Origin of the sequence: Asticcacaulis currens (assembly GCF_028550395.1) — a bacterium.
In the GTDB taxonomy this organism is placed as follows: Bacteria; Pseudomonadota; Alphaproteobacteria; order Caulobacterales; family Caulobacteraceae; genus Asticcacaulis; species Asticcacaulis currens.
On the sequence record NZ_JAQQKW010000003.1, the window covers coordinates 110949 to 225477 of the forward strand.

The following is a 114529-nucleotide window of genomic DNA, read 5'->3' on the forward strand; positions in this document are numbered from 1 at the left end:
GAAACCCAGGCCCAGAGCCACATCCTGCGTCAGGCCGGCTGCGCCATCATTCAGGGCTACCTCTTCTCCAAGCCCGTCGATCGCAACGAAATCGACGTGATGATGGAGGGGCAGGCCGCCAACCAGGTGACGCACATCACTAATGGCCGCTACATCGCCGGCGTGCGTTAAGCACTTACAGTACAACAAAAAAGCCCCGTCAGGCCAAACCTGACGGGGCTTTTGCATCATGATAAGCGCCGTCTCAGACCGCTTCCGGCGTCGTCTCAATCTCACTCTGCTTGGCGGCATGGGCTTCGACCAGACCGACAATGTGCTCGATCATGTCGTCATTGGAGACCTTATGGTCCGGCTTGCCCGCCATATAGACCATACCCGCCCCGGCCCCGCCGCCGGTGAAGCCAACATCCGTGTACAGCGCCTCGCCCGGCCCGTTGACGACGCAGCCGATGATCGACAGCGACATAGGCGTGGCGATATGGGCCAGACGTTCCTCGAGCTTCGCCACCGTCTCGATGACGTTGAAGCCCTGACGGGCGCAGGATGGGCAGGCGATGATGTTGACGCCGCGGTGACGCAGGCCCAGCGATTTGAGAATATCGAAGCCCACCTTGATCTCTTCGACCGGATCGGCTGCCAGCGACACGCGGATGGTGTCACCGATCCCGGCCCACAACAGATTGCCCAGCCCAATGGCCGACTTAATGGTGCCGGTGCGCAACGGTCCGGCCTCGGTCACACCGATATGCAGCGGGCAGTCAATGGCATCGGCCAAGGCCTGATAGGCGGCTACGGTCAGGAAGACGTCCGACGCCTTTACCGAAATCTTGAATTCGTGGAAGTCGTTATCGCGCAGGATATTGGCGTGGAACAAAGCGCTTTCGACCATGGCGTCCGGACACGGCTCGCCATATTTTTCCAGCAGTTCCTTCTCCAGCGACCCGGCATTGACGCCGATGCGCATCGAGCAGCCATAGTCCTTGGCCGCCTTGATCACCTCACGCACGCGCTCGGGTGAGCCGATATTGCCGGGATTGATGCGCAGGCACGCCGCGCCGGCCATGGCGGCTTCGATACCGCGCTTATAGTGGAAATGGATGTCGGCGACGATCGGCACATTGACCTGACGCACGATCTCTTTCAGCGCCACCGTCGAGTCCACGTCGGGACAGGAGACGCGCACAATATCGGCCCCCGCCTCTTCCAGCGCGTGAATCTGACGCACGGTGGCATCGACATCGTGGGTGCGCGTATTGGTCATGGACTGAACGCTGATCGGGGCGTCACCACCGACCTCGACCTTGCCGACACGGATCTTGCGGCTTTTGCGGCGCTCGATCATGCGCCATGGGCGGACATGCGTATGGTCAGTCATCATGCACTCTGGGATACGGGGCTTTACGCGCCCTATGTAAGCCTTCATCTCCGCCTTTACCAGCCGGAATAATACCAAGGGTCATTGAAAATGACTCTGGGCATGCCTTTCGAGAACTTTTCATGTCTTTAATACATATGAAAAATTCCCGATCATTCAATGGCCGGATGTGATCGGCTTTTTCGGCCGTTGGTATAATCAGGGCTGGGGCGGCGCAGGGTCAGTCGCCGGCTCGGCAGACGGGGAAGCGGGCGGCACGTAGGGGATGGGCCCCTCACGCACCGGCACCTCCGCCGGAACCACCCGCGCCGGAGCCGTGGCCGCCAATGTTTCGCCCGCCGCCGGGCCGCGGCCTGCCGGGCGCAGGGCTTCCATCTGGGCATCCATCAGCTTGGCCAGCGCCCCCGCGCGGGCATTGAGCTTGGACACCGAGGTCGAGCGCTCCTCCATCACCCCGGCAAATTCTCCGTTATAATAGATTTCGAAGGCCTTGGGGTCGCCCACGTCGATCAGCAGGCTGATCGGGCTCACCTGCGGCAGACGATAGGCTTCCCCCGGCCCCAGCTGCCGCGCAAAATAGACGCGTTTGTCCGTACCGCTGATGACCAGATTGACGCTTCGTTGCGCTTGAATCGTCACCATGGAGTCCGCGGGCGTCGCCCCGAAGACCGCGCCGCGCGGGTTGAAGGCCTTTCGCATCTGTAGCGGCACACCCACGGCTGCCGCGGGATTTTGCTCAGCGCGCTCGGCGTCAATGGCGGCAAATCCCTCCTCCAGCCCCGGCGTGTAATAGGGGACCGGCAGGTCCTGATCCTTTGGCGCGGGGGCCGACTGCGTCAACAGCAGCTTTTCACGCACCAGCGGCACGCCTGGCGACCATTTCTGCGGCATCAGGTCCGTCGATTGGGCGTGGTGACCGCCCCAGCCGGGTGTGCGCTGAAACAGGTTCCATGCCACCACCGACAGCACCAGCGCTGCCGCTATGCCGCCATAGAGACGATAGCTGGGGCGCAAATCCTCGAAGGCGGCCCCCACAGGGGCGCGCAGCTTGTCCGACTGTGCCGGGTCGGCAAAGGAGCGCTTGAAGAGGTCGGCCAGACTCTCTTCGTCCAGCCCCAGCGCCTTGGCATAGGCCTTGACGAAACCGATGGAAAAGGCCCGCGACGGCAGGCGATCATAGGCGGCATCTTCAAGCGCCTCCAGATAGCCGCGCTTCACGCGGGTCATATCGGCCATGTATTCGAGCGAAAAACCCTGCGCCTCGCGCGTGCTGCGCAGGATCGTGCCGAGGGTTTCGGGATCGCTGGCCAGGGGTTGTGCCTGATCCTGAACCCGCCCTCCGGCCAGCACCTGACCCTGCGCGCGCACCGCTGCGTCGCGCTCAGCCGTCAGGAACAGGCCGGTATAGGCCTCGTCCTCAAGAACCGTAATATTGTCCTGTGCACTCATGGTACTTTGGCAAACTCTGCACGCTGTCCCGGATGACGCCCGGCGGTCTCCGGTACGAAACCGGATCCCGCTGCGTCGAAACCGTCTTCAGGGCCCCCAGCGTTAGGAAAAACCAAACCACACCGCCCGTCCCAAATCAATACGTAAGGCTTTTGACCATAAGGCTTTCTGCCTTTTGTGACCGCCTGTGCAAAAGCGTTGCCGAACGGTCCGACACAGCTTAGAAGACGAGGCTTCCCTGTTCGAACGGAGTTCCTCATGCCTGCCGCCTTTGACGATTTGTGGATTGGTCAGGTCGCCTCGATCGGCGCGGGCGTCGTTTCCCAAAGCGATCTGGAGCAGTTTTGCGCCACCTACGCGCCCTCATGGAACACGCAGGACGGCCTGCCTGATGCGCTGATCTTCGCCCTGTGGTCGAAGCTGGAGCAGGAAGCCGCCGCTGGCTGGCCGCAGACCAAGCGGCTGGCGGTTGATGCCCTGCGCTGGTCGCGCAACCCGCCGCCGGGCGAACTGCTGCGCGGTCGCCTGACTATCATGGGTAAGGACGCGGTGGGTGACACCAAGGGCGTTGTCATCGCCCAGCACGATCTTCTGGATGAGGCGGGGCGTCTGGTCTTTTCGTGCCTGACGCGCTCGGTGTTTCAGCGCAATCCGCCGCCTGTCGGGTAAGGATTTAGCCACGAAAAACACAAAAAGCCGACTGAACCCATACGGCCCGAGGGGCCTTTTTCAGTGTTGCAGTTTGCCGTATGGTCTGGCGTTTCGTGCCTTTTCGTGTAAAATTAAGAAACCCCGGCAGCCAGAGCCCCCGGGGTTTTTCTATTGTAAAAGCGGCGAACGCTTAGTTGACCGCCGGAGCGCCCTGGTTACGCTCAATGGTCAGGGCAATCAGCTTGTCCCAGGCCAGCAGCGAGATCAGGTGCGCGTAGATGTGCATCAGGGCACCGTTGTCGCGCAGCTCAACCAGCTTGTCGGCCGGCAGCTTGGCCAGCTTTTCTTCATCGACCGCGAAATACTCGGCGATCTTTTGCGGCTCGCCCTGCGAACCGTCCGGATTAGCCGGGCGGTAGATGGTTTCGCGCGGCGCCAGAAGGTCCAGATCCTTCAGCAGGTTGACGAAGGATTCGGTGCGCAGGCGCTCGTTTTCGAAGTCCGAGCAGAACTGCATGGCGTTTTCAACGAAGGCCGACGGCTTGCCGCCTTCGAAGAAAGGCACGTCCGGATTGTTGGCGGTCACCACCGGCGAGGAGGTGTCCACGCAGAGAATCATGCGCTGTTCCTGCTCGTCATTGGCGAAGACGAACGGATAGCGGCGGGCAAAGGCCGGCAGGTAGGCGTCCGGGCGGAAGACGCCTTCGGGGGACACGAACATGTTCTGACCGGCGGCCAGACCCATGGCCGCGACCGGCATGCGGGCTTCGCCGATAAAGACGATGGGGTAGCTCAGCGAGGCCGCCGGGAATTCCGCCACGGTCAGCGGCACCACATTGGTTTCGGCGACAAAGGCGTGCGGCGTGGCCGAAGCGCTGATGCCAAGATTGCTGTGGGCTTCAACGCTCAGGGGTTCCGGGGTCTTGTAAAACAGCACGTTCCCTGTCAGCGCGCTTTGTTGGTCTTGAGCCTGTTCCATGATCGCTCTTTGTAGTGGTAAAAACTGAGGAGTTTCGCTTCTAGCCCATGCCAGCGGGAAAGCGCAAGCGGCACGTTCAGGCAGGCGAGTGCAAAGGCCGCAATTCGCGCAAAAAACACCCTATGCGCAGAGAAACCACAGATTTCACAGATTTGAGCCATGATGCGGCTGAGTGGAGCCGACGAATGTCCTCGATGCGTCTAACAGCTATCGGTCGCTTGTCCAATAGAGCGGCACGAACCGCCATCTGTGAAATCAGTGTAATCTGTGGTTTCAAAAAAGCCGGCCTGCGCTGACTTCGGCAATGCAGGAACCCCGGAAGTACGGGCTTCCGCCGTGTCTGAGGGTCCAGAGCGTGACGCAAAAGGGAGGAACCTGTTTTCGCGGCGCTCCGGCGATCACCGATCAGGCCGGCACCGAAACGGGGGGCGTTTCCGGCGCAGGCCCCGACCCGCGAAGGATCAGAAATTACTGACCACGCCCAGACGCAGGCTGCGACCGGCACCGACGACGGAGTCTTTGGTGCTGGAGGTCGCTTCGCGCATTTCGACATCGCCGACATTGCGCACCTCGGCGAACAGGCTGGTGCCCGGATGCTGGGGCAGCTTGTACGAGGTGAAGAGGTTGACCGTTACATAGCCGTCGGTCGGCGTCTCAAAGGCCGCCAGTCGGTCGTTGCGACTGTCGACGCCGCGTAGCTCAACATAGGAGTCCCAGCGCGGGCTGACGCTTTGCAGCTTAAGCGTTAGGGCCTGCGGCGGGATACGCACCACCGGGCCGATGGCGGTCTTGCCGTGCGTATAGTCATAGGCGGCGTGCAGACTGACGGCCTGGTCGGCATAGCTGAACAGGTGGGCACTGGCTTCGATTTCGAGGCCGTAAAGGTCGGCATCGGTCTGCACATACTGGAAGACCGGCAGGTCGTCCTGCACCTGACCGGTGGGGCGAAGGTCGATGAAGTTGTCGAAATGGCTGGTATAGACGTGCGCATCGAGCGACAGGGGGTTATGCCCGTCCACTATCATATGCCCGGTCAGCTCCAGCGAGGTCCCGACCTCGGTACGGAAACGGGGGTCGCCGATGATGTACTGGCCCGTACCGCCGTGCGGTCCGTCGGCCAGCAGTTCGACATCGGACGGCGCGCGTTCCGAGCGGGTGACGCTCAGGCCTACGAAATTATGATCGGTTGGGCGGTAGAAGCTGCCCAGCGAGGCAGACACGGTGTTAAAATCGTGCGCATAGGCCGCCGTCGCCGACTTCAGTTGCGTCTGATCGACGCGCGCGCCGCCTTCGAGACCCCAAGCGCCGTTATCGTAACGGTACTGAGTGAAGACACCGGCCTGTTTGGTGGTGGTCGAAGGCACAAAGGCCTCTTCGCCGATGGCCTCGAAGTCGCGCTTCGACAGGCTGACGCCCACCGTCCCACTGACCTTGCCGACCCCTTCGCGGACAAGGGCGCTGCGGAACTCGCTGCCCTTCGACAGGAATTGCGTACCCAACTCGCCGCCTTCGATTTCGGCGTGGTGATAGTCGGAATAGCCCGCCGAGCCGTCCAGACGTGTAAAGCCGGCCCAGTCGAGGTTCAGCGTACCGCGCAGATCCCAGTGCTTCTGGCTGAGGTCGATCTTCACGTCGGAATCGACCGCCGTGCCATAGAGATAATCCGTCTTCTTGTAGCTCAGGCCGATAAAGCCCTTATCGCCGACATAGGAGACGCCCGCGCCGATATTTTTCATATCCTGCGCCGAATTCTGCTGACGGGTCGAGGTGTCCGGGTCTTCCCCGGCAGCGGCGGTAACGAAGGGCAGCTTGGCCGGCACCGGGATCTTGTAATTGCTGGACTTCAGGCGGAAAGCATCCAGCGTGAAGACCCAGGGCCCCTGCCCGGTCTTGAGGTTGACGGCGCCCTGCACGCCCTTGTCGGCGGAAGAGGCCTGAAGTGTGGCCGTGCCTTCGTAACCTTTATCAGACGTGACGCCCTGTGACGGGATGCGGTCGTCGATCAGGTTGACGATACCGCCGATGGCGTTGCCGCCGTAGGCGAGCGCCGACGGACCGCGCAGGACTTCGATGCGGCGCGCCTCGGTCGGGCTGGTCGGGATGGCGTGATCGGGCGACAGGGCCGAGACATCGACCACGCCCATACCGTTATTCAGCACCAGCACACGGAAACCGTCGAGGCCGCGGATCATCGGGCGGCTGGCCCCCGGAGCGAAGCTGGAGGAGCGGATACCCGGCATATAGGCCAGAAGATCGCCCAGACCCGCCGCCGGTTTTTCGTCGATCTGCGTGCGCGTCAGAATATCGACGTGCGACATGAGCGCGTCCTTCGACACCTTATAGCCGGTGCCGGTGATGACGACTTCGGTGATGTCATCGGCCTTCGGCGGCGCGGCATCGGCCAGGGCGGGGGTGACGGCGACAAGCGCGCCAAGGCTCACGGTCAGGGTGAGAACCATACGGGTTTGCATGGGGAAGGCTCCCGGAAAAAGACGGATGGCACACACAAAGGCCATACCGGACGGCAATGTGTTATGTAATAACATAATTGCTGTCAAGCCGTCATTTTGCGCAGCAATTGCGAAACGCCGCGAGTCTGCCTAAGTTATGTCTATGTCACACGCCTGCGACCACGATCACGACCACGCCCATCACCTCGACAGCGGGCGCATCGCCGCGCGCCTCAGCGAGGCGCAGCGTCTGTGTGAGGCGCAGGGCGAACGCATGACGGCGCCCCGCCTGCGGACCCTAGAGCTAATATTGGGGGAAAACGCCCCAGTGAAGGCCTATGACGTCATCGACCGCTTCCATCCGGACGGGGCCGCCAAGCCGCCGACGGTCTATCGTGCCCTGGCTTTTCTGGAGCAGATGGGGCTGATCCACCGCATCGAAAGCCTGAACGCCTTTGTCGCCTGTCAGGGCCATGCGGACGGCCAGGTGGTGCAGCCGCACGCCGCCGCCTTCCTGCTCTGTGATTGCTGCGGCAGCAGCGAGGAAGTGGCCGTCAGCCTTCCCGAAATCGACCAACAGGCCGCCGCCAGTGGTTTTGAAACCCGCCGGGTGACGCTGGAAGCGCGCGGTCTGTGCAAGGCCTGTCGCTAATACCAAGGGTCATTGAAAATGACCCTTGGCATTCTATTCGAGACTGCCTCATGTCACTGACACAAATGAGACATTCTCGTTTCTTCAACGGCCGGATGCAGTCAGCATTCTTGGCCGTTGGTATAATATAACCCTATAACCACCCCTTGAGGCGGAACCATACCAGCGGTCCGACCGCTGAGGCGATCATGGCAAGTACCACGATCGGATAGGCCCACGGTACGTGCAGTTCGGGCATAAATTCGAAATTCATCCCATAGAGCGAGGCGATCAGGGTCGGCGGCAGAAAGGCGACCGAGGCCACCGAGACGATCTTGATGGTCGTATTCTGCTCCAGATTGATCACCCCCAGCGCCGCGTCGTGCAGATAAGCGATATTGCCCGAGACGAAGGCCGAATGGTCGTTCAGCGAAGCCACGTCCTTTTCCAGCGTGCGCAGCTTGTCATGGAAGGCGTTGAAGCCTGCCTCGTCCGTCCCGACCAGTTCACGGTCCAGCGCCCGCGCAAACAGCAGCAACCGGCCAAAGGAAACCAGACTGTCGCGGATGCGCGCCGTGTCCGACTGACAGCGGCCCAGCTCACGCAAAACCTTTTCCAGATTGCGCCCGCGTTTGGGTGCGAAGATACGTCCGGAAATCTCATCCACCGTCCCTGACGCCTTTTCCAGCAGGTCGGCCGTGCGGTCGATCAGCACCTCCAGCAGATTGGCCAGCGCCTCGTGCGCCTGCCCACAGGATTCCGGATGACGCACCGTGCGGTCGGCAAAAATGCTGAACGACTTGGGGTCGATATAGCGAATGGTGATCAGGTGCTGCCGGTGCAGGACGAAGGTCACCGGCCCCGATTGCAGGTGGTCGAAGCCGCCATAAAAGGCCACCTGCGCTGTCATGAAAGCCGCCCCGTCTTCGAGATAGAGGCGCGACGAAAACTCAATCTCCTGCATGTCTTCGCGCGTCGGCAGGTTCAACCCGACGACGCCTTCGACATAGCGTTCTTCCTCGCGGTCGGGATTGTAGAGGTCGATCCATACCCCGTCCGGTGTAATCTCGCACCAGCCGGCCTCGTCCCCGGCCCCTTCGGGCGGCACCACGGTAAAAGCCCCTTCCGGGGCCGCCTCTCGGCTATAGATGTTCAGCATGGGGGCTCTTTCACAGACTGCCCCTGCATAGGCCGCTTTGCGCCTCTCTGACAAGTCAAACGCCGCTGGCAGGCACCAGCGGCGTGAAAAAGCTACAGCAGACAGGCGCCATTCAGGCCTTGGTCTTTTCGCTCTTCTTTTCGGATTTTTTGACCTCAGCCTCGGCGACCTTTCTGGCCGGGGTCTTTTCACCCTTGACGGACCTGGTCGACTTTTCTGCCTTGGCGCCCGCCTTTGTGTCGGCCTTGTCTTCGGCTTCGGCCATAGCCGTCTTGCCGGACTTGCCCGTCGCCTTGGTGGTCTTTACCGGCTTTTCCGCCTTGCTATCTGACTTGTCGTCCGAGTCAGCGATCGCCGTCTTGCCGGATTTGCCGGTGATCTTGGCCGCCTTGGCCGTGCCCTTGGCGTTGTCCGAGTCCTTGTCGGCCAGCCGGGCGGATTTTTCGCCCTTGGTCGTCTTGGCCTTGGCCTTCGACGTCTCCTTGGCGTCGGAGTCCTTATCGGCCACAGCGGTCTTTGCCTTAACGGCCTTCTTATCTGCGCCCTTATCGGCGGTTTTGGCGTCAGCCTTAATATCGGTTGCCTTCGCATCGGCCTTCGCGGCAGAGGCATCGTCAGAGCTGGCCGAAGCGAGGGCCTGATTGCGCGGCGCTTCCGCATCGGTGGCCAGCGCATTGACCAGAGCCTTGCTGCTGGTCTTCGAAGAGGTCTTCTGGGCCACCTTGTCAAAAGCCGAAGGCTTTTTGACGGTCGGCTTGTCCAGAACCTGGGTGACGAGGCTTTCACCCATTTGCTGCCCCTTTTGGGCCGCCTGATAGATGAAGCCATAGGTCGGATAAACGGTGGTGCCGACATCGGCGATCGGGCCGTACCACACCTTGACCTTGGTCCAGTCGCCCTTGTCCGAGACATCGACGACGGTGACGTCTTTTTCGACCTGCCCGCGACGACCGCCGATCGGCGACCAGTTGGCGTGGGTGATCTGAATAACGCGGTCGGTAATCACCTGAGAAACAACGGCCACATGGCCCAGTCGCATCTTGCCCTGAGGACGGAAGACCAGAACCGCACCGGCCTTGGGAGCCTGACCTTTGTCGTACTTGCCGGTCGCACCCTCCCACCAGGTCCAGGCATCACCAAAAATGTTCATGCCCGTAATCGAGCGGGCGAAGGTGACGCATTGCCAGTACGGGGATTGTTTTTCGGCAGCCTGCGCGCCCACGGCACTAAAGGCCAGAGCCGCGGACAACGCCAATACGCTTAGTCTTTTCAGCACGCGAGCACTCCATTTGGGGCCTGATCGAGGGGCCTACCCGGCGGTCCTCTTAGGGGTCTTACAGGGGGTGGCTGCGGGTGAAAAAAGATCAGCTAAAACGCCCGCAACATTTACTGGTAGTGGTTTGATACATAACTCATAGGCATTTACAAAGCCTTTATTTTCCACAACGTGGTAAATTTCCCACATCAGGACGGGCTCGCCGGACAATTGTTGCAAAAAAGCCGTTAAACATCAGTTAACTATAAATTCAGGGTGTGCGCGAAAAAAATTGGCGTCTTTTCGCCGCACACGGGAAAAAACGCCCGATTTTTAAGTCCTTCGTCCGCTCACAGATCAGAGCGGAATGATGTCTCTTGGAATCATTCCGCTCAAGCCGCAATTAAGGCGGCGGCCCAGGTGGCGCAGCCTGTCCCTGGGGCAAACGGATCTAACGCGCCAGTTGATAGGCGAGTCGGTAACGAAGGCGGTCACCCAGATCGCGGACGACGCGGCGCAGGGGCAGTTCGATAATGTGGTGCGCGAGCATGGCTATGGGCACGATGGCGATCAGGCCGATGGCCCACCACAGCAGCGGCAGTGGCGCGTCGCCAGTGCCCAGCACCATCCCCATGGCATTGAGATAGACCCACTTCCAAGGCACATAGACCATATACATGGCAAAGGACACTTCGCCGAGATAGACCAGCACGCGGTTGCCCAACGGGCCGTCATTGGCAAACCGCGACACGCACAGCAGCATCAGCCCCAGCAGCGGCACAATCAGGGCGTCGATCCGCCCCCAGGAGGCCACCACGATGACCATCAGGCTGAAAATCGCTGCGCCGATAACCGCCAGGCGTGGCGCCAGCCGGTCGGCCCGCCAGACCAGATAGAGCGCACACCCCAGCATAAAGGTGGGTACGATCCGCAGCGCGCCCCAGAAGACGGTGGCCGAGGTCAGCGCAAAGCCCATAATGGTCTCAAAAATCATATAGAGGCTGATGAGGAAGGTCACCGACAGACCGACGGCCACCCACGGGCGCGCCCGCAGCGACCAGGCGACCGCACCAAAGACTGGGAACAGCAGATAGGCGAACCATTCCGCCGATATAGACCACGAGGGATGGTTGAAGGCCGCTTCCGGTGCCAGACCCCACGCCTGTACAAGGAAGAGATGGGCGGGCAAGGACGGCCAATTGACCAGATTGCGGTCCACAGTCATCCCCTTGAGCGTCGCTGCCCCCCACAACAGGATGGCAAAACACAGGGTGGCCAGATGCAGCGGATAGACGCGCGCCCATCGATTGACGAGGAAGGCATCGTACCGAAAACGCCCCTCAGCCAGAGACGCCATATAGACGTGGCTCAGGATAAAGCCGGACAGGATGAAGAAGAGATCGACCCCCAGATAGCCTTTTTCGATAAGGCCTATGGGGACGGCGCCGTCCAGCGCAGACCAGTAGCTATAAAGAATGACCCAGACCGCTGCGAAAAAGCGCAGCGAAGTCAAAGGCCGTATCGTGTCGGCGGGGGCGGCCGAAACGGCGGCGCGAAGGTCAGGCGTCATAGGCGGGTTCCTGTGCGGGGTGTCCTGAAATAAGCCAGTCAGGCGAATCCTGGCCATATTTTGAATCACTTTGCGCAAGCTCTGCACATTTTATACCAACGATCGAAGACGCTGACCGCATCCGACCGTTTAAAAAACTCGAGAATTTCTCATATGCGTCAAAGGCATCAGAAAGTCTCGAAAAGCATACCAAGGCTCATTTTTTATGAGTCCAGGCATCCTGCCGATCGGACGCAACGGCCTTTTCAGACACGAAAAAGCCCTGTGACCACCAGGGCCACAGGGCACACCGTACAGGCGCTAGGGGTGACGCTATTTGCGCTTCCAGCTACCCGAATCGTCCTTGTAATATTCGCCGGCCTTGACCTTGGGGAAGATCAGGTTGGTGTAGGCCGAGGCCCCGGCAGCGGCCGGCGACACGCCGTTTTTGGCAGCGGCTTCGGCATAGACGCGGGCGCGGCCGGTATTGATTTCTTCAACCGCGGCCTTGGTGGCGGCATCGGCCGAGCCCTTAACGAGGCCCAGATAGCCGTCGGATTGCTCGCCAACCGTACCGGCGGCCTTGGCGGCATCGACGGTGGCCTTGGCGGCCGACTGGGCGTAGGCCGGGGGGGTGAGGGCGACGCCGGCGCTCAGGACCGCCGAGGAGACGACGACGGCGCTGAGGATAGAAAACAGGGTCTTTTTCATAGCGGAATTCCTCAGAACAGGTCCGGATTTTGTTTGACGAGGGCCTTCACGTCCTCATCCAGCGACACCCGCACATTGGCGTCGAGTTTGGCATAGATGGTGATGGGATCGACCTTGAGGCGAACCGTTGGCGTGCAGGCCGCCGTCAGTGCCGCACCCGCCAGACACAGGACGGCTGTGCCCGCGCGGGCGACAGGGGATTTCAACATGAAGGGCTCCACAGCAAGAGATCATGACTTATGGGTAACAGCTATAAGCTGAACCGGGCCTGAATGACAGAGACATTCTACCCCTGGCTATTGAGCATAATTGTGTCAGCAAGAGCACCCTGCGTATCGGGCTTTATTTGATCTTGGACCAGTCGAAACCGCCGCGCTTCTGCACCTCTATATAGTCCTTCAGAAACTCATCGAGATTATAGCTGACGTCGAGGTTCAGATTGACCCTGGTATCAGAGGGCAGGTCAATGGGCTTTTGCGTCCAGGTGCCGCGCAGATAGTCGATCAGGCCGATCTTCGCCTCCTTACGCTCAGGCGGATCATAGCGCCCGACAATACGGAAGTTGAAGTTCAGCACGCCCTTATCGTCCGAATTGACCGCCGCCGACAGTTCGTCATAGGCCAGATGCTCCATCGCCTGATAGGCCAGCCCTTCGACGATGTTGGAAGGCGATGCCGCCGGTGCCGCTGCCGCGTCGGCATTGGCGACCGCGCCGCCCTGCGCCGCAACCGTGGTCACCGCGTTGCGGCGGATCGAGACGCGGCCCGGCCCCTCGCCCAGCAGATAGCCCTTGCGCACGCTGAGCTTGCCGCCGTTCAGTTCGAACGGCAGCTTGCCCGACACAAACCCGTTAAATTCGGCGTCCTTGGCGAACGGGCTTGAGGCCACCACCTTGCCGAAATCGACCTTGTCAAAGCTCAGTTCACCCCTGAGCGGTTTGGTCGTATCGAACGGCACGTCCATCGGGGCCAGCGCAAAGTCGCCACCTTCGCTGGTGACGCGCGCGCTTTCTAGCCTCAGATAATCCCCGGCGAACTGCATCACTGCGCGCACGTCCTTCACCGGCACCACGCTGGTGACGCGACGCGCCGTCAAGGTCTGACCCGGCGCCGATTGCAGCGGGGCCAGAGAGGTAAAGTCAATCCGCCCGTTCAGACCTTCGACCAAACCCGCCGGGCTGGTAAAGCCCATCTCATTCAGCGTCAGCGCGCCGCCTGAGGTCGAACCGTCCGGCGACCAGCCGAAATAGCCCTTGAAATCGACGCGACCGGTCGTGTCACGCTGAAGCACCCCCGCCACCATCGGCGTCAGGTCGAGCGGTTGCAGCTTTTGTGGCGCAAAGCTGAGATGGGTCGCGGTAAGATCGGCGCGGCCCTTGCCGCTGGCGAGGTCAGAACGCAGGACAATCTCCGCCAGAGGCCCATCGGCCCGCGCCTGCACCGCCGCATCGGCGGAGGTCACGGCCAGCTTGCCGTCCAGCGTCTTGCGGCCCTGCACCATGTCACCGGCGATCAGCACCGGATGGAAGCGCGGCGCGTCCATCGCGTCCGTGGCCTTCAGGGTTTTCAGCGCCACCGTGAAGCCCAGACCGTCCGCATCGGGGAAGCTGCTGGCGGTAAAGGCCCCCTCGCCGCCTGACAATGCCACCTGATAGTCGGGGGCGGCAGCGGCCATGCCGTCAAAGCGGCCTTCGCTGCGCCACTGACCGCTGTTCATCGTCAGGACCGGGGCGGCTGTCGGGCACAGACGGGTGGTAAAGGCGGTCAGACGACCGCCGATATCGGCGCGCTCGGCGGTAAACGGCAGGCAATCGTCAAGCCGCACCTGCAACAGGCCCGATGAACTGTAGACAAAGCGGGCATTGGCGGTGGCCTGCGCCCCATAGACGGGGGCCAGGTTGAAGCCGGCTTCAAGCGTCAGCCGGCCATCGAGCGCCCCCTGCGCCCCAAAGCCGAAATCCGACACTCTGGCCTTGAGCGCAGGCAGATTGTCGCCGCTTGTCACCACCGTGAACGCGGTGCGCGTATCGCTGGCGATCAGGGCCGAGCGCGCATCGGTCGTCAGGCGTATATCGCCACCATCGAACGGGCGGATCAGCACCGGCTTACCCGGACTGACGGCGAAGCGGTGGCGGTTGCCCTGACCGCTCAGCGAGACGCGCACCGCCTCGGCCTTCAGGCTGAAGCGGTCGGCGGCGCGCAGCAGAGACACCATCAGATCCGGTCCCGGCGGCGGCGCGGGCACGGGCGGCGTCCCGGCGGGCAAACGGGCATTGGCCGCGTCAAAGGCCACCCGGCTTTCGGCCAGAGCCCTGGCACGATCTGCGGCCAGCGCGCCCATGCCGCGATAGCGGCCCTGACGGCCGTTAACATCGGTGGTCAGGGCGATCTCATAGGCGTCCGGCCCTAAGCGCCCCGTGCCGTCGAGCCGGGCGGTCACACCGGAAAGACTCAGATCGCCCTGCGCGGCGCGGGCGGCCACGGCGCGGCCTTCGAAACTGAGATCGGTGCCTTCGGAGCCGTGCGCCAGCGAGAAACCGGAGAGGTCCAGCGCCGCCTCATTGAGCGACAAGGTGTCCTGCGTAAAAACCCCGGCCTTGAGGCTCAAGGGGCCATCGAGCGTCACGGCCGAAGCGGCATCCAGCGCCAGATCGCTGCGCAGCGTCAGGTCGTGCGCGGCCACCCGCACGGTGCGGCCCTGCATGGCACCGTTTCGGAAACTGTCCAGCGTCGCCATCACCTGCGAAGTCCCCGAAAAGGCCACCCGCGTGTTTTCAAAATCGGCCCGGCCATTGAGGCTCAGCGTGCTGTCCAGCCCCCGAACGGAGGACGCCCCGGCCCCGTCTGCGGCGTCGGCACGCAAGGCCAGCACGCCGCTCAGCATACCGTCAAAGGCCGACAGGGGCGATTTGCGCGAGGCTTCGTCCGACAGGCGACGATAGGGCAGTCGAAGATCAAGATCCGCATGGACCCCGCTCAGGCGCGGCAGCGGATCACCCAGTTCGGCCTCCGGGGCCTGAGCGGCCGGGAACAGCAGTTCGGACGCCGACAGGTTGGCGTCGATGCGCAGCGCCTCACCCGCATCGACATCGGGTTCGGCCTGAATACGGATATGGCCGTCGGACAGTTGCCCCTGCAATTGCGGCCCGTTCAGGGCTCCGGGGATCAGGGTGGCGTTCAGCGCCCGCAAGCGCCCCTGTTTCAGACTGAGCCCGCCGGTAGCCGCGACTGTGCCATAGTCGGTGCGCACCCTGATGCGCGCATCCTCGACCAGAATCTCGTCGGGCAGAGGCCCGCCGCCCCCGCTGCCGCCTTTCAGCAGGCGGTCCAGACGCCCGAAACCCAAGCCCATTTTATCATAGGAAAAGCTCAGTTCGGGTTTGACGAGGTGGATGCGCTTAAGGCGCGTCAGCGGCTGGCCCAGCCGGAACAGGTTGAGCTCATAATCAATGTCGAAGCGTTCGATCTTCAGGTCGGGCCGCCCGGCCTCACCCAGCACGATGCGGCCGGACACATGATTCAAACTCAGGGTGTCGATGCGCAGCTCAGACGGGATATCGTTCGAACGCAGCCAGCCCTGCGCCACTTCGCGCGCTATGTCCTTGCGCGCCGCATAGGCGATGACGCCTACCGCCGCCGCCCCCCACAGGGTCAGCAGCAGCCAGCCGCCCGCCTTCAGATAGCGTTTGCGTCGTCCGGGTCCACCCGGTCCGCCCTTACCGCTGGACGTCGGCCCCCCACCCTTACCACCGCCGCCCTTCGGACGTGACGGCGCAGCCTCTCCCCCGTTGCCGACTGCACGGGTAAAACTCGACTGGGGCGGCAGCCGCACAGGAAACAACAGCTCACCTCCATCCTCAGGCGCATCGGTCAGAATGTGGGTGCGCAACGGATCAATCTCTCACGGGATCAAAAGGTTGGACAAAGGTTCAGGGCAGCAATATGGCACACAACTCTTAAAAAAACGGCGCATAACCGATTCTTTTTCTTACCGTATCCGGACCATTACGGCTTCTTTATCCGCCGGCGCGTGCATTTTTTTGGGTCGTCGTTACGCAAAGTGATCCGCACCCAGACCAAGACCGTCCGCCCGCGCCCTCCGCCGTAAAAAACCCGTAAATGCACCGGCCTGCGGCCCGTCTAAGCCGGATATTAACCTTCTGCTTCTAATCGGGACAGACCGTTTCGTCGCCCAATCTCAGAAAAACGGCGATATAGATGGCGGAGCGCGCCTCATTTTGGCCTTATTCCGGCGTATGCAGGGGCGTTAACACTTTCAAATTCGCGTCTGCGGCAACTCGTCGGATCGCGCATTCCCTGAAACAGGGAAATACAGGCTAACTGGGCGGCGGAGAAAACGGCTCCGTTTTGAGTAGAGCCCGCGTTGTGTAAACCTCGTATACCGTTTTTGGATCGTAATGGCTCAACTCGACCCTCGCCGCCAACCTGTGCGCCTGACCCCGATGGTGCTGGTCTCCGCGACCGCCCTGACGGTGGCCACTCTGGTCTGGCGCGTTTATCAGCCGCTGCCGAGCGAACTGCCGACCCTCGACCCCAGTGCGACCCTGGCGCTGGAAACCCGTGCCTTGGCCGAAGCGGCAGCGCGTCCGGGCTTCACCCAACCCGTAAATGTTCAGATCATGGTGCGTGCGGGCGAAAGCCTGACCCAGGCCCTGACCCGTTCGGGCGTCTCTTCGACCGAGGCCAATGCCGCCGTCACCCTCCTGTCCCAGGCCTTTGACGTCGTCAATGTCGGCAAGGGGTTAAGCCTTCAGGCCGCCATCGCCCGCCCGGAAGCCGGCAACGCCCCGGCGCAGCTTCTGGGTCTGACCGTGCGTACCGGCCCGGCCAAGCAACTGACACTGACCACCAGCCATGACGGGTCGATGCGCCTGCGCGCGCTCGAAGAATCCGTGCGTGATGAGCGCCGCGTCGCCATCGGCACTATCGACGGCTCGCTGATCACCTCGGCCACGGCGCTGGGGGCCACGCCGAATGTTACCGGTCAGGTGCTCAAACTGTTCGCGCACAAGATCGACTTTGAACGCGATATCCAGCCGGGCGACACCTTCAAGCTGGTATTTGATCGCAAGGTGACCGAGAGCGGCCGCGTCGTGGAATCCGGCAATCTGCTCTATGCCGAAATCAGCGCCAAGGGCCACATTACGCGCTTCTACTCCTATAAGCGCAAGGGCGACAAGGACGCGCAGTTCTTCGACGATACGGGCAAGAATATCAAAGGCTTCCTGCTGGCGACGCCGGTCGCCGCAGCCCGCACCTCCTCCGGTTTCGGCATGCGTCGCCACCCCATTCAGGGCTTTATGAAGATGCATACCGGCATCGACTTTGCCGCCGGTACGGGCACCCCCATCTACGCCGCCGGTGACGGCGTCGTGGCCGATGCCAAATGGTGGGGCGGCTATGGCCGATGGGTGCGCGTGTCGCACAATAGCGACTGGGCGACCGGCTATGCCCACATGTCGCAGATCAAGGTTCGCCCCGGTCAGCGCGTCAAGCAGGGCGAACTGATCGGCTATGTCGGTTCGACCGGCAATTCGACCGGCCCGCACCTGCACTTCGAAGTGTGGTACAAGAACCATCCGATCAATCCGAAGGACGCCAAGGTGCCGCAAGGCACCATTCTGGCCGGTCAGGACCTGGTGGCGTTCAAAGCCCGTAAGCACGAACTGGACACCATGATCGCCATGGCCGACCTCAAGCGCACGCAGGACAATCAGCCGTCTCAGGCGCTGGCCATGAAGACCACACCGTACAAGTACGAAGACTCCGGCGCGGCCAACAAGCTGGTCGCCAAGACAGAACGCAAGAACATCCCGCTGCGCCCGGCCCTGTCCACCAGCCGCGGTAGTCAGTAACAGACAAAAAATCCCGGTTTTGCCGGGCTTTTTTTCGCCAAGGCGAGGACTGACTGTATAGTACGAAGCCGACGCCACGGATCGCCCGTTTCAATACTATTCGCTATTCCAACCTGTCCACACGATACAGCGCCGGAAACAGCTTGATCCACGCGCCCGTCACCAGTATCGCGCCAATGCCGCCGAACAGGGCCGCGCCAATGGGCCCCAGAAGGCGCGTCGCTACGCCACTTTCGAATTCACCCAGCTCGTTCGACGCCCCAATAAACAGGTAGGACACCGAGGCCACCCGTCCGCGCATGGGGTCAGGCGTCACGATCTGCACCAGCGTCCCGCGCACAAAGACGCTGACCATATCCGCCGCGCCCAGCACGGCGAGTGCTGCCACCGACACGAAGATGTTGGTCGAAAGCCCGAAAATAATGGTCATCAGGCCAAACACCGCCACGCCGCCATACATCCATTTGCCGGCCTTGTATTTCAGAGGCCGCCGCGCCAGCCACAGGGCCGTCATCATGGCCCCCACCGCCGGGGCGGCCCTGAGCGCGCCATAACCGATTTCCCCAGCGTGCAGGATGTCGCGCGCAAAGATGGGCAGCAGCGCCGTCGCCCCACCCAGCAGCACCGCCGCCAGATCGAGCGACAGGGCGCCAAAAACGATCTTGTTGGTCCAGATATAGATCAGGCCTTCGCGCACCATCTCCATCTTGGAGCCAGTGGGCGCATTGACGGGATGCGTATCGGCCTTCAGCGTGGCGATCAGCACGCCGCCGATGACAAACAGCGCCGCCGAAAAGCCGTAAGCGAACATGGCAGAAACACTGAGCAACAGGCCGCTGACCGCTGCCCCGGAGATACCGCCGATCTGAAACGCCAGGGCATTGGAGGCGATGGCGCGCGGCAAAATCGCCTTGGGCACCAGCATCGGGCCGATGGCCGATGAGGCCGGGGCGATAAAGGCGCGCGACGCCCCCAGAAAGAAGGACAGGGCAATCAGTCCGGCAATCGGCGGATGATCCAGCGCCGACAGCCCCATATAGCCCAGCGCAATCACGGCCTGCGCCGCGATCGTATAGCCCATGATCTTTTTACGGTCATAACGGTCGGCCACGATGCCCGCCGGCAGCGTAAAGGCGAACATGGCGATAAACTGCGTCAGCCCCATCAGACCGATATACAGCGCCGCCTCGCCGATGCCGGAATCCTTGCGCGCCGTCTCATAGATCTGCCAGGCGATGACCGCGCTTTGCGACGAAAAGCCCAGCACCGAGCACAGGCGGGCGATCCAGAAGTTGCGGTAGGCGGGTATGCGGAACGGGTTTTGCGATTCCGGCGGCGAAGGCGGCTCGGAAACGATTTCAGGCGAAACGGGAGGGGTCACGGCGATATCCGGTAAATAGGTCCGCGAATGATTTCACTTTCGTTCGCAGCAAAGTCGTCTTACACCACGCGCCATGACGAATATACCCGAAAACACGCTCGATCCGGTCGAATTGACCAAGGCCCTGATCAACCATCCGTCCGTGACTCCGGTGGACGCCGGGGCGATGGACCGCGTGCAGCAGACGCTGGAATCGCTCGGCTTTGCCTGTGAGCGGCTGAAGTTCGGTGAGATCGAAAACCTCTATGCGCGGCGCGGGACGGCTTCGCCCAACCTGTGCTTTGCTGGTCATACGGACGTGGTGCCCGAAGGCGCGCTTGATGGCTGGCGCTCGGACCCGTTTGCCGCGACCATCGAAAACGGTGTGCTGACCGGGCGCGGAGCCGTCGATATGAAGGGCGGTATTGCGGCGTGGATCGCCGCCGTGTCGCGCTTTGAACAGGTGCCCGGTTCGCTGTCCTTCCTGATCACCGGCGACGAAGAAGGCGAAGCGCTGGACGGTACCAAGAAGGTCGTTGAACACCTGAGGCAGACGGGTGAGGTCATCGACCACTGCATCGTCGGCGAGCCCACCTCTTCGGCGGTGCTGGGGGACATGATCAAGGTCGGCCGTCGCGGTTCGATCAACGCCACGATCACGGTGACGGGCAAGCAGGGCCACGTCGCCTACCCGCAGCGCGCGCTCAATCCGATCCCCGTGCTGGTCGCCATCATGGCTGAACTGGACGGGCGCGTGCTGGATGAGGGCTATGAACGCTTCTTGCCGTCGAATCTCGAAATCACCACCTTTGATGTGGCGAACAAGACCACCAACCTGATCCCGCAAACGGCGACAGGGCGCATCAATATCCGCTTCAACCCGACCCATTCGGGTGCGTCCTTGCAGGCGTGGATCGAAGAGGTCTGCGCCCGTCAGGCGGAACGCAGCGGCGCCGCGATCGAGGTGAAAGCCGCTATATCGGGCGAGGCCTTTCTGACCGAGGCCGGGCCGTTCGTCGATGTCATTCAGGACGCCATCCGCGACGTGCTGAAGGTAGAGGCCGACCCGTCAACCACCGGTGGCACGTCGGACGCGCGCTTTATCCGCGCCCTGTGCCCGGTGGTGGAATTCGGTCTGGTGGGCCAGACCATGCACCAGGTCAATGAAGCGACCCCGGTACAGGACCTCTATGACCTGACCGACGCCTATGCGGCGCTGATCGCCAAATATTTCAAGGTGTTCGCCTAACACCTCCTCCCTGTCGCGCAGCGATGGGGAGGAGGACTATATCGAACTGCGGCTTGCGAAATCCGGTTCCGGTTCAAAGGTGACGTGCGTCAGGCACAAGCCCTCCGGCGGGGCCACCTGCCCGCAGGCACGGCGGTCGCGCGCCTCCAGCGCCGCCTTGACATCGGCCACCGTCCAGCGACCGATCCCGGCCTCGACCAGCGTGCCGGTCATTGAGCGCACCTGACGATGCAGGAAGGAGCGCGAGGCGAAGACGAGGTGTATCTCCTCCCCCACCCGCTTCACCCGCGCGATATCCAGCGTCTTGACGGGAGATGCCGCCTGACACTCCGTGTCACGGAAGGTGGTGAAATCATGCCGCCCGATCAGGTGCTGCGCGGCCTCGGCCATCACCTCGGCATCCAGCGGCTTCTTGACGTGCCACACCCGCCCCTGCTCCAGCGCCGGCGGGGCCCGGCGGTTGAGGATGCGATAGAGGTACATGCGCCCCGTCGCCGAAAAGCGCGCCGAAAACTCGTCATCGACAATCGCCGCTTCGCGCACGGCGATCGGTTCGGGGACCAGATAGGCGTTCATGGCGTCGCGCACCACATCGGGTCGGTAGGTCTTGGGCAGATCAAACGTGATCACCTGACCCGACGCATGGACGCCCGTATCGGTCCGCCCCGCCGCCGTAATGCGCAGGGGTTCGCCGGAAAAGCCCAGAATGGCGCGCTCCAGCGACCCCTGCACGGTCGGCAGGTTGTCCTGCGCCTGAAACCCCTTGTACGGGCGGCCATCATATTCAACGAGGCAGGAATAGCGGGGCATGCTAAACCTCTATACCTCCCCGGTTTCCCGGGGAGGGGGACCGCACGAGCCGCCTCAGACGGTGAGATGCGGTGGTGGGGGCTCTTTCCATTTGACGCCATGCACCCGCTGTCGTGAGAGGCGGCCCCCCCACCGTCTGCGAAACCGTGGGTTTCGCATCCACCTCCCCCAGCAAGCTGGGGGAGTATGATTGAAAACCTCTCATCCCAGACGATCCCCGACGCTCAGGCCCGCGCCGTTGAGGAACTCGGTGGCGTCCTGCGCGCCCTTGCCTTCGCGCTGCACGCGCAGGAGTTCGATCACGCCGTCGCCGGTGGCAAGGCGCAGGCCTGGCCCGATCAGCGTACCCGGTGCGGCGTCGGTCATGGCCTCATCGACGCGCGACATCAGCACCTTGAGGCGCTGCTCGCCCTTGGGCGTCTTCAGCATCGTCCATGCGCCCGGAAACGGCGACAAACCCCGAATGTGCCAGTCGAGTTCACGCGCCGGCCGGCTCCAGTCGATGCGCGCCTCTTCCGAGGTGATCTTTTTGGCGTAGGTGACCTCACCGACCTGCGGTTCGCCTTCCGGCTGACTGCGCTCAATAGCGGCCAAGGCGACGGGCAGCAGCGACGCCCCCAGCCCGGCCAGCTTGTCGTGCAGGGTCTGGGCCGTGTCCTGCGCTGTGATTTCGACGCGGCCGGACAGGATGACCGGCCCTTCGTCCAGCCCCTCGGACATGCGCATCACCTGCACGCCCGTATGGGTATCACCGGCCATGATCGCGCGTTGGATCGGCGCCGCCCCGCGCCAGCGCGGCAACAGCGAGGCATGGAGGTTGAAACAGCCGAGCGGCGGATGTTCCAGCACCTCGCGCTTTAAAATCTGGCCATAGGCGACAACGATGGCGGCGTCGATGTCCAGCGCCTGAAATTCGGCAATCGCGTCATCCGACTTCATCGACTTCGGGGTGCGGACCGGCAGGCCCAGACTATCGGCAAAGGCGTGCACCGGCGACGGGGTCAACACCTGCCCCCGGCCCTTGGGTGCCGGCGGCTGCGAATAGACGCAGACGATCTCATGACCGGCGGCGACCAGTTCGGCCAGAGCCTTCACAGCAAATTCGGGGGTGCCCATAAAGGCCAAACGCATGGAGTAACTCCGCAAAAAACAAAAGCGCATCCGGTGGACGCGCTTTTGGCTCAATTCAAAGGGCTATGCAAGTTAGGCGACTTTTTTGAGCTTCCTGACCTTCGTCACCGCCCGGTCGCGTTTCAGCTTCGACAGGTGGTCGATGAACAACACGCCGTTCAGGTGGTCCATCTCGTGCTGGATGCAGGTGGCATAGAGGCCATCGCACTCTTCGATCACCTCTTCGCCCTGATAGTTCAGGTATTTGAGCCGCACGCGCGCCGGGCGCTTCACCTCGTCATAGACTTCGGGCACCGACAAGCAGCCCTCATCATAGGTGGACAGTTCGTCCGACGCCCACAGGATTTCCGGATTGACAAAGTAGCGCGGCTGCTTCGGCGCCGGGGCATCTTCGGGAAGGTCGTCGGGGCGTTCCTGAAGGTCCATGACGATGACGCGGATCGGCTCACCGATCTGGATCGCCGCCAGCCCGATGCCGGGCGCGTCGTACATGGTCTCCAGCATGTCGTCCATCAGGGCGCGCAGTTCGTCGGTCACGCCCCCTTCGACGGGTTTGGACACCTGCTTGAGCAGCGGATTGGGTACGGTGATAATGTCTCTAATGGCCATGGCGCTAAAATAAGAACCCGCCCCCGGCGGGTCAAGGCATTCGCGCTTCGCCACTGACGATTACTTATAAATCAGTGCCTTGGCCGATGCCACTCACGAAGCGCCAGTGGCAGACCGTCCGTTGACGTATGTACAGGCCCCTTTCGCGCATCTTTTGCCCCATCACCGCCGGGCCGACCTACACCGGGGTCATCGCAATGCAACCCAGCGCATTCCAAAACAAGTGAAACGGTTTTGGGACCCAAATGCGCTAACGCCATATGGAGGCCTTCATGCTCAAATCCGCTCTTATCGCCGCCCTGATGGGTCTTATCGCCCTGCCCGCCAGCGCTGAAACCCTGACGGTGCAGTTTTCCAAACTGACGCCCAAGGGCACACTGATGGTCGCGCTTTATAAGGGCGAAGAGGCCTATACAAGCGGCAAGCCGGTCGCCGGTCAGCAGGTCGCCGTCAGCAGCGACACGGCCACCGCCACCTTTGAGGTCGAACCGGGTCAGTACGGGCTGAAGATATTCCACGACGTCAACGGCAATGGTCAAATGGACAAAAACCCGTTTGGTATGCCGGTCGAGCCCTTCGCCTTTTCCAACAATGCCAAGGGCCGCATGGGCCCGGCGGCCTGGGCCGACGCGGCCTTTGAGGTCAAGGGCAACACCACGCAAGACATCGCGTTTTAAGGAGGGATCGACATGACCGACCTGTCCCGCCGTTCCTTCCTGACCGCGCTGGGTGGCGCGGGCCTGATGGCCGCCGCGCCCACATCTTGGGCCGCCGCGGCCGCGACCGCCACCTTTTCGGAAGGCTGGCGTCTGGCCGTCGCCAACGCCCCCGCCGAAGGCTATGCTCCCTCCGCCCTCACCCGCCTGAGCGGCAAGATGCCGGCGGGCCTGAGCGGCACGCTCTACCGCAACGGCCCCGCGTGGTTCCGTTATGGCGACGACACCACCGGCCACTGGTTCGACGGCGACGGCATGATCCAAAAATACGATCTCAGCGCCGACGGCGTGCGCCACACCGGCCGCTTCGTCGATACGGTCAAACGCCGCGTCGAGCAGCAAAAACAAGCCATCGTCATGCCGGGCTTCGGCACCAAGGGCCGCGCCGATGCCCCTGTGACCAGCAATGACGACGTCAACGCCGCCAATACCTCGGTCCTGCGCGCCGGGGACGAGCTGTGGGCCCTGTGGGAAGGCGGCTCGCCCTACCGTCTTGATGCCCAGACCCTGCTCACCAAAGGGCCGAAGACCTTCCGTGACGACCTGAAAGGGCTGGCCTTTCTGGCCCACCCCAAGGTCGAACCGTCGGGCCGCATCTGGAGTGCCGGGTTCATGGGCGACAAGGCGTGGATCTGGCAACTCAGTCCGGCGGGCGAGATGGAGCGCGGGGAACTGATCCAGCTTCCCGCTGCGGGGTATGCCCACGACTGGGTCGTCAGCGAACGCCACCTGATCCTGCCCATGCAGCCGCTTATCGCCGAACGTCAAACCCCGCCCTTTGTCGATACGCTGGTCTGGCACCCCGATCAGCCGATCCGCATTCTGGTCGTCGAAAAAGCCGATCTGTCGAAGCGGCGTCTGTATGAACTGCCCGCCGCCACCTACTTCCATACGGGCGATGCCTGGGAAGACACCGACGGCACCATCCGCTTCGATGTCTGTCTGGCCAGTTCGCCGAAATTCGGCCTGAACGGGGCGCGTGATCTGGTGAAGGGGGTTTACAATGCCGGCAATGATGAGGAGGCGCATCTGGCCCTGATCACCCTGCGCCCGGACGGTCGCGCCGACATGCAGGCGACAGGCGTCTCATCGGAGTTTCCGCAGACCGATCACCGCTTTCAGGGTCTGCGCCGGGACCGCGTCGTGCACGTCGGGGGGTATATCGAGGGGCGTCTAGGGGCACACGCCCTGTCGGCCTTCGACTGGAAGACCGGCAAGGCGCAGACCCACGATTTCGGCCGGGACGCCATTGTCGAAGAGGCTCTGTTCGTCCCGCGTCCGGCCAGCCACGGCGGCACGGGTCAGGAGATGGACGGCTGGATGGTCGGCACGGTGCTTAATCTGAAGGCCAAGGCCACCGAACTGCACGTGTTCGAGGCGAAAAACCTCAGCGCCGGACCGGTGGGCTCATGGCGTTCGGCACACGCCACACCACTTGGCTTCCACGGGACGTTCTCTTGAATATACCTCCCCAACGTGTTGGGGAGGGGGACAGCGCCCGAAGGGCGTGGGGGTGGGGGCTCTTTCAAGCCACCTACTCTCCCGCCCCCGACTGCACTACGGTCAGCTTGCTCAGGGGCCGCGTCTGCACATCGAGCGGCGCGGCCTCAACAATCTCCTTGCCCTCATGACTGACCTTCAGGTCCTCAAAACGGCGCGCCTGAGTGAGCACCTGCGATTCCAGCGAACCGACAAAGGCATTGTACTTATCGACCGCGCTGCCGAGATTTTTGCCGAGCGCCGCCACGTGCCCGCCCATCACCGACAGACGGCTGTACAGTTCGCGCCCCACCGCCGCGACCTCATGGGCATTGTGAATCTGCTCCTCAGCGCGCCAGCCATAGGCTACGGCCTTGCACAGGGCAAACAGCGTGGTCGGGGTGACGATGATCACCTTGCGGTCCATCGCCTCGGTCATCAGGTGCGGCATCCGCTCCAGCGCCATCGACAATATGCCGTCGCCCGGCACAAACATGGCCACAAAATCCGGCGACTGTTCGCGGAACTGATCCCAGTAGGCCTTGGCCGACAGATCACGCACGTGCTGTTGTAAGGCGCGCGCATGGCGTTGCAGCGCCTCTTCGCGGATGCCCTCGTCGGTGGCCTCAATGGCCTCCAGATAGGCGGTCAGATTGGCCTTGGCATCAATAACGAAGACGCCGCCGGGCAGTTTCACCGTCACGTCCGGGCGGCGACGTCCCATATCGGTGTCAAGGTTCTGCTGCTCAACGAAGTCAAAATGTTTGGACAGTCCGGCACTTTCCAGCACATTGCGCAGCGTCTCTTCGCCCCAGCGGCCCTGCACCCCGGCCCCGCGACGCAAGGCGTTGGCCAGCTTCTGCGTCACCTCGCGCGTCGCCACCGACGCCTGCATCAGGTGGGTGATCTGCTCTTTCAGCCCGCCGGTGTCCTTGGCGCGCGACTCCTCCATCTCCTTCACCTGCGCCTCGAACCGGCCCAGCGTCTCGGCAACGGGTTTCAGCGTATGCCCCATGCGTTCCAGCGCCAGCTTTTCACGCGCCGCAAAATTCTCCTCAGCGCGTTTCAGCAGTGCCTCGGTCGATTGGCTCAGCGCCTGCTGAGACGCCGCGCGGAAATGCTCGCTCATGGCGGCGCGCGCGTCTTCGAGATTGCGCGTGCGCTCCTTCAGTTGCGACACCTCAGCGGCGGCGTCACGCAACTGATCGCTCAGGTCTTCATTGCGCTCGCGCAGGCGGCGCGTCTCCTGAAAGGCCAGATAATAGCCGCCCCCCAGCACCAGCGAGGCGAAGACAGAGGCAATAAGGGCGACGGATTCAAAGTTCATGAAATGTTCTTGCCATACGGAATAAAAGCTGACAAGCTTTTTCCTGACACGATTCCTGTCGGACCAAATACTCTCTCGCGGTCATCTGCGGGGCTGGCAAGGACGTATCAGGCACTTTCGGGAGGGGCAGATGGTATTCGGCGCATTTGTACGCAAGGCGGTCACGGGGCGCACGCCGTGGACGTACCTCTATCTGGCGCTGATCCCGTTTATCAACTGGTGCTTCGCCGCCGTGCCGCAAATCCCCCTGCCCGATCATGGCTCGTGGACGCCGATGTCGGTGGTGACCGGGCTGGTGCTGGTGGTGCGTGACTTTGCCCAGCGCGAAATCGGTCACTGGATCCTGCTGACCCTTATCATCGGTCTGGGCCTATCGCTGCTGACCTCTGATCCCGCCGTGGTGATCGCCTCAAGCGCGGCCTTTGTGGTGTCGGAATTGATCGACTGGTCCATCTTCACCTTTATCAAGCGGCCCCTGTCTGAGCGGGTGGTGATCTCGACCGCCGTCAGCGCACCGATCGACTCAGCGGTCTTCTATGCCATCGCCTCGACAACGATCCCGGGGATTTTCAACATCTGGTCGGTGGTGACTTCGGTGCTGAGCAAGCTGGCCGGAGTGTTTGCGGTGTTTCTGGTCATGCGTCACCGGGAGAAGGCGGAGCGCGCCGAATCCCTGCCAATCGACTGATTTACGAATTTAAAAGCCTTCAATTTGGATGAGATGGCAGGCGATCAGAGCATTCGACGGCTCAATTGAGCCGCCTCATGGCTCTGATTTTATATGACGCCTCATGTGTATCCGAAAAGTGGCGTTCACTTTTCGGCATGAGGCTATGGCGCAGCCCGTATATGAATACGGGCAAGTGACGCCGACGCACCCCCATCGCCCAATTCAAGGCTTTTAGCGTCGGCTTTTGAAAGCATGGGCAATCGTACCATCATCCAGCCAGTCGAGTTCGCCGCCGACGGGCACGCCGCGCGCCAGATGGGTGATGGTGACCTCCGGGGCCAGTTGCTTCACGCGGTCGGCGATATAGTGCGCCGTGGTCTGGCCTTCGACGGTCGCCGGCAGGGCCATGACCAGTTCTTCGACGCCGCCCGCACTGACGCGCTGCATCAGGCCCGACAGGCGCAGGTCTTCGGGCCGCACTCCGTCGAGCGCCGACAGGAGCCCGCCCAGCACGTGATAACGCCCGGAAAAGGCCCCAACGCGCTCCATGGCCCACAGGGCAGAGTCTTCTTCGACCACGCAGATCATCGCCGCGTCGCGGGCCGGGTCGGCGCAGGTGGCACACGGATCGCGGGTCGAAAGCGCGCCGCAAATATGGCAGGAGGTGACGCGCTCGGCCGCGTCCTGCATGGCGGCGGTCAGCGGTATCAGCAACTGCTCGCGCTTTTTCAGCAAGGCCAGCGCGGCGCGGCGCGCCGAGCGGGGCCCCAGACCCGGCAGCTTGGACAATAGCGCCATCAGGCGTTCGATTTCAGGTCCGGCACCAGAGGCCATACGATTACTCTAAAACCCCCTCTCCCCTGTGGGGAGAGGGTTGGGGTGAGGGGGAAAACGGTGCGGCGGGGATGCCCCCACATCCGGCGCTTCGCGCCACCTTCTCCCCATAGGGCGAAGGGGTTAGAACAGCTTCGGCATCGGCATATTGCCGAACGGACCCGCCGCTTCCTTCATCAGGCGCGCGGATTCTTCATCGAGCTTTTTGCGCGCATCGGCGTGGGCGGCGATAATCAGGTCGGCCAGCACCTCGGCCTCGTCCGCATTGATCAGGCTGGGGTCGATGTGCAGGCGCGTCAGCACGCCCCCCCCTTGCAGATCGACCGAGACCAGACCGGCACCGGCCTGACCGGTGACGACCACCTGATTCATCTTTTCCTGCGCTTCGGTGAACTTTTGCTGCACGGCCTGGGCCTGCTTCATCAGGGCGTTCAAGTCCATCAGTCGTCGTCCTTTTCGCTGAATTCGTCGCGGTTTTCGGTCATCGGCATGTCGGGCGTGGTGGCGGCCACCGGCTTCGGCTTCGGCCGGAAGCTGAGGATTTCCACGCCCGGAAAGGCCGTCATCAGACCGGAGATAAATGGGTCATTGCGCAGCTTTTGCAAGGCTTCCGCCTTTTCGCGGATTTCGCGCTCACGATAGGTTTCGGCCCCGCCGCCGCCTTCGGTGGCGATCAGCCAGCGCTGCCCCGTCCATTCCTTCAGCCGCGCCGACAGCTTGCGCACCAGATCAATCGGCGTGTGCGGGGCAGGCTCAAACGTGATCGCTCCCTGCCGGAAGGAGATTAGCTTGACGTAGCGCTCGACATCGACGCGCAGGCCGATATCGCGCTTTTCGGCGATCAGGGCCAGCACGTCGTCAAACGTATTGAGCTGAATCTGCGGCTGGGCATTGGCATAGGCCTGCGGGCGCATAACCGCACCTTGCGCGCTGACGCCGCCGCCGGAACCGCTGCCCATGCCGCCGCCCGACGGGCCACCATCCAGCAGGTTTTCGCCGTTTTGCAGTCGTTTGAGCAGGGTCTCCGGCCCCGGCAGGTCGGACGCATAGCAGAAGCGCACCAGCGCCATTTCGGTCGCCGCCGCCGGATCGGGGGCACGGCGGATTTCCTCAAACGCCTTGAGCATCAGGGTCCACAGGCGCGACAAGGTGCCTGCCGACAACTGCGCCCCCAGCGCCGCCACACGCTGCGCCGGTTCCTTGGGCAGGCGCGTGGCCTCGGCCCCCAGCACCTTGGCCACAGAGGTGGCGTGGCAGTATTCCAGCAGGTCGCCCATTACCTGCGACGGGTCGGCCCCGAAGCCGTACAGGGTGCGGAAGGCCAGAAGCGCCTCCGGCATCTGACCGGAAATGATATTTTCAAACAGGCTGAGCGTTGCCGACCGGTCGGCCAGCCCCAGCATGTCGCGCACCACCTCGGCGGACACGCTTTGCCCCTCTTCCGCCTGCACCAGCGCCTGATCGAGCAGCGACAGGGAGTCGCGCACCGAACCTTCGGCGGCACGGGCGATCAGGGCCAAGGCGTCCGGCTCGATCTGCGCCCCTTCGAGACGGCAGATTTTTTCGAGATGCGGCGTCAGGGTTTCGGGCTCGACACGGCGCAGGTCGAAGCGCTGACACCGCGACAGGATGGTCACCGGCACCTTGCGGATTTCGGTGGTGGCGAAGATGAATTTGGCGTGCGGCGGCGGTTCTTCCAGCGTCTTCAGAAGCGCGTTAAAGGCCCCGGTTGACAGCATGTGCACTTCGTCGATCACATAGACCTTGTAGCGCGCCTCGACCGGTGCATAGCGCACGCTTTCCAGCAATTCGCGCATCGAATCGACACCCGTGCGCGATGCGGCGTCCAGCTCCAGCACGTCGATATGCCGGCCTTCGATAATGGCCTGACAGTGGTAGCCAAAGGTCGAAAGATCGACGCTGGGCCCCTTCATCGTATCGGATTCGTAGTTCAGCGCGCGCGCCAGCAGGCGGGCCGTCGTCGTCTTGCCCACCCCGCGCACGCCGGTCAGCATGAAGGCGTGGGCGATACGCCCCGTGGCGAAGGCGTTGGACAGGGTGCGCACCATCGCCTCCTGCCCGATCAGATCCTCAAAGGTGCGGGGGCGGTATTTGCGCGCCAGCACCGTATAGGCCGCGTCCTTTTTCGCAGGTGCGGGCACCGCCGGACCACCGAACATATCGTCGGTGTTCTCATCGCGTTCGGTGGCAAAGGGATCGCCAAGGTCTGGAGATTCGGGATGGTCGGACATACCCGACTTATAGCGCCAAACGCAGGGTTTGCGAGTCGGAAAGCACGTGGGTTCCGCGCAGTCAGGCAGCGCTTTGTTGACGGCTTAGAATATAGGGGAAAGGTGAGACCGCGCGACCCGAAGGTGAATTCGTTGTGGCTGCTGCCTTCCGGCCCTGACCAGGTTGGCGAGGCCTTCGCCCGCGCGATCTCGCTCGCTATATGCGGATTCCCTTTTGCGATTGCAAGCGCTTATTTAAACGCCGCGAGCCCCACCCGCAGACGCACCCCCAGCACTAGGGCATCATCCGTTTGCGGATCACCAGCCGGGTGGCGGATATACTGCACGTCCGGCTGAAGGCTGAGGCCGTCCTTGATGGCGTAACGATAGCTGAGTTCGTAAATGGTTTCCGGATTTAAGTTCATGCCCGCCGCCTCGGCATAGGGCTGACCGAAATCGGCGTGGGCGATGGCAAAGCCTACGGCGTCCGACTCACGCCCTGTGAGCGGCCCGGTCCACACCAGACCGCCGCCCGCATAGGTTTCGATGGCCTGAAGGTCCTTATTGGCCTTACCCAGCCGCACCCAGCCCGACACGCCGCGGTCGCTGTCGGCTTCGGGTTTATAAAAATCGTACTTCAGTTGCGCGTAATAGCCGCTGTTGCCATCGGACAGGCCCGTGCCGTCGAGGCGCTCGGCCTTGGCCGTATAGGTCCACGCCCCCAGCTTGACATAGCCGCGCGCAAAATCCTGCTGCGCTTCGGCCACCCAGTGCGCGCCGTCGCCGTCACCCAGCTTGACGCCAATAAAGCTGCTCTGATGTGCCGGGTCGCCGGCCACGCCGTCAAACACCCCGGCGCGCAGGCGCAAAGTCTCGCTGGCCTGCCATTCGCCGACCAGCCCCAGAGTCGAAAACGGAAAGATCGACGGGCCGGTCTGCGAATAGTCCGGACCAATGCCGTGCGAAGCGTTGAGGAACAGCGTCCCCGCCTCCTGCACATCGAAAATACCATTGAGATTGATCAGGCCGCCGGTCACAGACCAGCGTTCATCGTCGCTCGTGCGGCGCAACCACGCCTCGAACAGGCGCACGCCCTTGGGCGCGTCGATATTGGACACGACCTGCGCATCGCCAGAGTAGAACTCGGAAAAACCGCCCCCAGCATCGGCCAGCACATAGGCGAAACCGTCCCAGTTTTTAAAGGCCTCGCCTTCGCCCTGCCAGGCCGCCGAAAGGTCGAGATTGCTCATAACCCGGTTGCCTTCGCGCAACCCTCCCGAATGATTGCGCAGCAGGTCAGCGGTCAGGACGGCATCGTATTCGACGCCGGCCGAAGCCACACCGGCCAGAGAGGTGCCGTAACCCAAAGACAGTAGCGCACAAGCGAGAACAGACAGACGCATGGAAAAACCTTGAACACATCGGGCACATCGCCCGACAATATCCATGTTACTTCAAATCCGTTGGGTTATAGTTTACAGACAGGGTTAACCGGACATGACCGGAACGGCCCGGCGATTGCTCTGTGGTTTCCGACTGTTGAAAGGTGTCCCAGTATGAAACCGCTTCTGTGCCTGATGGCCCTGTCCCTGCCCCTGATCGACGCTGTTCCGGCGACCGCCGCCCCGGCCGCCTGCCGCGCCGAAGCCCTCGCCGCCGTCATGCAGACCGCCGCCTATCGCCACGGCTCGGTCCGCGAAAAGCAGGCCCTGCTGCGCAGTCAGAGCCTGCGCGCCTGTGCCGTGAAAGCCTGAAAAGAGGCAGGGGACACGTCCCCTGCTCCCCGATACACGCTTACGAGGCCCGGTTGATGCGGCTGAGGAACTCCGCCACGCGACCGCGCAGAGCCGCCGCCTGATCCGACAGGGCCTGAGACGAGTCGAACAGGTGTGCCGACGCGTCGCCGCTACGTGCCGTAATGCCCGAAACCTGATCGAGATTTTCACTGATCACCCGCGTCCCTTCGGCGGCGAAGGCCATGTTGCGGGCGATGTCCTCGGTGGTCGCCGACTGTTCCTCGACCGCGGCGGCCACCGAAGTCGTGGCCTGGGTGATGGCATCCACCGCCCCGCGAATATCGCTCAGGACCCCCACGATTTCGCGCGACGCCTGACGCATTTCGTCGATGACGCTGTTGATTTCACCAATGGAGCGGCTGGTCTGGTTGGCGAGGTTCTTGACCTCCCCCGCCACCACCGCAAAGCCACGGCCCGCCTCACCGGCGCGCGCCGACTCGATCGTGGCGTTGAGCGCCAAGAGATTGATCTGACTGGAAATATTGGCGATGACGGTCGTCACCTCGCTGACGCGATCCGAAGCCGAAGACAGCTTCTGCGCCACCAGATCGGCGTCCTGCACCTTATGGAAGGAGTCGGCCACCAGACGGTTGGTCGTCTGCACCTGATCGGAAATTTCGCGTACCGATGCCGCCAGTTCTTCGGCCGCCGCTGCCACGGTTTGCACGCTGGCCGTCGTCTGGGTCGCCGAAGAGGCCGCCGATACAGCCAGACCGGCCCCGTTGCGCAGATCCCCCGTCACGGTTTCGGCCACCTGCGACAGTTCCTCTGCCGACGCCGCCAGCCCCTTCACTACATCCTGCACCCGCACTTCGAAATCGCGGCTCAGTTGCGCCTGATCGGTGACCAGTTCCCACACCAGCATGGCACCGGCATATTGATCGCGGTGATCGCGCACCGCCGAAATCTGAAGGTCGATGCTTTCGTCACCTACACGGATACGCGCCCGGTGCGGCAGGTTTTTCGGGTCAGACAGCAGCCGACGCTGATGCTCCGGGTGTTTGTGGAAGATGTCGATAGATTCCCCGATCAGGGTGCCACGATAGTTGGGCAGATGCGCCTTGACCGCATCCATCAGCTTTTCGGTCGCCGCATTGATGTAGGTGATGCGGAAATCGTCGCGCACATCGACCGCCATGACCGGAGTCGGCATGGCCTGCACCATGCGGTCCACCATCAGGGCCTTGCGCGCCGTCTCGCACAGGGACTGCGTGGCGCGGGCCAGAACGCCCATCTCGTCCTTGCGAGCCGTGAAGGCGACTTCGACATCGGTGTCACCTTCGGCAATGCGTCCGATCGTCTGCGACAGCAGACCCAGGGGCTTGAGCAGGTCGCGCCACATCAGGCCGATCATGCCGAGAACGCCCAGAATGGCGAACAATGACAAGACCTGTACGAAAAGGCCCAGTTGCGCATCGGTCTTGGCGCCGCGCGCCACTTCGCCCTTCATCCACGCTTCAAGATCGCCGGACAGGCTCTCATTGCTGCCTTCCATCGCCTTGAACTGCGCATCAAAGGCGTCCCGCAGTGCGGGTTCGGTTTCGGGCGTCGCGGTCAGCACGGCCTGCCCGGCGGCGCGGTAGGCCTGAAGCGCCGTCAGCGTTTCCGCAAACCGCTTTTTGAGATTGTCCGGCACGTCTTCGGCCTGATTGGCCCGCAGATTTTTTTCGAACGTATCGGCGTGGTCCTTAAAACCGTCGGCCACAGCCGCCGCACCCGCCACATCGCCCATCTGGTGCGCCAGAAGCGCTTCCAACACGTCGGCGCGCATGGCGTCGTGCATCATATCGGCGGTCATGTGCCGCTGCGTAATCTGGCTGATCAAAGACGACTGGTGCGCGTGCGCCTGCGCGTAGCGCGACGCGACGCTATTGGCCGCCACCATGCCGAAGACCAGAACCGCGCAGATAACCCCCAGACCGATAAATTTTGTACGTAGCTGCATTCCGGCCTTCCCCAACGCTGATAATCGGGCCCGTTAAGACCCCGCGTCAAGGTTGCAGCAACAGCCTTAACGTTCATTTAACGTAACGCCGTTCACTTTTTCGACATAATAAAAAGGGACTACCAATTCAATCGTGTAGAAAACATACCCGCGTTATCACGGCTTTGTGATCACGGCCCCGCCCTTCATGACGAAGATCGGGCGTTCGAGCACCGTCACGTCGCTGAGCGGATTGCCCGTGACCCCCACCATGTCGCCATAATGACCGGGATGCAGACTGCCGACATCCTCGCTGCGCCCCAAAGCCTCTGCGGCGATCACCGTGGCCGACTGAAGCGCCTGAAGCGGCGTCGCCCCATAGCGCACCATGATAGCAAATTGCCGGGCATTGTCGCCATGCGGATAGATACCGGCATCGGTTCCATAGACCATCTTTACCCCGGCCCTGAGGGCCTTGCCGTAGTTCTGACGCTGCACCTCGGCGATTTCACGATCCTTGCGCAGGCTCTCTTCGGCCACGCCGTTGCGCTGCCCTTCCGACTGCGTATAGTCGGTATTATAGATGTCCATCGAGAAGTAGGCCCCCTTCTCTTTCGCCAGGCGGATACCTTCGTCATCGACAAGGCTGGCGTGTTCGATCGTATCGACCCCGGCCCGCAGCGCCACCTTAATGCCATCGGCGCCATGCGCGTGGGCGGCCACCTTCATGCCGGCCATGTGCGCTTCGTCAGCCACTGCGGCCATTTCCTCATAGGTCAGTTGCCGCGCCCCGACGCTGGCCCCGCGCGAAAAGACGCCGGAGGTGGCGCAGATCTTGATGACGTCGGCGCCATATTTTTTCAGGGTGCGCACCGATTTGCGCGCTTCCCACGGGCTGTCGGCATTGAGCGGGTTTCTGGCATCGAACGACGGCGGCAGCCAGGTGGAGTCGCAGTGTCCGCCGGTAGCGCCGAAGCTCATCCCCGCCGCCACAATCCGCGGCCCCGGCAGCACGCCTTCGTCGATCGCTTCGCGCAGGCCGATGTCGTTATAATCCCCGGCCCCGACATTGCGCACGGTGGTGAAGCCGGCCTTCAGCGTCTTTTCGGCATTGGCCGCCGCCACAAAGGCCCAGAAGCGATCCGTGTGCGACAGGCCGCTGTAGCCGCCGTATTCCGGGCTGTTGTCGAGGTGCACATGCATGTCGATCAGGCCGGGCACCAGCGTCACACCGGGCAAATCGACATGGTCTGCACCGGCGGGCGGCTTCATCGTCAGGGCGCTGCCGACCGCCGTGATGCGCCCATCGGTGACGATAATCAGGGGCTGCTCGATGGTCTTGCCGGTTTCGACTTCAATCAGTCGCTCGGCTCTGACCGCCACCGTATCGGCCTGCGCCGCCCCCGCCATCATCATCAGGGCCGCCCACGCCACACCCACCTTATGCATCTTCATATCCAGCCCCTTAACGCTATTCGGGTAGAATAGGCACAAGGCGACAGGGAATGTAAGGGTTTATTGCGCGCTTACGGAGGCCGTTCACAGCCGTGTTTCGGCCTTATACAGAAGGCGGCAGGCTCCGGCAAAAAGGAGCCCTGCCATGGACGATACGTCTCATACCCCCTATCGCCGCGACCACACCGCGCCGGGTCAACCCCTCCGCACGGCGCGTAACGCCGCCGAATGGAGCGGACTGGTGCTGGCGGTGCTCGGTCTGGTCGGGTTCAGCCTGTACGTCTATGAGTTACTGGTGGGTATGTTCTAAGCCACCGGACGCGGGCCGGCCAGCGCCCCGTAAAGATCGGTGCGCCGGTCGCGGAAAAAGCCCCAGGCGGCGCGGTGCGTATTCAGGTAGTCGAGGTCGAATTCGGCCACCAGAACGCCCTCTTCACCTTTACCGTATTCCGCCACCTTGTCGCCGCGATGGTTGGCGATGAAGCTGTGCCCGTAGAAGGTCTGACCGCAGCCGTTTTGCGGCGAAATCAGGCTTTCAGTTCCAATACGGTTGGAGGCCACCACCGGGATAACATTGGCGACGGCGTGGCCCTGCATGACGCGCTGCCACGGGGCGGCGGTATCCAGTTCCGCATCGTGCGGCTCGGAGCCGATGGCGGTGGGGTAGAACAGAAGCTCCGCCCCCAGCAGCGCCATGGCGCGCGCCGCTTCCGGATACCACTGATCCCAGCAGATGCCGACGCCAATACGGGCGAACTGTGTATCCCACACCTTGAAACCCGTATCTCCCGGACGGAAATAGTATTTTTCCTGATAGCCGGGGCCGTCAGGGATATGGCTCTTGCGATAGACACCCAAAAGCTCCCCGCCCGCGTCGATCATGACCAGCGAATTGAAATAGTGCGGGCCTTCCTTCTCGTAGATCGAGGTTGGGATGACGACATTCAGCTCGACCGCCAGCTTTTGCATGGCGAGGACGCACGGATGGGTGCGCCACGGGAAGGCGGTAGCAAACCAGCGCTCCTCCTGACTGACGCAGAAATATTCGCCCTGAAACAGCTCCGACGGCAGGATGATCTGCGCGCCCTTGGCCGCCGCTTCGCGCACCAACGCCTCGGTTTTGGCGATGTTCGCGGCCATATCGGGGCCATAGGCGGTTTGCAGCGCGGCAACGGATACGGTTTGGGTCATGCTGGATACTCCGCGAGTGTGAAGGGGGAAAAGCCCCCGCCACCCCGGCCATAAATGGCCGCGGTCCCCCGCCCCACAAGTGGGACGGTATGAATTATTTTCAGGCCTTGATCAGCGGCACTTGCTGGCTGATGCAATGGAAGGAGCCGCCACCGGTCAGGATGGCGTTGGACGGCAGGCCGAACACCTGACGTTCGGCAAACAGGGTTTGCAGCGCCTCAACCGCCATTTCGCCCGGCCGCTCATTATAGACCGGCACGATGACGCAATCATTGGCGATCAGGAAATTCATGTGCGAGGCCGGGATGATTTCGCCGTCCTCGTCCAGCGTGCGGCCCGGCGACGGGATGCGCACCACCTGAAGCTTGACGCCGCGCGCGTCGGTCTGCTGACTGAGGGTTTTCGCCACCGCATTGTAAAGGTCGGCATTGGGATCATCCGCGCCAAAGGCCACGGGGCAGACCACCACACCGGGCGCCACAAAGCGCGCCAGATTGTCGATATGGCCATCGGTATGGTCGTTGAGAAGGCCGTCATCCAGCCAGATGATCTTGCGCGCCCCCAGCGCGGTTTGCAGCGCGCGCTCAGCCGTGGACTGCGTCCAGTCGGGATTGCGATTCGGGTTCAGCAGGCACTGGCGCGTGGTGAGAACCGTACCGAACCCATCGTGTTCCAGCGAACCGCCTTCGAGCACAAAGTCCTGCGTTTCCGGCACGAAGCCGTCGTGGTCAGCGACCTGAGACGCGACCTGATCGTCGTATTTCAGATGATACTTGCCGCCCCAGCCATTGTTCAGGAAGGCGACCGGCAGAGGCAGATGGCGGTCCTGCGCGTCTTCGGCATTGACATAGATGGGACCGGTGTCGCGAAACCAGATGTCGCCGAAACGCCCATCTACGATCTCGACCTTTTTCACGTCGGACAGCAGCGATTGCGCCGCCTTGCGCGCTGCGTCGCCCATGACCATCAGCTTGACGTGCTCGTCGCCGGCTTCGGCCAGCACGCGCACCAGCGCCGCGACCTCGGCCTGCGCCTCGATCAGGTCTTCCTGCCACAGGTTTTCATGGCTGGGAAACCCGACCCACATGGCCTTGTGCGGCTCCCATTCAGCCGGAACGATACGGGAAAGGTTCGGATTTTGGCTCATGCCAGACCCCGGTAAAATGCAGGAGGACAAACGTAAGGCTTTGAATGGGGGTCTTTTACACAGCGTCAACCCGTTTGGCCATGCCTTTCCGCGACGACAGGTCGCAGAATGCACCACAAAAAAAGCGGCCCTCCGTTTCCGGAGAGCCGCTCATGTTCATCAAACCGTGTCCGGTCTTAGAACTTGGTGCTGAGGGTCAGCATGACCGTGCGTGGTGCACCCACGTTGTACGACGGGGTTTGCGCCGTGCGGATGGTGGTGCCGCTCGGAGTCGCCAGCAACTTGGTATTGCTGACGGTCGTCAGGTTACCGTAGTACTTTTCATCAAACATGTTGATGGCGTTCAACTGCAGGAAGGAACCTTGCTTGAAGAACGGCACGTAATAGCGCAGCGAACCATTCCACACCGTGTAGCGCGGCGACTTGGCGTCGTTTACGTCAGATACAAAACGCTCGCCGACATACTTGCCGATCAGGGTAAGCGACAGCTCCTTCGAGATGTCGTAGGTGCCGCCGTAGTTGAACATCCATTCCGGCACTTCAACCAGCTTCTTGCCCTTGGTCGGGATGTAGAGGGTATCACCCACATTATCGGTTCCCTTGGCAACGGTGACCTTGGCTTGCGGCAGGTCCGACTGCACTTCGGAATCAGTATAGGTTACACCACCGAGCAGCGACAGGTTTTCGACCGGCTTGAAAGCAAACGAGCCTTCCCAACCGTTCATCTTCACCTTGCCGACGTTGCGGTCGAAATAGGTGTCGGTCGCCGTGTCGTAGGACGACACGATGCGGTTGTTATAGTCCTTGGTCCACACAGCGAAGCTGGCGGTCAGGTTCGAAGCGTTATAGCGGTAACCGCCTTCAATGCCCTTGGTGGTTTCCGGCAACGGGTTAGCGACTTGCGTCTTGCCGTTCAGGAGCGTGATCGCATAGTACTGGTCGGTCTTGGGCGAGGACAGGTTCTCGGTGTAGCTCACGAACACCTGACCATGATCGGAGACCTTGTAGGTCGCGCCGAAGCTGGGCAGGGTCTTGGCAAACTTCACCTTGGTGTTGTACGGACGGATAAAGGCACCCGACACGTCGGTGAAGGTCACGCTGCCATCCGCATTAACCGCGGCAGGCGCTTGGGTGGTGCAGAACGGCGAGGAAGAGCCCGTACCCGTGACCGACGAGTAGCACTTCTGGTGCAGGTGGCGCACCATCTGCTGATCGCGAGCACCGATGGTAACGAACAGCTTGTCGTCGAAGAACGAGCCACGATATTCGAACGACAGAACGTCAACGTTCGCTTTCGAATATCGGTCGCGGCGCTGATACATCGACCCGTCGCGGCCGTAGAGACCGATCGAGGCATCGTCTTTGGCACCAAACACATCCTTCGGCGAACCATCGGCGTTGACGAAGGTGCCTTCACCCGTTTGCGTCGTGCGGCCGCGATCAGCCGAGTAGTTGACACGCAGAGTATGCTGATCGTTGAAGCGATAGATGGCCGACGACTGGAAGCCGATACGATCGGTGTGGGTCGTATTCGGGTTGTAGATGGTGAGCGCCGTCGAAGAAATCACGCCGTCTTTATTGGCGTCAAAGTTCTTGAAGTTGGCGTTGGTCCACGAACCAATACGGCCCGTCGTTTCCGTCAAGGTCGAGGTACCGCCACCGTTGGCCAGTACGTACTGATAGTTGGCATCCGCCGTAAAGGTCAGCTTATCGGTGAGGTTCCACTTCGACTTGAAGCGCAGGTTACCCGTGTTGGACGGGTTGACGTTGGCCGGGCCCGCGCTGTTGTAGTAGAAGCCGTTGGCGTTCAGCGTGGCTTCGTTCTGGCTGAAGATGAAGCGGTTGCGGTTCTCGTTGTAGTGACCCGACAGGCTCATATAGCTGCCGTTGTCGAGAACCGGCTGATAGATGCTGAAATTGACCTGCTTCTTTTCCAGCGTCGGATCGCCTAGGTTGGCCGGCTCATCCGTGAAGGTGTCATACTTCTGGTAGGAAGCGGCAAGGAAAGCCTTGGTGCCCCACGGCCCCACCTTGCCGGTGTCCAGCAGAGCGAAGATGCGCTTGTAGTTGAAGTCACCGACTGACAGGTTGGTCAGGACGCCGAACTCATCGGCCGCCTTGCGGGTGGTGTAGTTGACGGTACCACCGGTCGCCGAGGCCGACATGGAGTCGATGTCGGTCGCCATGGTTAGAACCGAAGCCGACGAAATCAGTTCCGGGTCCATCTGCTGATTGGTGTAGATGGCGTAGTTACCGGCGTCGTTCAGTTGAACACCGTCAAAGGTCAGCGACACGCGCGAATTGTCAAGGCCGCGCACGAAGATATCGCCACCCGACGAACCATAGGGGTCGTTAGATGTGAAGTTGACGCCCGGCAGGACGTTCAGGGTTTCGGCGATCGTCTGACCAGCCGACTGAGTGGAGATGAAGTCCTGACCGATAGTCGATTTCGACTTCGTGCCGGTTTCCTTGTCGATTGGGCCAGCGCCGCGCTTGGAGCCCTTAACGACGATTTCCTTGACGGTTTCGACTTCCTGCGTCGCCGTCGATTGGGCCAGAGCGCCATGGGCGGCGAAGACGCCCGTCAGGGCCGTACCGGCCAGAATCCACTTGTTCATTTTCATATCGGAGTATCCCCTCTCCAGGTTTACAAAAGAGAAAAGCAGCGCCGTGGCGCGGATCACGCCATTGCCCGTTTTCAAGCACCATCACTTAAACGTTTAGGTCGGTTTCCACCTTTAGCCGCTTTTGTGCCGCTTTCTGAGCCAAAAGTGCGAAGGTTTGATGACAATTGTGACAGGCGGAACGATCTGCGCTGAAATTGCCACAGTTTATGTCAGCGAAAAGCGCTTTTACGACACAGTCCGTAATCATTCGTGTTTGCGCGTCGCGCGGAGGCGTGTCATTCAGCGAAGATGCGTCTGCCTGCCCGACTTGAGGACGACCTCAAACCATGGCGCACCGCACAAGGCTCCTTCCCGCAAGCGATCGTTTCACCATGTCTCAGCCCGCCGCCCCTGCTCCCCTGTCCGCCCCTGCGCGCTACGTCCTGTGGGGGCTGGGACTGTTGTTTCTGCTGCGCGTCGGGCTGCTGTTTACCACCTATACCAATCTCTACCCTGACGAGGCGCAATACTGGCTGTGGTCGCGGAAACTAGACTTCGGCTACTATTCCAAGCCCCCGATGATCGCCTGGCTCATCCATCTGTCCACACTGACCTCCAGCGCCGAACCCTTCGTGCGGTTGTTTGCGCCCCTGCTGCATTTAGGGGCCGCCCTGTGCCTGTGGGGCACCGGGAAACGGCTGTTTAATGAAGCCACAGGCCTGACAGCCGCTATTATATACAGCCTGATGCCGGGCGTGGTTCTGTCGTCGGCCATCATCTCGACCGATGCCCCGCTGATGTTCTTTCTGTCGGCAACTCTCTATTTTTACAGCCTTTTCCTGACGACTTCCGGTGAGAACACGCGTCTGAAGACCGCACTGGGCATGGGACTGGCCTTCGGAGCCGCCTTCCTCAGCAAATATGCCTGCCTCTACTTCCTGATCGGTGCCGCCGGTCATGCCCTGTGGGTGCCCTCGGTCCGCAAGAGCTGGAGCCTACGCAGTCTGGCGCTGTTTGTCGGGGCCTTCATCGTGCTGATGTCGCCCAACCTGTACTGGAACGCCACGCATGGGTTTCAGACCGTGTCCCATACGGCGGACAATGCCAACTGGCACTGGGGCAAGCTGTTCAACCCCGGTTCTTTGCTGACCTTCTGGCGCGATCAACTGGGCGTCTTCGGTCCCGTGCCGGTTGTCCTGATGCTGCTTGGCCTCGCCGGTCTTGTGCGCCCCCGCGCGGGCCTGTTGCAGCGCGATAACAGCGGGAGTAAGGGCGACCATCTGATCGGGTTGGCGTGCCTCACCCTGCCCCCTCTGATCTTTGTCAGCGTTCAGGCCTTGCTGTCGCGCGCCAATGCCAACTGGGCCGCCGCCGCCTACGTGCCGGCCAGCGTACTGGTCGCGGCCTTTGTGACCTGCGGTTTAAGCGTGTCTATCCGGTCACACACATTGTGGCGGCCGGCACTGGCGGCGGGCGTGGTGATTCAGGTCGCGATTATGGCCGTCTTCATGCTGGGAGTCGCGTCACCGGAACTGACGCAGGCTCTGGGCCTGAGCAATACGGTGAAACGCGCCCGCGGTTGGGACACGCTCACCCAGGCCATTATTGCCAAGGCCCAGACGGACGCGCGCCCTACGGCCATCGCCGTCGATAACCGCAATGTCTATAATGCCATGGCCTATTATGGTCGGGACTGGTTCGCGGCCAACCCCGATGTGCCGCTTAAGGCCTGGGTGCGCGAGGCCCATCCCAAATCACAGGCGGAAACCGAAGCGCCTCTGACGACCGAAGCCGGCCAAAATGTGCTGATCGTCTCCTATGTCGATGGCTTTATCCCGGATATTCGCCGGGACTTCGCGGCCACCGGTCCGGGCGAATCTCTCAAAATTGCGCTGGATCACAAACGCACCCGCGATTTCACCCTGTTCCGAGGGTACGGCTTCCAGCGCGCCCCGCGTGATCCGGTCACGGGTCATCCGATAGGCTCGGCGCTGGATACACCTGACGACGATCAATAGGCCGGTTTTTGGAAGCCTAAATCCCAAGACATTAAGACGCAGGGGCCTCAGGTCCCTGCACCCCATCCCCATCCCCATCCAGCAGGGGGATGGGCCCGCCGGTTCACAATCTTCCTCTATAAACGCCAGATCCCAGCAGCGCAGGCACAAAAAAACCCGGCCTGCGAACAGGCCGGGTTTCTTGTTGTCTGTCGATACCGACAGCGTTCGATTAGAACGCGATGTCGATGGTCGAACGACGGTTCAGCGGTTCCTTCACGCCGTCGCCGGTGGCGACTGCCGGAGCCGATTCACCCTTCCAGTCAACGGCCAGGATCGAACCCGACACGCCGAGACCGGCCAGAGCGTCAGCCACGGTCTTGGCGCGACGTTCCGACAGGCGGATGTTGTAGGCAGCCGAACCCGAGGTATCGGCGTGACCAACGACAACCACGCGGGTCGCGTTACCGGCCTTCGCGTAATCAGCGGCCTGTTGCACGATCGCTTGCGCGTCGGCGGTCAGGGTGGACTGATCGAATTCGAAGTACACGATGAATTCGCGCGCTTCGTACTTCACCGCTTCTTCAACCGGCGGCGGAGGCGGCGGCGGAGGCGGGGGAGGCGGAGGCGGCGGGGGGGGAGGCGGAGGCGGCGGGGGCGGCGGGGGCGGAGGCGCACCGAACGTCCAGCGCAGACCAACGGTCACGGTTTGGTCGTTGAACTTGCCTGAGAACGAACCGGGGTTCAGCGCCGTGGTGGTCGAGGTCGAGTCGAAGTTGACATCTTCCGTCGTCAGGTAACGGTAGGTAAGGTCAAGGTTCAGACGATCCGACAGAGCCCAGGCAAAACCGGCCAGCGCCTGATAGGCGGCGACGGTGTCTTCACCCGAGATGGTCAGGTTCTGACCGGTACCGGTCGGGTTGACCGAATACTGACCCGTGAAGTCAGCCTTCACGCGGTCCAGACCGACGCCCAGACCGACGAACGGATGGAACTTCGATTCCGGAATGAAATCGTAGATCAAGTTCGCCATGAAGGTCGTCTGATCAAACGAACCCACCGGGCTGCCACAGGGGGTCGAAGCCGTGCGGGTCACGCCCGGCGTGCAGAGCGCGGTAGCGGCCGGAGCCGAACCGGCACCGTAAGACGCCGGATAGACGCGTGCGAAACCGCGAGCGGCATCGACGTCACCCGGACGGTAGCCGCCTTCGAATTCCACGCGCCAGTTCGGGTTATAGCGGTAACCGAGGCGCGCAAAGCCCGCCCAGTCGTCCTTCGTCGAAACATCATAGACGAACGGCGAACCGTCCGGCATGTTGTTGGCCGAACGCGCGCCATATTCGGATTTCGTGTTGTAGCCGAGGTCGACAGCGCCGTACCAGCCTTCGGCTTCCTGAGCGGCGGCGCCAGACGCCATCGCCAGTGCGACGAGCGCAGCGCCCGCCAGCAAGTTGAGTTTCATGTGTAATGCCCTCTCTTGGCCATCGATGAGGCCGCCGAATGTACGCACGACGGTCTAACCGTAATTACAAACGCCTACATAACTGCGGGAACATATCTTGCCTAGCACCTAAAATGCCATTTTGGTTGAAAATGTGCCCATTAATACGTCTTTAACGACGACTGACACCCGAAAGACACTACAGGAAGTCGTGCCATTTTTCGAACGCAGTTGCCCTACGTCGTCGCTTTCGGGCCGTAAGTTTTCAATAATTAAATGTGCAGAACTGTGGAAAGGGGCTTGCGTTGCGGACGGCTTGTGAGTAGGAGAACGGCCCTGCCCGCGACCACAGGGCGACGTCCACGGACGAAATATACACCTTGATATACGGAGAGGTGGCAGAGTGGTCGAATGTACCGCACTCGAAATGCGGCGTAGGTGCAAGCCTACCGTGGGTTCGAATCCCACCCTCTCCGCCATTCACCCAATTAAGTCCCTGAATTTACTTGCTCTTCCCATTTACTTGGCGCTCCAACCCCAGCATTCACCCCAGCGGTTTGTGCGGATATGTGTGGATGTCGTCGGACGCATTTGAGTGGTGGTGTGATTTTTCGGTAACACGTTAAGTATCAACGTCACCGCGCCTCCTCCCCTGCACCGCACTACAAGTCAAGTTTGGCGGTGGCCTCTGGTACTGCGTCGCGTTAGTGATTCTCGCACTTCGGTGTGCAGGTGATGCCTCTACTTATATCTTACCGACGCCACGGGAGTTCAAGCTGGCCAAACGGGATGACGCCCGCGCGGCTCGCTGATTTGGGCTTTGGTTTTGCTCTGGGGGCCTCGACCTCACTTGCGACCGCGATGTCTCCGCAGAGAAACCGCAAAAGATCATCGCGCATGATCAGCCTACGCCCGCCGATCTTGACGGACTTGAGAGAACCATCGGCCACGCGCTCGTAAAGGAATGACCGCCCCAGTCCAGAGGCCTTTACGGCTTCGTCAATGCGGTAGGCGAGTTTCTGCGGCTCATTTTGCGCTGGGCTGGTCATATCAGCGAAAATACGCGAAATAATGAAAAGCCGCTCATTTTGGCGATGATGCCTGAGCGACAGGGACTATGGACGGAGGCTGGAAGCCAACAAGAGCCCCATCGCAAAGACGAGCGCCGACGCCCTCAACTTATCCAGTGCTCTTTCACAAGCCAATAATATATTATGAGATTGCCATTTTAACATTTTTTCGTTAAATATGGTCGCTCATAATCGGAATTGTGCACTCTATGCTCTATAAGATCGAACTCGAGAATTTCTACTCCATTCGGGAAGCCCAGGTCCTCGATCTTTCGGTGTCACCGTCTTTAGAGGACACGCGCGGCCGCTTTGCAGCAATTTTTCCGGGTTCAACCATTCGGACACCAAAGGTCGTTGCAATCTACGGGGCGAACGCCTCTGGAAAAACGACAATTCTGCGTGCGCTCCATTTCCTGTCGAGCTTTATTTCGAGCGTGAATGTCGAGAGTACAGATTTTCGCCAGCCTGTTTACACCTTCAATGATGAGGAATCGCGCGGAAAGCCCATTAGGCTGGCCATCGAACTTGGAGGCATAACCAATCCTCAGAGGGATGAAGTCGACGACTTCAAGCCCGAGTTCGGCACCCTTCGCTATGAACTCGTACTGAGGGCCAAGGACGGCAAGATAGAGCGTGTCCTTTGGGAAGCCATGCGCCAACGACCGAATGGTACGGGCAGGTGGCAACGGGTGTTTGAACGGACGGCTGAAGGCGACACAATATCTGTGAAAGACTCCGATGTATTCCCAATGGTCGGACTGAAGCACCTTCTGAAGACACTTAGACCCGACGCATCGCTGATCTCTACCTACGCCTACTTTAATCATCCGACTGCCGGCTTCTATCGCGAAACCGCCAGCCGTGTGTCTTCAAATGTCGACCGGAGATGGGACTTCATTTCAGGTGACAATGCCTTGCTGGGCTTTATCGGCCAGCAGCCGGAGCTGCTAAAACGCCTGAACCGGGACTTGAGCCGCATTGATGTTGGAATTGAAGAACTGCGCATCGAACACATTCCGCACCTCGGCCCTCAAGGTCGCTTTCTACATTCCGGCCTTCACGAGGAAATGCCCTGGGAATTGGAAAGCCGTGGCACGCAAGCGTTCGTAAGGTTGTTTCCGCAACTAGCCTTTGTCTTCGATAAGGGCGGTGTGGCGCTTGTCGACGAGTTCGACACGCTTATCCACCCCTTGGTCTTGCCGGAAATCTTGCGCTGGTTCTACGATAACGAGACGCGCAACCCGCTTGATGCCCAGATGTGGCTGACCTGTCATTCTGCCACCATGCTGGAGGATCTAGTAAAGGAGGAGGTTGTAATTGCGGAAAAGGACAGCGCGGGGCGTACGCGAATCTATAGCCTAATGGACTTTAAAGCCCTACGCCGGGACGACAATCTCTACAAAAAGTACCTTGGCGGCGCTTATGGTGGGATACCGGTGATCGGATGAGCCGCCTTATTCGCTTAGAACGCGCCCGCGTCTTCATCGGATGTGAAGGTGAATCCGAAAGTGGCTACGTGGCATGTCTGACGAGCCTTACCCGAGATCGGGACCTTCCGGTAACACTCGACCCTCACATCATGGACAAGGGCGATCCGCTGTCACGGATTCGGTGGGCTGAGGCCCGGATAAAGGATCAGGTCAGAAAACGCGGTCCATACGCCCATCAGTTCGCATTTCTGGATACCGACCAGCGCGACCTCGATCCTGCGAGGGGTCGGCAGGCCGAAGACCTGGCTGCCCGGCTCGGTATTCGTTTAGTCTGGCAGGAGCCTGACCATGAAGGCCTTTTGCTGCTTCATTTTAACCATGAAGAAAAGCGCCACCCCCGCAACAAGGCGGAATCGATGCGGGCAATTCGGAAAGTTTGGCCCAATTATGAAAAAGGTTCGACCGGAAAGCAGTATGGCCGCAAGCTCTTTGAAGACCACCTGAAGCGAGCAAGCGAGCGCCATGACGGCCTAAAAGATTTCCTGATAACCCTGGGCTTACCCCTCCCCTGAATCCTTGATCAGGATGGGCAGGTACGGGATGCGGAGAGTGTTTAGATTGGAAGAACTGTAGCCGCCCATATGCTCGCCCCGATGGCCCCGAACGTTTTAAGCGTAGACTTAAGCAGGGGGGTCAGTTTAGACGGCGTGTTGTGAGTGTTAGTATCCATGGGAGGCTCCTTATTGCTGGGCGCCGACAGTTTTTCGGCGAAAAAGTCGAGGCCGATTAGAACGGCCAGAACGATTGTGAGACAATAGAGGCCACCGGGAACAAGCATCACGGTATGCGCGAGAACTCCAAGTCCTGGTTCAACCAGTCTGAACACTCTCAAAACAAATAATAGCATAAAAAGCTTAATTCTCAATAATCTCGCATAAAAAAAACAGCCACGACTTGGCCGCACTATCGTACGGCGTCCGGTCTAAGGTTAACCACGAGAATGGTTCCTAACGCGATTAACCTGCTTCATCACCGAGTAGCGGAAACGATCATGGCAACAACCCGGGCCTTGCTGAAGGGCATTGCGGATGACGCCCTATTCGAGAGCATTCGTGATTCTTTCGCACGGTTGCGAGTGGTGCCTCAACTTAAGCTTTATCGCCGCCACGGGAGTTCAAGTTGGCCGAACGGGATGACGCCCGCCCGGCTCGCTGATTTTGGTTTTGGCTCAGGCTTTGGCTTTACTCCGAGGGCCTCGACCTCAGCCGCGACGCCGATGTCTCCGCAGAGAAACCGCAAAAGATCATCGCGCATGATCAGCCTGCGCCCGCCGATCTTGACGGACTTGAGCGACCCATCGGCCATGCGCTCGTACAGGAATGACCGCCCCAGTCCGCTAGCCTTGACGGCTTCGTCAATGCGGTAGGCGAGTTTCTCTGATTCATTTTGCGCGGGGCTGGTCATATCAGCGATCCTTCCCGTCTGACGTGGCAGTATCGCTCTGGTGGGTCTCCACGATATCTTCCACCTGCAATCCGAACGATGTGCCTACGGCCAGAACCTTGCCGACATGTTTGGTATAGTACTCGAAACGATTCTTGCCGCGTTTGACAGAGGCCTCGTCAGGGTTCGGCACGCTGCCGGTGAAGGCAAAATAGAAGTTCGCAAACTGCGCAATGGCTTCCAGCACAACCTCGATGTCGCGAGCGTGGCTGTCCTGCTTCTGCGCTATCCGATCAAGCCGCTGGCTCAGGGCCTTTGCCTCTGCGTTACCGGCGCGATGGCGAAAATAAGAACGCAGCGCATTGGCTACGATGGACGACTTCGACGCGCCGGGCTTGCTGGCCAGAGCCTCAAGTTCGTTTGTCAGTTCGTCGTCTAGGTAAAGGTGGTGCCGGGGTTTCATGGGCCTGTCCGTCCGCTGGTGTTCAGGAGGATCGGCGTGGACGACCGGCGGGCTTGCGGTGCCGGGCATCAGGGCGCGTCTCCTCCACAGAGTAAGCGCCATGATGCCATCGCTGAGGTGCAGGCCTCATAGCTCCAATGCCGTCCGCAGACGCCGTTTTGCCGCATCCTGCGCACCAGCGGACGGTTGGCTGCCCCTTCCACCGTGATCCGGAACTGGCAACGTCCCTAAAGGTTTAATCAGTGGCCAGGGCGCGCATCGTGGCGTTTCAACACTAGCTTGCCTAGCTATGTCGGGGGGCACCGATTAGAACGCCTTCAATTCTTCGGCCTAATCAAGACTTAGCTCAAGGTGTGCGCGGGATGCTATATTAACGGCACAGCCTTTAAGAAGCGGCTCAAGCGTTCCGCCTCGCCATCAGTGAAATCAGAGGGCAGGTTTATCACTACGTCGAAATCAGCTCTGAGTTTAAAGGTGTGAGTGACGCCGTCTACATCCGGCAGCTTGAGCTTTTCTTCGGCCTCAAGTGTATCTTCGGGAGCGGCTTGAACCTCCTCAATATTGGAAATTTCGCCTTTTGCCGCCGCCGCGATTCCTCGAATGCTCAGCTTCCATTGCATTCTGCTTTCGGCGCTTTCGCCACGGCCTTTGATAAAGCGCCCGCAATTCAATTCGGCGAGATGCTTAAACACTCGTCTGACTTCTCGTTCGTCCAAGTCGGTGCGCATCGCGGCGATGCGCACCGGCATTTCCCATGAATCTTTCTTTCGATCATCAAACCACGCGACAATGCGTTTAAATGCGTCATCAGTCTTGTACAAGGACTTAAGATCGCTTGCCAAACTCGTGTTTATGCCGTCATCCATCATGTATCAACCTCTAGCTAAAAAATCTGATGAAATAACCTTACGCCATTTTTCAACTGATGTCAACAGATAATAAAATTCTTTATTGGGCATGAATCTTTTCATTTCGCTTTATCGCTTATCAAACGATCTATCGGCTTGAGTCCTGCTTGTTAATCAATGTTCCTAGGCAGGGTTCCGCTTGTAGGCAGGCTAAGCAGACGACGGAAGGGGTTAAATATCTCACGCTATCCCCTTAAGTGCCGCTCGCCATAACGAAAGGCCACTTATCAGCGGGGTCGGAATTTCACACGTTACGGATGCCGATTGTGATGGCGCTGGGTGTGCCCTTTGTCGGGCAGCCCTGACTGGGCTCCTAAGGAAAAAGAGCGGATGATTCCGGCACCCGCCCTTTCCAGCAAAAACAACCAAATGGTTATTGTCACGATGTGACAGCCATAGGTATATCACGGCCTCAGCGGCCTGAAAATGTTACCGTTGAAATAGTCTAGAAAAAGTGGACCTTCTGACGGGTTAGAAGCCTATGCTGATCCCCCTGTCCCTACCGAATGACCATTCGATGCTGCGGTTCTCGTGCATCATGCCAGTGATCTCTTTGCCGCGTTGCCGCTCCAGCACGTCACGCCATGGGACAAGGGCGAAGTCCTTCACGCGTTCGACAACCGCGTACTGGCCGCCGTTCAGCGTGACCTTGTCTTTCAGGGTGCCGCTGTATTCCACCCACGGGCGCATCTGCACATAGGTCTTGCCAATTGCCTGCGATAGTCGCTGACCCTCGGCCTTCAGCTCGCGCGCCGCCATCTGCTGTTCGAGATTGCGCGGATAATAGGCCTTGCCATCCTCGTACCTGATCAGCCCCTGTTCGCTCATCCACAGTACCCTGCGGTAGATTGCGCCCGTGACCTGTTTCCCAAACCCGGTGTCCGCCAGCGGCGTCGGTTCCGGTGCGGTGAGTTCCTTATCCAGCCATGTCCATGCGTCCCGCCGCTCAAGGCTGCGCAGGGGTTCGGGGGACAGGACCTCTATATTGACCGGGTTCTGGCTGACCTTCTGCTGTTCATAGGCCAATGCCGTGTCCCGGTAGGTCTGACCGACCCTGAAACTGTAGTCGTCCTCCCATGTAATGCCACCCATAGCGCGGCGCACGGCTTCGATGCGGCGCACATGGGTTTCGGCAAAGCGTTGGGTGGAGTTGCGGTCGTGCCTGAGATGACGCTCTACGGAATAGTAGCCGTCTTTGGCGGCGACCTCGGCTATGGTGTGATCCACCGCACGCAACTGGGCGACCTTGGGGGTCAGGCGCACAATGGCGTCCGTCGGCACCTGCGGGGCCGTCTCGCCCTTGCCGATCTCGACCACATGGGTGTGACCGTCCACGCCGTCGATGACCAGCAGGTGGCGGTCTTCCAGTTCGTCGTACAGGCCACGGTGGGCTACCCGCCCGATGATCGGCGGCATAGGCTCGGTATGGGAAAGAGACGCCGCACGATGGGCCTCGGCATCCTGCCCCATGCCGTAGCCGGCGTCGTGGATGCGCAGCGTCTCGACCATACGACCGTCCGCACCGAGGGCCAGGTTATGACGCAGGCTGTTGATGATGTCGCCGCGCCGCCCGAGCTGGCGCAAGGCCGCCTCAAAGTCCTCGCTGACCTGCCACAGGCCGCCCTTCTCGGGCGAAGCCAGTTCCAGCGTCTCCAGATGCCTCAGACGGCCCGTGATCAGCGACTGGCGTTCAGGGCTTGGGTCTATGGCCCGCACACGGCCCTCGGCGTCCCGGCCTTCCTCAATCCATCTGTCTATCGTGGTGTAGCGGCTGGCGGTCATCTCGTGCTGGAGGGACAGCGACACCTCCAGAGCGGTTCTCGGTCCAAGGTCAAAACCTACAATCTCGGCGGCGCGTTCTCTAACGCCTTCGGTGATGTAGTTCCGCGCGATGATCAGGTCCTTGCCTTGATCGTCCTTCCCCCTGATCAGGATGTGGGTGTGGGGGTGGCCGGTGTTGAAGTGATCCACGGCGACCCAATCCAGTTGCGTGCCCAGATCGGTTTTCATCTGCGTCATCAGTCGGCGCGTGACGTTGCGCAGGTCTTCGTATTGCTGTCCGTCTTCGGGAGAGACTATAAAGCGGAACTGATGCCGGTCACCCTCTGAGCGCTCCAGAAAGGCCTTGCCGTCGGCCACATCGGAACGTCCGTCATACAACTCGCCGCGCTCCCCCGAACGGGTCACGCCGTCGCGCTGGACATAGCGCATATGGGCTATGGCCGCGCCCCGTCCCTTACCGGCCAGCTTGACGATCCGCGCCTTGACCATGACGCGGCGGCGGCCAAAGCCACAATCCTTCACACCCACCCCCGCACCGGCACGCGAGGCCAGAACCGCCCCGGCTCCGCTGCCGCGTCCGATACGCTCGCCGGTGAAGCCGGAGGCCTTCCCGGACACCGCACGACCGCCGCGCGCGAGGTTGGCGGCCTTGACCACCCGGTTACGAAAGTCCCTGCCCAGAGACATGGCCTTGCCGTCGCGGCCTATGCGGCCCGGTCTCAGTTCAAACCTGTCGTCGCGGTCCATAATCCGCCTCCGGTAAACCCCGTTTCCCTCTCAAAGGATTGGATTTGTCCCGGCGGATTCAAGAGCGCCACAATGGCGCTACGAAATGCAAAATGGCGCTACCTGCGCCTCACGAAAACAGATGTGCAGACAGAGACTTATGCCGCCCATGAGGCGCATAAGGCTCTACTTCTTTGATCTTGCTCTCAACCCCAAACCCTCAAAAAAGTGCACGAAAACAGACGATTTCTGACGAAGAGAAAGAGGGCACCCAGACGCGAGGGCAAACTCGGCTGACACTGCCTAATGCCAAGGCTCACAGGCCGCCCCATCATCGTCACCATCCATTTCCGGACGGTATCCGGGTTCCCATCTGTAGATTGCGTAGCTGCACCAGCCGCGCGTGCATGGGAACAGTCCGCGTAATAGACCGGCTTGTTCTCAACGAGACGGACAAGCCGTGGATAGTTCAGGTAGGCGAGGAAACCCAAGAACACCAGTGCCATCAAAGATGGGCAGGCTCATCAGAATCCCAAAACCGTCGCGCCCGACGACGGGGACGGTAACTTTGGTTGCCACGATATTTGGGATAGTTTCGATAACCTGCCATGCGGCGAAAATACAACCATACGTCTAACAAACGCTTTTTAGGCACGGTTAACGAGGGGGGCCGAAACACCAGAAAGCGCCTTATTCGTCAAATGCGGACGACTGCGGACAGGGAGTCGATGCTGCCAAAAGCCGAAAACTATCCGTAATTGATCCGTGGACATGGCATTGCAGGGCGAGTCAGCGACACTTATAGATAGAGAGACGCTACCGGAACCCGACATGCTGCCTGACGCCCTTGATCATCTGCCGGACACCAAACGCCGCGAGCTTGAGCACGTGGTGAAGGTGCTGTTCGACAACTTCGAGGCCGCGACACAGACGAAACTGTCGGAAAAGCGCAAGGGCGGACGCATCCTCAAAATCATCCTGTTCGGCTCGTATGCGCGGGGGGACTGGGTGGAAGATCATCTGTCCGGCTATCGCTCCGACTACGATCTTCTGGTGGTCGTCAACAGCCAGGAATTTACCGACCTGCAGGAATACTGGAGCGCGGCGGACGATCGGTTTGTGCGGGAATACACCCTTACGCATGACTTGAAGACGCCCGTGAGTTTCATCGTGCACAGCCTTGCCGACGTGAACGATCAGCTCGCCCGTGGCCGCCCGTTCTTCTCGGACATCGTCAAGGATGGCCTTATGCTTTACGAGGCTGAGGGCCATCCGCTGGCCAAGCCCAAGGCGCTGACGCCGGAGGAGATCAAAGCTGAGGCAAAGGCGTATTACGAGCAGTGGATGGATAGGGCTGTTAAGTTTCAGGCTGGCGCGCAATTCTACCTCGATATGCCTGACGCCAAGCTTGCGGCGTTCAACCTTCACCAGTCGGCAGAAGCTTTATACCACTGCGCTTTACTAACCCTCACACTGTATAGTCCAAAATCTCACCGGCTGACATTTCTGCGGTCCCAAGCCGAAGGGCTGGATGTGAGCCTCCGGACCGTCTGGCCTGATGACAAGTTCGCCCGTCGCAGCTTTGCCAAGCTACAACGCGCCTATGTAGAGGCACGATATTCTGCCGGTTACGAAATCACCCCCGACGAGCTGACATGGCTGACATCTCGCGTCGAACACCTCGCCAAAACTGTTTACGCGTTATGTGAGCATAGTTTAAGAGCCTACAAGGCTCTCTGACATCCCGTACGCTTTCTATATCGACGCCTATCCGTGGGGCTTCAGCTAAGTCTTATGGGTGCGAACGCCAAACTACCGGGCGTTTCGATGATGGAATGTAACAGTTAGACTTTCTTAGGAACATAGCGCCGAAAGAATTTGAATCACAATTACTCATGATCAGCCAAGACCCATATTCGCTTTAGCGGCAAATCAGCCTGAACCTCTTCCGACAAGTGCTCGTAGCTTTGCTGCACCGCCTTGACGATTTCGCCTGCATCCCAAATTCTGATCTCGAAAAACAATCGTTGCGCTTCCTTGGCGAGCGCTTTCGTCACGCCGCCCCAAGCCACCAGAAGGCCTTGCTCGGCTGAAAATTGCCTCATTACGCCTTGGAGTTCCCTTAGAACAGAGACATCGACAGCAGCATCCTGGGATTTCACCTGGACCACCAGTCTTGGTTCGTCAAAACCTAGTGGGCCTTTCCCGGCGACAATATCAACGCCACCGTCGGCGCCAGGTGGCGAAACCACCACTTTATAGCCCTGAGTTTCAAGAACCGCCCCCACTAAGGTCGAAAGTCTATGACCTTTAAAAACCGTGGCGATTTTCATCCGGATAGCGTCATCGGCCACTTCCATCAAATCGACAGCGGCGGACGTATCATCTGCTGTAATCACACCCTCTTTCGCATCTTTCACACCCTTGCCTTCGCCGACACTTGCGACATTTCTACTGGAGATCGCTGGGTCAATCTTTCCATTGAGGACCGCAGCGATCCTCGTTTCGGCATCATTGCGATGAATACGGCAAACGGTCAGAAATGCTCCAAAAGAATAAAGGAGGTCCTGAGCGAAGGCGCTACGTGGAACCTCTTTGGCCCATTCAACCAGTCTAGTATGGTGCGCGTCATTAAGGTCCGTTCGGTAATGGTAAGGACCGGTCACACGCCCTAAGGCGATTGCCGCACGCGACTTCAACGGCATTACAATAATGTCGTCTTTTGCCATCATGTGGGCGAATGGCCATAACTGGCTTTCCCAGTTCGAAAGCGTTTTCCCTTTTTCATCCGGATAGGTGGAGGCAAGGGCAGTATTTAGGTCATCCCGTGTCCGCAATTTTGAGAGATCGGGCATGTCATCCCAGCCGATAACTGCCAAACCGCTCTCGAGGGCCAGTGTCTCTCGCTCACCATATTTTCCAGATCGCACAAGCCAGACCGTCATCTATCGTTATCCCAGTTCAAATTTGAAATTTGGATCATCCCGTTCCCCGATCAATCCGGTGTCACGACTGTATCGTAGAGGCCGATCTGTCTAAGCCCCTTATGAGTTTCAATTCCGGTGTAGCGTAAAGAGGCGTCTTCATAGCGTCGGAAAGCAAACACGGCCTGGTTCATTTTTTCGGTATTGAACACCTTCAGGCGCACCAGCAGATGAAAATCTTCGACCGTCAAACCGGTGACGGTCAGAAAAAGCTCGGGTTCTAGCTTGGTGATGACGTCCTGAAGGGTATTTTCGCGGAAATCGGTCAAATACATGAAGGCGGGAATGCGCGTAGCAAACTTGATCAGCTTTTCCTGAACCTGCTTCCGCTTGGACTTGTATTCCTTTTCCTCTTCGGTCAGTTCCTTCTTCTCCTTCTCGGAAAGGCCGCCCGTCTTGGCCTTGTTTTTGAGGTCTTTGACCTTTTCGTTTTTGTTGATGATGGTTTCGATGATGTTGTCACCCAGTGCGCGCCAGCCCTCGATCCGTTCCACGGCAGCCATGGCATCTGGGTTATCCATAATGCGCCGCAGGGTGTCGTTATCGACATTCACCAAAAGTGCCGATTCCCATTTGCGCGCCAACAACGTACCGGACGTTCCCGCCATAGCGATATCGAGTATCCCCCCGGCGTCGATCTGCATCATTCTTGCCCCATCATAGGCTAAAACGGGCAGGAACGACACCAGTTCGCGGACGGCATTCTCCGGGTTCGGTTCACCCGGCGACAGACCGATGCCATAGTCCGACAGTTGCCGCAGCGCCCGTGTTGGGGCGAAGTCAAAGACGAAACAGACGGGTTTGACGATCTCGTCTTCGTTGGGATTGTCGCCATGCGGGTTTTTAATCGACCAAGGCGACTGGACCCGGAACGCAGCCTGGAAATAGGTCTCTGGCGATTTCAGATTACGCAGCATCAGGATAGACGACCATTGCGCAATGGTGACTCCGGTGGTCAACTTACCGCACGACAGAGTGATGGTCTTGGTCTCAAAGCCACTGCCAATGGCTTTGCGCACCGGCGGCACGGCATCCAGGCCAATACCGGCGTCGGCACCGGCGGCCATGATCACGTCATAGCCATGCCAGAAGGTGTTATGCCGTTCGGCCAGCAAATTGGCCATAGCCTGGCAGGCCGCGACATTGGGCAAAAACCAGAACGAATGTTGCATGTAGGGCAACAGCCGGTCGTCGGAATACGGGAAAGGTGGCCGCCCGCCTTGCCTTAAGGCATCCGTCGTCTGGGGGAGGTAGGCCCCACGGATGATGTCTAGCCACTTCTGCACATCGCTTTTGTGGGTAAAGGTGGCTGCCTCCCACACCCCTGTAGCGGCAAAAAAGGCGTTCAGGTCAAACTCATCAAACTCGCCTGAACTGGCTATGACGGTCAGTTCGGGCGGCATCTGATAGGTCAGCAACCGCATCTGGGGCAGCGACGCATACGGGTTCCGCTCGCCGGGGTTCTGAATGGCAAATTCCGCCTTGGCGCGTTGTTCGTCGGTATAGGTCCAGTTGAAGATTTGTTCTTCGATAAACTCACCGGTCGCCAAGGCCTTGAACGGCGTGCCCGACAAATAGAGATAGGCCTTGGTGGTGATAGGCAGGAACATATCTTCGTTGACGGAGATATAGCCCAGGTCGTCGTTCACCTCTTCGAGACCGGCATCATATTCCTGTTTCAGGTCGCGTCGGGCATCGTCTTCGCCTTCAAACAGTTCCTTGGCCGTATCGCGCCAAGCTCCGAAGTGGTACTCATCAAATACCACCAAATCCCAATTGACAGCATGAAGCCAGGCATTACGCACCTTGATGGTGCCGGTCGTCTTGTCGCGCCCCAGCAGGTCCTGAAAAGAGCCAAAATAGACCACTGGACGGTCGGCTTCGATCTGGCTGGGGTCGCGTTCGGACTTACGTGACAGATACTGCCAGCCATCGAAATCGACATGGTTTTCAAGGTCGGTTTGCCACGCATCTTCGACGGCGGGCTTGAAGGTGACGACCAGAACCCGCTTTGCCTTCAGCTTTTTGGCCAGTTGGTAGCTGGTAAAGGTCTTGCCAAAGCGCATCTTGGCGTTCCACAGGAAGCGTGGCACGGCTTGCGGATTTTCAGCCCAGATGGATTGGAAATACTCGGCGGTCTTGTCCACCGCTTCGGCCTGTTCGCGGCGCGGCGGAAAGGTTTCCGTGCGCGGGCGGTCAAAGGTTTGGCCCGTACGTAGTTCGGTCAACACCGCCCGAACATCGTCAACCGTGCAGCGAATCCATTCCCCTTGCGGATTGTCAAAACCCTTGCGGACCAGAGCCGCGCGCATTTCATGGTCGGTGATGATCGTGCCGTCATCGCGGGCGGCGGGTTCGTCCAGCTCAATAAGAGGGATAATCCCGGCGGTCCTGACCTGTTCGGCGATGCGTTTTTGCACAGCGCGTGTGGTCTGGCCGATCTTCAGCAGGCCCTTATGGCTTTCCGCAGAAATGGCATAGGCATAGAGACGCGGATTGACCTCGGGTTTGGGCGCCAGAATCTCTTCGATGGTAGGCTTAATCATCGTCGCTTTCTTCCAACGATGTAACAACCAGTGCATCGTCTCCCGATCCCATGGGACGGACGATCTTTTCTACAAACGCAATCTCTTCATCCGACAAGCCATAACGTTCATACAGGTCTGCATCGGTCCATGTCCGTGTCCAGTCTTGGGTTGGGACAAACGTATAAACTTTGCGCGTAGTGTCTTGGGACGGTTTATGTAACAGGATCAAAAGTCGGGTAAGGCGACAGTGCAAATACGACAGAGCGCTCTCGGCCTCTTCCTGTGTGGCAAAGGGGCCAATACACAAATATGTTTCAGAAGATATTGTTCCGGGACCGCCTACAAAAGGCGTACTTATAATTCTGTGAGGATAGGTGTCTCTATTTCCCGTACCGGGCGCCGCCCGACCGATGTAAATTTTCCAGCAATCAATTAACTCTCGACCGGTGCTAATCTCATCTCTTGCGATATAACCAGTTCCGCCATTTTGATACACTAGAAGATCGCCCTCGACTTCAGTGTTCCGCCCTCTAAAGTAAGTGCGTATCCCAAATGGCCTTAGAGAACTCACTAATCGATCAAAACGACCGCCCTCGGAAAGCGATAGAGATCGATCTTGACCTGTTTCACGAGCAATAACTTTGCGAAGAATTGATACGCCTTCATTAAAGCGAATGAATATGTCAGCACCGTCTTGCTGCAAGGGACGCGTTGCGACCGAAACCGGCCAATCTTTAAAGTGAGTCGAGACTCGGCATGGACCGCTATTGCCACTTTCCCAGAGGAAATAGCAAACACCTCCTTTGAGGCCAACTCCAGGAAACACGTCTGCTGCGCTGAGATAATCGTCAATTGAACGCAACTGGCTGTCGCTCAGCATGGACTCGCGAAACTCATCGAGGCCTTTGCCGCCTGCGAACCACCTCGATGGAATGACCATTGTTAAGTAGCGCGGCTCTAACTTCTTCGCCTGCTCAACAAACAGATGATAAATCGGCGCCGCGCTGGTGCCGTAACCACCGTCGTCTAACTGATAAGGCGGATTGCCGATGATCACGTCGAATTGCATTTTGTCTCCAAACATCCCGGAGATACGGGATTTGATGTCATCGGTATGAATGAACGCATAAGCGTGGGTTTCGAGCTTTTCACCTCGATCAAGGGTTCGTTGGCTCGCACTACAAAATCGGCATTTGCCATCTTCCCAATTATGTTCCGTGCGCTCAAACCAGATATTGCCGTCATCGCTGGCAAAGCTCCTGGCGACGGAATGTTCGCCGGTGGCAAACTTGGAACAATAGAGGCTTCGCCGCGCCAGCAGGCTGGTCAAACGGGTGATGCCGATACCGAACAGTTGCTTCGTCAGGATATGATCGACTCGGGTTTGCAGGTCGGGAATTTCGGCCTCCAGCCCCTTGATCAGGCGACTAGCGATTTCGCGCAGGAACACGCCTGACTTGGTGCACGGGTCGAGAAAGCGCACGGAACTGTTGGCCCACAGGCTTTGGCCACCGTTTTGCGCCGCCCATGCTTCGCCCAGCGTGTCGAGCATCCGCCTGGCGAAGTCCGGCGGTGTAAACACCTCATCGTTCGACAAATTGGCAATACAGGTCAGCACATCGGGATTGCGGCCCCTCAAGGCGAAACTGGCCTGATCGGTCATGCGGCCTCCCCAGACGCATCGCCCGCACCGGCCAATTCTCGCACTGTCATCGGCGGATAGGCGGTGGCAGGCTTGAAGATTTCATGCTTCCCAAGATGGGCGAACAGCGAGCCTTCGGCGCTGAAACTGGCCATCCCAGTCAACACATCCAAACGGAAATCGCGCCGCTGAAACTTGCCCTTCCCCAGATACCCCCATTCGACGACCAATATGGGCTTTGCGTCCATATCCTTCATCGTCATGGCGTCCCCGTGAATGAGGTTTTGAGACAAGACAAAAGAGGCGGCGCGATAAAAATCGTCGCCTTCATCGAGGTTCAAATAGTCTGCGAACACCGCAAGCATATTGGCGCGGCATTCCGCGATATTGTCAGCCAGAAGCTCAATGCCATAGGTGCACATCAGGCCCAGAAGGGCATAATGTTGTTTCTCAAATTCTGACTTACTGAACTTGGCTTCGACGGCGGCCAGTTTGCGTTTCAGAATTGGCACTAAGAAATTGCCGCTACCACAAGCCGGTTCCAAGAAGCGCGAGTCAATGCGCTCGCTCTCTCCCTTAACTAGGTCCAGCATCTGTTCGACCAGCCAAGGCGGGGTAAAGACCTCACCGTGATCTGCAACTCGCTTTTTTGACTTAATGAGACTCATGCTGAAATGGATATAGGGTGTCCGAGATTGAGTCTACACGCACAGGATGGATTGCTGGCCGCCCCCTCAATTCCGACAGGCTTGAGGTCGTCAGCATTGATGAGAGCATGCCATAATGCTTCATCAGTAATCAGCATTATATCGACAATGTCAGACAAATGCAATGCGGGAGTAATTGACTCGTATTTCCATTATTTAGCCTCTTCGAACTTTATCCAAGGCAATATCATCTGACCAAAGGTAGAATGCGTACAGACTCAATAGAACCCCAATCACGACGGCACTGGCACGATATTCAAGGGGTACAATATAGCCAGCGATCAAATCAGACGTCAGTGTGCTAGTCGAAAAGGCGGCCCAGGCAAACAAGCCACTAGACAGCGCGACAGATACAATCGCTAGCAGGCTTCGCCTTATAGACTTTCGATACCTAACCGCGACCGAAATTAATGGGCCGTATGGGTAGTCTTTTCGCTCGTCTTTCTCATGAGAACCGGTTTCAATTTTAAAGACGGCCTCTTGGTAAGACAGGCTCGAGGTGGCCGGAATAGTGATGGAGACCGTTTCTTCGCCGAAAGACCTCGACCAGAAGGAACTTGTCAATAAATCCGAAGTTACTTTTGGAGTGCTATCTACGGTAATTTTCCGTATTCTATAATCTTTTCCCTGTTCCTGCTTGCCTCGGCAAAATTGTATGTGGAATGAAATTTGGGATTGGTCCAAGACATTTAGGTAACTATACTTACGGTTACCCAAATCTCCCACGTTCGCAACCAATGGCTTCGCTTTCACCGTGATCATGGGCCAGGCAGACTTCGTGCGAGCTGTAATTGAATATATTCTCCAAAATGTATCTTTATTAAATTGACTGGAATCTTTAGACAACGCATCTACCACTTGAGAAAAAGCTGTGTCGTCAGCCTTAGTCTCGAACAATGCATTTATTGACGTGTCTGGATACACACTAATGTAGGTTTTCCGCGGAAGAGCGTCGAGCTTCCGAAGCGCTTCAACCACATTCCCTGCCGTGGTGCGCTCGGGATCGTAGGGATAACCGAATAACTCTAAATCGATGTAGTATCTCGGCTTTCCGTTGTGATTAACTTGACGAACAGCAATAACATTGGCTAAACGTGTAAGTGTTTGAAAAGTGGGAGACACCAAAGTTTCGTCACTTATTACTTCTTCTCCTTTTTGATAAGCGTCGGGCTGGATATATGCCAATACCGCGCGCACCTTGTATTTAGGGTCTACAAGCGCTCTTAGAATCTGCTGCGCCGCCTCAGAAATGTGCCGCGCGCTGTAATCGTAGGTAACGACATGCCCCTTTGGCAAAGCTAGTATTTTATGTACGTCATTGTAATATTCGGGAAGCGTTGACGTATCAAATATGATCAAATCTTGAATCGACATGAACTTCTCCCCCAGAAAATAGCAGCACATCCCGCGCACCATAACGCCAGAACGTAGCCAAAGCAGGTAATCAGCTCCGGATCACAGAGGTAAAACCAAAGAGCGTGCAATTCGCCGGTAACGTATGGCAAAGTGGTTCTAAAATGCGCACTTCCACCGTATGATATCCCTCGAATGTAGGATTCGCCAATGCATGATTGCAACCTAAGCGACCTTCCCGAACGCGCGTTGATGATTCGTCAGCCATACGTGACGTACATTTTGACGGGACGCAAGAAATGGGAACTTAGAGGCACCGCGACTCACGTCCGGGGGCGGATCGGCCTTATTGCATCCGGATCAGGCACGATCCTAGGAGAGTGTATTGTTGAAGACTGCATTGGACCTCTGGAGTTTAGCCAGCTATTTGCGTCCCCATTCTTATCGACTGAGGAACGGCTTGAGCTTAAAGCCGACCACCAAGTGCCGTACTTGCAAAAAGATGGAATTCGATCCAAGACTTACGCTTGGGTTGTGACTGAGCCGAGGCTGTATCGTATTCCGATACCTTACCGCCATCCGTCGGGCGCGATCACTTTTGTTGATCTCACGAAACCGGGGGTGGTTGAGTGTTCAGAAGCGTCACCGTCAAGGACAATACGCCAGCTTCAGCTTTTCTAGCGGCACTCCACCGCAATCTTTCTGAATTTGGACGAGATGATTTGCAACTTGTCCGGATTGGCTGTCGTGCCACTTTTATTTGGCAAAAGAGTTACAACGGCGTAGCCTCACCGCACTTACGCGACTTGGCCTTGCGACATAGGCTTAAGGGCAAAAAAGCGGAATTCCTCAGAATTGAGCGTAGTCTGCCTCTGACACTGTTTGAAGAATTCACTGTCGATCCTAGCACCATTGTTCCAGAAATTGTTGCCTGCCTACCTGCAACTGCCAACGAAGAGCTTTTTCATTACGTTGTCTCGGGACAATCTCTACCGGCAGAGACTAGAAAGATGCGGATTGGGAAATTTCTCGTATTCGATACAGGAAATCCGCCCCGTCGATTGTTAGGGGCGATCTGTGTCAAGTCACCGATGTATTTTGATGGCGCCCGTGATCGACACCTAGGATGGCCTGATTTGCACCAATGGCAGGACGGAGTCTGGGGAAAAAACCAAGAGGCCGTCGATCTTCGCAATGTCGCTCTCACCTCAATTTACAATATCGCCGTTTGCATGCCTATACATCCCTTTGACCAGTTGAAAACAGGCAAGCTGCTGGCAGCCCTTTGTCTATCAGAGCCCGTGATTTCGTATCTCGAAACCAAGTATAGTTCTCCGGTGTTAGGCCTAACAACAACTGGTGGATGGGGCGGGAGCGCGGGCCAGTACGAGCGAATTAAATTAGCCGCCCCACGCGTTGGTTGCTCACTGCAACAGAACCTATTTGTGAAGATGCGCGGTACTCATAGATCGGTGAATTTTCCAATCCACCTTTACTATAGAAATGTGTTCGAAACGGCGTTCGCATTGTTGAAATCGGACAATGGAGTGCAGTCGAGAGAGTTTGCGGATTACGCGTCCAATCTAAGTGTGCGAAAGAAGCTTCTCTTTCGAGCTATGCGTCTAGTCGGAATTTCGCGGGAAGTCGCCGCCACAAATCCAATTGCTCACTATTTCGGCGCTTGCTCTGAGTCGCATCGACTGGCTTTAAGAAGCGAACATGGAATTCGATCTGCACCTGCCCTTAGGGCATTATCTGTCAACGATATCGTGCAGTTCTGGCGGATAAACCATTCTGCGCCCGGTCCTGTGTCAGGGCGCTTTACGCGTCTCTCTGAGATTGCTACCTGATACGCCCCTTTACAGACGCAACGTTCTGTCCCAGTGAAAATCTCCGCTTTTGACCATGGGAGCATGGGTTGCCGGTGACTTCGCTACCCTAGAATCTATCCACGCGTCGCCACTTGTAAGCGTGGGCTACTAAGCCAATTCGACCCGCCCGGAGTATCTTTTTTTCTACGCAAGAAAATCCGCCCACGCATCCATCAGCTTCCTCCGCTTTTCGAGCGCGTCCCCACGGCGGTAGGCGCGCTCGGTCATGTCGCCGACGGTGTGAGCTAAAGCCGCCTCGGCAATTTCCCGCGCGAAGTCCGTTTCCTCGCCACACCAGTCACGGAAGCCTGACCGGAAGCCGTGGGGCGTGTAGTGGCCCTTTTCCATCCGGCGCAACTGCATGGTCAGGGACATTACCGACAACTGCCCGCCTTGCGTCCCCCGATAGACAAAGCCTATGGCTCTCGGCTGTTCACTATCGGATGCCACAAGCGATAGGACCCGAACAGAGTTCAATATTGCAACGGCTCGTTCGGTCAGGGGGACCCTGTGTTCCCGTCCGGCCTTCATCCGTGTGGCTGGGACCGTCCAGACCTTTGCGTCAAGGTCCACCTCTTCCCACATCATCCCCAAGACTTCGCCGGATCGCGCCGCACACAGGATGAGAAATTCCAGGGCAAGGGCGGACATGTTGTCTCGTTTGCGCAGGTCCTGAACAAATGCGGGCACCTCCGAATAAGGCATCGCCGCATGGTGGCCGCGCGTGAGCCTATGTCGTTTCGGCAGCAGGTGATCAAGGTGGCCTTTCCAGCGGGCCGGATTGGCCCCTGAACGCAGCCCTTTTGCGGCGGCGGCGTCAAGCACCCTCTCAACCCGGCCTCTCAAACGCGATGCCGTCTCTGGTATGGTTTGCCAGATCGGCTTGAGGACCTTGAGAACATCTTGCGTGTCGATGTCACTGACCGGCTTATCCCAAAGGGACTTGCAGTATTCACGTAGTGTGTACCGCCATTGCGCCCGGTGTTTCTCGTTTCGCCATTGCAGTTCGATGTCTGACAGCATTTGCTCAGCAAATACGCCGAAGGCAGGCTTTTCACGTTTGGCTTCCTCTTCCGCCCGTCGGACGGCTAAGGGGTCTTGCGGGTTAGTTCGATCCTTAAGGAGCCTCAGAGCCTCCCTTGCGGCCTCTCTCGCATTGGCAAGCCCTATGACAGGGAACGGCCCCAACCCCATTTCTTTCTGTGAGCCATTCCAGCGGTAGATGAATAGCCACGATTTACCCCCTGTCTTCGTGACCTGAAGGTACAGATTGTTTCCGTCTGAGTACCGGCCCGGCGCATTGAGGGCCTCAATCCGCTTCGTCGTAAAGGCAGCCATTCGTCGTTCCCCTAATCTGACCCCAGCATTGACCCCAGCAGGAGCCGAAATCAGCCGGGAACCAAGGTGGATGGTTTCGGACGAATTGAATCACTTTTTACAAATAAATCAACGTACTCTCATACGACCTTAGACGACGCTGGACGAACTTCAAAAGGACACCCTCTCCGCCATCAAAACTTACAAACCCGAATTTATTATTTCTGCAGCCCACCCTTCTGATCAAGACCGGTATTTACCGCGCTGGTTGGGGCGGATTCAGAGGAATGCCGCTGGACGCATTGAGCGGCAGCGCGTTGTTTACGCAACACACCTCATCAAAACGACCCAGCCTCTCGACCCACTTCGTCAGGTTGACCGTTTGTGCGGAGGTAAGGGCTGAGGCCTGCCTGTCACGCACGACGACCTGTAAGTTTACGAATACCGGCGGCCAGCCAGCCGGTGACGGTTTTGGGAGCTTCGATATTGCCCCATACCAATCGGTGTGAAGCACGCCGCTGGCGCAGTTCCTCGAAAGGCGGCAACAGAGACAGGCGGCAGGATTCATCAGCCACATAGCGTCCAAGCGCAGGGTTCCAATGAACAGACGGCTCACGTCGCGGAAAATCTTCGGGCAGCAAGCGCACAATCTCATCGTCCACCGTGTTCCATAACCAGGCCAGATCGTGCCGCCCGGCATAGGAGGTGATATAGTTGAGGATGCACCAGTCGTCATGCCCGCGTTCGATGGACAGCCCTCCCTGAAAACTGCGGATACGGTGCTTGTCGGGCGGCTGATGGCGAAGCAGGGCCATATTGACCGTATAGTCGTCGTGCAACCCCTCCAGTTTCGCCTGTTGCCACGCACCTGAACGCAGATTGAAACGCACCAGCCACCCCGTGGCCTCAGTTAAGGCGGCATGGGTGGGATGCGCCGCCTGAGTCGTGCGGACATAGACGATGTCGTCACCCCCAAGCACGAACAGACCCTCCAGAGTCGTTGGTTGGGCAAACGGCAATTGCCCCTTGCCCATTACCACCCCCGTCCGGCTGTCAATAAGATGATAACTGACTGCTGCCGTGTGCCCGCTTTCATCGGGATTGGCCGCGCCGAAAACGGCGATCTTATCTGCGTCGAGCGGTAAAAGGTGGGCCTGCGCGTGGAGCTCGGCAATGTGTTGGAATTGCGCGCCGTCAAAGCGTAACAGGGACGCCCGTGCCTCCGGTGTTACGGGCTGGCGGCCGATCCGCAGGGCGGACGCATTGTGCCACGTCGCCGCCTCATCCGCGCGCACCTTCTGAAACAATACCTGACCGAAGCCGGTAAAGCCCAGATTATCGCCGTGACGGCGTTCGCTGCCGGGAATTTCGGTGACGATCGGCGTGTTGTAATCGCTGATCAGGGCCACGCAACTGCGGTAATCGTCATAAATCTTCTGACGTTTCTGCGGCTTTTGCCATTCCCAATACTGACCACCTTCGATGCCGTAGAGGGGCATAAAACTATGGCCGGCCGCCTGCAGGTCATAAAAGCCCGTGGCATCGACCTCTGTCAGGGGGAAGGTATGCAAATCGACCAGCCCCGATACGTCTTCGCCCGCCTCGTTTTCGAAATCCAGAAAGACCTGACGCACATCCGGCCTCCAGACACCCCCATAGCTTCGATGCCAGTCGTCTTGTGTGGCGATGGGCGGCAATTTGGCCTTCACCGCCTGTTTGCGTCCGGGTTTCATCGATTTGGCGAGGGGTGCCAGACGTTCAAAACCAAAATCTGGTATGTCCTCCGCGTCATCCCATTCGGCCGCTATACCGTTGAGAGCGGCCCGGCAAACAGTCTCTCCCTGCCCGGAGGGCGCGACCAGAAGCCTGTATTCGTCGCCTAGGGTATCAATATTCCAAAGCTCATAGCCATACTCGGCCAGAAACACCGACAGCCGCTCGAAGCAGGTTTCCGGCAGTTCATTGGTCAGCTCATCGCGAAGATGCTCAAAGGCATCGGACTTGAAAAAGGCCAGGTCGGGGTAATGCTCCGGGAAAAAACCCAGATAGTCCCGGCCAACGAACTTCCAGTCGATGCCTATGATGGGGGTATTTTCCAAACTCATCATAATTCAGCCGAAACTTCCCATGTGAGCATCCTGTGGGCGCCCGATCGGTGCAGAAATACCACCCAATCCGACTGCGGGGAAGCCGGAAGGTGGTGTTTTGACCATCAGCAGCCGGTGCTGAAACAGGCGTATTTCGACCTTACGATGCGGCATCTCCAACGGTCTATCCGTCCATTTGACCGCGCAGAAAGTCGATCAGTTCAGGATTGCTGCGTGTGCGCTCAAGAAGCGGCAGAATAATGCGCCACCCGTTATCGCTGTTGGTGAGGATGACTATGCCATCCCCATGGGCACGATCAATCGCGGCGAAGGTGAATGCGCCCGCATCCTTACCCGTATGCAACAGGGTCGTACCGCCGGGAAACCCGAGGAGTTGCCACCCCAGCCCGAAGCCGATCCACGGCGGACAGGTGGCCGCTTTCGCGCCACCACACGTCTGGGGATACAGATCCGCCTGAGACCGGCTGCGTTCAGCCGCGACCCCCGAGGATAGGCCCTTGTCTTGCCATACCGCGATAAGAAAGCGCGCATAGTCGCTGGCCGTGGCGTGGGCCAGATCAGCGGCATTGTAATGGGTAACGGGTTCAACCGGTAGGGTCTTGCCCGTGTCATCATAAGGCGTGGCGAACAGCCCTGACACCCCCTGGGTGGATACATACCCCGACGCACGCATATTGGCAGGTACAAACAGCCAGCGCTTGGCCAGAGCTTCGAATGACTGCCCTGTGCGATGCTCAGCATAGCGTGCCGCATACTGGTAACCTTCGCCCGAATAACCGGTCGTCGTCCCCGGGTCGTGATCAAAGGCAAGGCCCCTGGCATCGCGCCAGTTCGGTAATCCGGTGCGATGACTCAACGCCATGCGAACCGTAAGGCTCTTCCTTCGGGGGTCACTCGCCAAATCGGGATCGCTCCAGTACGCATCCATCGGTTCATCCAGCGAGAGTTTGCCCGCCGATACGAGTCGCAGGATGATCTCTGCGGTCAAGGGCTTGGTCAGCGAAGCCAGATTGTAGCGTGTGGCAACGGTCGCCGCGCGGTCAGGTCCCGCCATACCCCAAGCCTCTGCCGCGACCATGCGACCGTTCCGGATCAGCGCGACCGATGCACTCTCCACGCGGTGTTCGCGTAAGGTCTGGGTCATATCCGGTAAAGTGACGCCCGATCCGGCTTTCGCCAGAGAGGCCTGCGCCAGTGCAGAGACCGCGCCGCACAGGACCGTTCGTTTTGACAACGCAGCAACTTTATTCTTCATATACAACAGCTACAGAGATTATCTGATCTGCACAAGCCTGATGATCTCTATGCCTAGGTTTAGAAAATGGTCCTTTTAGACTCCGATCCTTTTTAGACTTAGAGACGTCTTTCATCAGAGGGCGTGAATGTCTGCTGATTCCGGAAGTAAATAGGCATTGGCACTGCGGAAGCGAGACACTACCCTCCCCTATTTTTCACAAAAAAAGAGCGGCAGTTGCCTGCCGCTCTCTCTTATTAGTCCCGGTGGGATCAGAAGCTCTTGGAGAGCTTGAGATAGAACTGACGCCCCAGATAGCCTTCGAAATACTGGCTGGACAGGGGGTAGTTACCCAGACGGGTGATCGTGCTGCCATTGCCGAGGACCGTGGGCTTTTCGTCGGTCAGGTTCGAAACCGCTGCGGTCACGTACCAGTCCTTGCCACGATACTGCACGCTCAGATCATGCGTGATAAAGGCTTCGACGTCCGTGCGATATTTGGCGTTCGGGATGATCGAAGTGGGGCTCGTCTTACCCTCTTCACCAAAGCGGCCGAGGTTTTCGGTGTCTCCCGTGTAGTTGAGGGTCCACACAACGCGCCAGTCGTCCTTCTTGAACGAGGTCTGGATGTTACCCACCCAGGCCGGCTGACCCGCAATGCCCTGATAGTCATAGACGACATCGCCGGGGAAGAGCTGCGAGAGATACTCTTCGGTGTGGGTCGCCTGCAGATCAATCAGCAGGTTGCCGAAGTTGAAGTCCTTTTCATAGCTGGCGACGATATCCACACCCTTGGTCGTTTCCGTCGGGATGTTGCGATAGCTGGCGTCGATGACATCGATGCCCTTGTCGGTGGCGCGGCGGCTGAACAGCGTACAGAACTTGTTGGTCGCGAAGTCCACGGCGTTGTAGCACGCCCCGACAACACCCGCACCCGTCGAAGAGATCTGATCGCGAACTTCGATTTTCCAGAAATCGACCGCCAGACGGAAGCCGGTTTCCGGCGGCGTCAGCACGATGCCGTAGGTCGTCGCCGTCGAGGTTTCAGGCTTCAGATCAAGCCCGCCACCGGTCTTCACGATCGCCGACGACCCCCCACCGGCGAAATCCGCCGGAAGGCCTGCCGCAGCGCAGTTGGCGCGGACGCGGTCATTACGCACGAAGCCGCCGTCTTCACCGACCCGACCGTAGTTGATACACGGATCAACCGAAGCCTGTTGCAGGAAGCCGGTCTGGTCCTTCAGGTAAAGCTCGTAAAGCGCCGGTGCGCGGAACGAGGTGCCATGGGTTGCCCGCAGGCGCAGGACATCGTTCAGAGCCCAGTTCAGCCCCAGCTTATAGGTCGTATCGTCACCGACGCTGTCATAGTTCGAGTAGCGACCCGAGGCGTTCAGCTTGAGGTCCTTCACGAGGAAGACATTGTTGACCAGAGGCACTTCGAATTCGGCATAGACTTCCGAAAGCGTGTCAGAGCCCTTGGTAACCCCGGCCGTGGTGCGGCCCCAGATATTCTTCGTCAGCGACAGTTCACCCGGCTGATCGTCGATCTTATCACGACGGAAGCTGACACCGAAGGCGCTGCCGACCGGGCCGGCCGGAAGTGTGAACAGATCGCCCGTGACAGAGCCTTCGAGGATCGTCTGGGTATACTTGGTGGAGCCGTTGTCGCGCGTAAAGTACCAGTCACGAACCGCCTTCGAATAGTTACCGTCCTCAAGACCGGCTTTCGAGAAGAGTTCGGTGAACGGGATACAACCCGCCGGCGCGCCCGTGCCACAGACATTGCCCGGCATCAGTTCAAGCGTGTCCTGATCGGTACCGGTACCCCAGTTCAGGCGATCCAGAATGATTGCGTCGTTGGAATAGGTGCCGTTGCTGACAGAGTGCGACAGATAAACGTCCCACGCCCAGCTGTTCCATTCACCGCGGGCCCCGCCCAGTGCACGCAGGGTGCGTACTTCCTGCTCGGAAGATTGGCGGTACAGGCTGATCGGGTTGGCGCCCATGCCCGGATAGCCGAGTTGCGCGAGAGTCGCATTGACCGGATAGTTGGGAATGATGGAGCGGATAGGCACCGTACCGGTACGGAACGGGTTGATGGTGGACTTTTCGTGCACATAAGGGAAGAATTGGGCGTAGGCCACCTGCTCGGAATTACGCAGGGTGAACATGAGTTCGCTATACAGTTCACCGCCGCCCAGCCAGTCCGGACGATACTCGCCCTGCATGAAAAAGGACAGGCGCTTAACCGGCGATATGATCGTGGCGTCGTGCGACTTCGGATCGTTGAAGCTGCGCTCGGCGTAGGGGATAAAGGCCCAGCCGGGGACGCCTTCCGTAGGCGTGCTGCCCGGCGAGATCTTGCGGCTGCCCCAATAGCTGCTCAGACCAAAGGCGTCGAAGGGCGCGTAAACGCCGACATAGCCTTCGATGCCGTGGGTATAGCACTTGATATTGCCCGTCGTCGGGTCGATCAGGTCGGCGCGCGAACCGTCGGCCTTGTAATAGTTGTCCTGCGGGCAGAGGAAGGCGTCACGATCACCGACCGTCAGCGCATCCTGCTTGAAACCTTCGAGCGACAGGGCCAGGTGCCCCTTATCGAACGACTTGCCCCAGATGGCGCTGAGGTTGGCAGTACCGCCACCGCCGTCCTGCGTGCGGTTCGTCTGGGCCTCAAGGGTCAGGCCTTCAAAGTTCGAGCGCGTGATGACGTTGACCACGCCCGCAACCGCGTCAGAACCGTAGATCGAGGAGGCCCCGTCCTTCAGGATTTCATAGCGCGAAACGAAGGCCGAAGGGATGGTGTTGAGATCGACCGGACCGACCGTACCGCCGACACCGGCGGGGGGCATACGACGACCGTTGATCAGAACCAGCGAGCGCTGGGCACCCAGACCGCGCAGGGAGATGGTGTTGATACCATCGCCGCCACCGACGATATAACCCGTAAAGGTGTTGTTGATCTGACCCGACGAAGCCGCCGTGGTCGAGCTTTGCAGAATTTCGGTCGCTGAGATCAGGCCGGCGGCCGAGGAACGTTCCGCCGTGATCACCGTTACCGGCGACGCCGAAGTGTATTCCTTACCTTTGATGCGCGATCCGGTGATCACGACTTCGGTCGTTTCATCGGCCGCAGGCTCTTCGGTCTTTGCAGGCTGAGCGTCTTGCGCGTTGGCAGCCGCCACGCCGAAGAGGACGCCGGTTAAAACCGTACCAGCCAGAAGCCATTTACGAGTCAGGTGAGAGGGTTTGGTCAATGCCGCCTCCGGGATTTTTATTACGGGGATGCCTTGCGCGCATAACGGAAGGCTTATTTTCAACAATCCGACACTAACTCGTCACATTTGAGACGCAATGCAAAAATCGTTTGTGACGTAACAAACCCGGTTCCTGTGGTAAGTTTGCCTCAAATACTTGGCATAACTGGGAGCACTTCCCAGAAATACCGATGTTATACATTAAACTTATTTAATATTCCGAAAATCAAAAAACGTTTCCTGTAGAGATGACCACTTAAATGAACGCTGTTTTTTTATGAGAAGGCGCAACAAAGCAAAACTTTAAAGCGAAACATTATGCCGTGGGCGAACACAAAAAACCCCGCCAAGAGTGGCGGGGTTAAGCTAAAGCCCTTTCTCAGAACCGATTCACAGCAAACCGCACTTATCGGACTTGAGGTAGTTTTCGATCAGGGTCAGGCTTTGGGTATGCCACTCCGGACGCCACGGCAGAGTGTGCCACATGTCCTTGATTTCGACATATTGGACATCCTTTCCGGCGGCCTTCATGGCCTTGAAGAACATGCGTGAGTGATCCGTATCGGCCTGACGGTCACGATCACCGTGATAGAGCAATATAGGGATATTGGCATTGGCGACGTTTTTCAGCGGGTCCATGCCTTTGACCGTATGCCCCTGAACGTCGCGCTGTATGTGGTTGCCGCCCCAGAAACTGCCGAGCCGCTCCAGACTGGAAACCCCGGCGCCGGCAATGGCGCAACGATATGGGCTGTTGGGACGCACGCTGGCCGCTATCGCTGCGAAGCCCCCATAGGAATAGCCGAAGATCGCCATCCGCTTGGGATCGGCAACGCCCTTGGTCACCATAAAGGCGGCCGCGTCGTCATTGTCATCGGACATTTTCTGACCCCACTCGCGGTCACCTGCCTTCCACAGCTTGTCACCCCAGCCTTCGGAGCCCCGGTACTGCGGCTGAATCACCGCGATACCGCGGGTCGCCAGGAATTGCGGCCAGCCCGAACCATCCCAGGTCATTTCATCGCGCGCCCACGGGCCACCATGCGGCAGAACCACGAGCGGCACCGGTCCCTTGGCGGGCGTCCATTCCGGCGGATAGGTGACAATCGCCGGAATATCCAGTCCGTCTCTCGCCTTATAGGTAACGAACTCCCCCTTACCCAAGGATTTGGGGTCGATCCAGGGCCGCTCGTTACCCATCTTGGTCAGGGCACCGTTCTGATAGATATAGTAGTCGGTCGGATAATCGACCGCATCAACGGCAACGACAGCCTTATCGTCGCCGCGATTCACGCGGAACGTGACGTTTTTGCCTGGGAAGGCCGCCTTGACCTGCTTTTGCACGGCAGCCCATTTTTCATCCAGAAACACCTGAATTTCCGCCGGGCCACCCAGATAGATCGCGGACACGGAGTCGAGCTTCTTCTCCGCATAGTTCTGCTTCAGGCCGATGGCCATGATATTGTACTTGTCATTGGCAAAGAGCGGCTCTTCAGAGAAGGTCTTGGCCTTGATGTCGTAGCTGTAGATAGCGCTCTTGTCGCGGCCGCGATTGGTGCGCACAAACAGCTTGTTGGTGTCCGTATCGTAACCCAGTATGGCAAGATCGACCCGTTCTTCGAGGACATAACCCAGTTGCGGGTGATCGACCCACTCTCCGGTGGCCGGATTCTTGATCTGGGTGATGAGGTAGAACTTACCCCCTTCCCGAACATCGACCGCCTGACGGATCAGGGGCTCAGCCGTGGTGAGGTTGACACCGGCCGCAACAAATTCCCACTTCTCGCTGTCCTTGGCGACAAGGCGCGTAGCCCCTGTCTTGCGGCTCAGCTCGTAATATTCCCACGCCCCTTCACCGGGCTTGCGGATAATGACCTTGTCCTCGTCATAGAGGTTGCTGAGCCAGACCGAGGCGGCATCACCGACCGCATTGGCCTCGCTGCGACCGCCTGTCTTGAACGGCTCGATGATGTTCTTGCCGTCGATGTCGGCCATATAGGTTTTGACGGTAAAGCTCAGACGGCCATCACCACGCGTGATCTCCTGTTCGGCGCGGAACAAAATCTTGTCATTGCCGAAAAAGCCGACACCGGTGATGCGATTGGTGGCCGACGGGATCCACACCGGCGTTTTGGCCAGATCAGATGCATCCCACACCGAAATGACCGGCCACTTCTGGTTCGGCGCTGACACGATCGCCGCGACGTGCTTCCCGTCGGGCGAAATGGTGACATTGTTGATCGCCTCGAACTTCGCGAAGGATTCGATAGGTACCGGCGCAGCCATCACTGGGGTAACGACAGCGGCAACCGCCAGACTTGCCGCAAAGGCGAATAACGCACCGGCGCGACGGCGGGCGAAGGGAAGGCCAGTCATGGGAAACTCCGTAACGTCCCTTGGAAAAGTATCCAATGAGCCTTTTTTGAGGCTTGCCGTCAAGCTGCACAACTCAAAAACGCACGTTATTCGCAACCGTTGTAAAAGTCTTCCCGCTCCATCTGCTTGATCCGCAAGTGATATCTGCACCCACTGCCTTCTGGGTCAGATGAGAACAAAGATTTCAAACGACGCTATTCTTTTTGAATGACCGCGTTATTTGAAAATGTCAACTTCGCACGACTTTCGGGCAAGGCAAGGTCCGCCCTCACCGGCAGATGATCCGAGCCGACATCGCGCAAAACCGTCAGTCGGCCGGCCCGCAGACCCTTCGTCAGCACATGGTCGATCTGTATGCCCAGAAGGGCGCGGCCGGTCGGCCAGGTGTGGCGCAGGCCCGATCCCGCTGGCCAGCTCAGTCTGGCGCGCATCAGCGGTCCCATGCTGCCGGACCACAGGGTGGCGTTGAGATCGCCCGTGACGATAACCGGTTTTGTTTCTGAGGCCACCCGCCGGGCCAGATCCGCAATATACAGCCGGTTATCTTCGCTCAGGCTGGCATTGGCGGGTGGCATGGGGTGGGCAACGTAAACCACATAGTCGGCAAAATCGGCGCGCATCAGAGTCAAATTGTAGCGCCCGATGCGATAAAGGGTCGGCGTGAAGGGGCGCTTGGCATAAAGCGCCACGCCGAAAACGCCCGCCTCCGGGGCATAGCTGTAAGGATAGGTCGCGCGCAGTTCCTTCAGCCGCTCTATCCACGCCGGAGAGGTTTCAGCGGCGGCAAACAGGTCGGCATTTTCACCTTCGGCCAGCGCAATCACCGTGCCATAGTCGCGATTATCGGCCAGTACATTGCTGAAAACGAGGCTGAGCGGCCGCCCGGCATCGCTCGTCGCGGGCAGGACCGGCCGTTGCATCAGCCGCAGGGCCACAGGGGTCGCGTGCAGCATCAGCACGACAGCGGCAAAACCCATCAAGGCCCGACGCGCCAGACACAGGCTGATGAGCAGCCCCGCCACGGCCAGCACCACAAGCTGCAACCGGAAGGGTACGATCATATCGCCGGGCCAATGCGGCCACAGCGAAATCAGGCCGATCAACAGCCCCGCACTCAGCCCCAGCCCGACCGTAAAGCGCGTATTGCGGCTGAAACCATCGGCCCAGCTCAACTCAAAATGACGGGCCATCTGCTCTCCTCGCCGGATCAGAAGGATACCATCTCGGCGTAGACGTCGGGCGTTCCGCAAGCGGTCGCGCCAACCTCCGGTGCAACGCGGCGCGCCACCGCCTGCGCGCAGACATAGGCGGCCCTGGCCTCGCCGGCGGTCACCTCATAACGCGGCACATTGATAATGGCTGTGCGCCCCGGATTGCCATTGAGCCCGGCTATATATTGCGTGATGGGCATGTAACCTTTGGCGCTCAGGGCCTGTTGGCGGTAGGTCGTGGCCTTTACCGGGTCGGCGGGCGTGCCCTGTAGCCCGTACTGATAGACCAGCGAGGTCGAAAACTGCGCGCGGGCGTCGCCGCTGGCGGCCCTGGTTTCCAGTTCAGCCACCGGCACACTCAGCGCATCGCGCAGCAGCGAGCGCCCGCCCGAATGACTGGCCACGGGCACAGAGGCGCATCCGGACAGCGCGATACACAGCATTAAGGAAACGGCCAGAACCTCGCGACGCATACATCCCCCGTTGCGATGCGTGATGGCGCATTCGTCGTCGCCAGCAGGCTTCATCCTACCCCTTCCCTCGCCCCCTGTCACCCATGTGCCGCGCCACGATTCGTTCCGGACGAAACCATCTGTACGACCGCAGGGCCACGCCTTTGCGAAAATGTCGCACAATCCTGCAACAGTGCTGGACAAACGCCGCCCTTCGCGCAAAAGAGGGGCGAACCTCCACCGCCCATAAAGCCAGATATTTAAGAGGCGACACCCATGACCTTCGTCGAATCCGATACGCTGAAGCGCGTTAAGCCCTCCCCCACCCTCGCCGTGACCGCCAAGGCGCGCGAACTGGCCCGTCAGGGCAAGAAGGTCATTTCGCTGGGTGCGGGTGAACCGGATTTCGACACGCCGGAAAATATCTGCGATGCCGCCATCAAGGCGATCAAGCGCGGCGAAACCCGCTATACCGACGTCGATGGCATCCCGGAACTGAAGGCGGCCATCGTCGAGAAGTTCAAACGCGAAAATGGCCTGGAGTACAAGACGACGCAGGTGTCGGTGTCGCCGGGCGGCAAGCCGGTCATCTATAACGCCCTGATGGCCTCGGTGAATGTCGGCGACGAAGTGATCATCCCGGCCCCATACTGGGTGTCCTATCCGGACATGGTGCTGCTGGCCGGCGGTACGCCGGTGTTCGCCGTCGGTGAAATGTCCACGGGCTTCAAGCTGAAGCCGGAAACGCTGGAAGCCGCCATCACGCCCAAGACCAAGTGGCTGATCCTCAACTCGCCGTCCAACCCGTCGGGCGCCGCCTATACCGAGGCCGAGTTGAAAGCGCTGGGTGAAGTGCTGAAGCGTCATCCGCAGGTGTGGATCCTGACCGACGACATGTATGAGCACCTGACCTTTGATGGCTTCAAATACACCACCATCGCTCAGGTCTGCCCGGAGCTTTATGACCGCACCCTGACCATGAACGGCGTGTCGAAGGCCTATTCGATGACCGGCTGGCGCATCGGCTATGCGGCCGGGCCTGAGCCGCTGATCAAGGCGATGTCAAAGATTATCTCGCAATCGACCTCCAACCCCTGCTCGATCGCGCAGTGGGCCGCCGTCGAAGCGCTCAACGGGCCGCAAGACTTTATCTCGGAGCGCGCCGCCGTGTTCCAGAAGCGCCGCGATCTAGTCGTCGCCGGGCTGAACGCCTGCGAAGGCATACACTGCCCGACGCCGGAAGGCGCCTTCTATGTCTATCCGTCGATCGAAGGCCTGATCGGCAAGACCGCCCCGTCGGGCAAGGTCATCCAGACCGACGAGGACTTCGCTTCGGAACTGCTGCAACAGGAAACCGTGGCCGTGGTGCACGGCGCGGCCTTCGGCCTGTCGCCCTTCTTCCGTATCTCCTACGCGACGTCGGAAGCGGTGCTCACCGAGGCCTGCGAGCGTATCCAGCGCTTCTGCGCCTCGCTGAAGTAAGCCGGTACGGGCACCGCGTCTGCGCAGCCATTCGACCCTATCCCTTCACCCGGCCTCAGCGCCTTACGGAGCGGAGGCCATCCTCCTCCTGCCGGGGCGAGGATGCGTTGAGGTGCGCCTGTGACGCAGTGGCTTCTCTCTCCCCTCGCCTGTCTGAGCATTGTCGCCATCGCGGCGGGCCTGGCGGCGCTGCTGGCACAACTGGCCATCCGCGGCGGGCCGGTCGATATTCCGCGTGAGCGCGGGGCGCACAAGGCTCCGACCCCGACCAGCGGCGGGCTGGCCGTCATGGCCGCCAGCGGACTGGCCATCGCTTTTGGCGTTTTAGAACTTTCCGTTCATGTGCCGCAGACCGGCCTGTGGCTGTTTGGCTTTGCCGCTCTGGCTGGGTTGTCGGGGGCGATTGACGACGTGCTGGATCTGCCTGCCAAGGCGCGTCTGCTGTTTCAGATCATCCTGTGTGCGGGTTTTGCCAGCCTCTATCCGGTGCATGAGCTGATCCTGGCCCCCGGCCTGACTCTGGCCGTGCCGTTTCCGCTGGGGGTGCTGGCCGCAACCGCGTGGCTGGTGCTGGGGCTGAATGCCATCAATTTCATGGACGGGTCGAACGGTCTGGCTATCGGTACGCAGGCCGTGTGCCTGCTGATCTATGCCGGGTTTGTGCTGGCCTTCGGGTCGCAGCCCGTGTCGATGCTGGGCGGTGTGCTGCTGGTGTTTTTAGCCACCGGCGGGGCCTTTGGCGGGCTATTGCCGTTCAACCTGCCGCTCAACCGCGTGTTTCAGGGCGATGCCGGGTCGCTGTTCGGCGGGGCGCTGGTGACCGGCGGGGCGCTGGTCCTCAGCACGCATCAGATCGCCTCGATCTGGCTGGGCGGCTTCCTGCTGGCCCCGCTGCTGGTCGATGTGCTGCTCACCCTGATCTGGCGCGCGCGGCGTAAACGCAACCTGTTTGAGGCGCACAAGGACCACCTCTATCAGCAGTGGCTGATCCACCGCGACCCGGATCATGGGCGTCTGGCGCTGAAAGTCTGGGGACTGTGCGCCGTGTCGTGCGCCATTGGCACAGGGGCCCGCCTGATCGGCATAACCACCGGCGTCGAACTGCGCTTTGCCGCCCTGTGCCTTGTGGTCGCCGCCCTGTGCTATGGCTGGTTCAGAGTACGCAAAACGCTCACAGCGTGAGCGTTTTTTGCAGCTCAGACGCCGCATGGCTCGCCGCATAAGCGGCGGCGGGTGGTCGCCCTTGCCAAACCTTGATGCGTAAGGCGCATCAAGGTTTGGAGTTCAATATAAGCCCAAAAAACAGATCGTCTTCGACCGTGCCGTCGGGCAGGTGGACGCGCCCTTTCAGCCGCCCCTCCCGCACAAAGCCCAGACGTTCATAGAGGGCGATGCCGCGCGCATTGCCTTCGCGACACAGAAGCTCGATGCGCCGGATGTGCGTTTTCTGGCGGCTATGGGCAATCAACGCCTCAAACAGGCGACGCCCGATCCCCTGCCCCTGCGCCGAGGGCGACACGGCCACGGTCAGGTCGCTGAGGACGTGGGCAAATTGCTTCGGCATCGGCGCGATGGCGTGGATTTCCCCGACGCAGCGCCCGTCACTTTCGGCGATCAGACACACCCCGCGCGTCAGGGCCGCCGTCAGGTTGCCGGTAATATAGTCCGCCGTAATCTCGGCTTCGGTACGCGCCAACCCGCCGCTGAGGCGCGCAACGTCGCGATACAGCGTCAGAATGGCGTCGGCATCGGCGGCGGTGGCCGGTCGGATCTCAGTCTTCATCTTCGCCCAAAGGTTTCTGGCGGCCGGATTTGATGCCCGACCGGATGGATTTGGCCACCAGACGCCGGCGCACCGCCCCTTGCGTCGGTTTGGTCTTGATGCGCGGCGGCGGTGGCGGGGCGGCCGCGCGTTGCAGCAGTTCAACAAAGCGTTCGCGCGCCGCCTTGCGGTTCATATCCTGCGTGCGGTGGGTCTGTACGAACAGGACCAGCACGCCGTCCTGCGTCACGCGCCGCCCGCCCAGCGCGATCAGGCGCTGCTTGACCTCATAGGGGATCGTCTGGTTTTCCCATATCGAAAAGCGCAGCTCAACGGCGGTCGAGACCTTGTTGACATTCTGCCCGCCCGCACCGGATGCGCGCACAAAGCTCTCGCTCAGTTCGGCCTCATCGACAGAGATTTTGGGCGTAATGAAGATCATGACTTTTCTTTTTGACGCGCATCTGGACCCGAAAACCGCTGCACACTTTTCGGGATGCGCTTGCATAACAAAAATGCGCCCGATCTGAACCTGCCAAATCGAGCGCATCCTGATTTTGTTTGGCGCGGACGGCCCACCCGCTCCCAGTTACGGGTGCAGGGGCCGTGCCCCTGCATTTTTTAACACCTCATGTGCATCCGAAAAGTGAGACCACTTTTCGGCATGAGGCTCAATCCTCCAGCGAGGCCGAGATCATCCACAGGTGCTTTTCGTGGCTGCCGAGGCGCACGGTCAGGAGGTCCACCGTGGGGTCGTCGCTGGCCTCTTCGGCGACTTTCAGCGCGTTTTTCAGCGTGGCGATCAGGGTCTTGTGTCCTTCGGCCAGCTCCTTCAGCATCTCATTGGCCGATTTGGTGGCATCGCCTTCCTTGATCGAAGACAGGTTACCAAAGGCCGCGCCCGACATGGGGGCCAGTTCGCCCAGGGCGCGGATGCGCTCGGCGATTTCGTCCAGCGCCGTCCACATCTCGGTGTACTGGGCCATGAACATGGCGTGCAGGCTGTTGAACTGCGGCCCGCGCACATTCCAGTGATAGCCGTGCGTCTTCAGATAGAGGTTATAGCTGTCGGCCAGCACCTTCGACAGTTCGAGGCAGACGGGGGTGTCAGGCGTTTCGGCGGCTTTCGGCATAATGGTTACCCTTATAAAAATACATTCTCAGCGATATGCGCACCTCGTTATAAAGTTTCAATGACCCATAACCGACAATTCCGGTTTTCACGGATTTTGTGAAACCCCGGCGAGACACATCCCCAAAGCGATACAATATGTGATGGTTTTTTTACGGGGTGGCCTTGCAATGACCGGCCAAAGGCGTATTTTAATGCCACTTATGCTGAAATTGAGCATAAGGGTCACCGGAGCGGTCCGGCGGCGCGAGGAGACGAATAAAATGCTGCACAGCAAAAACCCGATCGTGGACGAAGCCCTTGGCGCGCTGGCCTTTACGCCCGACATCGAGGCGGAAACCGCAGAGATTTACGCGCGCCTCAAGGGCAAGGTGTCGCCCATTGAATGGCAGATTCAGGCCCCGCTGATCGCGGCCATCAACCGTCTCAAGCGTGAGACAAACGCCGTCGTTCTGGCGCACAACTATATGACGCCCGACATCTTCCACGGCGTCGGCGACTATGTGGGCGACTCGCTCGGTCTGGCGCGCGAAGCCGCAAAGTCGGACGCGAAGATCATCGTGCAGGGCGGCGTGCACTTCATGGCCGAAACCTCGAAGATTCTGGCCCCGGAAAAGACCGTGCTGATCCCCGACCTGCGCGCCGGCTGTTCGCTGGCCTCCAGCCTGACGGGCGAACAGTTGCGCCTGATCAAGCAGCGCTACCCCGGCCTGCCGGTCGTCTCCTACGTCAACACCACCGCCGATGTGAAGGCGGAAACCGACATCTGCTGCACCTCGGCCAATGCCGTGCAGGTGGTCGAATGGGCGGCGAAGGAATGGGGCGTGGACCGCGTCATTCTGGTCCCCGATGAGTTCCTGGCGCGCAATGTGGCGCGTCAGACAAACATCGGCATCATCGCTTATAAAGGCGCGTGCGAAGTGCACGAACGCTTCAATGCGCAGGACATTGCCGATGTGCGCGCCGCCCACCCCGATGCGGTGGTGCTGGGCCACCCGGAATGCCCGCCGGACGTGATTGCGGCCTGTGACTTCACCGGCTCGACCACGGCCATGGCCGACTATGTGACGCAGAACAAGCCGAAACAGGTGGTGCTGATCACCGAATGTTCCATGGCCGATAATGTCACGGCTGATGCGGGCGAAGGCGTTGAGTTCTTGCGGCCGTGCAATCTGTGCCCGCATATGAAGCGCATCACGCTGGAGGGCATCTATGCCTCGCTGCTGACTATGACGCACGAAGTGACGGTGGACGCCGCCATTATCGACAAGGCGCGCTTGTCGGTGCAGCGCATGATCGACATGCCGCCTACCATCACCCCGGCCCGCTACGATATGATCAAGGCCCGCCACCATGTCGATGTCGAGTTGATAAGTTAAATCTCCCTCTCGTCTCCCCTGTGGGGAGAAGGTGGCTGACGCGAAGCAGAAGCCGGATGAGGGGGAGTCAGGGGCACAGGTATGGCCCCCTCACCCCAACCCTCGCCCCGTACACGGGGAGAGGGGTTTGAAAAGGCGCTGAAAATGCCTGAAGTTTACATCCATAACGGTCCGCTGATCATCGGTGCAGGGCTGGCCGGGCTTTCGGTCGCGCTTAATGCCGCGCCGCAGCCGACTCTGGTGCTGGCCCCGGTCGAGCTGGGTGCCGCCTGTTCTTCGGCCTGGGCGCAGGGCGGTATCGCGGCGGCCCTGTCGCCGCAGGATTCCCCCGAAGCGCACGCGCAGGACACGCTGATCGCCGGGGCGGGCATCAATGACCTTGCCGCCACCCACGCCCTGACTGGCATGGGGCCGGACGTGGTGCGTCGCCTCAACGCCATCGGCGCGCCCTTCGACCACCATGCAGACGGTTCGTTCGTGCTCAACCGCGAAGCCGCGCACGGCCTTGCCCGCGTAGCGCGCGTCGGCGGCGATCTGGCCGGCAAGAAGATTTTGGAGGCCGTAGTCGTCGCCGCGAAGGCCGCGCCGCATATCGACATCTGGGAAGGGGCGGTCGCCACCGGCCTGATCCGATCCGACGCCCAGACGGTCATCGGGGCCGTGGTCGAACGCGGCGGTCGCCCGATTGAGGTCTTTGCCCCCGTCGTGGTGCTGGCGTCAGGCGGATCGGGCGGGTTATTTGCTGTGACCACCAACCCGGCCAATCTGCGCGGCGAAGGCATGGCCATGGCCGCTCTGGCCGGAGCCGAAATCGCCGATCCGGAATTCGTTCAGTTCCACCCGACGGCCATCAATATAGGGGCCGACCCCGCCCCTCTGGCGACCGAAGCCCTGCGCGGCGAAGGCGCGACCCTGATCACCAAGGACGGCTATCGTTTTGCCTTTGACGATCACCCGGACGGCGAGCTGGCCCCGCGTGACATTGTGGCTCGCGCCGTGCACCGCGCCAATACGACTCTAGGGGGGGCCTTCCTCGATTGCCGCGAAGCAATAGGCGAGCACTTCCCGCAAGAATTTCCGACCGTCTTCGCCTCGTGTATGGCGGCGGGAATTGACCCGCGCACGACGCCCATCCCGGTCGCCCCGGCGGCGCACTATCACATGGGCGGCATCCGCACCGATATCGACGGCCAGACCAGCCTGACAAACCTGTTTGCCGTTGGTGAATGTGCCTCCACCGGTGTGCACGGGGCCAACCGTCTGGCGTCGAACAGCCTTCTGGAGGCCGCTGCCTTTGGGGAGCGCGTCGGTCGCAAGGTTGCTGAGGTCGCGGCGCGCACCACATTCGCGCCCGATACGGCACAGGCGCAGCGCCCCCTGACGCCACCACGCCTGACGCCCCAGGCGCTCAAAACCCTGCGTACCGCCATGCAGGCGCACGCCGCCGTCATCCGTGACGAAACGGGCCTCAAAACCCTGCTGGAAACGCTCACGGGGCTGGAGGCCGCGTTCAAAGGTGCGTTACCTCTGGTCGCGGCGCGCCTGATAGCGCAATGCGCCTTGCAAAGGCGTGAGAGTCGCGGTTCTCATTATCGTCAGGACTATCCCGAAACGGCCGCAGAGGGGCAGCGCACCTTCATCCGTTTGACAGAGGGTGGCCTTATACAGATGGAACCCCAGAAGGAAGTGGCCTGAGATGTACATTACCGGACTGCCTGATCTGCTCATCGAACCCGTGGTCCGCGACGCCCTGCGCGAGGATCTGGGGCTGGCCGGTGACGTCACCGCCGACGCCGTCATACTGCCGCGCGCACGCTTCAAGGCGGAGTTCAAGGCCCGCGAAGCCGGTATCCTCTCTGGCATCGACTGCGCCCGTCTGGCCATGAACCTGATGGACCCGCATATCCGTTTTGAGATCGTCAAGCCCGACGCCGCTGAGGTGGTGGCCGGCGACGTCATCGCCCGCGTCGAAGGCAATGCGCGTGCCATTCTGGCGGCCGAGCGCGTGGCGCTGAACCTGCTGTCTCATCTGTCGGGCGTAGCGACCCTGACGCGCACCTATGTACGTCTTGTCGCCGACCTGCCGACGCGCATCGCCTGCACGCGCAAGACCCTGCCGCTGCTGCGTGGCCTTCAGAAACACGCCGTCAAGTGCGGGGGGGGGCACAACCACCGCTACGGGCTGGACGACGCCATCCTGATCAAGGACAACCATATCGCCATCTGCGGCGGGGTCGAAAAGGCGCTGGAACTGGCCAAGGCCTCCGCCGGTCATACCATGAAGATCGAGGTCGAGGTCGATTCGCTGGCCCAGCTTAAACAGGCCCTGCCGTTCCGGCCGGACGTAGTAATGCTCGACAACTTTACGCTGGAGCAATTGCGCGAAGCGGTTGCGCTGGTCAAGGGCGAGACCATTCTAGAAGCATCTGGCGGCGTCAATCTTGATACGGTGCGCGCCATTGCGGAAACCGGGGTGGATGTGATCAGCGTGGGTGCCCTCACCCACTCGGCCCCGGTCTTCGATATCGGGCTTGATGCGGTTTAAAACACAGTTTTTGAACGAAACCAGCTCTAAGCCTCAGCCTTGACCCCACGGTTTAGACGCGCCGAGACCCACTGGCTCAGCGGGCGATCGACCCCTGCCTCGAACACGAACGCTGCGGCGATCGCCGCCACCACACACAGGCCCCAGCTCAGCCAGTGCAGCGGCTCCGGCAGGTCAAAACGGTGGACCAGCATCCCGTCCATCCCCAGCGCGATGGCGCCGACGACCGAGTGGATGAGGAACAGGGCGTAGGCGGCGCGCCCCATTCGCTTGGTCAGAGGGGTTTCGGGCAGACTTACCCCCGCCGACAGCACCAGAACCGCCGCAAGCGCCCCCAGAATAGTGAAATCCGACAGGGTATGGCGCGGCAGGCTGGCCAGACCGACGACGATCAGACCGCTGAGGGCCATGCCGGCCGCATAGATGCGGGGCGATACGGCGACCCCGGCGGTCAGTCGCTCCATCAGCGCGCCAATAAAAAACAACGGCAGGGCACGCACAAGCCCGTAACGAAATGGCAAATCGACAAAGGAGTGGCCGATCAGGGCCGCGAGAGCCAGCGCCAGAGACAGCGCGGCGAGCAGCCCGGTGATCAACGCCATGCGCCGCCAGCGGAAGACCGAACCGGCGCACAGGCTGAAGACGCTGTAGCAAACGACCAAAGCCGACAGGGTCCAGGTCGGCACGTTCCACCCCGGTGTGTCGCTGAGGCCCCAGCCATGAATCAGGATCAGTTGCTCGCAGAAGGCCCAGACCGTGTATTTTTCGGCATGGCCGGGCGGATGGCCCTGCATGGTCGCTACCCCCACGACCAGCAGCATCAGCAGGAGCGCCACGATGTGCGACGGCCACAGGCGCAGGACCCGGCGGCTGACGAAGTTCACCGGGCTGACGCGCTGTTCCGCCAGGCGCGGCCCATAGGCGCGCATAAGGATGAAGCCGGACAGCATGAGGAAGAAATCGGTGGCCAGCCAGCCCTGAGTCATGACCGGGGCCAGTTCACCCAGGGGGCGGGGAGCCGATTCGCCGAAGTGAAACAGTAGGATAAAGCCCGCCGCCAGAAAGCGCAGAACATCCAGACTGGCCCCGCCGGCTCTGGGCAGGGGGGCGGTGGGGGTAACGCTAACGCTCATCCTGTGGGGCTCATCCTCTGGTCCCGTCAGGATAAGCAGCGCAGTCTGAAAGATATGGTTAAAATGGACTAAGGCTGTATGTGATCGGGAGCGACGGTGCGCGCCATAACAGACAACCCCGGCACGAACCGCGCCGGGGTTGTTTTCGCATCGCATTGGCAATCCGGCCGCCAGGGGCCGCTAAGTGCCAGTCTTACTTCTTCTCAGGCGTCGTCGGTGCCGGCGGCGTGCGCTTGATGCCCGCCTTTTCGCCCGGCTTCATAAACTTGACCAGAACGCGCTGACCGATCAGCAGCGGCGCGGCATCGGCGGTGACCACGACTTCGACGACGCGTTCATCCGAGGCTTCGTTGCCGCTGTCGGACAACAGCTTGCGCGAGCCGAAGGTCGCGGCCATGCGCTTCACCGAGCCGACATAGACCTTGGTCTGATCGGTTTCCGGCACGATCTCGACCTCTTGCCCCGGCTTGACGTCGGGGATGGAGCTTTCGACGATTTCCGAACGCACGATGCGTTCGGCATTGGCCGGGACCAGCTGGAACATGGTCGAAACGTTCAGGGTCGACGTCCCCGAACCGGGGTTGGCGAAACGACGGATGATGCGGCCATCCATCGGGGCGCGCACATAGGTCTGTTCCAGATCGAAATTGGCCTGCGCCAGGGCGGCCTGCGCCGATTGCACCGACGCCTGTTGCGCCGCCAGACGCGCCTCGGCCTCACGGATCAGGTCGGCCTGCGCGTCGAGCTTCTGACCGGCGACGAAATTGGTCGCGGCCAGCTTCTGATAGCGGGCATATTCCCGCTTGGCGGTGTCGATATTGACCTCGGTCAGGCGCATGGCGGCCTGTGCCTCAACGACATTGGCGCGGGCGCGCTGCACGGCCAGTTGCGCCGTGTCGGCTTCCTGACGGGCCAGAACCTGCCCCTTTTTCACGTCGTCGCCTTCCTGGACCAGCACCTCGTGCACGACGCCGGCGCGGCGGGCGGCGACTTCGATGACGCCGCCTTCGACGTCGGCCTTACCGTTGGCGATGGCCGCATAGGGCGAGACGATGGGCTTGGCCGCCGCCGCTTCGCCCTTTTTGGCGTCCTTGCCACCGGGGGCCGGAGGGTTACAAGCCGCCAGGCTGAGGATGGCCGGGGCCGCCAGAAGGAGGAGCAGTGCCTTTGACGGGCGTTTGCGGGTCGGGAGGGAGGAAGGAGAGGTGCGCATGGTATATCGTTCTCTGATCAGGCGTGGGGGGCGGAAGGCGGAACGTCTTCAGGCCTGTTGACAAAGGTGTCGCTGAGGATCTGGCCGTCTTCCATATGAATAACACGGTCGGCATAGGCTTCGAGTCGCGGGTCGTGGGTCACCACAATGACCGCGGCGCCGTGCTCCTTGGCTGCCCGGTGCAAGAGCTTGATGACCACCTGCCCGGACACGGAGTCCAGAGCCGAGGTCGGTTCGTCGGCAAACAGCAACTGCGGGTTCTTGGAAAGCGCGCGGGCGATGGCGACGCGCTGCTTTTCGCCGCCGGACAGGGCCGAAGGCGTCTGCTTCAGACGCTTGTCGAGACCCACCTCGGTCAGGGCCTGAACCGCGCGCTTTTTCGCCTCGCCCTTTTTCACCTTGCAGTATTTGAGCACCTGCTCGACCTGCTGGGTGGCATTGAGCGCGGGGAAGAGGTTGAAGCCCTGAAAGATGAAGCCGCAGTGATCGAGACGAAACTGGTCGATCTTGGCCTTTTTCTTCTTCCACAGGCTTTCACCCAACGCGATCACTTCGCCTTCGTCAGGCTTCATCAGGCCCGACAGGGCAGCAATCAGGGTCGATTTACCCGATCCCGACGGCCCCATGACCATGGTTACCTGACCATGATAAGCGGTGAAATTCACTTCCTTGAGCACCGGCTGCTTGATCTTGCCGATCTTGTAGCTCTTGGTCAGCCCTTTGGCTTCGATAGCAAGTTTTCCGGTCATCGCAGCAGATCCGCAGGTTGGCTCTTCTTGAGCACGCCAAGCGACAGAAGGCCGGAAATGACGGCGATCGTCAGCAACATGATGGCGATGGTGATGATCGACCACAGGGGATAGAACATGGTCAGGCCCACCGCATTGGCCAGCGCGGTCACGCCCACCAGCAAGATACCCGTCATCAGCAGGCCCGCGACCCCGACCCAGAAGCTCAGCTCCATGATAATCAGGTTAAGGTTGCCCATCGACACTCCCAGTGCCCGCAGCGACGCGAACTCTTTGATATTGGCCAGAATAGCCCCCTGTAGCGTCTGCCAGGTGATGACAACCCCGATGAAAACACCGACGATCAGCATAAAGCCCAGCATGATGACGATAAAGGATTCCTTGAACATCTCGGCCTGATTTTCGCGGGCCAGATCTTCTCGGGTCCAGGCGCGGAACTGCTTGTTACCCATGTCGTTCAACTCCTTGGCCACGATCGCCGCCCGCGCAGGATCGCGCAGCTTGACCAGAAGCGAACCGACGCGCGGCCCTTCGTCATAAAGATTGAGGAGCTTGGCCGTCTGACGCGACATGAAGACCATCGAGTTGAACAGGCTGGGATAGTTGGTGATGGTAGCGCGCACATTGACCGTGCGGCCGTTCATCTGCGCCTTATCGCCAACCTTGACCCCCAGCTTGGCCAGAGAGGTGGCATCGACGACGACCGAATAAGGTTCCTGAAGCGCCAGAATGACGTCTTCGGGGAAATCGTTCGGCAGGGTCACCGCGCCCGCAATGGGGTCTACAATAATGACCTGTACGCCGTCGCGCTTGGCCGACTGCCCCGGCGAGGGGAAGTTCGCCCACATTGCCCAGCGCTGGGTATAGGGCATGACCTCCACTACTTCGGGGTGCTGATAAAGGGTCGGGATATTGCGGCGCGGCTGGCTTGAGCCAAAACCCTGCGAGTCGGGCGGCAGCACCATGAGGTCGGCGGGCGAACGGTCGATGGTCGCGGTAAAGTTCTTACCGATCCCCATGAACATGCCGACCAGCGACAGCACTAGCAGACCCGCCACAGCCAGCGCTATGACTGCGGCCATGTAGCGCCGCCATTCATAGATAAGCGTAGATAGAGCCAAAGACATATAAAAGTTTCCCCAGGCGACGGGCGGCGAGCGGATATCTCCGGCCCCTTGCGCGCCTAAATCAGATGAGAAACGACCGCCCTTCCGGCACCCGTGCCGGACGTGCCCCGCCCTCTTCGTCCTAACATCGTTAGTTTCATCCTCCACGTCCAATTAATTCCACGTAACGAAAGCGAAAGCACCGGGCGGATACATCGCGGCGCGCAGCGCTTAAGGCACTTTTTGCCGCCTGCACCGCCCAGCCACGCCCATCTTCCGTTTTTACCCAACAAATTCAGTATATTGAATTTTTCACCCGACTGGCATGGCTCTTGCTTCTTCAAAAACATGGTTAATGCCCGCCGTCGCTGAAGGAGGCCGACAATGGATAATGTGAGCTATGTCGCCCTGTCGCGTCAGTTGGTTCTGCGCCGCGAACTGGACGTAACGGCCAACAATCTGGCCAACATGAACACCAATGGCTACAAGTTCGAGCAGTTGCTGATCGAACCCGAAGAGGGCCGCCCCGCCTACAACCTGCCGATCAAGGCCCCGGCCAATTTTGCCTATGACAAGGGCGTCGGGCGCGACTTTTCGCAAGGGGCCCTGACCCCGACGGGCGGGGATTACGACGTGGCCATCGAAGGCGAAGGGGCGTTTTTCGTCATTAACGGCGCCAATGGCCCGCTCTATACCCGCGACGGTGCCTTTACCGTGTCGCCGCAGGGCGTGCTGGTCACCGGTGACGGCCTGCCCGTGCAGGGCGACGGCGGCGAAATCCGCCTCAACCCCGAATTCGGTGCCCCCTCCATCTCCGCTGACGGCGTGGTCTCGCAACGCAGCACCGACGGCTCGATCCGCATTGGCAAGATCAATGTGGTGCGATTCGCCAGCCTGTCGGCCCTGCAAAAACAAGGCGATAATCGTTTCCGCGCCACCACCAACACCCCGCCCGACCCGGCCACCGATGTGCGCCTGCGGCAGGGGATGATCGAAAATTCAAACGTCAACGCCCTGAGCGAAGTCACCCGACTGGTCGAAATCAACCGCGCCTATGCCTCGGTCAGCAAGATCATCGAACAACAGGCCGAACTGAACCGCAGCGCCGTCGAGCGCTTGGGTAAGGCGGCTTAAGGAGTATAACCCATGCGTGCTTTGAGAACCGCCACCACCGGCATGTCGGCTCAGCAGCTCAATGTCGATACCATCTCGCACAACATCGCCAACATGAACACGGTCGGCTTCAAGAAGCAGCGGGCCGAGTTTCAGGACCTGCTGTATCAGAATGTCGAGCGCATGGGCGCGCAGTCGTCAGAGGCCGGCACGGTCGTGCCCACCGGTATTCAGGTCGGCGGGGGTGTGAAGACCGGCAGCGTCTATCGCATCCTGACGCAGGGCTCACCCACCCGTACCGACAATCCTTACGACATCATGGTCGATGGCCGCGGCTATTTTCAGGTGCTGATGCCGTCGGGCGAAACCGCCTATACCCGTGCCGGGAACTTTGCCGTCAACGATCAGGGGCAACTGGTCACCGATGACGGTTACCTGGTTCAGCCGCAGATCACCCTGCCGCAGGACAGCAAGGAAGTGACCATTTCCAAGACCGGTCAGGTCTCGGTCACGCAGGACGGGGTCACGGCCCCCACTGTGGTCGGTCAGCTTCAGATCGCCAGTTTCTTCAACGAAGCAGGCCTCGATGCCATCGGCGACAACCTGTTTCTGGAGTCCGGTGCGTCGGGTGCGGCCAATATCGGCACGCCGGGCAGTGTCGGCTTCGGCACCCTGATGCAGGGCTATACCGAAGCCTCCAACGTCGATGCGGTGTCGGAAATCACCTCCCTGATCGTCGCGCAGCGCGCCTACGAAATGAATTCGAAGGTCATCAAGACCGCCGACGACATGCTGTCGGTGACCAGCAACCTCCGCAGCTGATAGGGGCCACCCATGCACCGTTCGGTCTATATGCTGATGCTGACCGGGGCCGCGGCCCTCAGCCTGCTCGGACTTACCGCCGCCCCCGTTCAGGCGCAGGACACACTGGTTCTGAAGGCGCAGGTGACCGATGGCGACGGTCGGATCACGCTGGGCGACCTGTTCGACAATGCGGGCCCCGCTGCCGATGTGGTGGTGGGCACACGCGTCGGGCCCAGCGCTGTCCTCGATGCCGGTGAGGTGCAGGCCCGGGCGCGTCAGGCCGGTCAGTCCTGGCCCAATCCGCAGGGGCTGCGCCGCATTATCGTCAGCGCCGGGGCCGATGGGGAGTCTGCGACGCAGATCCGCGCCGAGGCCGGGCGCACCAAGGAGGTTCTGGTCTTCACCCGCGCCCTCAGCGCCGGGGAGATCGTGGCGCCGACCGACATCGCCTGGCAGCCGGTGCAGGCGCATCTGACCGGCGGCAGCCTGATCAGCGATCCCGAAACCGCCATCGGCAAGACGGTGCGTACACCCGTGCGCGAAGGGGGCGTCGTGCGCCCCGGCGACCTGACCGCCCCGGTGGTGGTGAAGCGCACCGAAATGGTCAAGGTCAACTGGCAGCTCAACGGCATCAGCCTGTCCATGACCGGCCCGGCCCAGAAGGACGGCGCGATCGGCGACCTGATCCTTGTGCAGAACCCGCAGTCGAAAAAGCTCATCGAGGCCGTCGTCACCGGTCCGGGCAGCGCCGCCGCCGGCGACACGGCCCAAAACCTGCGCGCCCGCGCCCTCTATTCCTCCCGTTAAGGCAGACCCATGCGTTTCCCCGTTCTTGTCACCGTTGCTGCCCTGTCTGCCGCCGCCCTGTCGGGTTGCGCCAGCGTCAACGAAGCCGTCAACGGCCCGTCCCTGCAACCTATGGGCTATCCGGCACAACTGGTGCCGCAGCAGCAGATCTATGCCACGCCGGAATCGACCTCGGCCTCGGCCAATTCGCTGTGGCGCACGGGGGCCAAGGCCTTCTTCAAGGACCAGCGCGCCCGCCACGTCGGCGACATCCTGACCGTAACCATCGACATCGACGACAAGGCGCAGACCCAGAACACCACCTCACGCAAGCGTGACGGCAAATACAGCGGGGCCATCCCCAAGGTGTTCGGTCTGGAATCGTCTCTTGGGAAAATTCTGCCCAGTGAGTACAATCCTTCGTCTGGCCTGTCGAACAACTCCTCCACCGAATTTTCCGGCAGCGGCAGCGTCAACCGCTCGGAAAAGATCTCGCTCACCGTCGCCGCCATCGTCACCGGCGTGCTGCCCAACGGCAATCTGATCATTCAGGGCTCTCAGGAGGTGCGCACCGACCGCGAGGTGCGCGAACTGATCGTCTCCGGCATCGTCAATCCGCAGGACATCTCCTCGGCCAATATCATCAAGCATACGCAACTGGCCGAAGCGCGCATCTCCTATGGCGGGCGCGGCGACGTCAGCCGCATGATGGCCGCACCGGCGACGCAAAACCTGATGGAAAAGTTTTCACCGTTTTAATTGGGATGCGCCGACATGCCGCTACAGCGCCGCCTCTGACTATAGTGGCGGCGCGGAGGTGACGGGCTTGGCCGGACGGCGAATTTAAGCGCATTTTGACATTTCGGTGTTAGGGTCAGGGGCTCGCTACTGGACGCCCATGCCCGCCATCCCCGCCTACGAACGCGACGACTATGTGCGCCCGTCCCCCGCCAAGGGGCCGGGAGGCGCAAACGAAACGCCGGAACCGCCGCTGAGCGGCCCGGCCCTGGTCATTTTTCGCCTCGAAGCTCTGCTGGCGGCCTTCTGCGTCTTCATGTTTTCCGAAGCCCTGTGGGCGCCGCTATTTGCCCCCAATCAGGAAAACGGTGGCGAAGTGTCGTGGATGCGCCTTTTGTGGTTGCCCGTCTATGGACTGACCCTGCTGCTCAGCCTGATCCGCGCCCACCGTTTCCTGCGCATTCTGCCCGCTCTGGGTATGGGTGCGGCGCTGGTGGCCCTGTGCTATGCCTCCGGCTGGTGGTCGATAAATCCGGAGGTGACGAGCCGCCGCTCACTGGCGCTGGCCTTCACCATTCTCTTCGGCCTCTATTTGGGGGCGCGTTTCAAGGGCAGCGACCTGACGCAAATCGTCGGCGGCACCTTCTCCGTACTGGCCGTCGGCAGTATTCTGGCCGCCCTCTTCTACCCCGCCATGGGCGTGCATCACGACATCAATGCCGGGGCATGGCGCGGCCTGTGGCACGAAAAGAACCAGATGGCGGCCCTGATGACCTTCGGCTTTGTGGCCTGCTGCGCCAGCGCCTTCACCCTGCCGCAGCGGCGCGGCCTGTGGATCGGGGCGGCGGCCCTGATCTTCTTCCTGATTATCATGTCGCGCTCAAAGACTTCGCTGCTGGCCTGTTTGCTGGCGCTGGCGGCAATGCCGGTCCTTTCGGCATTACGCAGCGGCGGGGTACGCGGCGTACTATTTGTCTGGGGCGCGGCCACCTGTGCGCTGATCGGCGGCGCGGTCTTTTTTGTGATGCCGGAAGCGGTGTTCAAGGCACTGGGCAAGGACCCGACGCTGACTGGGCGCACGGCCATCTGGGACTCCTTATTACGGCTCTCGGATCAGCGGCCGTGGCTCGGCTATGGCTATAAGGCCTTCTGGGGCCCGGACTCCATCCCCAACCAGATCGTCAAGAAGGAGACGCACTGGGACGTGCCGTCGGCGCACAATGGCTGGCTGGACCTGCTGGTGCAACTGGGCTGGGTGGGGGTGATCCTGTTCGCGGCCTGTCTGGCGGCGACCTTTTTCTGCGGCGTGTTCCGCTTCGCGCGGGTCCGCGACGGTTATTTCTCAGTGCTGAGCCTGTGCATCTTCAGCTTCCTGATCCTGTCCGAAAGCTTCATCCTGGGGCAGAACAACCTGATCTTTGTACTGTTTATCTGCGCCATGGCCCGACTCACGGCTAACCGGATGGAACCTTGATCACACCTCCCCAGCTTGCTGGGGTATAGCGACAGCGAAAGTATAGCTTTCGTCAGCGTTGGGACCATCAAGCGAAGCGCCGATGGGGGTGGGGGCCAAAACTTAAGCCGCCGAACCCACCGCCTGCGAAATATGCGTCAGGCCATCGGCGTGCAGGCGCTGCACCAGATCGCGCTTGATCTCATCAATCAGCCCCGGCCCCTTATAGACCAGCGCCGAATAGAGCTGCACCAGCGATGCCCCGGCGCGGATCTTGGCGTAAGCATCAGCGCCTGAGGCAATGCCGCCCGCCCCGATCAGGGTCAGCCGCCCCGCCGCCACCTTATAGGCGCTACGTAAGGCCGAGGTCGAAAGACCGAACAGCGGCGCACCCGACAGCCCGCCCGTTTCCGTCGCAAGGTCAGAGCGCAGAGACACCGGCCGCTCGATCGTGGTGTTGGAGACGATCAGCGCATCGAGCCCGTGCGCAATAGTCGCTTCGACCGCATCGGCGATTTCTTCCTCGCTGAGGTCAGGCGCGATCTTGAGGAAAATCGGATAGTTGTTGCCCGTCACCCGCACCAGATCGGCGCGCGTCGTCGCAATCTGCCCCAGCAGCTCATCGAGGTGCGCCCGCCCCTGCAAGGCGCGCAGGCCCGGCGTGTTGGGCGAGGAGATGTTGGCGGTAAAATAGGACGACAGGCCCCACAGGCGTTTCAGTCCCGTGACGTAGTCCGCCATGCGATCCGTGGCGTCCTTATTGGCCCCGATATTGGCCCCCAGCACCGGCGCCGAGGCGCGGCCCTGATAGCGCTCCAGATGGCTGGCAAAGACTTCAAGCCCCTTGTTGTTGAAGCCCATACGGTTGATTACCGCCTCGTCTTCACTGAGGCGGAACAGACGCGGGCGCGGATTCCCGGCCTGCGGCAGGGGCGTCACCGTACCACATTCGACAAAGCCAAACCCGGCGCGGCTCATGGCCAGCGGCACATCGGCATTCTTGTCAAACCCGGCGGCCAGGCCAACGCAGTTGCGCACGGCCAGCGTCCCGCCCTTAAAAGCGATGTCCGTGCGCAGCTCCGGCGGATCATAGCTGGAGCGCGGCCCTAAATTAAGTATCTGGCCCGATTTCAGCGCCAGAATCGTCGCCGCATGGGCGTCTTCGGCCTCCAGAAGATGCAGCGGTTTCAGCGCCAGCCGGTAGAGGTCCATCACTCGCCCCCGATCAGGTCTTTGGGCTTTAGCAGGTCATCGAAGATCGGGCGACCGGCCACATCGACCGTAAACACCGTTGCGGCGGCCGTCGGATATGAGCCGCGCGCCCGGTCGATATCGACCTGTGACGCCGCCCCTTCGGTCATGTAGTCGAGCACTAAATACTGGATACCCGGATTGTGCCCGATGATCAGCAGGCAATCGCCCGCCCCTTCGTGCGCTTCGACCAGACGGCGCAGGTCGGACGCGCCCATATTGAACATGTCGTCACGCACCTCACCGGCGATGTCACCCAGCACGCCTTTGACCGCCTCAAAGGTCTGGTGCGTGCGGTGGGCGGCGGAGACCAGCGCGTAGTCAGGTTTGACGCCGCGCGCTTTCAGCGCTTCGGCGACGGCGGCGGCCTCGCGCAAGCCGCGCTGCATCAGATTGCGCTCGAAATCCTCGCCCGAGGCGCTGTCCTTTTCGGCCTTGCCGTGGCGCATGACGATCAGGTGTTTCATCATGAGTCGTGTTCCTTGTTCTGGCCCGCTTATGGACGCGAAAGCCGTCGCGGTTCAAGCCATATTCGCGGTGTTTGGCGCTGGCGTTGATCACCGGCCCTCCCTCCTCCCCACGGCTTGCCGTAGGGAGGAGACAACGCGCACCTCTCCTCACCCAGCCTTCGGCACCGGGAGCAGACAAACGCTGCCGCGAGCGCGAATTACTCCGCGATAAAGCCACCGGTCTGGCGGGCCCACAGGCGGGCATAGAGGCCCTGCGCCGCCAGAAGCTCCGCATGGGTGCCGGTTTCAATAATCCGCCCCTCTTCCAACACCACCAGCCGGTCCATCCGAGCGATAGTGGAAAGCCTGTGCGCGATGGCGATGACCGTCTTGTCGGCCATAAGTTCGATCAGGCTGTCCTGAATGGCGGCTTCGACCTCGGAATCGAGCGCCGCCGTGGCTTCGTCCATGATCAGGATGGGGGCGTTTTTGAGCAGGACGCGGGCGATGGCGATGCGCTGTCTCTGCCCCCCGGACAGCTTGACGCCGCGCTCGCCCACATGGGCATCAAGGCCGGAGCGACCCTTATTGTCGCGCAGGTCGGGGATGAAGTCCCAGGCGTGGGCGCGGCGGGCGGCTTCGATGATCTCTTCATCAGAGGCCCCTGGCCGGCCATAGGCAATATTGGCGCGGATCGAGCGGTGCAGCAAAGACGTATCCTGCGTCACCATGCCGATATGGGCGCGAAGGGAGTCCTGCATGACGTGCGCAATGTCCTGCCCGTCGATCCGGATGTGGCCTTCGCTGAGGTCGTAGAGGCGCAGGAAGACATTGACCAGCGTCGATTTGCCCGCGCCGGACGGCCCGACCAGCCCGATCTTTTCGCCCGGCGCGATGGTCAGGTCGATGCCATTCAGCGCCGGTTTGCCTTCGGCGTAATTGAAGCGGATGCGGTCAAATTGCACCTCTCCCGTCGTGACGCTCAGCGCTTTGGCGTCCGGGGCGTCGCTGACGCTGTGGGCTCTGGCGATGGTCTCGATGCCGTTCTGCACCGTGCCGATGTTTTCAAACAGGCTGGTGACCTGAAACATCACCCAGCCGGACATGTTGAGCACGCGCTGCGTCAAGGCGCCGACCAGGGCGATGGCCCCGACGGTGATCAGCCCCTGCCCCCACAGCCACACGGCCAGCACGCCGGTCGAAAGCAGAAGGGCGGCATTGAGACAGGCCACAAGGATATCCAGCCGCGTGATCAGGCGCTGTTGCTGCTGCCATTTGGCCGTATTGTCTTCCAGCGCCTCACGAACATAGGCGTCTTCGCGCGACGGGTCGGCGAACAGCTTGACAGTCTGGATATTGGTGTAGCTATCGACCACGCGACCGACCAGCGCCGAACGGGCCTCGGAGGCCTGCTCAGAGGCGCTCGACAGCTTGGGCACAAAGCGCCAGCAGATCAGGCCATAGACGATCAGCCACAGGCTCAGCGGCACGATCAGGCGGATATCGGCCTGAAAGAACATGTAGAGGGCACTGGAGAAATAGACCAGCACGTAGAGGAAGGTATCGCACAGGGTAATCAAGGTGTTGCGCACGCTCGACGCGCTATCGACGACCTTGGACGCCACGCGACCGGCAAAGTCGTTGGAGAAAAAGCTCATCGACTGACGTACCACGTGACGGTGCGACTGCCAGCGGATCAGGGCCGGGAAGTTGGTCGTCACCCCCTGTTGCAGCAGCAGCGACTGGATTAGCACCAGCAGCGGCCAGCCAAGACCTAACAACAGCAGCATGGCGATAAAATAGTGCCCGTGCTGCGCCCAAAGCTGCGACGGCTTTGTGGTGTTGAGAATATCCACTATGTCGGCGATGAAGCGGAAGATCATCACCTCGGTCAGGGTGACCAAGAGGCCCGCCGCCAGCACGCCGGCAAAGGCGGGCCAGGTCTGACGCAGATAGACGAGGAAATAGGGCACGATCGACGCCGGCGGCGTCGTTTCCGGATAGGGCCGGAACGGGTCGATCAGGCGCTCAAAACGGCGAAACAGGGCGGTCAGCATGGCACAGCTTTCGGATGGGGCCGCACGCATGGCAGCCGCGCCGGTCAGGAGGCGTCAGTAGCCGAAAGCGGCGGATCGTGTCATGCTCAAAAAGATGAAAACGGAGGTTCCATGCCCAATACGCTTCTGATCCTGTGGCCGATGGGCGCACTGGCCGCCCTCACCTTTGTCATGCTGAGCGGTATCCTGATCACGCGGATTGCCGCAGCAAAGGCCGGACAGGTGACGCCGCGCGACTTTGCCTTTGGCGAAAGCGAGCGGGTGCCGAAGCAGAGCCGCCTGATCAGCCGCAACTATTCGAGCCTGTTTGAACTGCCGGTGCTGTTCTATGTGATTTGCGTGTTGCTGTTTGTCACGAAAACGGTCAGCGATGTGCAACTGATACTGGCCTGGGCCTATGTGGGCTTACGTATCCTCCACAGCCTGATCCATGTTACGATCAACCACATCCTCTTCCGCTTGCTGGCCTTTGCGGGGTCGGTGACGGTGCTTCTGACGATGTGGGTGCTGTTTTTTGTGCGGCTTGCCTGAACCTATACCTCCCCGGCATAGCCAAGGAGGTATAAGAACGTTTAGCTCAGCAAGGCCGCCGGGGCGCAGGCGTTGAATGACAGCCACACCTTTTCGTCCCAGGTGAAGTCTTCCTGATCCCAGCGCGTCAGGTTGGAGCGCAAGACCTTGACCATGCGGCCGCTTTCCAGCTCGACCTCATAGACCGTTTCCGACCCCAGATAGGTCATCAGGCGGATAGTCCCGGCGACGATGTTATAGCCTTCCGGGGCGTCTTCCATCTTGGTCGGCTTGTGATCGAACTTCTCAATCTCGATCTTTTCCGGACGCAGCGCCGCCCACACGGTTGCCCCGGTCGCGCCGGTCACCCCGTGGTCGAGATAGATGGGGCCGATGTCACGGCTGTTGATGATGGCGTGGTCCGGCTCATCGACGTCGAGCGTGCCTTCAAACAGGTTCACGCTGCCGATAAAGTCGGCGACAAAGCGCGAATTGGGGAACTCATAGAGGTCAAAGGGCGTGGCCACCTGTTGCAGCAGGCCGCGGTTCATCACGGCGCAGCGCGTGGCCATGGCCAGCGCCTCGTCCTGATCGTGGGTGACCATGATGAAGGTGATGCCGACCTTCTCTTGCAAAAGCGCCAGTTCGGTGCGCATGGCGTCGCGCAGCTTGGCATCGAGCGCCGACAGGGGCTCATCGAGCAGCAGAACGCGGGGCTTTTTGACCAGCGCGCGGGCCAGCGCCACGCGCTGCCGCTGACCGCCCGACATCTGGTCGGGCTTACGCTCGCCGAAGCCACCGAGCTTGACCAGCTCCAGCGCTTCCTCGGCACGCTGACGGCGCTCAGCGAGCGGTACGCCGTCCATCTTCAGGCCATAGGCGACGTTATCGAGCACGCTCATGTGCGGGAAGACGGCGTAGGACTGAAACACCATGTTCACCGGGCGCTTGTTCGGCGGTGTGGTCGAAACGTCCTTGCCGTCGATCAGGATACGGCCCTCAGACGGCATCTCAAACCCGGCCAGCATACGCAACAGCGTGGTCTTGCCGCAGCCCGACGGACCGAGCAGGGAGAAAAATTCGCCCTCCTTGATGTCAAGCGACACATTGTCCACGGCGGTATTCTTGCCAAAGCGCTTGGAGACGTTCTCGAAGCTGATGATGGTCTTCTCTTCGGACATCAGTATGTCTCCGTCACTTCTTTTCGGGGCCGTGGCCGGCGGTCAGGGCGCTGGTCCCCTGGAATTTCAAGGCGAGGAAGGTGAGCAGGACCGTCACCACGATCAGTATGGTTGAGGCGGCGTTGACCTCAGGCGTCACCGAGAAGCGCACCATCGAATAGATCTTCACCGGGAAGGTCACAGTGTCGGGTCCGGAGGTGAAGAAGGTGATGACGAAATCATCAAGCGACAGGGTGAAGGCCAGAAGGGCGCCGGCGATCAGCGACGGCTGGATATGCGGCACCAGCACGTCCATCAGGGTGCGCCATTCGCTGGCCCCCAGATCCTTGGCGGCCTCCTCAAGCTCACGGTTGAACGAGGCGAGACGTGCGCGCACCACCACCGCCACGAAGGGGAAGCTGAACGAGACGTGGGCGATGATGATGGCCCCCAGATTGAGCGGCCACGGCAAACCCTGCGGCCAGGGGAAGATTTTGGCGAAGAAGACCAGCATACCGACGCCCATGCAGATTTCCGGCACCACGATGGGGATGGCCATGCCCGCGTCGAAGGCCGTGCGGCCGGCAAAACGGAACCGCCACAGGGCAATCGCCGCCATGGCCCCCACGATCACCGAAATAACGGTCGAGAACAGCGCGATGACGATGGAGTTGGTAAAGGCCTCGATCAAACTCGAATTGGTCAGAGCCTTGGCATAGTAGTTCAGCGTGAAGCCTTGCCATACGACGTTACGCTTTGAGTCATTGAAAGAGAACACCATCAGCGAGATCAGCGGCGCGTACAGGAAGACGGTCACCGCGATCAGCCAGGCCTGAATGGGCCAGCGGCGCATATAGTCCAGGGGACCGGGACGCTCCTTCACAGGACGCTCTTTTTCCACCGGCGTGGCCCTGACGGAAGCTGAGTCGCTCATGCCATCCCCCGCTTCTTCGCCGAGCTGTCGAGCAGGCCCTGAATGGCGATACCGATAAAGGTCAGATAGACCAGAATGAAGCACAGGGCCGCGCCAAACGGCCAGTTATTGGCGCGCTTGAACTGGCTTTCGATCACGTTGGCGATCATCTGCGAGTCCGTGCCGCCCAGAAGGTCGGGCGTCAGATAGGCTCCCAGCGCCGGGATAAAGGTGATTAGCACGCCCGACGCTATCCCCGCCCCGGCCAGCGGGATGACGATGGAGAACATGGTGCGGATATGACCGGCCCCCAGATCAAGCGAGGCTTCCAGCAGTGAACGGTCCAGCCGGTCGAGCGTCGAGTAGAGCGGCAGGATCATGAACGGCAGATGCACATAGACCAGACCCAGCACCACGGCGAAGTTATTATAGAGCAACTCCAGCGGCTGAAACGTGCCCAGCGGCTGAAGCCCGATCAGGGTCATCAGGCCCGACGCATTCTCCCACAGAAACCGATAGGTCTGATTGACATAGCCCTCGCTGCGCAGGACCGCGATCAGGGCGTAGGTGCGGATCAGCAGATTGGTCCAGAAGGGCAGCATGACCAGCAGTAAAAGCCACGGCTTCCACTTGTCGGGCGAAAAGGTGATGGCCAGCGCCACCGGAAAGCCGATCACCACACAGAGGAAGGTGGTCAGGGCCGCCACCCACAGGGACTTGACGAAGATGCCGAGGTAGAGCGGCTCCAACGCCTTGGCGTAGTTGCTCCACGTCCCCGTGAAGGCAATGTCGATCAGGCCGCGGTTTTCACCGAAGCTGTAGAGCCAGACGATCCCCAGCGGCACGAAGAAGAAGAAGACCAGCCAGATGAGCGGTGCGCTCATCAGGGCGGCAAAAAGTCCCTTGGCCTGACGCCAGCTCTGTTCCATAGGCAGTCCCCTTTGCACACACAAAAGCCGAACCGCCGCAGATGCGGGCACCTGCGGCGGTTATGGGTATCAGGCGGCCTTGATCTTGGTCATGGCGTCTTCATAAACTTGCGCCTTGGACGCGTCGAAGGCCGCGTATTCGCAGCGCGCCAGTTCTTCGGCTGTCGGGAAGATGATGGGGTTGTTCTTGTAGCTGTCCGGCATCAGCGCCTTGGCGGCGGCATTGGTCGTCGGATAGAGGATGGTCTCAAAAATGTGCTTCGAGGCCTGCGCATCCATCATGTAGTTGATGAACTTGTGCGCATTGTCCGGACGCGCCGAATCCTTGGGGATGCACCAGTTGTCCGAATTGAGCTGCGAGCCTTCCTTGGGGATGATGAAGTCGATATCGTCGTCCTCGGTCTTCACCTGAGCGATGTCGCCATTGTATTCGAGGACCAGATCGACCTCCTTCGACAACAGCATGTCCTGACCATTGTCTTCGTGGAAGGCCTTGATATTGGGCTTCTGCTTGATCAGCATGGCGGTGACCTTGTCGATGGTCGCCTGATCGAGGCCGTTGACCGAGTGGCCGAGATATTTGGCTCCCAGGCGGATCATATCGCCCGCCTCAGACAATACGGCGATCTTGCCCTTGAACTGGTCGGAATCGAACAGATACTTCCACGAATCCGGCTTGAAGCCCGCCGGCATTTTCGACTTGCGATAGCCGATACCCAGCACCAGCCAGGTATAGGGGGCCGACCATTTGCGGCCCGGATCATAGGGCACATCCATGAAGGCCGGGTCGATATTCTTTAGGTTGGGCAGCTTGGTGTGATCGAGCGGCAGCAGCAGATCGGCCTGCGACAGACGCTCCACGAAGTCGTTGGACGGGACGATAACATCGAAGCCGGAATTACCGGTCTTCATCTTGGCAAACAACTCGTCATTGGTGGCAAAGATCGACATGTTGACGTCGATACCGGCGGCCTTCTTGAAGTCGGCCAGCGTATGGGTGCCGATATAGGTGTCCCAGTTGTAGAAGTTCAGCTTGTTGCCTTCGCCGCCAGAGGTGCTGGCCCCCTGCGAACAGGCCGACAGGCCGCCGAAACTGATGCCCACCGCCGCGGCCCCAAGACCTTGCAGCAAGGAACGACGCGATGCCCCAAAACTTTTCATATGGCGCGATGAACTCATGTCCGGTCTCCTTCGGTTTCGGCCCGTCGGTGCAGGACGGGGCGGGGTGCGTAAACCTCAGTGCGAAGACCTATCCAGCCCCGCCTGAATATGAAGATAAGTTAACAGAATACGGGATTGGGTTTCTGTCAACCGGCAACTGTGATCACGTTCGCAAATGCGTCATATTTCTTGCCGCCCGCACGTCTCAGGCGTTTCTTAAGTACCAGTCGTAGTCCAGTTCGGTGATTTCCTCGAAGAAACGCGCCTGTTCGGTCTTTTTGACCTTCACATACATGTCGATGAAACGTTCCCCCAGATAGTCGCGCAGCACCTGAGACCGGTCGAGATAATCGACCGCGGCAAACCAGTTGGTAGGCAGCGTCGCGCCGGTTTCGGCGGCCACCGCATAGCCATTGCCGACCACGGCGGGGCCGGGGTCGATCTTCTGCGTCAGGCCGTGGTGGGCGCAGGCCAGGATGGCTGCCAGCACCAGATAGGGGTTGCCATCGGCCCCGGCGACGCGGTGTTCGACGTGGCGCGTATGTGCGGGACCAGCGGTGACGCGCAAAGACACGGTGCGGTTATTGACACCCCAGGTCAGCCCTACCGGGGCGTAGGAATTGGCCTTGAAGCGCTTATAGCTGTTGGCCCCCGGCGCAAGGATACCCATGCAGTCGGCCAGATGATCCTTCATGCCGCCGATCATGTGCTTGAGCAGGGGCGAGCCTTCCGGATGGGCGTCGGCACAGAGGTTTTTGCCGTCCTTATCCGCCACCGAGACGTGGACGTGGAAGCCGGAGCCTGCGCGATCGGCCCACGGCTTGGCCATAAAGGTCGCTTCGATGCCGAGGCTGAGCGCCACACCCTTGGCCATGCGCTTATAGAGCACGGCATCGTCGGCGGCGCGCAGCGCGTCCGGCTTGTGCTTCAGGGTCAGTTCGACCTGACCGGGGGCAAATTCGGAAATCGCCCCTTCCAGCGGAATGTTCATCACATCCGCTGTCTCCCACAGGGTGCGGAAGAATTCACCGTGCGCTTCGACTTCGGGCAGGCCATAGACCTGAATCCCCTTGGGCGTCTGGCCCGTATTGAAGCCGGCGGCAGGCACCAACTCGCCGTTGTGTCCCCGCTCGATATCGACGAGGTAATATTCCAGCTCGCAGGCCACCACCGGCGTCAGGCCATCTGCCTTATAGCGGTCAAGTACCCGTTGCAGGACATGGCGCGGATCGAGGTCGTTGGGCGTGCCATCCAGTTCATAGAGCGAGAGCATCACCTGCCCCACATCGTCCCCCAGCCACGGCGCGGGCGTCAGCGTGCCCGGCACCGGTCGCGCCACGCGATCGGCGTCGCCGTCTTCCCAGACGAGACCCGTCTCTTCGCAATCTGCCCCCAGCGTATCGACCACCAGAATCGAACCTGGCAGGAAGCGGCCGTATTCGTAGATGGGCAACAACTCATGACGGCGCAGACGCTTGCCGCGCGGCACCCCGGTCATCGAGGTGAACAGGATCTCGAAGTAGTTGATATGCGGGTGGGCCTCCAGAAAGGCCTTAGCTTCATCAACGGTGGCGACCATGGGGTGTGGCGGTAAAGACATGTTCGATCCTTCGTGCTCCCCCAGCGGGCTGGAGGAGGTGGCATTTGCGCAGCAAATGACGGAGGGGGGCTACTGGCTTGACATACGGGTCAGAAGCCCCCTCACCTCCACATCTGGCTTGCCTGCGGCAATCTCGTGCGGTCCCAGCAAGCTGGGGAGGTCGGTTTAAAAACGCGTGTACTCAGTGATAAACCCTTCCACCGCCGCCACGAGGCGGTCAATGGCCTCCGGTGGGGTTTTGGGCGAAATCAGCATCATATTATGGAAGGGCGCGATCAGCACCCCGCGATTGATCAGATAGAGGTGCAGGGCCTCCAGCAGGTGCGGGTCCAGAGCGCGGCGCATTTCGGCAGCGTTTTGCGGTTCAGGCGCGGCAAAGACCAGCTCGGCCCGCGCGCCCACATGCACCACCGACCACGGCACCTGATGCTGCGCAATCACAGCCCGCAGTTTGGCCACAAGGCTTTCGGCCCCGGCCTGCATCCAGGCATAGGCGTCCGGGGTCATGACCTCGCTCAGCATGGCCTTCATGCCCGCGATAGCCAGCGCGTTGCCGGACAAGGTGGTGCCTATGCCGGACGAACCCGGCCCGATGGCGGCCTGAGCGGCGTCCATGCGCGCGGCGACCTCGGCCGTCACGCCCCACACGGCGGCCGGCACGCCTCCGGCAATGGCCTTGCCTACGGTCAGGACGTCGGCGCGCAGACCGTGTTCGCGCACATAGCCGCCAAAGCCCGACGACAGGGTATGCGTCTCATCGTAAACCAGCAGCGTGCCCGTCTCGTCACACAGGGTGCGCAGGCGCTCATGATAGCCCTCAATCGGCAGGATCATGCCGCAATTGGTCATGACGGGTTCGAGCATGACGGCGGCGATCTCACCGGTGCGCAACGCCGCTTCCAGCGCCGCCAGGTCGTTAAACGGCACGACGACGCTGTGCTGCGTCAGGTCGGCGACCTGCCCGATCAGACCGGTTTTATGAACAACCTGCCCGTCCTTCAGCACCACAAAGGCGTCATCGACCATGCCGTGATAGGCCCCGTCGATAAACAGGATTTTGGCGCGACGAGTGATGGCCCGCGCCCAGCGGATGACGGCGCGATTTGCGTCCGATGCTGTCGTCGCGCACTGCCACACCGGCAGGCCGAAACGATCTTTCAGAAGCTGCCCCACCTCAAGGCTGGAGCGGGTCGGCAGCATGAAGCCCACCCCCTGCCCGGCCTGCGCGGCGATGGCGCGTTGCAGTTCCTCGCGCCCATGGCCGAACATGGACGGGGTGTCGCCCAGACAGAAGTCGTCATAGGCGTGGCCGTCGACGTCCCACAGGGTGGCGTCCTTTGCCCGCTCAGCATAGAGCGGCACGGGCGAGGCCCAGTCGTGCATCCAGTGCATCGGCACGCCGCCGCGCCACACGCCCTTGGCCGCTTCGGCCAGAGCGACCGTTTTCGGATGGGTCGCGGTGAACAGGCGCTTTTGTTCGGCGAGGCAGTCAGACAGAGACGTCAACCCAGCCCCCCGAAGCTGATGAACTTGGTCTCCAGAAATTCCTCAAGGCCTTCGACCGCGCCTTCACGGCCCAGACCCGATTCCTTGACCCCGCCAAAGGGCGCGACCTCGGTGGACATGACTCCGTCATTGAGGCCGACCATGCCCGCCTCAATGGCCCGCGTGACGCGCCAGCCGCGCTTGATGTCCGTCGTGAAAGCATAGGCCGCCAGACCGAACGGCGTGTCGTTGGCCAGAGCGATGCCTTCGTCTTCGGTGTCGAACGGATAGAGCGCCGCCACCGGGCCGAAGATTTCCTCATCGAACATGCGGGCCTCACGCGGCACGTGGGTCAGGATGGTCGCCGGGAAGTACAACGGCCCCTGAGTCTCATCGACCTTACCGCCCAGCACGACCTTAGCGCCCTTCGCCACCGCGTCGTCAACCAGTTGCGTCACCTTGGTCGCCGCCTTCTGATTGATCAGCGGCCCAAGGCCTGTGCCCTCTTCCCAGCCCGGCCCGAGTTGCAGACGTTTGGCTTCGGCGGTCAGACGTTCGACAAAGGCGTCATAGATGCCGCGCTGCACGAAGATGCGGTTGGCGCAGACGCAGGTTTGCCCCGAATTGCGGAACTTCGACAGGGCCGTCGCCGGGACCGCGATATCGAGGTCGGCGTCGTCAAACACCACCACCGGCGCATTGCCGCCCAGCTCCAGCGAGATCTTCTTGATGGTAGAGGCGCACTGTTCATAGAGCTTCTTGCCGACCGGCGTGGACCCCGTGAAGGAGAACTTTTTGATGCGCGGATCGGTGGTCAGGACCTGCCCCACCTCGGCGCCGCTAGCCGCCGTCACAATGTGGATCAGGCCTTCGGGCACCCCGGCCCTGTCGGCCAGTTGCTTCAGCGCCAGCGCGCTCAGCGGCGTGTCTTCGGCGGGTTTCAGCACCGCGGCGCACCCGGCGGCCAGCGCCGGCCCCAGCTTGCGCGTAATCATCGACAGGGGGAAGTTCCACGGGGTCACGGCGCCGACCACGCCAACCGGCTGCCGGATCGTCAGCAATTGTTTGCCCGTCACCGGGGCCGGGATGGTGCGGCCATAGGCGCGCTTGCCCTCTTCGGCGAACCATTCGATGAAGGCCGCCGCATAGGCCACTTCGCCGCGCGCTTCTTTGATCGCCCGACCCTGTTCCAGCGACACCAGAAGGCCCAGCGCCTCCTGATTCTGCATCAGCAGATCGTGCCATTTTTCCAGAATCTTGGCACGTTCCTTGGCGGTCTTGGCGGCCCATTCGGACATGGCGGCCTGAGCGGCGGCGATGGCGGCCTCGGTCTCTTTCGCCCCCATATCGCGCACATAGGCCAGCACCTCGCCGGTCGAAGGGTTGTAGGAGGCAAACGCCTTATAGGCGGGCGGCGTCTGGCTGATGGCGTCGCCGAGGATGTCGAGAATGGCGGGGGTGAGTTTCATGGCTTTATACCGTATAGCTGATCGAGACGGACTTCAGATCGGCATACTTATATAGGGCGTGCAGGCTGCGATCGCGACCAAAGCCCGACTGTTTAAAGCCGCCGAAGGGCAGCGTAATGTCGCAGGCGTCCCAGCCATTGACCCAGACCAGCCCGGCCTTGAGCTGTTTCGCCGCCCGCATGGCGCGCCCGACATCCGCCGTCCACACCCCGGCGGCCAGCCCATAGACGGTATCGTTGGCCAGTCGCAAGGCCTCGGCTTCGCCCTCAAAGGTCAGGACCGACAGGACCGGCCCGAACACCTCTTCGCGGGCCAGCACATTGTCCGGCGTGATGCCGTCAATCAGCGTCGGCTCGACATAGAAGCCGCCGGTGTCGCGCCTGACCCGGCCGCCACCCAGCCGCAGCGTGCCGCCCCCCGCCTGCCCCTTGGCGATATAGTCGAGCGCCGTGTTCATCTGACGCTCGGAAATCATCGCCCCGAAGGCGGTTTGCGGATCGAAAGGATCGCCGACCGTGATGGTCTTGGCCACCGCGATCACCTTTTCAAGGAAGGCGTCCTTGATAGAGGCTTCGACGAATAGACGCGAGGCCGCCGTGCACACCTGACCCTGATTGTAGAAGACGCCCCAGGCGGCGTTCTGGGCTGCCGCTTCAAGGTCGGGGCAGTCGGCAAAGACGATCTGAGGCGACTTACCCCCTAATTCCAGCGAGACGCGCTTTAGGTTCGACTCGGCCGACGCCTTCATCAGTTGCCGCCCCACCGGGCCCGACCCGGTAAAGGCGATCATATCGACCTCCATATGGCGGGCCAGCGCGTCCCCGGCCTCATGGCCGAAGCCGGTTACCACATTGAACACCCCGGCGGGCAGTCCGGCCTCGATGGCCAGCGCCGCCACATAGAGCGCCGTCAGGGACGACAGCTCGGCGGGTTTGAGCACCACCGAATTGCCCATGGCCAGCGCCGGGGCGACCTTCCACATGGCCATGTGCAGCGGGAAGTTCCACGGCACAATGGCCCCGATCACCCCCAGCGGCTCGTGTTCGGCATAGGAGAAACGGCCCTGCGGGGCGGGTGCCACCTCGCCATAGATCTTGTCGAGCGCCTCGGCGTAGTAACGCACGCTGTTGATGGCCAGAGGGATATCGACGGCGCGCGCATCGCGGATCGGCTTGCCCGTATCAAGACATTCGAGCAGGGCCAGAGTCTCCGCGTGCGCCGTCATCAGATCGGCCAGGGCGTGCAGCACCTTTTTCTTGGCCTTTGGGGCAAGGTGGTGCCAGCGCCCGTCTTCAAAGGCCTGACGCGCCGCGCGCACCGCCGCATCAACATCGGCGGCGTCACAGGCGGGCAGCCGGTTGATAAGGCTATGGTCGCGCGGAGTATGATTATCGAAGGTGCGACCGGACGCCGCCGCCGTCCATTGCCCGTCGAGAAAGGCCTTGTCGGGCTTGTACACGACTTTCAGGGCTTCAAGCACCCCGGACAGGTCGGCAGCAGACGTGGCAATCGGCGCGGGCAGCATGGCAAAACCTCCGGCAATTTGTGATCACAAATGGAACATGGCGCAAACGCAGTCGTCAAGCCTTAATCTCCCGCCTGCGGCGCAGCCGTGGGAGGGGGACCATCCGCGAAGCGCAGGGACAGCGGATGTTGGGAGCCGGTGACTCGGAGACGTCAACAGCCGCGTCCCTTGTCACCTTCGCTGGTCTTGCCCCCATGCCGTCGGCACAGGGAGAAGAAAAGGTTTACCTCTTCAACGCCTCCAGCATCAGCTCCATGCCCTCGTGCACGTCGTCCGACATATGCTGACGCACGGCCGCGGCATCGCCGGATTCAAAGGCGCGGATCAGTTCCTGATGGTGGTCCTGCGGCAGTTGCACGGTCCCTAGCCGCCCGAAGACCACACGCATGAACGGCCCCGATTGCAGCCACAGCGTCTTGGCCATATCGAGAAACAGATCCGCCTGCGCCAGCCTGTAGATGCGGAAATGAAAGGCGTGGTTGGCCTGCATATAGCCATCGACATCGCCCTTGGTCAGCGCCGCCATCAGGCGCTGATCGTCGGCTTTCAGCTCGGCAATCGTGTCCCTCGTCATCGCCGCCACGGCGCGGAAGGCCAGTTCCGGCTCAACCCACTGGCGCGCCATCATCAACTGTTTCAGGCGGTCTTCGGATAGGGAGGGCACACGCAGGCGCTTATTCGATGGCTGAAGCTCAAGCGCCTTCTGCGCGATCAGGCGGCGCACCGCCTCACGCACCGGCATGGGGCTAACGCCCAGCCCGCTGGCCAGGGTGCGCAAACTGACCGACTTCCCCGGCGGAATCTGCCCCTGAATCAGCAGGGTGGCCAGCGCCTCATAGACCTGATCATGGACAGAGGCGTCCTCGTCACGCCCATCGAACCCACCGCTTAGGGCGTTGGGCGTAAAGACGTTCAGCGCCGGAAAGGTCATAGAGACGGCCTCGAAAATGTGATCACAAAACAGCGGACGAGCGCACAAAAGGACTGGCAGAGCTGTGTATAGCCTGTAAGCTGTGGACGGACAATTGAAATGCCTGTTGTTTAAGGGAGACCCGGCCATGGACTCGTCTGATCATTTCCCCTCACCCGACGCGCTAAGTTCGTTCTGGATGCCCTTCACGCCCAACCGGGCCTTCAAATCCGGGCGGCACAAACTGCTGGTCGAAGCCGACGGCATGTATTACCGCAGCCACGACGGCCGCGAGATTCTGGACTCCACGGCAGGCCTTTGGTGCTCTAATGCCGGGCATAATCGTCCCAAAATCACGGCGGCCATTCAAAAGCAGGCGGCGGTGCTGGACTTCGCACCGACCTTCAACATCGCTCATCCGCTGGCGTTTGAATTTACCCACAAACTCAGCCACATCCTGCCCTACGACCTGAAAAAGGTCTTTCTGACCAATTCCGGTTCGGAGGCCGCCGATACGGCGCTGAAGATCGCCCTCGCCTATCATCGGATGCGCGGCAATGGTGCCAAGACGCGCCTGATCGGGCGTGAGCGCGCCTATCACGGCACGGGTTTTGGCGGCATCAGCGTCGGCGGCATCGTCAAGAACCGCATGCACTTCGGCACGCTGCTGACCGGGGTCGATCATCTGCCGCACACCCACTTGCCGCAGAATGTTTTTTCCAAAGGCGAGCCGGAACATGGGGCCGATCTGGCTGACGCGCTGGAACGGCTGGTGACGCTGCACGACGCCTCGACCATCGCCGCCGTGATTGTTGAGCCGGTGGCCGGTTCGACCGGCGTGCTGATCCCGCCGAAGGGCTATCTGAAACGGCTGCGCGAGATTTGCGACAAGCACGATATTTTGCTGATCTTTGACGAGGTGATTACCGGTTTCGGGCGGCTGGGGACGCCGTTTGCGGCGGACTATTTCGACGTGCGCCCGGACCTGATCTGCATGGCCAAGGGCATCACCAATGCCACCGTGCCGATGGGGGCCGTCGGCGTGTCGAACCGCATCTACGACACCTTCATGCAGGCCTCGGAAACCCCGATCGAGCTGTTCCACGGCTATACCTATTCCGGTCACCCGCTGGCCTGCGCCGCCGGGATTGCCACGCTGGAAACCTATGAAGAGGAAGGCCTGTTCGCACGCGCCGCCGAAATATCCCCCTATTGGCAGGACGCCGTCCATTCGTTGCGCGACGCGAAGCACGTCATCGACATCCGTAATCTGGGCCTGATCGCCGGGATCGAGCTGACGCCGCGCGAAGGGGCCCCCACGGCCCGCGCGCTGGAGGTCTTCGACCGCTGTTTCGAGGCGGGTCTGCTGATCCGCGTCACCGGCGACATCATCGCCATGTCACCGCCGCTGATCATCGAAAAGGCGCACATCGACTGCATCGTCGAAACCCTGCGCCGCGTGCTGGATCAGACGGCTTAGAGCCTCGTGATTTACATGCGAGCACCTCCCCTGATTTCAGGGGAGGGTGGCGCGTAGCGCCGGGTGGGGTTAAAGCAGCGGCGTTAACCCCACCGTCTTTGACGCCTAGGCGGCGTCAAATCCACCTCCCCTGAAATCAGGGGAGGTGCTATAGCGAGGTGTTGTTTTTACCTAAAATAATACTTCTCTAAATCACCGACACGATCAGCGCGAACAGACTAAAGATCGCGCAGCCCAGCACATTGACCCATCGCCCACCCAGCCTGCGCACGGTTGGCGCAAAGCGCGCGACCAGCAGGATCAGCACCAGCCAGATGGCCCACAGACCCTCCGGCTTACCCTCACCATTGAGGATCATCCCGCCCCACAGAAACAGGACCGACAGCAACCAGTAAAGCGGTGCGCAGATGACACCCGTCATGTGCCACAGGGCGGCGATCAGTGTTTTCATCAATGAGCCTCTGCTTTTACGGAATTCTTACGGAATCGCGCGGATATCCTTGCCTGAAATTTTGTATTCGCGCGCATTTGATTCCGAAAACCGTTTCACACTTTTCGGAATGCGCTCTAGCCTGTCAAACGGCCATAGTGTGCCGCACAATCGATCTGTTCAATTTCAAGGGGCGCGTCATGTTTAATCTGTCGGAACAGCTATCTGAGCTGCGGACCACCCTGATCGTCGTCGTCCTGATGGTCGCCGCAGCCATTATCGGTCTCGCCTGGGCCAGTATCGGCCTGTTCAACGCCCTGCAAATCTGGCTGGGGCCGATCTGGGGGCCGGTGGCGCTGGGCGGCGCGATGATCCTGCCGCTGATCTTGTATGTACTGGTCAAGCAGGCCGGCAAGCGCCGCCGCGAGGAACAGCAGGCCCTGCTCCGGGCCCAGACTCAGGCGGCCCACGCGCAGTCATCCATCGTGCATATCCAGCGCATCCTAGATGCCCTCAAAGGCCGCTCGCCCGTACTGGCCAGCGCCGCCGCTGTGGTCGCCGGGCTTCTGGCCTCGCGCTTCCCGTCGCTGCTGGCCATCGTGTCCGAGCTGATCTCGGCCTGGGGCGAAGACATGCGTCGCCGCGCCGCCGAACGCGACGACGACTGAGGCTTCCCCTCACCCCTTCCCGCAGATTGACCTGACACTTAACATACTATAGGGGGGTATAGTATGGGACATTTGCACGCCAATAAGGACAACCTCACCGCCCGCGTGCGCCGCATCGCCGGGCAACTGACGGCCATTGAAAAAGCCATCGACGCCGGCGCGCCGTGCGCCAGTGTGCTGCAGCAGGCGGCCGCCGTGCGCGGCGCTGTCAACGGGCTGATGGACCAGCTGATCGAAGAGCATCTGCGCGAACACGTCGCGCGCCCGGACCTGAGCCCCGAAGCCCGCGCCAGCGGCACCGAGGAGCTGCTGGCCGTTATCCGCCGGTACGCCAAATGACGCACACCCCGCACGATCACGTCTATCTGAGCGCCGCCCACGACGCCAATACCCGCCGCACCCTGTGGGTCGTCGGCCTGACCGCCGTGACCATGGTGGGCGAAATCGTAGCCGGTTATCTGACCGGGTCGATGGCCCTGCTGGCCGACGGCTTTCACATGGCGACCCACGCCGGCGCGCTGACCGTGGCGGCGCTGGCCTATCTCTATGCGCGCAAGCACGCCCATGACCGCCGCTACAGCTTCGGGACGGGCAAGGTGGGCGATCTTGCCGGGTTTGCCTCGGCACTGGTGCTCGGCATGGTGTCGCTGGGTATCGCGTTTGAGTCGATCCTGCGCCTGTTTCAGCCGCAAGCCGTGGCCTTTACCGAAGCCACCCTCGTGGCGGTGATCGGCCTGATCATCAACCTGCTCAGCGCCCTGCTGCTGGGGCACGGACATGATCACGGACACGGGCATGACCATAGCCATCACCACGGGCACGCTCACCACCATCATCATAAACATGAACATGAGCATGAGCACGCGCACGGCTCTGCCGACAACAATCTGCGCGCCGCGTATGTGCACGTGCTGGCCGATGCCCTGACCTCCATTCTGGCCATAGCTGCTCTGCTGGCCGGGCGCTTTGTCGGGTGGTGGTGGCTTGATCCGCTGATGGGGGTGGTCGGCGCGGTCGTCATCGCGCGCTGGGCGTGGAGCCTTGTCAAGGACACGTCGGGCGTCCTGCTCGATCGCAGCGACGCGCAGCTTGAGGCCGAAATCCGTGAGTGTGTCGAAACCGACGGTACGACCCTTGCCGACCTGCACGTCTGGCGCATCGGCCCCGCCGCGTGGGCGGCTATCGTCAGCACAGAGGGTCCCGCCGACAGCGCCACCATCCGCACCCGCCTGACCCCTGTGCACGAGATACAGCACCTGACGGTGGAAACGCAGGCCTGAGGGGCTTGCCAGTCCCGGCAAAAGCCGATAACTACGCGTCCCTCACCCCGCCGCGATCCGTCGCAAAGCGTGCCCCTGTGGTGAAATGGTAGACGCGCCGGATTCAAAATCCGGTACCGAGAGGTGTGTCAGTTCGAGTCTGACCAGGGGCACCATTATTTAATGAAATAATGGTTTTTAGTTCGCGCTCAGGCGCAAAGCGCCTTGGCGCCGCGCAGGCTGCACTCCCGTCCATTAACCCCGTTTCTAAGTTCCTTCTTAAGCGATCAGGCACATTATCCACAGGCCGGGTATCGAACGCGCCGGTGACAGGTGGCGTAAGATGATCGCTTTTAATACCGCAGCGGCGGGGGCCCTGAATGCAACGCGGATGTTTGACCGCGCCGCGACGAAGGTGGCTCAGTCCGCCGGGAATGACACCACCGACCTGATCGGGGCCGTGGTCGATCAGTCTCAGGCCCGCACCGCCTTTTCAGCCAATCTGGCCGTGATGAAGACCGCCGAACAGATGACCGGCCGTTTGCTGGATATGAAAATCTAGAGCCTCATGCCGAAAAGTGGACGCCACCTTTCGGATCCACATGAGGCGTTAGAAAAACTTAGAGTCATTCGGCGGCTCAACTGAGCCGCCGAATGACTCTAAGAGCCTAGATCCTCTGCGAAGGGGATTGGCGAAGGGCTCCGTATAAGGGATATCTTTCCTCTAACGGACGGTTACTCCCAATGACAAAGACCCCGCTTCTGATCGCCTGCGCCCTGTTCGCTCTGCCCATGACCGCTCTGGCTCAGACCGACGGCCAAACCCCACCGCCGGGCGGCTGGGGCAATGGCGGCCCCGGCCCGCGCATGACCCCCGATGAGCGCTTCGCCAAAATGGACGTCAATAAGGACGGCTTTATCACCCGCGACGAGTTCAAGGGTCGCCGCCCCGAAATGTTCGACATGATGGACGCCAACAAGGACGGTAAGCTGACCAAGGACGAAATGGTTGCCTTCATGAAGGCCCGGATGGAAAAGGGGCCGCGTAAGGAGGCCACCGCGTCTTCGTCCGCACCGGGAGGGAACTGAGCCCATGCGCCCCATAGCCCTCAGCCTGATGGCCGCCGGCCTGATGATGGCAGCCACTCCGGTATTCGCTCAGGCCACCCTGTGGCAGGAACGCATGCAGGAACACCGCAAGCGCGCCGACGAAATGCGTGAGAAGTTCGAGGAGCGTCTGTTCAAACGCGCCGACAGCAATCAGGACAACTTCATCTCACGCGAAGAGTTCCTGAAACAGGCCAATGAGCGTTTTGACCGCCTCGACGTCAATAAGGACGGCAAGCTGTCGCGCGAAGAAGTCCGCGCCGAACTAAAAGGCCCCAAGCGCCCGCCGGAGCCCAAGGACAAGTGATGCGCGATACGGTCGGTGATGCGCAGCTTATGCGGCTGACGGCGGAAGGCGATGCCGCCGCCTTCCGTCAGCTCGTGGCGCGTCACCTGCCGCGTGCGCACGCCGTGGCCTATCGCGTCCTGCTCAACCGGGAGGACGCCGAAGACGCCGTGCAGGCGGCCTTCACCAAGGTGTGGGCCCATGCCGGGCGTTATGAGCCGGAGCGCTCGGCCTTTTCGACCTGGCTGTACACAATTGTGACCCGCGCCTGCCTCGATCGGGCGCGGCGTTTCAAGCCCAAAACCCAGTCTATCGACGACTGGGCCGAGGCGCTGAGCGATGGCGACCCGGACGCCGAGACGCAACTGTCGCAACAGCAGGCCGCCGGGGCCGTGCGCGCCGCCGTGGCGCAACTGCCGCTCAATCAGCGTATGGCCGTGGCGCTGTGCTATTTCGAAGGCTTCAGCAATGCCGAGGCCGCCCAGAGCCTCAATATGAGCGTCAAGGCGGTGGAATCGCTGCTCGTGCGGGCAAGACGGCAGTTGAAGAGTGTGTTAGGAGTAAAGGATGACTGAGTTCGAGCGCACATTGCAGCAGTGGAAGACCCCGCAACCGGCGACGGGATTGTCCGACCGCATCGCGCGTGAGGCCATGCGCCAGCCGCAGGGCTTTGCCTGGCGCGAAGTGGCGCAGCGCAGCCTGACCGAATGGCGCTATGGTCTGGTCTATAAGGCCGCCGCTCTGGCCGCCTGTGTCGTCATCGGCGTTGGCGTGTCGGTCAGCCTGAACCCGCCCGCCGCTCATGAGGCCGATCTCGACGAACTGGCCTTTATTGTCGGTATCTGAGCCGCGCTATAATTCTGCCGCTTATTGGCGTTAGGATGTCACCTTGAACCGGAGGTGACCTCATGCGTAAGACCCTGATCTGGCTGATCCCCGCCCTGAGCCTGTCGGCCCTGCCCGCTGCGGCCGAAACCGTTGCGCCGCCTAAGACCGCCGCCGAAAAACAGGCCCTGCGCAGCCGGCTTGAGGCCGAAGTCGATAGGCAGTTCCGCAAGACCGACAGCAACAGGGACGGCAAGATTTCGCGCGCCGAACTGACAGCGGTCAGCCCCAAAAATGCCGCCTATTTCGATCTGGTCGATACGAACCGTGACGGCACCCTCAGCCGCGAAGAACTGAGCGCCGTGGCCAGCCTGATGTTCGAAAACTGGGTGACGAAGAACGGTTAGACCGCCTTTACCGTGCGGATCGAGAACTGCGACACCAGCTTGGACACGCCCGGCATGGTCGAAAGCACGTCGCGGTGCACGTCCTCATAGGACAGGCTTTCGCGCAACACGATTTTCAGCAGGTAGTCCGCCTCACCCGACATCAGGTGGCATTCTTCGACGGCAGCGATCTGCACCACCGCCTTTTCAAACTTTTCGAAGGTTTCGCGGCGCTGGTCCTGAAGTGTTACGTGCACGAAGACCATGCCCTGCTTGCCATGCACGCTTTCGGCGATGACCGCGCGGTAGCCGGTGATGATGCCGCGCTGTTCCAGCAGCTTGACGCGACGGTGCG

101 protein-coding genes, 2 tRNA genes and 1 other RNA gene (2 of these 104 only partly in view) are annotated in these 114529 nt (G+C 60.5%); 39 read left to right on the top strand and 65 right to left on the bottom strand.

Going from position 1 to position 114529, the window contains the following annotated elements; genetic code table 11:
- On the top strand, window positions 1-171 hold the 3' portion of the coding sequence (locus tag PQU94_RS05940) for a putative bifunctional diguanylate cyclase/phosphodiesterase (RefSeq protein ID WP_272740553.1). 2010 nt of this gene lie to the left of the window's left edge; only the last 171 of its 2181 coding nucleotides appear in the window; its start codon lies beyond the left edge, outside the window; it ends in the stop codon at window positions 169-171.
- 73 nt (window positions 172-244) lie between these two features.
- Here PQU94_RS05940 and ispG read toward each other — a convergent pair whose 3' ends face one another.
- Together ispG and PQU94_RS05950 are read right to left on the bottom strand one after the other, a co-directional pair.
- Window positions 245-1378 (bottom strand): flavodoxin-dependent (E)-4-hydroxy-3-methylbut-2-enyl-diphosphate synthase, encoded by a 1134-nt coding sequence (ispG, locus tag PQU94_RS05945; RefSeq protein ID WP_272740554.1) that lies wholly within the window; start codon window positions 1376-1378, stop codon window positions 245-247.
- Between the two features lie 195 nt (window positions 1379-1573).
- A complete protein-coding gene (locus PQU94_RS05950; protein WP_272740555.1) occupies window positions 1574-2824 on the bottom strand; it encodes a helix-turn-helix domain-containing protein in 1251 nt (416 codons plus the stop codon).
- A 258-nt stretch (window positions 2825-3082) separates the two neighbouring features.
- Here PQU94_RS05950 and PQU94_RS05955 point away from each other — a divergent pair, with 258 nt between their 5' ends.
- The gene (locus tag PQU94_RS05955; protein ID WP_126419615.1) at window positions 3083-3493 is read left to right on the top strand and encodes an acyl dehydratase; all 411 of its coding nucleotides are present in this window, start codon (window positions 3083-3085) and stop codon (window positions 3491-3493) included.
- Between the two features lie 172 nt (window positions 3494-3665).
- On the opposite strand, the gene PQU94_RS05960 is transcribed toward PQU94_RS05955, so the two are convergent.
- Both PQU94_RS05960 and PQU94_RS05965 read right to left on the bottom strand, forming a co-directional pair.
- Complete coding sequence (locus PQU94_RS05960; protein WP_272740556.1) at window positions 3666-4454, bottom strand: SapC family protein; 789 nt, start codon at window positions 4452-4454, stop codon at window positions 3666-3668.
- Window positions 4455-4915: 461 nt separating this feature from the next.
- Window positions 4916-6925 carry a TonB-dependent receptor plug domain-containing protein gene (locus PQU94_RS05965; RefSeq protein ID WP_272740557.1) on the bottom strand — a complete coding sequence of 670 codons (2010 nt, stop codon included), beginning with the start codon at window positions 6923-6925 and terminating at the stop codon, window positions 4916-4918.
- Between the two features lie 142 nt (window positions 6926-7067).
- Here PQU94_RS05965 and PQU94_RS05970 point away from each other — a divergent pair, with 142 nt between their 5' ends.
- The gene (locus PQU94_RS05970) at window positions 7068-7556 is read left to right on the top strand and encodes a transcriptional repressor (protein ID WP_272740558.1); all 489 of its coding nucleotides are present in this window, start codon (window positions 7068-7070) and stop codon (window positions 7554-7556) included.
- A 133-nt stretch (window positions 7557-7689) separates the two neighbouring features.
- On the opposite strand, the gene PQU94_RS05975 is transcribed toward PQU94_RS05970, so the two are convergent.
- The 6 genes from PQU94_RS05975 to PQU94_RS06000 form a co-directional block, all read right to left on the bottom strand.
- Window positions 7690-8694 carry a magnesium transporter CorA family protein gene (locus tag PQU94_RS05975; protein ID WP_272740559.1) on the bottom strand — a complete coding sequence of 335 codons (1005 nt, stop codon included), beginning with the start codon at window positions 8692-8694 and terminating at the stop codon, window positions 7690-7692.
- Window positions 8695-8806: 112 nt separating this feature from the next.
- Complete coding sequence (locus PQU94_RS05980; RefSeq protein WP_272740560.1) at window positions 8807-9970, bottom strand: CHAP domain-containing protein; 1164 nt, start codon at window positions 9968-9970, stop codon at window positions 8807-8809.
- A gap of 430 nt (window positions 9971-10400) precedes the next feature.
- Complete coding sequence (locus tag PQU94_RS05985) at window positions 10401-11519, bottom strand: acyltransferase family protein (protein WP_272740561.1); 1119 nt, start codon at window positions 11517-11519, stop codon at window positions 10401-10403.
- Window positions 11520-11831: 312 nt separating this feature from the next.
- Window positions 11832-12209 carry a YdbL family probable chaperone protein gene (locus PQU94_RS05990; RefSeq protein WP_272740562.1) on the bottom strand — a complete coding sequence of 126 codons (378 nt, stop codon included), beginning with the start codon at window positions 12207-12209 and terminating at the stop codon, window positions 11832-11834.
- Between the two features lie 11 nt (window positions 12210-12220).
- Window positions 12221-12418 carry a YnbE family lipoprotein gene (locus PQU94_RS05995; protein ID WP_272740563.1) on the bottom strand — a complete coding sequence of 66 codons (198 nt, stop codon included), beginning with the start codon at window positions 12416-12418 and terminating at the stop codon, window positions 12221-12223.
- A gap of 133 nt (window positions 12419-12551) precedes the next feature.
- Complete coding sequence (locus PQU94_RS06000; protein ID WP_272740564.1) at window positions 12552-16097, bottom strand: intermembrane phospholipid transport protein YdbH family protein; 3546 nt, start codon at window positions 16095-16097, stop codon at window positions 12552-12554.
- A 529-nt stretch (window positions 16098-16626) separates the two neighbouring features.
- Between PQU94_RS06000 and PQU94_RS06005 the strand changes: the two genes are divergently transcribed.
- On the top strand, window positions 16627-18084 hold the full coding sequence (locus PQU94_RS06005) for a M23 family metallopeptidase (RefSeq protein WP_272740565.1): 1458 nt from the start codon (window positions 16627-16629) through the stop codon (window positions 18082-18084).
- A gap of 103 nt (window positions 18085-18187) precedes the next feature.
- Here PQU94_RS06005 and PQU94_RS06010 read toward each other — a convergent pair whose 3' ends face one another.
- Complete coding sequence (locus tag PQU94_RS06010) at window positions 18188-19465, bottom strand: MFS transporter (protein WP_272740566.1); 1278 nt, start codon at window positions 19463-19465, stop codon at window positions 18188-18190.
- Between the two features lie 73 nt (window positions 19466-19538).
- On the opposite strand from PQU94_RS06010, the gene dapE reads away from it, so the two are divergent.
- Window positions 19539-20693, top strand: a complete 1155-nt coding sequence (dapE, locus tag PQU94_RS06015) for a succinyl-diaminopimelate desuccinylase (protein ID WP_272740567.1) — start codon at window positions 19539-19541, stop codon at window positions 20691-20693.
- Between the two features lie 36 nt (window positions 20694-20729).
- Here dapE and truA read toward each other — a convergent pair whose 3' ends face one another.
- From truA to def, 3 genes are all read right to left on the bottom strand, one after another.
- On the bottom strand, window positions 20730-21503 hold the full coding sequence (truA, locus tag PQU94_RS06020) for a tRNA pseudouridine(38-40) synthase TruA (protein ID WP_272740568.1): 774 nt from the start codon (window positions 21501-21503) through the stop codon (window positions 20730-20732).
- A 201-nt stretch (window positions 21504-21704) separates the two neighbouring features.
- Window positions 21705-22634, bottom strand: a complete 930-nt coding sequence (gene fmt, locus PQU94_RS06025; RefSeq protein ID WP_272740569.1) for a methionyl-tRNA formyltransferase — start codon at window positions 22632-22634, stop codon at window positions 21705-21707.
- A 72-nt stretch (window positions 22635-22706) separates the two neighbouring features.
- Complete coding sequence (gene def / locus PQU94_RS06030; RefSeq protein WP_272740570.1) at window positions 22707-23243, bottom strand: peptide deformylase; 537 nt, start codon at window positions 23241-23243, stop codon at window positions 22707-22709.
- Window positions 23244-23515: 272 nt separating this feature from the next.
- Here def and PQU94_RS06035 point away from each other — a divergent pair, with 272 nt between their 5' ends.
- Together PQU94_RS06035 and PQU94_RS06040 are read left to right on the top strand one after the other, a co-directional pair.
- Window positions 23516-23920, top strand: coding sequence for a DUF2141 domain-containing protein (locus tag PQU94_RS06035; protein ID WP_272740571.1), 405 nt, complete (start codon window positions 23516-23518; stop codon window positions 23918-23920).
- Between the two features lie 12 nt (window positions 23921-23932).
- A complete protein-coding gene (locus PQU94_RS06040) occupies window positions 23933-25420 on the top strand; it encodes a carotenoid oxygenase family protein (RefSeq protein WP_272740572.1) in 1488 nt (495 codons plus the stop codon).
- Between the two features lie 73 nt (window positions 25421-25493).
- Here the strand turns inward: PQU94_RS06040 and PQU94_RS06045 are convergent, their stop codons facing one another.
- On the bottom strand, window positions 25494-26765 hold the full coding sequence (locus PQU94_RS06045) for a DNA recombination protein RmuC (protein WP_272740573.1): 1272 nt from the start codon (window positions 26763-26765) through the stop codon (window positions 25494-25496).
- 130 nt (window positions 26766-26895) lie between these two features.
- On the opposite strand from PQU94_RS06045, the gene PQU94_RS06050 reads away from it, so the two are divergent.
- A complete protein-coding gene (locus tag PQU94_RS06050) occupies window positions 26896-27453 on the top strand; it encodes a VUT family protein (protein WP_272740574.1) in 558 nt (185 codons plus the stop codon).
- Between the two features lie 213 nt (window positions 27454-27666).
- Here the strand turns inward: PQU94_RS06050 and recR are convergent, their stop codons facing one another.
- From recR to PQU94_RS06075, 5 genes are all read right to left on the bottom strand, one after another.
- Entirely contained in the window at window positions 27667-28269 is a 603-nt protein-coding gene (gene recR / locus PQU94_RS06055) for a recombination mediator RecR (protein WP_272740575.1), read from the bottom strand.
- 123 nt (window positions 28270-28392) lie between these two features.
- A complete protein-coding gene (locus PQU94_RS06060) occupies window positions 28393-28713 on the bottom strand; it encodes a YbaB/EbfC family nucleoid-associated protein (protein WP_272740869.1) in 321 nt (106 codons plus the stop codon).
- A complete protein-coding gene (locus PQU94_RS06065; RefSeq protein ID WP_272740576.1) occupies window positions 28710-30521 on the bottom strand; it encodes a DNA polymerase III subunit gamma/tau in 1812 nt (603 codons plus the stop codon). The genes PQU94_RS06060 and PQU94_RS06065 overlap by 4 nt, the downstream gene beginning before the upstream one ends.
- A gap of 98 nt (window positions 30522-30619) precedes the next feature.
- An RNA gene (gene ffs / locus PQU94_RS06070) (signal recognition particle sRNA small type) lies at window positions 30620-30715 on the bottom strand.
- Window positions 30716-30751: 36 nt separating this feature from the next.
- On the bottom strand, window positions 30752-31903 hold the full coding sequence (locus PQU94_RS06075; RefSeq protein WP_272740577.1) for a carbohydrate porin: 1152 nt from the start codon (window positions 31901-31903) through the stop codon (window positions 30752-30754).
- 153 nt (window positions 31904-32056) lie between these two features.
- Here PQU94_RS06075 and PQU94_RS06080 point away from each other — a divergent pair, with 153 nt between their 5' ends.
- The gene (locus PQU94_RS06080) at window positions 32057-32254 is read left to right on the top strand and encodes a hypothetical protein (RefSeq protein WP_272740578.1); all 198 of its coding nucleotides are present in this window, start codon (window positions 32057-32059) and stop codon (window positions 32252-32254) included.
- 40 nt (window positions 32255-32294) lie between these two features.
- On the opposite strand, the gene PQU94_RS06085 is transcribed toward PQU94_RS06080, so the two are convergent.
- Together PQU94_RS06085 and PQU94_RS06090 are read right to left on the bottom strand one after the other, a co-directional pair.
- Window positions 32295-34241, bottom strand: a complete 1947-nt coding sequence (locus PQU94_RS06085; protein WP_272740579.1) for a methyl-accepting chemotaxis protein — start codon at window positions 34239-34241, stop codon at window positions 32295-32297.
- 156 nt (window positions 34242-34397) lie between these two features.
- Complete coding sequence (locus PQU94_RS06090) at window positions 34398-35669, bottom strand: Xaa-Pro dipeptidase (protein ID WP_272740870.1); 1272 nt, start codon at window positions 35667-35669, stop codon at window positions 34398-34400.
- Window positions 35670-35820: 151 nt separating this feature from the next.
- Here PQU94_RS06090 and PQU94_RS06095 point away from each other — a divergent pair, with 151 nt between their 5' ends.
- The gene (locus PQU94_RS06095) at window positions 35821-35985 is read left to right on the top strand and encodes a hypothetical protein (protein ID WP_272740580.1); all 165 of its coding nucleotides are present in this window, start codon (window positions 35821-35823) and stop codon (window positions 35983-35985) included.
- Here PQU94_RS06095 and aguB read toward each other — a convergent pair.
- The 3 genes from aguB to PQU94_RS06110 all read right to left on the bottom strand — a co-directional run bounded on the left by aguB (window position 35982) and on the right by PQU94_RS06110 (window position 40637).
- Window positions 35982-36866, bottom strand: coding sequence for an N-carbamoylputrescine amidase (gene aguB, locus PQU94_RS06100; protein WP_272740581.1), 885 nt, complete (start codon window positions 36864-36866; stop codon window positions 35982-35984). The two genes, PQU94_RS06095 and aguB, sit on opposite strands and share 4 nt — an antisense overlap.
- A gap of 100 nt (window positions 36867-36966) precedes the next feature.
- Window positions 36967-38013, bottom strand: coding sequence for an agmatine deiminase family protein (locus PQU94_RS06105; RefSeq protein ID WP_272740582.1), 1047 nt, complete (start codon window positions 38011-38013; stop codon window positions 36967-36969).
- 176 nt (window positions 38014-38189) lie between these two features.
- Window positions 38190-40637: a TonB-dependent receptor gene (locus PQU94_RS06110; RefSeq protein ID WP_272740583.1), complete on the bottom strand. Its 2448-nt coding sequence runs from the start codon at window positions 40635-40637 to the stop codon at window positions 38190-38192.
- A 374-nt stretch (window positions 40638-41011) separates the two neighbouring features.
- Between PQU94_RS06110 and PQU94_RS06115 the strand changes: the two genes are divergently transcribed.
- Window positions 41012-42637, top strand: coding sequence for a glycosyltransferase family 39 protein (locus PQU94_RS06115; RefSeq protein WP_272740584.1), 1626 nt, complete (start codon window positions 41012-41014; stop codon window positions 42635-42637).
- A 211-nt stretch (window positions 42638-42848) separates the two neighbouring features.
- Here PQU94_RS06115 and PQU94_RS06120 read toward each other — a convergent pair whose 3' ends face one another.
- Window positions 42849-44078 carry an OmpA family protein gene (locus PQU94_RS06120; protein WP_272740585.1) on the bottom strand — a complete coding sequence of 410 codons (1230 nt, stop codon included), beginning with the start codon at window positions 44076-44078 and terminating at the stop codon, window positions 42849-42851.
- 368 nt (window positions 44079-44446) lie between these two features.
- Here PQU94_RS06120 and PQU94_RS06125 point away from each other — a divergent pair.
- Window positions 44447-44536: transfer RNA gene (locus PQU94_RS06125), tRNA-Ser, on the top strand.
- A gap of 273 nt (window positions 44537-44809) precedes the next feature.
- Here PQU94_RS06125 and PQU94_RS06130 read toward each other — a convergent pair.
- Entirely contained in the window at window positions 44810-45106 is a 297-nt protein-coding gene (locus tag PQU94_RS06130) for an excisionase family DNA-binding protein (RefSeq protein ID WP_272740586.1), read from the bottom strand.
- A gap of 230 nt (window positions 45107-45336) precedes the next feature.
- On the opposite strand from PQU94_RS06130, the gene PQU94_RS06135 reads away from it, so the two are divergent.
- Together PQU94_RS06135 and PQU94_RS06140 are read left to right on the top strand one after the other, a co-directional pair.
- Complete coding sequence (locus tag PQU94_RS06135) at window positions 45337-46575, top strand: AAA family ATPase (protein ID WP_272740587.1); 1239 nt, start codon at window positions 45337-45339, stop codon at window positions 46573-46575.
- Window positions 46572-47129, top strand: coding sequence for an RloB domain-containing protein (locus PQU94_RS06140; protein ID WP_272740588.1), 558 nt, complete (start codon window positions 46572-46574; stop codon window positions 47127-47129). Before PQU94_RS06135 ends, PQU94_RS06140 begins: the two co-directional genes overlap by 4 nt.
- Before the next feature lie 583 nt (window positions 47130-47712).
- On the opposite strand, the gene PQU94_RS06145 is transcribed toward PQU94_RS06140, so the two are convergent.
- The 5 genes from PQU94_RS06145 to PQU94_RS18175 form a co-directional block, all read right to left on the bottom strand.
- Window positions 47713-48021: a helix-turn-helix domain-containing protein gene (locus PQU94_RS06145; protein WP_272740589.1), complete on the bottom strand. Its 309-nt coding sequence runs from the start codon at window positions 48019-48021 to the stop codon at window positions 47713-47715.
- 1 nt (window position 48022) lies between these two features.
- A complete protein-coding gene (locus tag PQU94_RS06150) occupies window positions 48023-48463 on the bottom strand; it encodes a ribbon-helix-helix domain-containing protein (protein ID WP_272740590.1) in 441 nt (146 codons plus the stop codon).
- Between the two features lie 365 nt (window positions 48464-48828).
- Window positions 48829-49332, bottom strand: coding sequence for a hypothetical protein (locus PQU94_RS06155; RefSeq protein WP_272740591.1), 504 nt, complete (start codon window positions 49330-49332; stop codon window positions 48829-48831).
- Window positions 49333-49842: 510 nt separating this feature from the next.
- Window positions 49843-51900 (bottom strand): DUF3363 domain-containing protein, encoded by a 2058-nt coding sequence (locus PQU94_RS06160; RefSeq protein WP_272740592.1) that lies wholly within the window; start codon window positions 51898-51900, stop codon window positions 49843-49845.
- A gap of 282 nt (window positions 51901-52182) precedes the next feature.
- The gene (locus PQU94_RS18175; protein ID WP_368407061.1) at window positions 52183-52296 is read right to left on the bottom strand and encodes an excalibur calcium-binding domain-containing protein; all 114 of its coding nucleotides are present in this window, start codon (window positions 52294-52296) and stop codon (window positions 52183-52185) included.
- A 414-nt stretch (window positions 52297-52710) separates the two neighbouring features.
- Here PQU94_RS18175 and PQU94_RS06165 point away from each other — a divergent pair, with 414 nt between their 5' ends.
- The gene (locus tag PQU94_RS06165) at window positions 52711-53619 is read left to right on the top strand and encodes a HEPN domain-containing protein (RefSeq protein ID WP_272740593.1); all 909 of its coding nucleotides are present in this window, start codon (window positions 52711-52713) and stop codon (window positions 53617-53619) included.
- 149 nt (window positions 53620-53768) lie between these two features.
- Here the strand turns inward: PQU94_RS06165 and PQU94_RS06170 are convergent, their stop codons facing one another.
- From PQU94_RS06170 to PQU94_RS06190, 5 genes are all read right to left on the bottom strand, one after another.
- Entirely contained in the window at window positions 53769-54824 is a 1056-nt protein-coding gene (locus PQU94_RS06170; RefSeq protein ID WP_272740594.1) for a restriction endonuclease, read from the bottom strand.
- Between the two features lie 50 nt (window positions 54825-54874).
- Complete coding sequence (locus tag PQU94_RS06175; RefSeq protein ID WP_272740595.1) at window positions 54875-57409, bottom strand: DEAD/DEAH box helicase family protein; 2535 nt, start codon at window positions 57407-57409, stop codon at window positions 54875-54877.
- Window positions 57402-59054, bottom strand: a complete 1653-nt coding sequence (locus PQU94_RS06180) for an Eco57I restriction-modification methylase domain-containing protein (RefSeq protein WP_272740596.1) — start codon at window positions 59052-59054, stop codon at window positions 57402-57404. Before PQU94_RS06180 ends, PQU94_RS06175 begins: the two co-directional genes overlap by 8 nt.
- On the bottom strand, window positions 59051-59701 hold the full coding sequence (locus PQU94_RS06185; protein WP_272740597.1) for an N-6 DNA methylase: 651 nt from the start codon (window positions 59699-59701) through the stop codon (window positions 59051-59053). The genes PQU94_RS06180 and PQU94_RS06185 overlap by 4 nt, the downstream gene beginning before the upstream one ends.
- 195 nt (window positions 59702-59896) lie before the next feature.
- A complete protein-coding gene (locus PQU94_RS06190) occupies window positions 59897-61114 on the bottom strand; it encodes a hypothetical protein (protein ID WP_272740598.1) in 1218 nt (405 codons plus the stop codon).
- Window positions 61115-61345: 231 nt separating this feature from the next.
- Here PQU94_RS06190 and PQU94_RS18180 point away from each other — a divergent pair, with 231 nt between their 5' ends.
- Together PQU94_RS18180 and PQU94_RS06195 are read left to right on the top strand one after the other, a co-directional pair.
- Entirely contained in the window at window positions 61346-61774 is a 429-nt protein-coding gene (locus PQU94_RS18180) for an ASCH domain-containing protein (protein ID WP_368407062.1), read from the top strand.
- The gene (locus PQU94_RS06195) at window positions 61723-62943 is read left to right on the top strand and encodes a Druantia anti-phage system protein DruA (protein WP_272740599.1); all 1221 of its coding nucleotides are present in this window, start codon (window positions 61723-61725) and stop codon (window positions 62941-62943) included. Before PQU94_RS18180 ends, PQU94_RS06195 begins: the two co-directional genes overlap by 52 nt.
- A 165-nt stretch (window positions 62944-63108) precedes the next feature.
- On the opposite strand, the gene PQU94_RS06200 is transcribed toward PQU94_RS06195, so the two are convergent.
- From PQU94_RS06200 to PQU94_RS06230, 7 genes are all read right to left on the bottom strand, one after another.
- Window positions 63109-64302, bottom strand: coding sequence for a tyrosine-type recombinase/integrase (locus PQU94_RS06200; RefSeq protein WP_272740600.1), 1194 nt, complete (start codon window positions 64300-64302; stop codon window positions 63109-63111).
- Between the two features lie 392 nt (window positions 64303-64694).
- Entirely contained in the window at window positions 64695-66389 is a 1695-nt protein-coding gene (locus PQU94_RS06205) for a DUF6630 family protein (RefSeq protein WP_272740601.1), read from the bottom strand.
- Window positions 66390-66552: 163 nt separating this feature from the next.
- Window positions 66553-67623: a serine hydrolase domain-containing protein gene (locus PQU94_RS06210; protein WP_272740602.1), complete on the bottom strand. Its 1071-nt coding sequence runs from the start codon at window positions 67621-67623 to the stop codon at window positions 66553-66555.
- A gap of 272 nt (window positions 67624-67895) precedes the next feature.
- Window positions 67896-70880 (bottom strand): TonB-dependent receptor domain-containing protein, encoded by a 2985-nt coding sequence (locus PQU94_RS06215; protein WP_272740603.1) that lies wholly within the window; start codon window positions 70878-70880, stop codon window positions 67896-67898.
- A 390-nt stretch (window positions 70881-71270) separates the two neighbouring features.
- Entirely contained in the window at window positions 71271-73256 is a 1986-nt protein-coding gene (locus tag PQU94_RS06220; protein WP_272740604.1) for an alpha/beta hydrolase family protein, read from the bottom strand.
- Window positions 73257-73450: 194 nt separating this feature from the next.
- Complete coding sequence (locus PQU94_RS06225; protein WP_272740605.1) at window positions 73451-74446, bottom strand: endonuclease/exonuclease/phosphatase family protein; 996 nt, start codon at window positions 74444-74446, stop codon at window positions 73451-73453.
- A gap of 17 nt (window positions 74447-74463) precedes the next feature.
- The gene (locus PQU94_RS06230; RefSeq protein ID WP_272740606.1) at window positions 74464-74994 is read right to left on the bottom strand and encodes a hypothetical protein; all 531 of its coding nucleotides are present in this window, start codon (window positions 74992-74994) and stop codon (window positions 74464-74466) included.
- A gap of 201 nt (window positions 74995-75195) precedes the next feature.
- On the opposite strand from PQU94_RS06230, the gene PQU94_RS06235 reads away from it, so the two are divergent.
- Entirely contained in the window at window positions 75196-76401 is a 1206-nt protein-coding gene (locus tag PQU94_RS06235) for a pyridoxal phosphate-dependent aminotransferase (RefSeq protein WP_272740607.1), read from the top strand.
- Between the two features lie 120 nt (window positions 76402-76521).
- Window positions 76522-77583 carry a glycosyltransferase family 4 protein gene (locus PQU94_RS06240; protein WP_272740608.1) on the top strand — a complete coding sequence of 354 codons (1062 nt, stop codon included), beginning with the start codon at window positions 76522-76524 and terminating at the stop codon, window positions 77581-77583.
- Window positions 77584-77671: 88 nt separating this feature from the next.
- Here PQU94_RS06240 and PQU94_RS06245 read toward each other — a convergent pair whose 3' ends face one another.
- The 3 genes from PQU94_RS06245 to PQU94_RS06255 form a co-directional block, all read right to left on the bottom strand.
- On the bottom strand, window positions 77672-78184 hold the full coding sequence (locus PQU94_RS06245; protein WP_272740609.1) for a GNAT family N-acetyltransferase: 513 nt from the start codon (window positions 78182-78184) through the stop codon (window positions 77672-77674).
- Window positions 78174-78605, bottom strand: a complete 432-nt coding sequence (gene arfB / locus PQU94_RS06250; protein WP_272740610.1) for an alternative ribosome rescue aminoacyl-tRNA hydrolase ArfB — start codon at window positions 78603-78605, stop codon at window positions 78174-78176. The genes PQU94_RS06245 and arfB overlap by 11 nt, the downstream gene beginning before the upstream one ends.
- 229 nt (window positions 78606-78834) lie before the next feature.
- On the bottom strand, window positions 78835-79296 hold the full coding sequence (locus tag PQU94_RS06255; protein WP_272740611.1) for a Dps family protein: 462 nt from the start codon (window positions 79294-79296) through the stop codon (window positions 78835-78837).
- A 262-nt stretch (window positions 79297-79558) separates the two neighbouring features.
- Here PQU94_RS06255 and nadA point away from each other — a divergent pair, with 262 nt between their 5' ends.
- The 3 genes from nadA to nadC all read left to right on the top strand — a co-directional run bounded on the left by nadA (window position 79559) and on the right by nadC (window position 83219).
- A complete protein-coding gene (gene nadA, locus PQU94_RS06260) occupies window positions 79559-80674 on the top strand; it encodes a quinolinate synthase NadA (protein WP_272740612.1) in 1116 nt (371 codons plus the stop codon).
- 144 nt (window positions 80675-80818) lie between these two features.
- The gene (locus PQU94_RS06265) at window positions 80819-82369 is read left to right on the top strand and encodes an L-aspartate oxidase (protein WP_272740613.1); all 1551 of its coding nucleotides are present in this window, start codon (window positions 80819-80821) and stop codon (window positions 82367-82369) included.
- A 1-nt stretch (window position 82370) separates the two neighbouring features.
- Window positions 82371-83219 carry a carboxylating nicotinate-nucleotide diphosphorylase gene (gene nadC / locus PQU94_RS06270; RefSeq protein ID WP_272740614.1) on the top strand — a complete coding sequence of 283 codons (849 nt, stop codon included), beginning with the start codon at window positions 82371-82373 and terminating at the stop codon, window positions 83217-83219.
- Between the two features lie 26 nt (window positions 83220-83245).
- Here nadC and PQU94_RS06275 read toward each other — a convergent pair whose 3' ends face one another.
- From PQU94_RS06275 to PQU94_RS06290, 4 genes are all read right to left on the bottom strand, one after another.
- Complete coding sequence (locus tag PQU94_RS06275) at window positions 83246-84352, bottom strand: acyltransferase family protein (protein WP_272740615.1); 1107 nt, start codon at window positions 84350-84352, stop codon at window positions 83246-83248.
- 193 nt (window positions 84353-84545) lie between these two features.
- A complete protein-coding gene (locus PQU94_RS06280; protein ID WP_272740616.1) occupies window positions 84546-85565 on the bottom strand; it encodes an efflux RND transporter periplasmic adaptor subunit in 1020 nt (339 codons plus the stop codon).
- Between the two features lie 17 nt (window positions 85566-85582).
- Window positions 85583-86314: an ABC transporter ATP-binding protein gene (locus tag PQU94_RS06285; protein ID WP_272740617.1), complete on the bottom strand. Its 732-nt coding sequence runs from the start codon at window positions 86312-86314 to the stop codon at window positions 85583-85585.
- Window positions 86311-87441, bottom strand: coding sequence for an ABC transporter permease (locus PQU94_RS06290; protein WP_272740618.1), 1131 nt, complete (start codon window positions 87439-87441; stop codon window positions 86311-86313). Before PQU94_RS06290 ends, PQU94_RS06285 begins: the two co-directional genes overlap by 4 nt.
- A gap of 363 nt (window positions 87442-87804) precedes the next feature.
- Between PQU94_RS06290 and flgF the strand changes: the two genes are divergently transcribed.
- From flgF to PQU94_RS06315, 5 genes are all read left to right on the top strand, one after another.
- Complete coding sequence (gene flgF, locus PQU94_RS06295; RefSeq protein WP_272740619.1) at window positions 87805-88554, top strand: flagellar basal-body rod protein FlgF; 750 nt, start codon at window positions 87805-87807, stop codon at window positions 88552-88554.
- 12 nt (window positions 88555-88566) lie between these two features.
- A complete protein-coding gene (gene flgG / locus PQU94_RS06300; RefSeq protein WP_272740620.1) occupies window positions 88567-89355 on the top strand; it encodes a flagellar basal-body rod protein FlgG in 789 nt (262 codons plus the stop codon).
- A gap of 12 nt (window positions 89356-89367) precedes the next feature.
- Window positions 89368-90144, top strand: a complete 777-nt coding sequence (flgA, locus tag PQU94_RS06305) for a flagellar basal body P-ring formation chaperone FlgA (protein ID WP_272740621.1) — start codon at window positions 89368-89370, stop codon at window positions 90142-90144.
- A gap of 9 nt (window positions 90145-90153) precedes the next feature.
- Window positions 90154-90882 (top strand): flagellar basal body L-ring protein FlgH, encoded by a 729-nt coding sequence (gene flgH, locus PQU94_RS06310; protein WP_272740622.1) that lies wholly within the window; start codon window positions 90154-90156, stop codon window positions 90880-90882.
- A 139-nt stretch (window positions 90883-91021) separates the two neighbouring features.
- The gene (locus PQU94_RS06315; protein WP_272740623.1) at window positions 91022-92335 is read left to right on the top strand and encodes an O-antigen ligase family protein; all 1314 of its coding nucleotides are present in this window, start codon (window positions 91022-91024) and stop codon (window positions 92333-92335) included.
- 102 nt (window positions 92336-92437) lie between these two features.
- Here PQU94_RS06315 and PQU94_RS06320 read toward each other — a convergent pair whose 3' ends face one another.
- The 3 genes from PQU94_RS06320 to PQU94_RS06330 all read right to left on the bottom strand — a co-directional run bounded on the left by PQU94_RS06320 (window position 92438) and on the right by PQU94_RS06330 (window position 96101).
- Entirely contained in the window at window positions 92438-93526 is a 1089-nt protein-coding gene (locus tag PQU94_RS06320; RefSeq protein WP_272740624.1) for a quinone-dependent dihydroorotate dehydrogenase, read from the bottom strand.
- Window positions 93526-94035, bottom strand: a complete 510-nt coding sequence (locus PQU94_RS06325) for a SixA phosphatase family protein (protein WP_272740625.1) — start codon at window positions 94033-94035, stop codon at window positions 93526-93528. The genes PQU94_RS06320 and PQU94_RS06325 overlap by 1 nt, the downstream gene beginning before the upstream one ends.
- A 197-nt stretch (window positions 94036-94232) precedes the next feature.
- Window positions 94233-96101, bottom strand: a complete 1869-nt coding sequence (locus PQU94_RS06330) for an ABC transporter ATP-binding protein (protein ID WP_272740626.1) — start codon at window positions 96099-96101, stop codon at window positions 94233-94235.
- Between the two features lie 81 nt (window positions 96102-96182).
- Between PQU94_RS06330 and PQU94_RS06335 the strand changes: the two genes are divergently transcribed.
- A complete protein-coding gene (locus PQU94_RS06335) occupies window positions 96183-96602 on the top strand; it encodes an MAPEG family protein (protein ID WP_272740627.1) in 420 nt (139 codons plus the stop codon).
- A 41-nt stretch (window positions 96603-96643) separates the two neighbouring features.
- Here PQU94_RS06335 and PQU94_RS06340 read toward each other — a convergent pair whose 3' ends face one another.
- The 9 genes from PQU94_RS06340 to PQU94_RS06380 form a co-directional block, all read right to left on the bottom strand.
- On the bottom strand, window positions 96644-97762 hold the full coding sequence (locus PQU94_RS06340; protein WP_272740628.1) for an ABC transporter ATP-binding protein: 1119 nt from the start codon (window positions 97760-97762) through the stop codon (window positions 96644-96646).
- A gap of 13 nt (window positions 97763-97775) precedes the next feature.
- Window positions 97776-98675: an ABC transporter permease gene (locus PQU94_RS06345; protein WP_438263735.1), complete on the bottom strand. Its 900-nt coding sequence runs from the start codon at window positions 98673-98675 to the stop codon at window positions 97776-97778.
- Window positions 98672-99583 carry an ABC transporter permease gene (locus PQU94_RS06350; RefSeq protein ID WP_272740629.1) on the bottom strand — a complete coding sequence of 304 codons (912 nt, stop codon included), beginning with the start codon at window positions 99581-99583 and terminating at the stop codon, window positions 98672-98674. The genes PQU94_RS06345 and PQU94_RS06350 overlap by 4 nt, the downstream gene beginning before the upstream one ends.
- Before the next feature lie 69 nt (window positions 99584-99652).
- On the bottom strand, window positions 99653-100762 hold the full coding sequence (locus tag PQU94_RS06355) for an ABC transporter substrate-binding protein (RefSeq protein ID WP_272740630.1): 1110 nt from the start codon (window positions 100760-100762) through the stop codon (window positions 99653-99655).
- 187 nt (window positions 100763-100949) lie between these two features.
- Window positions 100950-102323, bottom strand: coding sequence for a glutamine synthetase family protein (locus PQU94_RS06360; RefSeq protein WP_272740872.1), 1374 nt, complete (start codon window positions 102321-102323; stop codon window positions 100950-100952).
- Between the two features lie 186 nt (window positions 102324-102509).
- Window positions 102510-103850, bottom strand: coding sequence for an aspartate aminotransferase family protein (locus tag PQU94_RS06365; RefSeq protein WP_272740631.1), 1341 nt, complete (start codon window positions 103848-103850; stop codon window positions 102510-102512).
- The gene (locus PQU94_RS06370; RefSeq protein ID WP_272740632.1) at window positions 103847-105298 is read right to left on the bottom strand and encodes an NAD-dependent succinate-semialdehyde dehydrogenase; all 1452 of its coding nucleotides are present in this window, start codon (window positions 105296-105298) and stop codon (window positions 103847-103849) included. Before PQU94_RS06370 ends, PQU94_RS06365 begins: the two co-directional genes overlap by 4 nt.
- A gap of 4 nt (window positions 105299-105302) precedes the next feature.
- Window positions 105303-106823, bottom strand: coding sequence for an aldehyde dehydrogenase (locus PQU94_RS06375; protein WP_272740633.1), 1521 nt, complete (start codon window positions 106821-106823; stop codon window positions 105303-105305).
- Between the two features lie 223 nt (window positions 106824-107046).
- A complete protein-coding gene (locus tag PQU94_RS06380) occupies window positions 107047-107754 on the bottom strand; it encodes a GntR family transcriptional regulator (protein ID WP_272740634.1) in 708 nt (235 codons plus the stop codon).
- Window positions 107755-107881: 127 nt separating this feature from the next.
- Between PQU94_RS06380 and aptA the strand changes: the two genes are divergently transcribed.
- Window positions 107882-109213 carry an omega-aminotransferase AptA gene (aptA, locus tag PQU94_RS06385; RefSeq protein WP_272740635.1) on the top strand — a complete coding sequence of 444 codons (1332 nt, stop codon included), beginning with the start codon at window positions 107882-107884 and terminating at the stop codon, window positions 109211-109213.
- 187 nt (window positions 109214-109400) lie between these two features.
- On the opposite strand, the gene PQU94_RS06390 is transcribed toward aptA, so the two are convergent.
- A complete protein-coding gene (locus PQU94_RS06390) occupies window positions 109401-109664 on the bottom strand; it encodes a hypothetical protein (RefSeq protein ID WP_272740636.1) in 264 nt (87 codons plus the stop codon).
- A gap of 179 nt (window positions 109665-109843) precedes the next feature.
- Here PQU94_RS06390 and PQU94_RS06395 point away from each other — a divergent pair, with 179 nt between their 5' ends.
- The 10 genes from PQU94_RS06395 to PQU94_RS06440 all read left to right on the top strand — a co-directional run bounded on the left by PQU94_RS06395 (window position 109844) and on the right by PQU94_RS06440 (window position 114195).
- Entirely contained in the window at window positions 109844-110311 is a 468-nt protein-coding gene (locus tag PQU94_RS06395; protein ID WP_272740637.1) for a hypothetical protein, read from the top strand.
- Between the two features lie 63 nt (window positions 110312-110374).
- A complete protein-coding gene (locus PQU94_RS06400) occupies window positions 110375-110650 on the top strand; it encodes a metal/formaldehyde-sensitive transcriptional repressor (protein ID WP_272740638.1) in 276 nt (91 codons plus the stop codon).
- Window positions 110647-111591: a CDF family Co(II)/Ni(II) efflux transporter DmeF gene (gene dmeF, locus PQU94_RS06405; protein WP_272740639.1), complete on the top strand. Its 945-nt coding sequence runs from the start codon at window positions 110647-110649 to the stop codon at window positions 111589-111591. Before PQU94_RS06400 ends, dmeF begins: the two co-directional genes overlap by 4 nt.
- A 71-nt stretch (window positions 111592-111662) precedes the next feature.
- A tRNA-Leu gene (locus PQU94_RS06410) sits at window positions 111663-111746 on the top strand.
- Window positions 111747-111913: 167 nt separating this feature from the next.
- Window positions 111914-112132 carry a hypothetical protein gene (locus tag PQU94_RS06415; protein ID WP_272740640.1) on the top strand — a complete coding sequence of 73 codons (219 nt, stop codon included), beginning with the start codon at window positions 111914-111916 and terminating at the stop codon, window positions 112130-112132.
- Window positions 112133-112314: 182 nt separating this feature from the next.
- A complete protein-coding gene (locus PQU94_RS06420) occupies window positions 112315-112659 on the top strand; it encodes an EF-hand domain-containing protein (protein ID WP_272740641.1) in 345 nt (114 codons plus the stop codon).
- A 4-nt stretch (window positions 112660-112663) separates the two neighbouring features.
- The gene (locus tag PQU94_RS06425; RefSeq protein WP_272740642.1) at window positions 112664-112984 is read left to right on the top strand and encodes an EF-hand domain-containing protein; all 321 of its coding nucleotides are present in this window, start codon (window positions 112664-112666) and stop codon (window positions 112982-112984) included.
- Window positions 112984-113538 carry a sigma-70 family RNA polymerase sigma factor gene (locus tag PQU94_RS06430; protein WP_272740643.1) on the top strand — a complete coding sequence of 185 codons (555 nt, stop codon included), beginning with the start codon at window positions 112984-112986 and terminating at the stop codon, window positions 113536-113538. Before PQU94_RS06425 ends, PQU94_RS06430 begins: the two co-directional genes overlap by 1 nt.
- Window positions 113531-113809: a hypothetical protein gene (locus tag PQU94_RS06435; protein WP_272740644.1), complete on the top strand. Its 279-nt coding sequence runs from the start codon at window positions 113531-113533 to the stop codon at window positions 113807-113809. Before PQU94_RS06430 ends, PQU94_RS06435 begins: the two co-directional genes overlap by 8 nt.
- Window positions 113810-113871: 62 nt before the next feature.
- Complete coding sequence (locus tag PQU94_RS06440; RefSeq protein ID WP_272740645.1) at window positions 113872-114195, top strand: EF-hand domain-containing protein; 324 nt, start codon at window positions 113872-113874, stop codon at window positions 114193-114195.
- On the opposite strand, the gene PQU94_RS06445 is transcribed toward PQU94_RS06440, so the two are convergent.
- On the bottom strand, window positions 114192-114529 hold the 3' portion of the coding sequence (locus tag PQU94_RS06445; RefSeq protein WP_013479302.1) for an Lrp/AsnC family transcriptional regulator. It continues 127 nt past the right edge of the window; 338 of the gene's 465 nt are visible here — the last part of the coding sequence; the start codon falls outside the window, past its right edge; the stop codon is at window positions 114192-114194. The genes PQU94_RS06440 and PQU94_RS06445 overlap by 4 nt on opposite strands.

What these genes read in the sequence shown, in the direction of transcription:
- PQU94_RS06185 (WP_272740597.1), bottom strand. Translation starts at nt 59,701, where the DNA reads ATGAGTCTCATTAAGTCAAAAAAGCGAGTTGCAGATCACGGTGAGGTC.
- PQU94_RS05950 (WP_272740555.1), bottom strand. Translation starts at nt 2,824, where the DNA reads ATGAGTGCACAGGACAATATTACGGTTCTTGAGGACGAGGCCTATACC.
- PQU94_RS06380 (WP_272740634.1), bottom strand. Translation starts at nt 107,754, where the DNA reads ATGACCTTTCCGGCGCTGAACGTCTTTACGCCCAACGCCCTAAGCGGT.
- PQU94_RS06415 (WP_272740640.1), top strand. Translation starts at nt 111,914, where the DNA reads ATGATCGCTTTTAATACCGCAGCGGCGGGGGCCCTGAATGCAACGCGG.
- dapE (WP_272740567.1), top strand. Translation starts at nt 19,539, where the DNA reads ATGACGAATATACCCGAAAACACGCTCGATCCGGTCGAATTGACCAAG.
- PQU94_RS06225 (WP_272740605.1), bottom strand. Translation starts at nt 74,446, where the DNA reads ATGGCCCGTCATTTTGAGTTGAGCTGGGCCGATGGTTTCAGCCGCAAT.
- PQU94_RS06180 (WP_272740596.1), bottom strand. Translation starts at nt 59,054, where the DNA reads ATGACCGATCAGGCCAGTTTCGCCTTGAGGGGCCGCAATCCCGATGTG.
- PQU94_RS06230 (WP_272740606.1), bottom strand. Translation starts at nt 74,994, where the DNA reads ATGAAGCCTGCTGGCGACGACGAATGCGCCATCACGCATCGCAACGGG.
- dmeF (WP_272740639.1), top strand. Translation starts at nt 110,647, where the DNA reads ATGACGCACACCCCGCACGATCACGTCTATCTGAGCGCCGCCCACGAC.
- PQU94_RS05955 (WP_126419615.1), top strand. Translation starts at nt 3,083, where the DNA reads ATGCCTGCCGCCTTTGACGATTTGTGGATTGGTCAGGTCGCCTCGATC.
- PQU94_RS06285 (WP_272740617.1), bottom strand. Translation starts at nt 86,314, where the DNA reads ATGACCGGAAAACTTGCTATCGAAGCCAAAGGGCTGACCAAGAGCTAC.
- flgH (WP_272740622.1), top strand. Translation starts at nt 90,154, where the DNA reads ATGCGTTTCCCCGTTCTTGTCACCGTTGCTGCCCTGTCTGCCGCCGCC.
- PQU94_RS06350 (WP_272740629.1), bottom strand. Translation starts at nt 99,583, where the DNA reads ATGGAACAGAGCTGGCGTCAGGCCAAGGGACTTTTTGCCGCCCTGATG.
- recR (WP_272740575.1), bottom strand. Translation starts at nt 28,269, where the DNA reads ATGGCCTCTGGTGCCGGACCTGAAATCGAACGCCTGATGGCGCTATTG.
- PQU94_RS06435 (WP_272740644.1), top strand. Translation starts at nt 113,531, where the DNA reads ATGACTGAGTTCGAGCGCACATTGCAGCAGTGGAAGACCCCGCAACCG.
- fmt (WP_272740569.1), bottom strand. Translation starts at nt 22,634, where the DNA reads ATGCGTTTGGCCTTTATGGGCACCCCCGAATTTGCTGTGAAGGCTCTG.
- PQU94_RS06115 (WP_272740584.1), top strand. Translation starts at nt 41,012, where the DNA reads ATGTCTCAGCCCGCCGCCCCTGCTCCCCTGTCCGCCCCTGCGCGCTAC.
- PQU94_RS06135 (WP_272740587.1), top strand. Translation starts at nt 45,337, where the DNA reads ATGCTCTATAAGATCGAACTCGAGAATTTCTACTCCATTCGGGAAGCC.
- PQU94_RS06090 (WP_272740870.1), bottom strand. Translation starts at nt 35,669, where the DNA reads ATGCATAAGGTGGGTGTGGCGTGGGCGGCCCTGATGATGATGGCGGGG.
- truA (WP_272740568.1), bottom strand. Translation starts at nt 21,503, where the DNA reads ATGCCCCGCTATTCCTGCCTCGTTGAATATGATGGCCGCCCGTACAAG.
- PQU94_RS06045 (WP_272740573.1), bottom strand. Translation starts at nt 26,765, where the DNA reads ATGAACTTTGAATCCGTCGCCCTTATTGCCTCTGTCTTCGCCTCGCTG.
- PQU94_RS06160 (WP_272740592.1), bottom strand. Translation starts at nt 51,900, where the DNA reads ATGGACCGCGACGACAGGTTTGAACTGAGACCGGGCCGCATAGGCCGC.
- flgG (WP_272740620.1), top strand. Translation starts at nt 88,567, where the DNA reads ATGCGTGCTTTGAGAACCGCCACCACCGGCATGTCGGCTCAGCAGCTC.
- PQU94_RS06430 (WP_272740643.1), top strand. Translation starts at nt 112,984, where the DNA reads ATGCGCGATACGGTCGGTGATGCGCAGCTTATGCGGCTGACGGCGGAA.
- PQU94_RS05970 (WP_272740558.1), top strand. Translation starts at nt 7,068, where the DNA reads ATGTCACACGCCTGCGACCACGATCACGACCACGCCCATCACCTCGAC.
- def (WP_272740570.1), bottom strand. Translation starts at nt 23,243, where the DNA reads ATGGCCATTAGAGACATTATCACCGTACCCAATCCGCTGCTCAAGCAG.
- PQU94_RS06320 (WP_272740624.1), bottom strand. Translation starts at nt 93,526, where the DNA reads ATGGACCTCTACCGGCTGGCGCTGAAACCGCTGCATCTTCTGGAGGCC.
- PQU94_RS06095 (WP_272740580.1), top strand. Translation starts at nt 35,821, where the DNA reads ATGGACGATACGTCTCATACCCCCTATCGCCGCGACCACACCGCGCCG.
- PQU94_RS06140 (WP_272740588.1), top strand. Translation starts at nt 46,572, where the DNA reads ATGAGCCGCCTTATTCGCTTAGAACGCGCCCGCGTCTTCATCGGATGT.
- PQU94_RS06245 (WP_272740609.1), bottom strand. Translation starts at nt 78,184, where the DNA reads ATGAAGACTGAGATCCGACCGGCCACCGCCGCCGATGCCGACGCCATT.
- PQU94_RS05990 (WP_272740562.1), bottom strand. Translation starts at nt 12,209, where the DNA reads ATGAAAAAGACCCTGTTTTCTATCCTCAGCGCCGTCGTCGTCTCCTCG.
- PQU94_RS06325 (WP_272740625.1), bottom strand. Translation starts at nt 94,035, where the DNA reads ATGATGAAACACCTGATCGTCATGCGCCACGGCAAGGCCGAAAAGGAC.
- PQU94_RS06085 (WP_272740579.1), bottom strand. Translation starts at nt 34,241, where the DNA reads ATGCAGCTACGTACAAAATTTATCGGTCTGGGGGTTATCTGCGCGGTT.
- PQU94_RS06165 (WP_272740593.1), top strand. Translation starts at nt 52,711, where the DNA reads ATGCTGCCTGACGCCCTTGATCATCTGCCGGACACCAAACGCCGCGAG.
- PQU94_RS06360 (WP_272740872.1), bottom strand. Translation starts at nt 102,323, where the DNA reads ATGGTCGCCACCGTTGATGAAGCTAAGGCCTTTCTGGAGGCCCACCCG.
- PQU94_RS06290 (WP_272740618.1), bottom strand. Translation starts at nt 87,441, where the DNA reads ATGTCTTTGGCTCTATCTACGCTTATCTATGAATGGCGGCGCTACATG.
- aptA (WP_272740635.1), top strand. Translation starts at nt 107,882, where the DNA reads ATGGACTCGTCTGATCATTTCCCCTCACCCGACGCGCTAAGTTCGTTC.
- PQU94_RS06190 (WP_272740598.1), bottom strand. Translation starts at nt 61,114, where the DNA reads ATGTCGATTCAAGATTTGATCATATTTGATACGTCAACGCTTCCCGAA.
- PQU94_RS06080 (WP_272740578.1), top strand. Translation starts at nt 32,057, where the DNA reads ATGAAACCGCTTCTGTGCCTGATGGCCCTGTCCCTGCCCCTGATCGAC.
- PQU94_RS06440 (WP_272740645.1), top strand. Translation starts at nt 113,872, where the DNA reads ATGCGTAAGACCCTGATCTGGCTGATCCCCGCCCTGAGCCTGTCGGCC.
- PQU94_RS06345 (WP_438263735.1), bottom strand. Translation starts at nt 98,675, where the DNA reads ATGAGCGACTCAGCTTCCGTCAGGGCCACGCCGGTGGAAAAAGAGCGT.
- PQU94_RS06255 (WP_272740611.1), bottom strand. Translation starts at nt 79,296, where the DNA reads ATGCCGAAAGCCGCCGAAACGCCTGACACCCCCGTCTGCCTCGAACTG.
- flgF (WP_272740619.1), top strand. Translation starts at nt 87,805, where the DNA reads ATGGATAATGTGAGCTATGTCGCCCTGTCGCGTCAGTTGGTTCTGCGC.
- PQU94_RS05995 (WP_272740563.1), bottom strand. Translation starts at nt 12,418, where the DNA reads ATGTTGAAATCCCCTGTCGCCCGCGCGGGCACAGCCGTCCTGTGTCTG.
- PQU94_RS06275 (WP_272740615.1), bottom strand. Translation starts at nt 84,352, where the DNA reads ATGAGCGTTAGCGTTACCCCCACCGCCCCCCTGCCCAGAGCCGGCGGG.
- PQU94_RS06050 (WP_272740574.1), top strand. Translation starts at nt 26,896, where the DNA reads ATGGTATTCGGCGCATTTGTACGCAAGGCGGTCACGGGGCGCACGCCG.
- PQU94_RS06315 (WP_272740623.1), top strand. Translation starts at nt 91,022, where the DNA reads ATGCCCGCCATCCCCGCCTACGAACGCGACGACTATGTGCGCCCGTCC.
- nadA (WP_272740612.1), top strand. Translation starts at nt 79,559, where the DNA reads ATGCTGCACAGCAAAAACCCGATCGTGGACGAAGCCCTTGGCGCGCTG.
- PQU94_RS05985 (WP_272740561.1), bottom strand. Translation starts at nt 11,519, where the DNA reads ATGACGCCTGACCTTCGCGCCGCCGTTTCGGCCGCCCCCGCCGACACG.
- PQU94_RS06400 (WP_272740638.1), top strand. Translation starts at nt 110,375, where the DNA reads ATGGGACATTTGCACGCCAATAAGGACAACCTCACCGCCCGCGTGCGC.
- PQU94_RS18180 (WP_368407062.1), top strand. Translation starts at nt 61,346, where the DNA reads ATGATTCGTCAGCCATACGTGACGTACATTTTGACGGGACGCAAGAAA.
- PQU94_RS06220 (WP_272740604.1), bottom strand. Translation starts at nt 73,256, where the DNA reads ATGACTGGCCTTCCCTTCGCCCGCCGTCGCGCCGGTGCGTTATTCGCC.
- PQU94_RS06035 (WP_272740571.1), top strand. Translation starts at nt 23,516, where the DNA reads ATGCTCAAATCCGCTCTTATCGCCGCCCTGATGGGTCTTATCGCCCTG.
- PQU94_RS06120 (WP_272740585.1), bottom strand. Translation starts at nt 44,078, where the DNA reads ATGAAACTCAACTTGCTGGCGGGCGCTGCGCTCGTCGCACTGGCGATG.
- PQU94_RS06105 (WP_272740582.1), bottom strand. Translation starts at nt 38,013, where the DNA reads ATGAGCCAAAATCCGAACCTTTCCCGTATCGTTCCGGCTGAATGGGAG.
- PQU94_RS05975 (WP_272740559.1), bottom strand. Translation starts at nt 8,694, where the DNA reads ATGCTGAACATCTATAGCCGAGAGGCGGCCCCGGAAGGGGCTTTTACC.
- flgA (WP_272740621.1), top strand. Translation starts at nt 89,368, where the DNA reads ATGCACCGTTCGGTCTATATGCTGATGCTGACCGGGGCCGCGGCCCTC.
- PQU94_RS06145 (WP_272740589.1), bottom strand. Translation starts at nt 48,021, where the DNA reads ATGACCAGCCCCGCGCAAAATGAATCAGAGAAACTCGCCTACCGCATT.
- PQU94_RS06280 (WP_272740616.1), bottom strand. Translation starts at nt 85,565, where the DNA reads ATGCGCACCTCTCCTTCCTCCCTCCCGACCCGCAAACGCCCGTCAAAG.
- ispG (WP_272740554.1), bottom strand. Translation starts at nt 1,378, where the DNA reads ATGATGACTGACCATACGCATGTCCGCCCATGGCGCATGATCGAGCGC.
- PQU94_RS06075 (WP_272740577.1), bottom strand. Translation starts at nt 31,903, where the DNA reads ATGCGTCTGTCTGTTCTCGCTTGTGCGCTACTGTCTTTGGGTTACGGC.
- PQU94_RS06040 (WP_272740572.1), top strand. Translation starts at nt 23,933, where the DNA reads ATGACCGACCTGTCCCGCCGTTCCTTCCTGACCGCGCTGGGTGGCGCG.
- PQU94_RS06110 (WP_272740583.1), bottom strand. Translation starts at nt 40,637, where the DNA reads ATGAAAATGAACAAGTGGATTCTGGCCGGTACGGCCCTGACGGGCGTC.
- PQU94_RS06395 (WP_272740637.1), top strand. Translation starts at nt 109,844, where the DNA reads ATGTTTAATCTGTCGGAACAGCTATCTGAGCTGCGGACCACCCTGATC.
- nadC (WP_272740614.1), top strand. Translation starts at nt 82,371, where the DNA reads ATGTACATTACCGGACTGCCTGATCTGCTCATCGAACCCGTGGTCCGC.
- PQU94_RS06130 (WP_272740586.1), bottom strand. Translation starts at nt 45,106, where the DNA reads ATGACCAGCCCAGCGCAAAATGAGCCGCAGAAACTCGCCTACCGCATT.
- aguB (WP_272740581.1), bottom strand. Translation starts at nt 36,866, where the DNA reads ATGACCCAAACCGTATCCGTTGCCGCGCTGCAAACCGCCTATGGCCCC.
- PQU94_RS06235 (WP_272740607.1), top strand. Translation starts at nt 75,196, where the DNA reads ATGACCTTCGTCGAATCCGATACGCTGAAGCGCGTTAAGCCCTCCCCC.
- PQU94_RS05965 (WP_272740557.1), bottom strand. Translation starts at nt 6,925, where the DNA reads ATGCAAACCCGTATGGTTCTCACCCTGACCGTGAGCCTTGGCGCGCTT.
- PQU94_RS06375 (WP_272740633.1), bottom strand. Translation starts at nt 106,823, where the DNA reads ATGCTGCCCGCGCCGATTGCCACGTCTGCTGCCGACCTGTCCGGGGTG.
- PQU94_RS06425 (WP_272740642.1), top strand. Translation starts at nt 112,664, where the DNA reads ATGCGCCCCATAGCCCTCAGCCTGATGGCCGCCGGCCTGATGATGGCA.
- PQU94_RS06005 (WP_272740565.1), top strand. Translation starts at nt 16,627, where the DNA reads ATGGCTCAACTCGACCCTCGCCGCCAACCTGTGCGCCTGACCCCGATG.
- PQU94_RS06420 (WP_272740641.1), top strand. Translation starts at nt 112,315, where the DNA reads ATGACAAAGACCCCGCTTCTGATCGCCTGCGCCCTGTTCGCTCTGCCC.
- PQU94_RS05960 (WP_272740556.1), bottom strand. Translation starts at nt 4,454, where the DNA reads ATGGAACAGGCTCAAGACCAACAAAGCGCGCTGACAGGGAACGTGCTG.
- PQU94_RS06355 (WP_272740630.1), bottom strand. Translation starts at nt 100,762, where the DNA reads ATGAGTTCATCGCGCCATATGAAAAGTTTTGGGGCATCGCGTCGTTCC.
- PQU94_RS06390 (WP_272740636.1), bottom strand. Translation starts at nt 109,664, where the DNA reads ATGAAAACACTGATCGCCGCCCTGTGGCACATGACGGGTGTCATCTGC.
- PQU94_RS06175 (WP_272740595.1), bottom strand. Translation starts at nt 57,409, where the DNA reads ATGATTAAGCCTACCATCGAAGAGATTCTGGCGCCCAAACCCGAGGTC.
- PQU94_RS06265 (WP_272740613.1), top strand. Translation starts at nt 80,819, where the DNA reads ATGCCTGAAGTTTACATCCATAACGGTCCGCTGATCATCGGTGCAGGG.
- PQU94_RS06370 (WP_272740632.1), bottom strand. Translation starts at nt 105,298, where the DNA reads ATGAAACTCACCCCCGCCATTCTCGACATCCTCGGCGACGCCATCAGC.
- PQU94_RS06065 (WP_272740576.1), bottom strand. Translation starts at nt 30,521, where the DNA reads ATGTCCGACCATCCCGAATCTCCAGACCTTGGCGATCCCTTTGCCACC.
- arfB (WP_272740610.1), bottom strand. Translation starts at nt 78,605, where the DNA reads ATGATCTTCATTACGCCCAAAATCTCTGTCGATGAGGCCGAACTGAGC.
- PQU94_RS06155 (WP_272740591.1), bottom strand. Translation starts at nt 49,332, where the DNA reads ATGATGGATGACGGCATAAACACGAGTTTGGCAAGCGATCTTAAGTCC.
- PQU94_RS06340 (WP_272740628.1), bottom strand. Translation starts at nt 97,762, where the DNA reads ATGTCCGAAGAGAAGACCATCATCAGCTTCGAGAACGTCTCCAAGCGC.
- PQU94_RS06150 (WP_272740590.1), bottom strand. Translation starts at nt 48,463, where the DNA reads ATGAAACCCCGGCACCACCTTTACCTAGACGACGAACTGACAAACGAA.
- PQU94_RS06200 (WP_272740600.1), bottom strand. Translation starts at nt 64,302, where the DNA reads ATGGCTGCCTTTACGACGAAGCGGATTGAGGCCCTCAATGCGCCGGGC.
- PQU94_RS06170 (WP_272740594.1), bottom strand. Translation starts at nt 54,824, where the DNA reads ATGACGGTCTGGCTTGTGCGATCTGGAAAATATGGTGAGCGAGAGACA.
- PQU94_RS06205 (WP_272740601.1), bottom strand. Translation starts at nt 66,389, where the DNA reads ATGATGAGTTTGGAAAATACCCCCATCATAGGCATCGACTGGAAGTTC.
- PQU94_RS06330 (WP_272740626.1), bottom strand. Translation starts at nt 96,101, where the DNA reads ATGCGTGCGGCCCCATCCGAAAGCTGTGCCATGCTGACCGCCCTGTTT.
- PQU94_RS06335 (WP_272740627.1), top strand. Translation starts at nt 96,183, where the DNA reads ATGCCCAATACGCTTCTGATCCTGTGGCCGATGGGCGCACTGGCCGCC.